The sequence below is a fragment of the Cupriavidus sp. NPDC089707 genome (genome assembly GCF_044748965.1).
Lineage (GTDB): Bacteria > Pseudomonadota > Gammaproteobacteria > Burkholderiales > Burkholderiaceae > Cupriavidus.
The window spans coordinates 113900-226306 of record NZ_JBIVHB010000003.1; the positions used below are offsets into that span (position 1 = coordinate 113900).

Sequence of the window (112407 nt, forward strand, 5' to 3'; positions counted from 1 at the left end):
CGACACGGCCGCGGCGCAAGGTTCCCTGCAAACCCTAGCCTCCCCAGCCGGTGCTGCCCTGACCGGCGTGACGGAAGTCCGCGATGGAGACAAAGTCGAAAGCATGAAGAAGGGTTTTTACACCATCATGGCCGCGCAATTTTTTTCGTCGCTGGCCGACAATGCCTTGCTGATCGCCGCCATCGCCCTTCTCACCGAATTACATTCCCCGCAGTGGATGACCCCGCTGCTCAAGCTGTTCTTCGTTCTCTCCTACGTCATCCTCGCCGCCTTCGTCGGCGCCTTTGCCGACTCGATGCCCAAGGGGCGGGTGATGCTCATCACCAATGCCATCAAGGTGGTCGGCTGCGCGATCATGATGTTCGGCTTCCACCCGCTGCTGGCCTATGGCGTGGTGGGCTTCGGCGCGGCGGCCTATTCGCCGGCCAAGTACGGCATCCTGACCGAACTGCTGCCGCCTGAGAAGCTGGTGCTGGCCAACGGCTGGATCGAGGGGCTGACCGTGGGCTCGATCATCCTGGGCACCGTTGCGGGAGGCGCGCTGATTTCCGTGCACGTGTCGGACATCCTGCTGCGGCTCGACCTGCCCTTTATCGAGACCGGCATCGACACGGCGGCCGAAGCGGCAATGGTCGTGATCATGCTGTTCTACGTGATCGCGTCGCTGTTCAACCTGTTCATTCCCGATACCGGCGCCCGCTATCCGCAGCAGGAAAAGAACCCGATCAAGCTGATCGCCGAGTTCGGCGACTGCTTCCTGGCGCTGTGGCGCGACAAGCTGGGCCAGATCTCCCTGGCGGTGACGACGCTGTTCTGGGGCGTGGGCGCCACGCTGCAGTTCATCGTGCTGAAGTGGGCGGAGAAGTCCCTGGGCCTGAACCTGTCGCAAGGCGCGCTGCTGCAGGCAGTGGTGGCCGTCGGCGTGGCCGTGGGCGCGATCGCCGCCGCCGCGCGCATTCCGCTGCGCAAGTCGCTGACGGTGCTGCCCTTCGGCGTGGCGATGGGCGTGACCGTGATGATCATGGCCTTCTACACCAAGGACGCCATGCCCCAGGTGACGCTGCACATCCTGGGCCTGCACATGCCGCTGTACATGGCCATCGCCTATGTGTTCCTGATGCTGGTGGGCGCGATGTCGGGCTACTTCGTGGTGCCGATGAACGCGCTGCTGCAGCACCGCGGGCACGTGCTGCTGTCGGCGGGCCACTCGATCGCGGTGCAGAACTTCAATGAAAACGTATCGGTGCTGCTGATGCTGTGCCTGTACGCGCTGCTGATCAAGCTGAACGTGCCGATCGGCGTGGTCATCATCGCGCTGGGCCTGCTCATCTGCCTGACCATGATGCTGGTGATCAAGCTGCACAAGTACAACGTGCGCGCCTTCAACTCGCTGGCGATGATCGGCGAGGACAAGCACCACTGACCTCCCCTGGCCGGCGCCCCGTTCAGGGTCCGTCGGCCAGCGCCTGCGCACCCTGCCGCGGCGGCTCCGCCGCCCGCGCCATGGCCCGCGCCTCCCATCCCGGCGGCACCACGAACCCGCGCGAGCATTCGCGCCACCAGCCGTGGCCGGCCGGCTCCAGCTCGCACAGCATCACCGGCGCTTCGCGGCGCCAGCCGTGGTCGTGGCGCGGATCGGCGAAGCGCTGCGCCAGCGTGGCGTACAGTGCATCGACCTCCTCCGTGCCGCTGGCAGGCACCAGCGCCCCCGACAACCATCCCGAACGCGGCAGCCGGCACCAGCGCAAGCCAGGCCGCGCCGCCGCGCGCGCACGCCAGCCGTCCAGCGTCGACCACCAGCCTTGCAGGTGGTCCGGGGCAATGCCCAACCGGTCAAGTCCCGCTGGCACCTGCCCGTCCCGGTAGAACAGCCAGCCGAGCAGGTAAACCTCGCTGCGGTCGACGACATGGCCGAGCAGCGCGCGCGCTTCCGGCGTGCGTCCCAGCGGCAGCTGGCGCCCGACCACATGCCCGAGCTTGTCGCCCAGCCGGTCGACCATGTTCGGCCCGACGAAATCGTGCAGGGTCGGCGCCGCAACGGCGCCGACCATCAGGTAGAACTTGGCGGCCATTTCCCAATGGACCACGTCGCCGGAGGCCTGCTCGCGCCAGACGAAGTCCAGCTCGCCCAGCGTGCGGATGCCATGCGCGCCGGCGCGGCGTACGGGGACATTGGCCGCCAGCAGCGTCAGCCCCTCCATCTGGCGCAGCGCGAAATGCAGCAGCCGTTCCGCATGGCGCCCCAGCCGCAGGCTGCGGCTGGCGGGGTCCTGCGCTTGCTGCGCGGCGGCGGGCGGGCCGGAAGCGGGATCAGAAGGAAAGGCGGCATGGCCGCCGGCCAGCTCGTCGATGGTGGCTGGCAGCGCCGCCGGGTCGGCGGCTTCCAGCCAGTGCTGCCACGCCGCCAGCGTACCGGCAGGCCAGTGCGCCGCAGCGGCGCCCGCTACCGCGGACAGCAGCGGCGGCGACAGCGTGGTCCAGGCCAGGTCGCGCGTGCGCGGCGACAAGGCGCGGCGCCACAGCGGCGGCTCCGGCGGCAGGTTGCCGTCGCCGCCGCGATGCAGCGAGAGGTCAGGCCCCAGCTCCCGCACGATCATGTACCTCACGGGCCAGGCACAGGTCTTCCCATGCGCGCGCCTTGTCGGTCAGCGTGCGCAGCAGGTAGGCCGGGTGGTAGGTCACCACCACGGGAATGCCTTCATAGGTATGCACGGTGCCGCGCAGCTTGCCGATCGGCGTGCTGGTGCGCAGCAGCGACTGCGCGGCGAAGCGGCCCAGCACCACGATCACCCTGGGGCGCACCAGCGCGATCTGGCGGCGCAGGAATGGCTCGCACTGCGCCACCTCGGCCGGCTCGGGATTGCGGTTGCCCGGCGGGCGGCACTTGAGCACGTTGGCGATAAAGACGTTGCGCCCGCGCGCCAGGCCGAGCGAGCCCAGCATGTTGTCGAGCAGCTTGCCGGCCTGGCCGACAAAGGGCTCGCCTTGCAGGTCTTCGTTCTCGCCCGGGGCCTCGCCGACCAGCATCCATTCCGCTTGCCGGTCGCCGACGCCGAAGACAGTATTGGTGCGGGACTGGCACAGTCCGCAAGCGGTGCAGCCGGCCACGGCGGCATCCAGCGCGGGCCATGCCATGCCGGCGATGGCAGCTTCGCGCCCGGCCTGCGCCGAGTCGGGCTCGGGGCCGGCCGGCACCAGCGAGCGCTCGGCTGGTGCACGCGAGACAGGCGCCGCCACAGGGGCGGCAGGCACCACCGGGATGGCCGTTTCGATCGCCGGCGCGGCTTCCACGACAGGCGCAGCAGCCTGCGCGGCCACGGTGACGGGCTCGGCAATGGCCTCAATAGCGGGCGTAATAGGCTCAGTAAGAGGCTCAGTAAGAGGCTCAATAAGAGGCTCGGCAACGGGCTCAGCAACCGCAACGGCTTCGGACACCTTTTCCGCCAGCGGCGCGTCACTGCGTGTCCGCGGCACCCACTCGGCCGTGATGCCCAGTGCTTCGAGGAATCGCGCGCGGCGGCTCATGCGCGGCCCTCCCCGGCTTCCCTGCCCTCGCCGCGTTCCCCGGCCACCTCGTCAAGCCAGTTCCGGCGCAGCACCAGCGCGTCTTCGCGGGTTCGGCCCGCCGCCGGGTAATAGCCCTTGCGGCGGCCGATCTCGGCAAACCCGGCGGCGTGGTACAGCGTGATCGCGCCAGTATTGGACGGGCGCACCTCCAGCAGCATGGTATGGATGCGATGCGCGTGCGCGGTCGCCAGCGCAATCGACAGCATCAGCCGACCCAATCCCTGGCGCTGGCGCAGCGGGTCGACGGTGATATTGAGCAGGTGCATTTCGTCGACCACCGCCATCAGCACCGCATAGGCGACCAGTGTGCCGGCGGGATCGCGCAGCGTCAGGCCGAGATGCCCGGCCTTGACCGAGTTCTCGAAATTGCCGCGCGTCCACGGATGGCTGTAGGCGCGCGCCTCGATACCGGCTACCGCCTCCAGGTCGAGCGCGCTCATCCGGCCCAGCGCAAAGCCCGGGGGTAGCGGCGGCATGGCAGGCACTGCCGGCCATTCGGCACGCTCTTCCAGCGGATAGGCGGCGCTCACGATGCGCTCCCGGCCGTGGCCGCGGCGCGCGCGGCGGCTGCGGCTTCGCGTTCGGCGATGGTTTGCGCCACCTTGTCGCGCAGGTAGATCGGCATGGCGCGGTCGGCATCAATGGCCTCGCCACGCGCCAGCGCGCGCAGTGCGATGGCGACCATCGGCTGCGCATGGGGCATGGCCTCCGGCAGCACGCGTTGCGCGCGCGCCAGGCCGGCGAGGCGTTCGCCGAAGACCGTGGCGGCATTGCCTGCCAGCCAGAATTCGCCGTCGGGCAACCGCACGGTTTCCGGCGCGCCGACCTGCATCGGCGTGCGCTCGGCCCACTCCTGTGCGGCGGCATCCCAGCCGAAGGCGCCGGCATAGGCCTCGTCCATCCGTGCGTCAAGCGCGACCAGCACCGCGGTGTCCGCGGGCAGCGCCGGCTCGGCGGCGCGCACGCGCTCGGCGCAAACCAGCAAGGTATTGACCGGCACCACCGGCAGCCCGGCTCCGAAAGCCAGCCCTTGCGCCACGCCACAGGCGGTACGCAGGCCGGTAAACGAACCGGGACCGGCGCCGAAGGCGATCGCGGCGCAATCGGCCAGTGCGATGCCCGCCTCGGCCAGCAACTCGCCTGCGGCGGGCAGCACGCGTGCGGAGGAGCGTGCACCGGTGTGCTCATGGCGCACCAGGCACTCGATGCCGGCGCCGGCCACGGCACGTCCGACCGCGACCGAACACCACTCCGTAGAAGTTTCAACAGCAAGAATCCAGGACATGGCGCGATTGTAGCCGCTGGCGCCCGGAACCGAGGGCTTCTTCGGTTTTAGACGCGCGGTCTGGCGTACTGGCGCGGCTATCATCGGCTGCACTTTCACACACCCCCACGGAGAAACCCATGAGCGACCTGCAGACACGCTTCGACCAGGCCCAGATCGACGTCAAGCAAATGAGCGAGCGCCCCAGCAACATGACCCTGCTGCGCCTGTACGCACTGTTCAAGCAAGGCAGCGAAGGCGATGCCCACGGCAACAAGCCGGGCATGACCGACTTTGTCGGCCGCTACAAGTTCGAAGCCTGGGAAGCGCTGCGCGGCACCGCGCGCGAGCAGGCGATGGACCAGTACATCGCGCTGGTGGAAGAACTGCGCAGCGGCGCGGCCAGCTAAGCCCCGCCGCCAGCCAAGCCGGCGGCCCTAGCCCGCCGGCACCGGCCTTGGCCGGATACGCCAGGCCGCGAAGATCGCACTGGCGATCACCACCCCGACCGCCAGGAAAGTCTCGTCGAAGGCGCGGATGCGCGCCGCCTGCAGTGCGGCGTCGCCGGCCTGGCCCAGCACCGCGCCGTGCTGAGCCAGGCGCCACTGCAACCCCACCCCGGCCAGGCTCACGCCGATCGCGCCACCCAGCTGCCGGATAAAGTTGATGCAGCTCGATCCCTGCGCGATCAGCGAGAAATCCACGCCCCGCATCGACCCCAGCGTCAGCGACGGCAAAATGCAGCCGAGCCCGATCCGACCCAGCACCGCCAGCGCCACCAGCAGCAGATACGGCGTGGAGCGCGACCCCAGCGCCATCAGCAGGAACGACAGCGCCAGCAGCGCCAGCCCGAACGACACCTGGACATGCGGCGCGATGCGGTGGGTGAAGCGGCCGGCCACGGCAATCGTCAGGGCCAGCATCACACCCGCCGGCAGCAGCACCAGGCCTGCGCGCGAGGGCGTGTATTCCAGCGCCATCTGCATGTAGACCGGCAGCAGGTAGGTCGAGCCGAACAGGCCCGCACCATAGATGAATGCCACCACCGCGCCCGCCGCAAACTGCCGGTAGCTGTACAGCCGCATGTTCATCAGCGGATGGGGCGCGCGCAACTGCCACAGCACGAACGCCGCCAGCATCAGCACGCCGAAGCCGGCCAGGGCCATGCCCGCAGCCACGCTTTCGCGCATCTCGACCACGCCGTTGAGCAGGCTCACGGTAGCCACGCCGGCCAGCACCAGGCCGCGCCAGTCCAGCGGCTCGCGCTCGCCCATCATGATCGAATCCACCGCCATGAAGCGCCGCGCCATGAACGCGCCGAGCAGCGTCAGCGGCACCACCACGAAAAAGATCGAGCGCCAGCCGAACGCCTCGACCAGGAAGCCGCCCAGGCTGGGCCCCAGCGCCGGCGCCAGCACCACGCCGAAGCCGAACATGCTGATGGCCTTGCCCTGCTCGCGCTCCTCGAATACGCGCAGGATCAGGATATTGGGCAGCGGCTGCATGATGCCGGCGGCGGCGCCTTCGGCCACGCGCATGGCGATCATCACGCCGTAGGTCGGCGAGAACCCCCCGAACAGTCCGCCCACGCCCAGCAGCAGCAGCGACCCCAGGAAGGTGCGGCGCAGGCCGTAGCGGTTGAGCAGCCACGGCGTCAGCAGCATCGACAGCGTCATCGCGATCATGAAGCTGGCCGCGACCCATTGCGCGCGCTCCTGCCCCAGCACGAAGTGCCGGCTAAGGTCGGGGATGGCAACGTTGATGATGGTGGACGAGACGATCGACGAGACCGTGCCTAGCATCAGTGTCATCAGCACCAGCCAGCGCAGGCGGTCGCCGTAGCGCTCACGCAGCGCCGCCCGGGTCGGCCCGCCCGGCTGCTTGCCGGACGTCTCCGGCGCGACGGGGCCCTCGCTCACCCCAGCCGCCCGGTGTCGGCGATCTCGCGGATCTTGCGGACGGTGTCGATGTCGGCCTCGTGATAGGCGGACTTGACGATCTCGGCGTAGCGGTCGTCGCCGCTGGCATCGACGGCCGGCATGGTGGTGTCGTAGATGAAGCGCAGCAGCAGCGCGCCCGGGCCGGGGATCTCGATCACCATGGTCAGCGTGCCGCCGGCATGCTCGGCAGTGGCGGCGGTTTCATAGCGCACCTGGCGGCGCGGCTCGAACACGACGCGGTCCTGGATGGACGCTTGCCCGAAATGCAGCACGCGGTCGATCCAGTTGTCACCCCGTGCCACCACTTCGGCGCTGTCCAGACCCAGCACGAACAGTTCGGGCGACTCGGCGCGCAACACCAGGCCTTGCCAAAGCTGGTCAGGTGTCAGCGGATCCAGCTGGGGGTTGCCTGGATCGTTGATTTCCACCAAGTGCTCGAAACGCAACTTCTTTCTCCCTATCTTCAGTAAGTCGATATTATGAAGTCTCCGCGTGTTCGGGAGACGTTTTTGTCTGCGCGGTGCAACATTGCCGAGACAGCCCTTACACCGGATATCGACCGACCATCACGTTGACTGGAGTACCGCGCATGCCTGGCGCGCCACACGCGTATCGGCACGCCACCAGCGGCCGGCTGAAACATCACTCCTGACAGCAGTTGTCAGGAGGGCCGGCGCACAATGCGGCCGCTCTCACACAGAACGCCGCAAGGAGGCTGTCATGGAGTTGCTGATCAATATCGATGTCGACGACCTCGCGCGCGGCATCGCCTTTTACGAGCAAGGCCTGGGGCTGAAACTGCAGCGCCGCCTGTTCGATGGCAGCGTCGCCGAAATGCTGGGCGGCAACACGCCGATTTACCTGCTCGCCAAACCCGCTGGCACCCGTCCTACCAGTCGTTCGGATACCCGGCGCGACTACCGGCGGCACTGGACGCCGGTGCATCTCGATTTTGTCGTGGCCAACCTGGAAGCCGCGATCGAACGGGCGCTGGAAGCGGGCGCCGAGATCGAAGACTGGCCGCAGGATTTCGAATGGGGCAGGCAGGCCACGCTGTCGGATCCGTTTGGGCATGGGCTTTGTTTTGTTGAGTGGAGGGGTGAAGGGTATGCGACGGTAGCGGGCTGAGCGGCCTGCTGCGTTTCGGAAAATTCTCCTGTCCGAGACCGGACCAGGATGTCACATTTCCTGTCGGGCTTCGCCCAGCCCCTGTCCTTGAACCCGGCGACGTTATAACATTGTGCGACTCATCGCCGTGGCGATAGCGACAAGGACAGGCAATGAAAGCGACGATCCGAAAAATGGGCAACTCGCAGGGGATCCTGATCCCCAAGGCAATGCTGGCGCAATTGGGTCTGGAGGGCGAAGTGGAAATGGATATCGTGAACGACGCGCTGGTGATCCGGCGCCCGAAGAATACGCCGCGCGAAGGCTGGGCCGATGCCAGCCGCGCCATTGCCGAAGCCGGCGACGATGTGCTGGTCCTGGGCGATTTTCCCAACGCGGATGACGCGGAGTTGAAATGGTAGTGCGGGGCGAGATCTGGCTCGTCGCACTTGACCCCGCTGCTGGCAGCGAAATCATGAAGACGCGCCCGTGCGTAGTCGTCTCGCCGCCGGAGATGCATGACTACCTCCGGACGGTCACCGTGGCACCCATGACTTCTGGCAGCCGGCCGGCACCCTTCCGTGTCGGCGTGACATTCCAGCGCAGACACGGGTTGATTCTGCTGGACCAGATCCGTGCCGTCGACAAATCCCGACTGCTCAAGCGCGCCGGCGAGTTGAATGAAAACACGCTGAAGGAAACCCTTCGCGTCTTGCGCGAGTGCTTCGCCGACTAAAGAATGAGGCAGCAATTTATGCCATCAATTCAGGTCGACAGGGTGTCATAAGCATATGAAAAAGAAATAGACGCCAGATCTGTTCCTGCTGCGCAGTTTTTACGCAATTGCGTTAATCTGTGGCCTCGCCTGCGCAGGCGATCCCTGCCACGGCCCAACTGTCTCACTCGCCACATAATCAAAAGACCACAGAACTCTATGCGCAGCACCTCCCTTATCAAGCGCCTGGCGGTTGCCGTCTCCGCAATCGGCCTTATCGCCGCCGGCAGCGCCTCGGCCCAGGAACAGACCATCCGCGTCGGCACCGTCAGTGGTCCGGACGCCGAAGTCTGGCAAGTCGTCCAGAAGGTTGCCAAGCGCAACGGCCTGAACGTCAAGGTCGTGGAATTCAACGACTACGTGCAGCCGAACGCCGCGCTGGATGCCGGCGACCTGGATGCCAACAGCTTCCAGCACCAGCCCTACCTGGACAGCCAGGTCAAGCAGCGTGGCTACAAGATGCAGAGCGTCGGCTATACCTATATCTCGCCGCTGGGCATTTACTCGAAGAACCTGAAGTCGCCCAAGGACCTGCCGCAGGGCGCCAAGGTGGCGGTGCCCAACGACCCGTCCAATGAAAACCGCGCGCTGCTGCTGCTGCAGTCGCAGGGCCTGATCAAGCTCAAGGCCGGTGCCGGCACCAATGGCAACAACGCCACGCCGCTGGACGTGGCCGAGAATCCAAGGAAGCTGAAGATCGTGGAACTGGACGCTGCGCAACTGGCGCGCGCGCTGCCCGATGTCGGCGCCGCCGTGATCAACACCAACTACGCCCTGGCCGCCGGCCTGCAGCCGACCAAGGATGCCATCGCACTGGAAGACATCCACAGCCCGTACGCCAACATCATCGTGGTGCGCACGCAGGACAAGGACAAGCCATGGGTCAAGAAGCTGGTCGCTGCGTACCAGTCGGAAGACGTGCGCCAGTTCATGAAGACCCAGTTCAAGGGGGCGATGGTGCCGTCGTTCTGACCGGACGCGCCTGGCCACTGCAAACTCGTGCTTGCAAATTCCGTCGCCTTCGGTAGAATGCGGCGCTCACCTTGCCCAGGTGGCGGAATTGGTAGACGCACTAGGTTCAGGTCCTAGCGGTGGCAACACTGTGGAGGTTCGAGTCCTCTCCTGGGCACCAGCATTCAAAGAAGGCCTGCGCAAGCAGGCCTTCTTCATTTCCGCCCAGGAAGAAAAGCGCTTGAGCGCTTTTCGGGAGGACGAGAAGGGCTGCGCTTGCAAGCGCAGCCGGGGTCGCGCTGGCGTGACCGAGTCCTCCCCTGGGCACCAAGGTTTCAAAGCGAGAATGGTTGTTTGCTCCCCTCTCCCGCTTGCGGGAGAGGGGCCGGGGGAGAGGGCAGGCGCATGCCAAGCACCGTGGCGCATCACTTCGTGGCAACTCCTGCCCTCTCCCCCGCCCCTCTCCCATAAATGGGAGAGGGGAGACAACATTCGCAGCCTTTGACTTTGTCAGCAGCCTAATTTTTGTTTCTCCAAACCGGCCAATCAATCCGCCGGGCAGAACTCTCCCGTCGTTTCATCCAACTGCTGCTTGACCATCGCAAGCAGGGAATGCATGGCATGACAGGATTCGGAGCGCTCGCTTTCAATTTCAAGCAACGAAAGGATCGCGCTCAGCCCGGCGCTGATTCGCTCGAGCGCTTCCACGGCGCCAGGCGGGACGATGTTCAGAACTTCCGCGTTATAGGTGCGCATTTGCATTTTGCTTTTCTCCGACTAGAGACTGCCCACCAGCCTTGGGGTCTGCAATGGAGGTGGCGGGCCTGACAGCGGGGGTGACAACCGGTGAACCGACGCAAAACCGGCCAGCCATGCGGCTGCCCCGCCCGGCCCGCCGTGGATACGGCTTGCTCGCGCGATTGTTGCCAACGTCGGTTGCTTCCTTCGGGTTGTCACGCCCGCTCACCGAACCCCTCGGTGAGGCATCCAGTTTCCCGCCCTGCCGCCAATGCGTACATGAGACGCTTCGCATTCACTGCCCGCGCCCATCGCCTACAGTAAATCCCAAAGGCGCCCTCGCGCCGCCGTCGGGAGAGCTGTCGTGGCCAAACTGCAAAAGCGTCGCCGTTTCCTGGGAGCCGCGCTGAGCGGCCTGCTCGTTCCGGCCCTTCCCGCCTGCGGCGGCGATGACGATCCGGCGCCGCCGCCGGATCCGGTGCCCGAAGCGCAGATCACCGACGCCATCGCCCAGGTCGATACACTGGCCACCAACCTGATGGCAAGCTCGGGCGTGCCCGGCATGGCCATCGCAGTGGTGCGCGGCAATCAAACCGTTTACGCCAGGGGCTTTGGCCGTCGATTGGTGACCGATCCCGCATCGGTCAACGCCGACACCGTGTTCCAGCTGGCCTCGGTGTCAAAGTCCATCGGTGCCACGGTAGTGGCGCGGCAAGTGGGGCGCGGCAGCATCGGCTGGGACACCCCGGTCATCCAGCACCTGCCATGGTTCGCGCTGTCCGATGCGGAAACGACTGAAGCCGTCACCATCGGCGACCTCTATGCGCATCGTTCCGGCCTGCCCGACCACGCCGGCGACCGGCTCGAAGACATGGGCTACGACCGCCGCGAAGTGCTGACGCGCCTGCGCTTCCTGCCGCTGCATCCGCTGCGCGCGGTCTACGAGTACACCAACTTCGGCATGACCGCCGCGGCCGAGGCGGTGGCGAATGCCGCCGGCATCGACTGGGCCACGCTGTCCGAGCAGGCCATCTACCAGCCGCTGGGCATGACCCGCACCAGCTCGCGCTACGCCGACTTTGCCGCGCGCGACAACCGCGCGCTCGGCCACGTCAAGGTCAACGACAGCTGGGTGCAGGGCATGGGCACCATGCCCGATGCGCAATCGCCTGCGGGCGGCGTCAGCGCCTCGGTCAACGACCTGGCGAAATGGCTGATCATGGTGCTGGCCAAGGGCGAGTTCGCCGGCCAGCGCATCGTCGACGCCGCGGCGCTCGCTCCCGCGCTGTCCCAGCAGATGCAGAGCGGCCCGCCCGTCCAGGGCCGCCCCGCCAGTTACTACGGTTACGGCTTCAATGTCGGCACGACCGAGCTGGGGCTGACCAACTACAACCATTCCGGCGGGTTCGCGGTGGGGGCGGCAACCAGCTTTACCGCGGTGCCGTCGCTGAACCTGGCCATTGTCACCCTGACCAACGGCTACCCCATCGGCATCCCCGAAACGCTGAATGCGCAGTTCTTCGACCTGGTCCAGTACGGCGCCTTCCGCCGCGACTGGGGCGCGATCTTTGCCGACGCCTTCGCGCCCTTGCTGCAGCCCGAAGGCAGGCTGGTCGGGCAGTCGCCACCTGCAAGCCCATTGCCCGCGCGAGCGCTGTCCACCTATGCCGGCACCTATCGCAACGACTATTACGGCCCGCTGCTGGTCGCCGAACAGGCCGGCGCGCTGGTGATGACGCTGGGCGCGAAGCCTCTGGTCTTGCCGCTGACGCACTGGGACGGAGATGTCTTTACATTCACGCTCCATAACGAGAACGCCGCCCCCGGCACGATCTCCAGGGCGGCCTTTGCCAGCGACCGCGTATGGCTGGAGTACTACGATCACGAAGGGCTGGGCGTCTTTGTGCGCTGAGTCGGGCTGCGGCGGCAGAGGCAGGGCCATGCCACATTGACACGCATCACCCCCGTGCCGATACTGCAACACGCGCCCCGCACTCGCGTGCCGTGCGCCGCGCTAGCGGCACCGATGCAGCAGCGGCACTGCACACCCCAGGGTGGAACGGTTCGATCCATGACTCAGCCACGGAAGGAATGACCATGATCAGATTCCGCGCAGTCGTACTCAGCGCCACCGTTGCCACGCTCGCCGCCTGCGGCACGCCTGCGCCGACACCCACCGCGGTCACGCAGGCGCCCACGGCCACCACCGCTGCCGCCGCCGGCAAGACTGAAGTCCTGTGGCTGGGCCAGGCAGCGATCCGCATCACCTCGCCCGGCGGCAAGGTCATCGTCATCGACCCGTGGCTGACCACCAACCCGAAGACGCCTGCCGGCTTCAAGCAGTTGTCCTCGCTCGGCAAGGTCGACCTGATCCTGGTGACGCACGCGCATAACGACCACCTCGGCGACGCCCCGGCGCTCGCGCAGCTCAACAACGCGCCGATTTACAACGCAGGCGGCATGGGCTCGGCACTGATCAGCCTCGGCATGGCCCCGGCCGCGCTGGTGCAGCGATTCGGCAAGAGCGGCACCGTGATGCCGTTCGGGCCGACCGGGCCGAAGATCACCGCGGTGCATGCCGAGCACGCATCCGAACTGGTGATGAAGAACCCGACCACCGGCAAGGACGAAACCCACTACGGTGGCGAACCGGTTGGCTACATCATCGAGATGGAGAACGGCTTCCGCGTCTGGCACATGGGCGATACCGGCCTGTTCGGCGACATGCGGCTGATCGGCGACCGCTACCGGCCCGACCTGGTGCTGATCCCGATCGGCGACCACTTCACCATGGGTCCGCAGGACGCGGCGATCGCGGTGCGCGACATGATCCGGCCGCGCTTTGCGATCCCGATCCACTACCAGACTTCACCGCAGCTGCGCGGCACGCCGGAAGAATTCACCGCCGCGCTGGGCGCCGGCGCGGCCACGCGCGTGATCGTGCCACAGCCGGGAGAGAAGGTAGATTTCTGATTCGCCTGACAAGGGGCGATGCCGGGCACACAGCTTCACGCTACGTGCACGGCGGCGCCGCGCGACGCGGCATCGCCCTTGCCCTCACCCTCCCCTTCAATGCGAAGCCGGGGCAAGAACTGCGGATACTCGCGCTGCATGAAGTCGATCAGCCCTTCGCGCACGACACAGCGCAGGTCCCACGCCAGGCCGGATGACGCCGCGGTGCACAGCACGCGCAGCTGCATGGTGCGCTCGGTGGCATCCGTCACCACCAGGTTGAAGAAGCGCCGGTCCCACTCGGGCGCGGCATGGACGATACGCTCCAGCTCTTTGCGCAGCGGTGCCAGCGGCATGCCGTAGTCCACGTGGAAGAACACCGAGCCCAACAGCTCCGCGCTGCTGCGGGTCCAGTTCTGGAACGGCTTCTCGATGAAATACTGCAGCGGAATGATGAGGCGGCGATCATCCCAGATACGCAGCACCACGTAAGTGCCAGTGATCTCCTCCACGCGGCCCCACTCGCCCTCGACGATCAGCACATCGTCCAGCCGGATCGGCTGGGTCAGCGCCAACTGCAAGCCGGCAATCAGGTTGCTGAACACCGGCTTGGCGGCAAAGCCCGCGATCAGGCCGACCACGCCCGCCGAGGCCAGCAGGCTGGCGCCGACCTGCCGCGCACCGGGGAAGGTCATCAGCACCATCGACGCGCCAATCACGATCACCAGCGACATGGCGATGCGCGACAGCACCCGCGTCTGCGTATGGATACGCCGCGCGCCCATGTTGTCCGCCACATCGACCGGGTGACGTTCGAGCACACCCTGCGCAAAACCAGCGATGATGCGCGCCGCCAGCCAGGTCGTGGCGATGATCATCAGCAGACCGTTGAGGTGCCGCACGTTGTCGATCCAGCGCAGGTCGTCCGGCGCCGCTTGCCATACGGTCTGCAACGCCAGCAGCGGCAGCACCGCCTTGGCCGGCGCGCGCGACTTGATCACGATGGCATGCAGCACCGGCGCGGCGCGGGTCATGCGCAACAGCAGCAGGCCGCCAAGGCGATGCGCGGTCAGCGCGACGATGACGGCGACCAGCGCGGCGGTCCATGTGCCGAACCAGGGATGATCGAGGAGGAAGTCAAGATTCATGCGTCGTCCTGTTCATTGCGGGTTGCGCGGCTATGGCACTAACGACACCCGGGCCGCGCAGAAGTTCGCCCCGCGCCACTCCAGCCGGAGCGCGGGAACAGAGATGTTAGAACACGCTTCTTACCTCATCGCCTTCCAGCCACGCATGCGCGAACGGTCGCAGCGGGCGTACGCGGCCTATTCCGCATGCACTTGGTTATCGTCTGCACGCCATTGCCGCCGCTGGCGACGCCAGCGGTTCATTGCAGCGATGCCGAGCCGCCAGAACCGGCGCGGGTGCGCATGCGGGTGCGCATGAGGATCGACCAGCAAGCTCAGCGCACGCGCATAGTCGCGCACCAGCCCCGGCGTCCACGCCATAGTCTTGCCGCGCTTGCGGATCTGCGCGGCGAGCCATAGCTCCGGCATGCACAGCGTCTGCAGCAGCAGCGCCCACGAGTGCCGTTGTCCGCGCCTGCGCATGAGCGCGCCTTCCACGGCGGCTTCGAGCGCACGCGCCACGCTGACGGCGCAGTTCCGATAGGTCAGGTTGTAGGTAGTATCGGCACGCCACGCATGCCAGAAGCGCTGCAGGCGTGCCGCATCGTAGTTGCGCAGGTGCACGCGCACGGTGGAGTCGCCGCGCCGCGACGCCTCGGTCGCGTAATCGGGCTCGAACACGCCCGGCACATCGTTGTCGGTGGTCGCACGCAGCGCCTGCGTGACGCTTTCCGGCGTGCGGCTGAGCGGCGCGGCCGGATCGAAACTGATATAGACACCTTCGGGCGCCTCCAGCGCAGTATGGCCGGTCCAGATGGCACCGTTGGCGTCCACGGCGGCAATATAGCGGTCGAACACCGGCCGGCGCCGAAGCGGCTGCTGCACGGAACCGGATGGCGTCCAGACATGTACCGTCAGCCCCGGGACGCCTTCATCGGGCAGGTGCGCCGCGTGCTCGGCCTGCGCGAACAGCAGCGTCTTGGTGACCGTCTTCGTTGACGCATGCGATACGTCCGTCCAGTGAGAACCACCTTGGCCCGTAGCGTCCCCGCTTTGGCCCCCTCTTTGGTCCTTGCCTTGGTCCCCGCTGCGCCGGCGCGGCCCGTGCATCAGGCTTTCTATCGTGGCGCTCTCCGGCACGCGGATGGCCCGATACGCAAGCATGACCATGCTCCAGCCGCCAAACAACAGCCATAGCGACAGCGCATAAGGCACCGTGCCCTGGTAGTTGGTCGGATACGGCTGGTAGAAGAAGATCGCGATCAGCACCTCCAGCACGCCGGTGCCGACGGCCCAGCGCCAGCGCGGAAAACGCACGACCGACGCCGACACGCATTGCAGCAGTCCGTCGGCCAGGAACAGCGTGCCGAAGATCATCGACAGCCAGAAATGCCCGTGATGGTGCCCCGCCAGCACCAGCGACGCCGCCACCACCAATGCCAGGCCCTTGAACAGCCTCATGGCCCGCAGCCCGCCGGCGCCCACCATGGCGACGACCACCGTGCCCAGCCCGCCCACCAGAAGCAGGCCGGCGAACCATTCCAGCGGGAAGAAATGCGCGCTGTCCAGGCCGTCGATGAACAGCACCACGCCGGCGGCGAGGAAGCCGACGCCGAGCCAGAACATGCCGCGCGCGCGCTGGCGGAGGTAGTCGAACCCCAGCAGGATCAGGACGAGACGGATCATCGTTTCGATGCGAGATCGTGGATCGTTTGGCGGATTCTAGCCACAACAAGCGGCCTGCGCGACTTTATGGCGCGATCGGCACATCGGCGCTCCATGCTGGCGACCCGAAAACCGGGCCTGCGCGGTGGTAAGCTACCAAACCCCACCCCCCGCGCCAATCTGCAGCGTTCCCGCCCCATGCGCCTGCCCAAGGTCTCCGCCATCTCCTTCGATCTCGACGACACCCTGTGGCCGTTCGGCCCCGCCGTGGCCCGCGCCGAGGCGACGCTGCTGGCCTGGCTGCTGCGGCACGCGCCGAAGACGGCCGGGGTGCTGACCTCGCCCGCGGTGCTGCGCGAATTGCGCGCCAGCTATGAAGGCGAGAACCCGCACCTCGCACATGACTACCGCGCGCTGCGTCTCGGCTCGATCCTGCTGGCGCTGGAGATGGCCGGAGAAGATGCCAGCCTGGCCGAAGACGCGTACGACGCGTTCTTTGCCGCGCGGCAGCAGGTCGAGTTCTTCGAGGATGCGCTGCCCGCGCTGGCGTGGCTCAGCGAACGCTTCCCGCTGGTGGCGGTGTCCAACGGCAACGCCGACCTGAAGGTCACCGGCGGCCATCACTTCTTCCGCGCGGCGCTCAGCGCCGCAACGTTCGGCACGGCCAAGCCGGCGGCGGCGATCTTCCACGCGGCCGCCGCGGCAGTCGATACACCGCCGGAACAGATGCTGCATGTCGGCGACGATCCCGACCTCGACGTCGTTGGCGCACTCGGCGCGGGACTGCAGGCCGCATGGCTGGTGCGCCCGGACGGCCCGCACACGGCGCAATGGCAACGCGGCGGCGCGCGCCCTCACCTGATCCTCAGCGACCTGCAATCGCTCTGCCGCGCGCTGGCCGCCTGAGCGCGCCAACAAGACAGCGCCCGTGCCCGAAGGCGATATCGGGCCAACGCATACCTAATATGCGAAAATGTCGTTTCGCGACCAGGGCCGAGATCCCTGCGCTTGCCTCGCCACCGCACATCCAGACGTTCCCCGCCATCCGCTCCGGGCCGTTCCAGTGCCCGACACCGCCGCAATCCGCCAGGTTCACAGGCAGCAAGCCAGGGTCCGCCCCGCAAGATTTCGATCGAGGAGAAACAAGATGTTGAAGGCCCTCTTTGCCGCCCTGCTGGTGGCATGCGGACTGACGAGCGCGCACGCGCAAACCCCGGCCAGCTTTCCGACCAAGCCGATCCGGCTGGTGATCCCGTTCCCGCCCGGCGGCGGTACCGACATCCTGGCCCGCCTGGTGGCAACCCAGGTCGGCCAGGCCACCAAGTGGAATTTCGTGCCGGACAACAAGCCGGGCGCCGGCGGCACGCTGGGCATTGCCGAGGCGGTCCGGGCGGCGCCGACCGGCTACGAGCTGGTCATGGGCCAGAAGGACAACCTGGTGGTCGCGCCGTGGCTGTACAAGTCTGTCAACTATGTGCCGAACCGCGACCTGGTGGCGATCAGCCATGTCGCCTACACCCCGATCGTGATCGTCACGTCGGCCAATTCACGCTTCAAGACGCTGGCCGACGTGGTGACCGCCGCGCGCGGCGCGCCGGGTGCGGTCAAGTATGGCTCGCCCGGCAACGGCACCACCATCCACCTGGCCGCCGAGATCTTCAGCCAAGCCGCGGGAATCAAGCTGCTGCACGTGCCCTACAAGGGCTCCAATGCGGCGATGATGGACGCGCTGGCCGGCAATGTGGACCTGATGGTGGCATCGGTGCCGTCGGCGCTGGCGCAGGTCAAGGCGGGCAAGCTGCGCGCGCTGGCCGTGACCTCGGCCACGCGCAGCACGTCGCTGCCCGATGTGCCCACCGTCGCGGAAAGCGGCTACAAGCAGGTGGACGTCAGCACCTGGTACGGCCTGTTCGCCCCGGCCAAGACGCCCCCGGAGGTGGTCAACCGCATCCATGCCGAAGTGAACAAGGTCCTCGCCACGCCGGCGATGATCCACGCGATCCAGGAGCAAGGCGCGGAAGCCAGGCTGATGACGACCAAGGAGTTCTCCGAGCTGGTGCAGTCGGACTACAAGAAGTGGAAGGACATCGTCGAGCGCTCGGGGGCAAAGCTGGAGTAAGCCCGGCGCGTCGCCACCGGATTCGTTGTCAAGGAATGCCCGCCGTGGATCACGGCGGGCTTTTTCTTGTGAGCCTCGATCTGTGGCGCTCTCCGGTGCTGATCAGGCGCCTCGGGTCGGCCGTGCTGGCCGCTTTCGGGGGAACTGCAGGCGACCGGCGCGGCGGGCTGATGCCTATGGCGTGACGACGACGCTGCGGAATTGCTTGCGGGCGGCCGGCACATCCTTGCACACGCGCTCGCCGTGCCGCACGTCGCCGTCGTCACTGAGGATGCGGACAGCCGTCGTGCCCGGCAGCTCGAACACGGCCTCGGGCTTCATGCCGGCGATGGCGTCCGTACCGAATGCCACGGGCGCCTCCGTGCTGGCGCCAGACCACCGGTACAGCGCAAACGTCCCATCGTCGGCCACCGGCCCGGCGGCGATCACGTATTCCTTGCCCACCCGCTCGATACCACGAATGCCTCGGCCGCCGAGGTCAATCAGGATCGGCGCGCCAAAGCGCGCGGCATTGCCCTGGATCACGGCAGCGGGGTTGTCCAGCGGCACGAGGATCGCCTTGCCGCCGACCAGCGGATTGCGGAACCCGATCAGCAGCCCGCTGTCCGTGGCGGCCAGCCCTTCGATATTGAAGCCGTCACGCTGCTCGGGCGGCAGCTTCGCGGCTGCCTTCAGCCGCAAATCGTCCAGCGCCGGAGTTGCCAGCAGATCTCGCTGCAGCTTTTTGTACGGCTTGCCCACCGGCGATACCGACAGCCGTGCCGGATCGATGTCCACCGCGAAGAATCGATGACGCCTTCCCTTTTCCTTGCCCCCGGATGTCCGCCCATGCGAGGAGACGATGTAGACGCGCTCACCCACCACCGCTGCGGCCTCGAGGTCGGAATCGTCGTCCTCGTCGGTGCCGAGGAAGGCGTGCAGCGGAAAGACCCGAACCGGCCGCGCCTGCCCGGTCTGGTACAGGGTCAGCACGTTGTGCTCGTTGTCCACCACCACGAAGTGATTGGCGCCGAGCGCAAAGCCAGCCGAGGCATCGCACAACCCGGCATGGGTTTCCACGTTCGCCGCCCCGGCGCTCCCCGCGCCCAGTAGCAGGCACAACATCAGACCCGCGATCTTCCGCGCACCACGCATGACGGTTCCTTCTTCGATTGGCTGAATTTTTTGGTCCATCGTGCCGGGCTCCATGAGGTGGGGGAGGCGTCCATCGTCGGCTCCTGTCGGCGATCGCATTGATCCTGCCGGCCCTCACTTTCTTCTTCCTGCCGCACTAGGCCTGCGGCCCCTTCAATGCCCCTTCAATGCCCCTTCAATGCCCCTTCAATGCCCCTTCAGCGTCCCATGCGGCGGTCATAGCTGCGCGACACGCGCTCCAGCAGCCCCGAGTCGCGGGGACTGGGCGCGTTGAATTCCACCCGCACACTGCCGTCGCCCTGCTGGCGCACGCTTGCCATGACGGTGTCGCCGTCCCGGCTGCCGACCAGCATGCCGGTTGAGGGCTCTTGCGTGGTGATCACCAGGCCCTGGTCGCGCATGGCATCGGCAGCCGCGTAGAACGAGCGGTCGAAGCTGGCCGGCGCCCCCGCCGGCGCCGGATAGCCGTAGTAGGTGCAGCCAGGCAGCGCGAGCATGGCGGCGACGCCAATGGCAAGGCTCAGGGCAATTCGTGCGCGCAACATGGTGACACCCTCCTCCAGCAGTTCCGTGAGGAAGCTATCCCATCAACAGCGGCTCGCTTCCTCACGGAACTGCTGGAGGGAGCTGTCCACCACCGTCAGCGCATTGGCCCCCGGGCAGCGAGCCAGGTCCGGCTGGCGGGTCCCCACGGTTGACGCCCACGGCTAGCGCCACGCGCGATGGTTGCGGGCCTGGCCTGTGAGAATACCGTGCTGCTACTTGCCTGATTACGAGCGCAATGATCTTGTGTGAATACGCCCCCGCAGCCGGGTGCCATCGTCAAGCGTATCGGAGCCGCACGGCCTCCGATCTGCCTCATGCTCCGAACTCTAACGTCAGCCTTGGTCGCTGAAGTATTGAATCTTTTTTGACGATGAGATAAGAAAAATCTTTCCCCGGAAGGTCCGGATGAATGAGCATCCTATTGGACTCAGCGTGCGCTATGCTGGACTGGCGCGGAACCGCCAACTGACTGGAGAACGATCATGCGTTATCGCCTGTGCGCCTGTGTGACCGCTACATTGGCGATCCTTGTGCTGGGCGCCTGCGCTGCCCTTCAGCCCCTCCAGACCGCAGAGGGGTTGCTCGGCGGCCCACAGAGTAACGTGCGCGATACGTTCGGAGCGCCCACGGAAACCTACCAGTTTGCTGACGGCACCACTCGGTGGATCTATTCCAAGCAGCCGCTCGGCTTCGAGGTCTACGCGGCAGACTTCGACGTGAACGGCAAGCTGACAAGGTTCCGGCAGATGCTGACCGAGAAAGAGATTTACGAGGCACGCCCCGGGGTCTGGACCAAGAAGGATGTTGCCGAGCGCTTTGGCCATCCGCGTGAGCCCATCGAGTTCTACCCACTCATGAAGCGCGAAGTATGGTCCTACCGGCTTTATACAGGTGCCTACATGCCAGCCCACTTCAACGCCTATTTTGACGAACGCGGCGTGCTCGACCGGACCATGATCATGGTGGATGCGATCGGTGGCGACGCGCGAGACGGCAGCAAGTAGGTCGGCCTCGGGGTGCCCGCGGCGTGAGAAAGAGCGAGGGCGGATCGCCCCTTGCCGCGGGCGATCGCGCGCGCTGCATGCCGCAGCCGCGGCCGGTTTACGCAGCGGCTTGCGGAGCAATGATCTGCTGGCTGATACCGCCATCGACTACGAGGTCGACACCGTTGACATATCTGGCTTCGTCGCTGGCGAGATACAACGCAGCATGCGCGACATCCCAGGCGTCACCCATTGAGCCCGTGGGACACATTGCATCGCGTTGGGCGATCATCTGGCTGACATCGCCATAGAAGCGCGACAGGGGTTCGGTGATCATCGGCGTGTTCATCAGGCCAGGCAGCAGCGAGTTGACGCGGATATTCTTCGGCGCGTATTGCAAGGCCACATAGCGCGTCAGGCCGAGCACCGCCGCCTTGCTGGCGCCGTAGGCGATGTACGGCACGCCGGACCAGCGGATGCCCGCCAGAGAACTGACGTTGACGATGGCGCCGCCGCCTTGCGCTTCCATCAGCGGCAAGACATGCTTGCAGGTGAGGAACATGCTCTTCACGTTGACGTCGAAGATGCGGTCCCAGGCCTCTTCCGACAGCTCGACCGCCCCACCGATCTCGGCGATCCCGACGTTGTTGACCAGCACGTCGATGCGTCCGAATCGTTCCAGGCACGCGCCGACCATCGCCTTGATCTCGTCGCCGCGGGTAACGTCGGCCTGATAGGCCTCGCAGATGCCGCCTTCCTCACGCACGCGCCGGCAAGTTTCCTCCGCCGATGCCAGGTCGCGGTCGACCGCCAGCACGAGCGCGCCCTCGCGCGCGAACAGCATCGCCATGGCCCGCCCGTTGCCCACGCCCGCTCCAACCGAGCCCGCGCCGCAGATCAGCGCCACCTTGCCCTGAAGTCTCTTGCTCATAGTTGTGCTCCTCCTTGTGATGATGTTGGTTGTTCAGTCCCGGCTGAAGATGCCGACATGGCAGGCGGCTTCCTCGTTGCGCCAGATGCCGCCGCCGTTTTCCTGGATCGCGATGCGGGCGCCCTGCACCTGACGGGCACCGCACTCACCGCGCAGTTGCTGCACCAGTTCGAAGATCTGCCCCAGCCCGGTCGCGCCGACCGGGTGGCCTTTCGACTCCAGGCCGCCAGACGGGTTGATCGGGATGCGTCCGCCGATGCTTGTCGCGCCCGACTCCGCCAGCAGCCCGCCCTCGCCCGCATCGCAGAAGCCCAGGTTCTCCGACTGCAGGATCTCGCCCATGCTGGTGGCATCGTGGACTTCGGCCACCTGCATATCGCGCGGACCGAGTCCTGCCTGCTCGTAGGCGTGAAGCGCAGCCAGGCGCGTGGCGTGGTTGCCGAGGTCTTCCCACGCCCGGGCCGTCGCCGAACGCAAGACCGACGCACGCACGCGAATGGCCCGCCGACGGTCGAAGCCATAGCGCGCCAAGGCCGATTCCGTGCACAGGATCGCCGCCGCCGCGCCGTCGGAAATCGGCGAGCACATTGCCTGCGTAAGCGGATAGGCGATCGGCGGCGAGGCCAGCACCTCCTGCACGCTCATCGCCTGGCGGTACTGCGCACGCTCGTTGTGCACCGCGTGCGCATGGTTCTTGGCACTGACGGCGGCCAGTTGCGATTGCGTCAGGCCGTAATGGGCCATGTGGTAGCGGCAGAACGCCGCATAGATGTCCATGAAGCGGCTGTAGGGACGTGTCGACATCGTTCCGGGCGGCGGCGCGATGCCGGCGCCGATCTGCAACAGCGTCTGCGCATTGGCCTCGGGCGTCTCAATGTCCCAGCCGCCCTCGAACAAGGCAAAGGCCTTCGCCTTGTCACGCACGCTGAGCTTCTCGACGCCCACCGCCAGCGCAATATCGGCATCGCCGACCAGCAGATGCCGCAGCGCCAGGTGGAACGCGGTGCTGGCCGTGGCGCACGCGTTCTCGACATTGACAATGGGTGCGCCCTGGATACCCAGCGGCAGCAGCGCGACCTGGCCGGGGACACAAACCTGGCCTTCGAGCGGGCCCTGGCCGACGTTGCCGAAGTACGCCGCCTGGATGTGTCGCCGGTCGCATCCGGCGTCCTTGAGCGCATCTTCGACCGCCCAGGCAGTGAGGCGCTTTACAGTGCCGTCATCGTGGCGGCGAAAGGGCGTCATGCCGACGCCGACTATGTAGACAGGTTTCATGGAATGGAATATCAGGGTCAGATGACGCGTCCGCTGTTGGCCCAGTAGCGGGCGCGCAGTTCTCGCTTGAGTACCTTGCCGACGGTGCTGCGCGGCAACTGGTCGGCAAATTCCACGGACTTCGGTGCCTTGACGCTCCCGAGTTCCTTCTTGACGAGTTCAATCAGCGCCGATTCGGTGACCGTGGCATTCGGGCGCAGCTCGACGACGGCCTTGACGGCTTCGCCCCACTTGTCGTCGGGCACCCCTACGACCGCGCACTCGTTGACGGCGGGGTGGGCCATCAGCACCGCCTCGACTTCCGCGGGATAGACGTTGAAGCCGCCGGTGATGATCATGTCCTTCTTGCGGTCCACGAGATACAGGAAGCCGTCGGCATCGAAGTAGCCGATGTCGCCGGTGCGATGCCAGCCACCCGCACTCGCTTCCGCGCTCGCCTGCGGGTTCTTGTAGTAGCCCTTCATCACGATGTCGCCCTGGGCAACAATCTCACCGCGCTCGCCCGGACGCCGATGCACAGTGCCGTCGTCCGCAGCGATCGCCACGCGAGTGAACGGGTACGGTCGGCCGGCACTGCTCAGCCGCTCGCGCGGCGCGATCTGGCCGTCGACGAAATGCTCCTCAGGCAGCAGCACGCTGATCGAGCCCGGCACCTCCGACTGGCCGTAGCCCTGGTACAGCACGGGGCCGAACACCTCGATTGCCTCGGCAAGCTTGTCCGGCGACATCGGCGCCGCGCCATAGAGCAGGTAGCGCAGTGACGACAGATCAAACTCGCGCACATTGGGCTGGGTCAGCAGCGCGTAGATCGCTGTCGGCGGCAGGAACAGCGCCTCCACCCGGTCGCGCTCGATGGCCCGCAGCAATCGCTGGGGATCCACACCGTCGTGCAGGATCACGCGCGCGCCGCGAGCGATGAACGGCAGCGCAAGCAGCCCCGCGGTGTGCGTGATCGGAGCGGCAGCGAGATAGACCATGCGGTGAGTGATCCGCGCCGCCGACATCTGGCTGGCGCACATCGCTGCCACGTTGCGGTGGCTGAGCATCACCCCTTTCGAGCGCCCGGTGGTGCCGCCGGTGGCGAGGATGACAGCGGTCGCCTCCGGGTCGCATGCCGACCAGAAGAACTCGTCCGATTCGCCGCGCGACCAGTCTGCCAGCGACAGGTCGCCGCCTTGCGCGCCATCATCGAGGCAAATGAAGTGCCGGATGCGTGGGCAACGGCTGCGTATCTGCGGCAGCTGCTCCGACCAGCGCGACTGGTAAAACAGCACGTCGCAGTCCATGTCGTCGAGGAACTCGACGTTCGCGGCCACCGCGTTGCGGACGTTGACTGGCAACCAGGCACCTTCCGCGCGGACGATACCAAGCACCGCGACGAAGGCCAGAGGATCGTTGGCGCTCATCACCGCGCCATGAAAGCCAGGCTCGAGGCCGAGGCGCTGCAGCGCCCGTGCGATGCGCAAAGTCTGGGCTTGCACCTGCGCGTAGGTAAGCGTCGCGCCATCCTCTGCCACGAAGCATGGCGAGTTGCCGTTCTGGAGCGCGCCGCCGTCAAAGAAATCGATCAGGTTCATCGCCCGTACCTCTCAGCGACTTGCGTCGGGGCAGCGAACGCCTCGACTGTCGAAACGACCCGGCGATTCGCGCCGACATCGGCGCGACAGCGTTGCGCAGCGTGGTCGGCGCACACAGACATAGCGGGCCGATGGATGGGGGTGAATGCAAGCGGTCTCATTTTTTGGTACCAATCGTTTATCGATGGTACCAGAATAGAAGCCATTCGGTACCATGTCAATGATTTTGGTACCCCAAGAAGGCATGCGCGATGCGTCAATATCGCTTCGGGAATCGCGCTCTCTTCCGAGTAGGCCAGCTACGGCCAGCCCTACGGATCCTGGCGCGTCCAGCGGTCCATCGCCTCGCTATTGACGCAGGCCGGCAGCGAAGTCTCGGCACCGCGTCACAGCGATATGCAAAAGCATTCTGGCCGCGTACGGTGCGCAGCGCTGCGGAGTTCACGAATTCGCATTGGCGTGACATGGCCCGGCCGGTCCTGGCCGGGCCTGTTGGGTACGGTCACATCTGGAAAGTCGATCCAATCAGACCTGCTGCACCCTTCCGCTCATGCCTTGGAAGATTGGGCGACGACCTGCTCGATTTTCGAAACGAGACCAGGGTTGATGCGCGCCTTCCACTTCTCGTACGGCTGACGGACCAGGGCCTTCCACTCCGCCATTTCGCCCGGCGTGGGCGTGTAGACATCGACGCCATGCTGCTTGAGGGCATCGTCACTGGACGCGCTCTTGCGCACCTGCCGGGTGAGTTCGGCCGCCGCGTCCCTGGCCGCGCCGCGAACGATCTGCTGGTCCGCGAGAGTCCACGACTTGAACACCGGGCTGGCCACGGTGAAGTGAATCAGTTCGTTCATCGCGCTCCAGCGCGTGATGTACTTCTGACCAAGGCTGTAGATCTTGGCCGCCTGGACCTGCTCCATCGTCAGCATCACACCGTCGACCGCGCCGGACGACAACGCAGACTGGGCATCGGCCCACGACATGCTGGTGGGGTTGGCCTTCAGGGCATTCATGATGTCCTGTTGCAGGGGAGACGCCACCACGCGGATTTTCATGCCGGTGATGTCGGCAGGCCTGGCGAGGCGGCGCTTGGCGTTGAGCAGTTGAACATTGCCGTACTCCCCGGAAGCCAGCGGCTCGATGCCCGCGCGACGCATGATGTCGTAGAAGTCCCTGTTCAGGGCGTCAGAGGCAAGCACGGCATCCACCGCCCTGGCGTCGGGCATCAGGTAGGGCAACATGAAGACGGTGAAGTCCTTGACGGTGCCCGACCAGTTCGCGGTCGTGCCTACCAGAACATCGATTGTGCCTTGGCGAAGTGCGACGAGCTCGCGATCCTGCGCGCCCTGAACAAGGCTCGATCCTGGGTATAGCCGGATATTGATGCGACCCGCCGTGCGCTCGCGCACCAGATTGGCAAAGTTCTCCGCTGCCGTGTGCCAGGTGGTGCCCGGGCCAGTGACGAGCGAAAGACGGTACTCGTTCTTGTAGGCAGGCTGCGCACGCAAGATGCCGGGGACGCCGAGACCGGCGATGCAGGCGCTGACGAGGAATTTGCGACGTTGATTCATGGTGGTTGTCTCCTTGTTGAGGCTGGGCCGAGATGTCGATGTGGGTCGGCCGTCGGTCAAAATCCGGTTGCCTTGGGAAGCCACAGCGCGATCCGCGGCTCGATCAGCACTGCGGCAATGGCGAGGGCAAAACTGAGCATGAACCAGCCCACCCAGGGCAGCGTCTTCTCGACGGGCGCCCTGGCCAGGCGGCAGGAAACCAGCAAGGTCGGCGCCAGAGGCGGTGTGAACTGACCCAGCGCCATGACCATGGTCACCAGCACGCCGAACCACACCGGGTCCCACCCGTAGGACTTGATCAAGGGAAGGAGCAGCGGCAGGAACACCATGAACAACGTAACGCCGTCGAGGAATATGCCGAGCAGCTTCAGTACCACCAGCACGACCATGAGCGTGCCGATACTGCCCAGGCCGAGCGTGCGGAACCAGTCGACGATGGGGTCGGCGACTCCGATGGTGCTGATGCAATAGGAGAACACGCCTGCGAAACCGAGGATGATCATGATCACCGCCGAGGTGCGGACACTGTCGACAAAGATGTCGTAGAGGTCCTGCAGGCCGATCGTCTTGTGGACGAAGATGCCGATACACAACACATAGGCTGCGGCCACAGCCGCCGCCTCGGTCGGGGTGAACCAGCCGGCCCGCATGCCACCCAGAATGAGCACCGGTGTGACGAGCCCCCAACTGGCTTCACGAAGGCTCTTCCAGAACGGCGGGCGCGGCAACCCCGCCTCGGCAGCGCCGAAGCGGTGGCGCCGGGACAGCCACCAGGCTGGCGCGATGAGCGCGACCCCTGCCAGCACGCCCGGGATCAGTCCCGCGGCAAACAACTCTGGCAGCGACACACCCGGCACCATGATGCTGTAGACAACGAACGCCAGGGATGGCGGGATGAGAATGTCGGTTGCCGTAGCTGAGCCGATCACGGTGGCCGAGAAGGCGGGCGGATAGCCCGCACGACGCATTGCGTCGATCATCACGCCGCCAATGGCGGCGGCCAGCGCAACGCCGGAACCGGAAATACCGCCTAACAACATCGCCACAAAGATGGCGACGATGGGCAGCGTCCCCGCGCCGCGGCCAAGTATCGCGGCAGCAAAATTGATCATGCGGGTGGCGACCCCGGAGCGGTCGAAAGCCGAGCCGACGAGGACGAACATCGGCAGCGCGAGCAGCGGGTACTTGGCGATGCTGGCGTCAAAGCTCTGCTGCAGCGTGAACAGCCCGAACCACGGCATGTCACCGCCCATGAACATGACCACAGCGGCACCCGTGAGACCCAGGGCCACGCCGATGGGAACGCCAGCCAGCATCAGCACGATGAAGCCGCCGATGAGGAAAGTACCGATCACGATTGCACCTCGCTCGCCGTCGTGGACTGCGGCACCGCCAGATTCGCCTGGCGCCAGCGGCCAGTGATCGCCCGGACCGCCACAAGGAGCGCCAGGATCGGTGTGAAGGCCGTGTACCACCAGCGCGGCACGCCCAGCCCGAAAGTTGTTTCGCCGAACTCGAATTCCGACCAGGCCGCACGCACGAGCAGGATGGCGAGCAGCAGGAAAAGCGTCGCCGCCGCCAGGGCCGACAGCGCGGCCAGCCAACGCCGACGGCAATCGGAACCGCCGGAATAGAAGAACTCGACGCGGATGTGGGCGTCCTGTGCTGCCGCAATCGAGGCGCCGGCCAAAGTCATGACCAGCAGCAGGAAGACCGAGATTTCCTCTGTCCAGGCGAAGGACTGGCTGGTGAAGTACCTGACCAGCACGTTCATGAGTGTAATCACCATCAGCAACGTCATCAGCGCCGCCCCGATGACCTCTTCCAATGGGCGCCCGCGCAAGGCAGATCGCAGGCTGCGGAAAGACCAGGTCGGATTTTTTACTGCGGGTTCGGTATCGGTCATCATGCCTCCATTCGGTACCTGTTATCGTTAATTGGTACCATTGAACCCGGTCGCTGGTATCATGTCAATGGATTTGGTACCGTTGATGACTTGGGGATAACCCCACTGCGGAGGACGACAGGGGCCAGTCTTCGAGGATGCAGGCCTCAATGCCGATCAGGGACATGATGCGTTCGTCACAATGACTTCCTGCTGATACCATCTGACATTTGGTACCTTATGAATATGCCTAGTACCATCCAGGCAACAGGATGACGCGATGAGAACAACGCTGACGAATGACGAGTTTCTGGATGAACTCACCGGCCTGTTTTGCCGGGAAGGGATCAAGAACCTGACGGTGGGCGAGATCGCCGCGCGCCTGCACTGCTCGCGCCGCCGGCTATACGGCATTGCGGAGACGAAGGAAGAAATCTTTTGCGTGGCAGTCGACCACTTCTTCCGTGTTCTGCTTGAGCAAGGGGAGGCGATCATCCGCGAGGAGCCGGACCCGACAGTGGCAATTGCCGCCTACCTCAATGTGGGCATTCGCGCGGGCAGTCACATGTGCGCCCAATTCTTGAAAGACATAGAGGACTCGGAGGCGGCCAGCGCCAGCTTCGACGCCTATCAACAGGCACGTGCCGATGGGCTGACACGACTGATTGACGACGGCGTGCGCAAAGGGGTGTTCGTTCCATGCCACGGCCGCGTGGTTTCCGAACTGTTACTGGGCGCAGCGCTCCGATTGCGTCGGCCAGCATTCCTTGCCCAGGCGAATCTCACGATCGAAGAGGCATTCCGGGAACTCTACCGTGCGGTGCTTGGTGGACTATTGGTCAAGGCGACGGCACCCGGCTCGACCAAACGCGGCGCCCAGGCGGGCCGCGGGACCGCCCGTACAGCGCGGCAAGGCGGCTCGGCAAAGCCTCTGGCCACTGGCGATGACGAACTCCACAAAGTTCTCATGGCCGCATGGAACCGGAGTTAAGCACCATTGGCCTGTTCCCGGAATCGAGTCCGCATCATGGGCGTCGCCGGAGAGCTTTTGCCATGGCTTCGTCTGCAGTGAGCGCGCCGGGGAGCGGCCGGCGACGGCCCTGGTGCGCGACTGGGTGACAACGACGCTCCCGGAGGCGGATCGCCCCTGACTGCGGGCGATCGCGCGCCGCTGTCCATCAGACCACCGGCAGCTTCAGCACCTGCTCCGTGGTCAGCACATCGCCGAAGGTATCTTCGATACTCGCCAGCGCAGCCTGGTGCAGGTCACGATGCCGCACCACGCCGCCGGGCCGGTCCAGGTCGCGCGTCGCGCACGCGTCTTCCGCCACGATCACGCCATAGCCGAGCGGCACCGCATCGCGCGCGGCGCCAGCGACGCAGGCATGCGTCATCAGCCCGGTGATGACCAGCGTCTTGATGCCGGCGGCCTTGAGGCGCTGGTCGAGGTCAGTGGTGGGGAACACGCTCACCGAAGTCTTCTGCACCACCGTGTGGTGGTCCGCCGGGCTCAGGTCCTGATGGAAAGCCGCGCTGGCGCCCTGCTCCGCAAAGACGGGGCTGCCCGCCGGCGCCAGGTGCTGGATGTGGAAGACAGGAATGCCGGCGGCGTCAGCATGCGCCACCAGGCGCCGGGCATTGCCGAGCGCGGCCGCTCCATCCGGAATCGGCAGCTTGCCGTCGAAATACTCGTTCTGAAAATCGATCACCAGCAGCGCCGTGCTGGCGGCTGCGATCGCGGTGGGGGCGCTGGCACCGGCCAGGGTGCGGATCGTCGGGTGTGTCATCGTTGTCCTCGTCGTGATGGAAAGGAGAGCGCGCTTGCCTGGCGGGACAGCCGCCGCGGCCTCATCGCTGCATGAAGTTTCCAACGACCGCCGCCGCCCCGAAAGCGTCCCGATGGACAACATCCGATAGAATCGGGCCAACTTCAGACGCCCCTGCTTGCGAGGAAGCGATGCACACCGTCGCCGTGATTGCCTTTGAAGGCATCAGCCCGTTCCACCTGTCCGTGCCTTGCATCGTGTTCGGCGACGATCTCGCCATGCTGGGCGTGCCGCGCTACCAGTTGCTGATCTGCGGCGAGCAGACCGGCCTGATCCGGACCATGTCGGGCTTCCGCATCGAGGTCGAGCACGACCTTTCCGCACTGGAACAAGCCGATACCGTGATCATGCCGGCCTGGCGCGACCCGGCCGAACGGCCGTCGCCGGCCTTGCTGGCGGCACTGCAGGCCGCCAGCGCGCGCGGCGCGCGCATTGCCGGGCTATGCCTGGGCACCTTTGTGGTCGCCGAGGCCGGACTGCTCGACGGCCGGCCGGCGGCCACCCACTGGGTCTGGGCCGATGACTTCGCCGCGCGCTATCCCAGGGTCCGGCTCGATCGCCGTTCGCTCTATATCGACGATGGCAGCATCCTCACGTCGGCCGGCACCGCCGCCGCGCTGGACTGCTGCCTGCACCTGGTGCGCCGCGACCATGGCGCGGAAGTGGCGAACCGCGTGGCCCGCCGCATGGTGGTGGCGCCGCATCGGCATGGCGGGCAGGCGCAGTACATCGAGCAGCCGCTGCCGCAGACAGCCGGTGCGGACAAGCTGAGCACCACGCTCGACTGGGCCATCGAGCACCTGGAACAGCCGCTGACGCTGGACCTGCTGGCCGCCAAGGCCGGCATGAGCCGGCGCAATTTCACGCGGCGCTTCAAGGCCAAGACCGGCTCCACGGTGACGCAGTGGGTGCTGAACCACCGGCTCACCGCGGCGCAGCGGCTGCTGGAGACCACCAGCAAGAGCGTCGACGTGATTGCCGGCCTGGCCGGGTTCGGCTCGGCGGTTTCGTTGCGCCAGCACTTTGCCCAGACCTTTGCCGTTTCGCCCTCCGCCTACCGCAAGCAGTTCGGCACCACGGCGCCGTCAGGCCGTGCCGCTGCATAAGTCGTCATGAACCGCTTTTTCCGCTTCCGCTTTATGCACTGCTGCATCGGCGCCGTTGCCCTTGCACTCGCCGGCGCCGCCCATGCCGCCACCGATATCGACTGCGACCCGTCAACTGCGCCTGCGGCCCGCGTGCCATCGCAGCGGCTGATCTGCGAGTCGGCGCTGTTTTCGATGGGCTACCAGCGCATCCATGCCGACCAGCAGCGTCAGCTGAAGGCCGGCACGATCACCGAGGCCGAGGTTGCCGCGTTCCGCAGGAAGCGGGATAGCTGCGAGACAGCGGCGTGCCTCGATGCCGTGTTCCGGGAATGGCGGACGTTCGCGGCGCAAGCCGGCGGCAAGCGCTGAATGCGACGACTGGTGCCTGCTCAGAAATTCGTCTCGATCGCCACTTTTGCCCCATCCGGCACGTGGTTCGGAATGACGCGGTGTGCAAGGATCGCGTAGTCCCGGGCAGCCGCCACCGAGGCGGGATTCACCAGCCGCTTCGGGCCTCCCAGCCAGGCAAAATGATCCTTGCCGTCATCACTGCTGAACCAGGCGAAGTCGCCGATGCGGTCCAGGCCGCGTTTCACAAGCTTGAGCAGCGCCAGGGCCTCTTCCGAGACACCCAGGTGCCGTCCCGTGTCATGGATCACCGTGGCCAGGTTGCGGAGCTTGCTGGGCGAGGTGCCGTCACCGTTTGCCTGGTCAGGCACCAGTTCGACAACCAGGATTCCCTTGTGCGCGGTGATGCGTGCTTGATGCATGGCGTCTCCCAACGAATGTGTCCCTGCCGGCCACACGCGCTTGACAAGCAAGTTTGCTGCCAGACGTTGCCGGATGTGCAGCGTACAGGCCTCGCATGACATTTCTAAGCGGGTTGGGTGGCGCAGGAATCGAACAGCGTGGGGGCGCTGATGGTGCGACGGAATGGGTGCGGTGTTGGTACCGCCCCCGCACTTTCAGCAAAGCGTTGGGCTGCAGGCAACTTTGCCTGCAGGGTCGGTAGGAACCGGAATCAGGCGACCTGGTAGCGCCGGATCACCTCAGGATCGGGATCGATACCCAGCCCCGGCCCATCCGGCACCCGGATCATCCCGTCCCGCGGCAGCACCGCATCGCCCGGCTGGCGAGCTCAGCCCTGGTCCCCGCCGCCGACCGGCAAGACCGTACCGGTGATGTAGGATGCCTCGTCCGATGCCAGGAACAGGATCGCATGCACCTGTTCGTCGATCGTGCCGTAGCGGTGCATCAGGCTGCTCTCGCGGGTCTGGTCGACGATGGCCTGGTACCAGCCCGCCTCCTGCTCGCCCTGCGCTTCGGTGTTGCGTGGAATCCTGCGCGGCGGCGCCTCGGTCCCACCGGTGGCGATGGCGTTGACGCGGATGCCTTCGTGCGCGTGTTCGAAGGCAATGCTGGCGGTCAGCGCATTGACGCCGCCCTTGGCCGCCGCATAGGGCACGCGGTGGATGCTGCGCGTGGCGATCGACGACACGTTGACGATCACGCCCTGACGGCGTTCGACCATGCCGGGCAGCACGGCGCGGCAGCACCACAGCGTGGGGAACAGCGAGCGCCGGATTTCGGCCTCGATCTGGTCCTCTTCATAGAACTGGAAGGGCTTGGCCCAGATCGTGCCGCCTACGTTGTTGACGAGGACGTCAACACGGCCGAAGGCGGCTTCGGCGGCCTGCGCCATCTGCGTGGCGCCGGCATAGGTTTCCAGGTCGGCGTGCACGGCAATGGCTTTGCCGCCGGCGCCAACAATCTCGGCGGCGACTTCGTCGACCAGCGTCGAGCGGTCGACCAGCGCCACCGACGCGCCCTCGGCGGCGGCGGCCAGCGCCACGCCACGGCCGATGCCCTGCGCGGCGCCGGTGACGATCACCACCTTGCCGGCGAATCGTGCGGAGCTTCTCATGTTGTCGCTCTCCCTCTTCACGCCGCGTTGCTGGCCGAGAACTTCTCGTAGTAGAAGCCCGCGGGCGTGATGCCGCTCTGCTGCAGCCAGCCGCGCACCGCTTCCACCATCGCCACGGGGCCGCACAGGTAGATATCGACGTCGCCACCATTGAGCCATTCGGGCTCGACGTGCGCGGTGACATAGCCCTTGCGCGCGTGGCCGCTGGCGGGGTCGGCGACGCAGGTGCGGTATTCGAAGCCGGTCACGGCGGCCTGGGCGGCGTCAATGCGAGGCAGGCCCACGAGGTCGATATCGTTCGTGACGCCGTAGACCATGCGCACCGGATGCGCGCAATCGCCGGTGGCCATCACGTCGAGCATCGACAGGAACGGTGCAATGCCGGTACCGCCCGCGAGGAACAGCACCGGACGCGTCACGGGGCGCAGGTAAAAGCTGCCATACGGGCCGGAGAACGCCACGCGCTCGCCCGACTTTGCCTCGCTGGTCAGCCACGTGCTCATCCTTCCGTCCGGCACGTTGCGCACCACAAAACCGGTGCGCGCGCTGCCTGGCGCGGAGCTGAAGGAATACGAGCGCGTCTGGCCGGTGCCCGGGATTTCGACATTGACATACTGCCCCGGCAGGAAGTCCACGCCGGCGGCATCGTCCAGGTCGATGGCGAAGCTGATGGTCGAATCGGACAGCGACTCCAGTTCGGCCAGCGTCCCCTGGTAGGTGGTGACACCGGTCTTGCACGCCGCCGACGACGCCGGCACGCGGATCACGCAGTCCGAACGCGGGCGCGTCTGGCAGGCCAGCACGTATCCCTGCGCCGCTTCCTCGGCGGTCAGCGCATCCTCGATATAGCTCGACTCGGGCAGGTCATAGTTTCCCGACTCGCACAGCCCGCGGCAGGTGCCGCAGGCGCCGTCGCGGCAGTCCAGCGGGATATTGATCTGCTGCCGGTAGGCGGCGTCGGACAGGGTCTCGTTCTCGCCGCAGGTGATAAAGCGCGTGACGCCGTCCTCGAATTGCAGGGCGATGGTGTGTTCCATGGCGCGGTCCTCCAGCCTGGATCAGATGTGATAGATGTCGATGACCTGGTTGATGTAGTCGTTCTTGAGCACGACATACTTGTCCAGGATGCGAGGCTGCTCGCCGGAGAGGTCGAGCCGGTAGCGCGACATGCCGAAGTAGCTGTACGTGGTCTGGTAGCGATGGCTGAGCGTGTGCCAGTTGAAGCGCACGGTGCAGGTGTCGCCGTCCACGTCCAGCAGCTCGACGTTGCTCAGGTTGTGGCTGGTGCGCGTGTCCGGCATGGTGGCGCTGGAGCGCTCGGTCTTGATGCGGAACACGCGGTCCTCCAGCCCCTGGCGGCTCGGGTAATAGATCAGTGAGATCTCGCGCTGCGGGTCGGTGATCAGCTTGCCGTCGTCGTCCCAGCACGGCATCCAGAACTTCACGTCGGGGTGGTAGCACTCGACCCACTCGTCCCACGCTTCGTCGTCGAGCAGGCGCGCCTCGCGGTACAGGAAGGCCTGGATGGCGGCCAGCTCGACCGGCTTGTCGAGGTCGGTGTCGGGCGCGATGTCGGGCGTGATGTCGGCGGTGCTCATGCTGCGCTCCCTTCGGTGCCGCTGGTTCCTGCATTTTTTGCTTCATTCGCGGCTTCGGCAGACTGCCCGGCCATGGCCTTCTTCATGACATCGAGCCAGTAGCGGTGCTGCACCGTGTACAAACCCTCGTCCTCGGTGCGCACGCCGCTCATCAACGGCTTCAGCCCGATCCGTTGCGCGGCTTCGTCCGGGCCGTCGATCCAGTGCTTCGCGCCCCGGCACATGTCGTTCCAGGCAAGCGCCAGGCCGGCGTAGCCCTGCTGGCAGGCGCGGAATTCTTCCAGGTCGTCCGGCGTGGCCATGCCGCTCACGTTGAAGAAGTCCTCGTACTGGCGGATGCGGCGCGCGCGCGCCTCATCGGATTCGCCCTTCGGTGCGATGCAGTAGATCGTGACCTCGGTCTTGTCGACGGCCAGCGGGCGCAGCAGGCGGATCTGCGAGCCGAACTGGTCCATCAGGTAGACGTTGGGGTACAGGCACAGGTTGCGCGAGTTCTGGATCATCCAGTCGGCGGTCTCTTCGCCGCAGCGCCCGGCGAATTCGTCGCGGCGGCTGAAATTGGGACGGTCCTCGGGATTGGCCCACTTCGTCCACAGCAGCATGTGGCCATGCTCGAAGGCGTAGAAGCCGCCGCCCTGCTGCCCCCACTTGCCCGCGTCCATGGCGCGGATCTGGTCGCCCTGCGCGTTCTTCTGCTTGCGGTGGCTGGTTGTCGCGGCGTAGTTCCAGTGCACCGCCGAGACGTGGTAGCCGTCGGCGCCGTTCTCGGCCTGCAGCTTCCAGTTGCCCTCGAAGGTGTAGGTGGAGGAGCCGCGCAGCACCTCCAGCCCGTCGGCGGACTGGTCGACGATCATGTCGATGATGCGCGCCGCCTCGCCCAGGAACGATTGCAGCGGCGGCACGTCGGCGTTCAGGCTGCCGAACAGGAAGCCGCGGTAGTTCTCGAAGCGCGCCACCTTCTTCAGGTCGTGCGAGCCTTCCTTGTTGAAGCAGTCGGGGTAGCCCGCGTTCTCGGGATCCTTCACCTTCAGCAGCTTGCCGCTGTTGTTGAAAGTCCAGCCGTGGAACGGGCAGGTGTAGGTGGCCTTGTTGCCGCGCTTGTGGCGGCACAGCATCGCGCCGCGGTGGCTGCACGCATTGATGAAGGCGTTCAGCTCGCCCTGGCGGTTGCGGGCGATCACCACCGGCTGGCGGCCGATGTGGGTGGTGTAGTAGTCGTTGTTGTTCGGGATCTGGCTTTCATGCGCCAGGTAGATCCAGTTGCCCTCGAAGATATGCTTCATCTCGAGTTCGAACAGGTCTTCGTCGGTAAAGGCCGCGCGATGCAGGCGGTAGTCGCCACTGGCCTTGTCTTCCACCAGGAAGTCGTCGAGCTCGAGGCGCCTGGCGTGAGGCTGCGTGGCATCGGGGCGAACGGGGGCCGTCCCCGCCGGATAGATCGGGATCATGGGAGTTGTCTCCTGCTGGTCTTGTTGCCGGGGCGGCGCGGCGGATTAGCGCTGCCGCCCGGGGCTGGATCTGCCGGCCCGCGAGCGCGGGCGGCCTTGCAGAAACTTCAGGCGGCGGCGCGCAGGCGCTCCACCTCGGCGGGCGGCGCGCCTTCCTTCTCGGGCAGCAGCCGGAAGTCAAAGTCGATCGAGGCGAACGGTTTGTCCACGCCGTGCTTGTCGAGCGCGGCGGCGTCGGTGACGCGGTTCACCGCCGGCACCAGCCCCTCGCGGCTGGCGAAGGCGAAGTCATCCCACAGGTACTCGTCGCCGTCGATGTTGATCTGCGTGGTCAGCTTGCGGTGGTCGTCCGCCGACACGAAGAAGTGGATATGCGCCGGCCGCTGGCCATGGCGTGCCAGCTGGTCCAGCAGGCGCTGGGTCGTGCCTTGCGGCGGGCAGCCGTAGCCGGTCGGCACGTTGCTGCGGAACTGGTAGCGGCCGCTGGCGTCGGTGACGATGGTGCGGCGCAGGTTGAAGTGCGACTGGGTCTTGTCGAAGAACGAGTAGTTGCCCATCAGGTTGGCGTGCCACACCTCGACCTTCGCACCCGGCAGCGGCTTGCCGTCGGCACCGTACACCGTGCCCTGCATGAACAGCACCTCGCCCTTGCCGTCTTCACTGCCGTCGTCGAGGCGGGCAAAGCCGGTGCTTTCCGGCGCGCCGGCCACGTAGAGCGGGCCTTCGATGGTGCGCGGCGTGCCGCCAGCCAGGCCGGCGCGGGCTTCGGCCTCATCGGCGCGGACGTCGAGGAAGCGTTCCAGTCCCAGGCCGGCGGCGAGCAGGCCAAGTTCCTGGCTGGCGCCCGCCTCGGCGAAGTACTCGATGCCCTTCCAGACTTCGCTGGCGCTCAGGTCGAGGTCTTCGATCGCCTTGAACAGGTCCGCGGTCAGGCGGACCACCACTTGCTGCACGCGCGGGTCGGGCGTGCCTTGCGTGCCCGTGGCGACGATAAAGCTGTTGACCAGGGCGTCGATTTCCGAATGAGTCATGAGGGTCTCCATATTTTTGCGTGGTTCCCGGTCGATGCCTTACAGGTATCAAGCTTGTATTCCGGGCACGGATGGAGCATAGTCAACGCCTGTTTTTGCAGTCCAACACTGATTTAGTATCCGCTTGATACCCTGGAGGTATAGTCGTGGAATTGCGGCACCTGCGTTACTTCGTGGCCGTGGCAGAGGAACGCAACTTCACCCGGGCGGCCGAGCGGCTGCATATCGCCCAGCCCCCGCTGTCGCGCCAGATCCAGCAGCTGGAGGATGACCTGGGCGTGCAATTGTTCGAGCGCCACTCGCGCCCGCTCAAGCTGACCGACACCGGGCGCTACTTCTACACCCACGCGCTGCAACTGCTGGCCCAGACCGCAGAGTTGCAGGCGATGACCAAGCGGGTTGGCAAGATCGAGCACAAGATGTCGGTCGGTTTTGTCGGCTCCACGCTGTACGGCATGCTGCCGCGCATCATCCGGCGCTTCCGCCAGATGCATGCCGACCTGGAACTGAGCCTGCACGAGATGTCGACCATGGACCAGATCAAGGCCCTCAAGGAGGGCCGCATCGACGTGGGTTTCGGACGCATCCGGCATGAGGACCCCTCGGTCCGGCGCGTGGTATTGCGCGAGGAGCGCATGATCGTGGCGCTGCCGGTCGGCCACCCGCTGGCGGCGGCCAAACCCCAGCTCGCGCTGCACGACCTGGTGGGAGAGCCGCTCATCATCTTCCCCAAGGCGCCGCGTCCGAGCTTTGCCGACCAGGTGCTGGCCGCCTTCCACGACCGCGCGCTGAAGCCGAGCCGGCTGCACGAGGTGCGCGAGCTGCAGATCGCGCTCGGGCTGGTGGCGATGGGCGAAGGCATCTCGGTGGTGCCCAGCAGCGTCTATGGGCTGAAGCGGGACGACGTGACCTACAAGGAACTGGATGATCCCAAGCTGGTGTCGCCCATCATCATGAGCACCCGAATGATGGACGAGTCGGCCGACCTGCACTCGCTGCGCGACATGATCTACCAGCTCTACGAAGAAGAAGGCATGGCTTACCTGCCCCCGCAGAAGGAATAAGGCGCGGGCTGCAGTTCATACTTCTGAGGTATGAAATCAGACGCCAACGGTCTTGGACAGCGGAAAAATAGCCCTCCATACTCCGATGCAACATCCAACTGCATCAGGAAGGTATGAAAGTGGCGACACAATCCAGCCCCACGGCCATCGAGTCGATCGAGGCCATCCTGGTCGACCTGCCGACCATCCGCCCGCACCAGCTCGCCATGGCGACCATGCAGCGGCAGACCCTCGTGATCGTCCGCCTGCGCTGCGCCGATGGCGTGGAAGGCATCGGCGAGGCCACCACCATCGGCGGCTTGTCCTACGGCGATGAAAGCCCCGAGGGCATCAAGCTGACCCTCGACACTTACCTGGCACCGGCGTTGCTGGGGCAGGACGCCACCAACGTGCATGCCGCCATGGCGCGGCTGAACAAGGTGGCGCGCGGCAACCGCTTCGCCAAGTCGGCGCTGGAGACCGCGCTGCTCGACGCGCAGGGCAAGCGCCTGGGCGTGCCGCTGTCGACGCTGCTGGGCGGCGCCGTGCGCGATACGCTGCCGGTGCTGTGGACGCTGGCCAGCGGCGATACCGCGCGCGACATCGACGAGGCCGAGCGCCTGCTGGCCGAGCGCCGCCACGACACCTTCAAGCTCAAGATCGGCCGGCGCAGCGTGCGCGAGGACGTGGCCCATGTGTCCGCGATCAAGCGCGCGCTGGGAGACCGTGCCCGCGTCACCGTCGACGTCAACCAGGCCTGGAACGAAGCGGATGCCGCCACCGGCATCGCCATGCTCGAAGCCGCCGGCATCGACCTGATCGAGCAGCCCACGCCGCGCGAGCAGCGCACCGCGCTGGCCCGGCTGGCGGCGCGTTTCGTCGTGCCCATCATGGCCGACGAAGCCGTGTGCGGCCCCGAGGACGCGATGGAACTGGCCCGCCTCGGCGCCGCCGACGTGTTCGCGCTGAAGATCGCCAAGTCCGGCGGCATCTTCGGCATGCTGCGCACCGCCGCGGTCGGCGATGCGGCCGGCATCGCGCTGTATGGCGGCACCATGCTGGAAGGCAGCGTCGGCACCATCGCCGCCGCCCACGGCTTCGCCACGCTGCCGCAACTGGCCTGGGGCACCGAGCTGTTCGGCCCGCTGCTGCTCAAGGACGATATCGTGCTGGAGCGGCCGGTGTACCGCGACTTTGCGCTGCACCTGCCGCAAGGGCCCGGGCTGGGGATCGCGCTCGACGAAGACAAGCTGGCGCACTATCGACGCGACAGCGCCTGAATTGTGGTTCATCGCCTGTTTGCTCCCCTCGCCCGCCTGCGGGAGAGGGGCCGGGGGAGAGGGCCCGAGCATCAACGAAGTGCAGCACTTCACTTCGTGGACATCTCTGCCCTCTCCCCAGCCCTCTCCCGCAAGCGGGAGAGGGAGCGCTCCATCACCGTCCCCGCAAATCGGCGACGACCCTGACTGTTCACCATCAGACTAAAACCACTATCGTCGCGACAGCGCCTGAATTGTGGTTCATTGCCTGTTTGCTCCCCTCGCCCGCCTGCGGGAGAGGGGCCGGGGGAGAGGGCTGGAGCATCAACGAAGTGCAGCACTTCACTTCGTGGACATCTCTGCCCTCTCCCCAGCCCTCTCCCGCAAGCGGGAGTGGGAACGCTCCATCACCGTCCCCGCAAATCGGCGACGACCCTGACTATTCACCATCAGACTAAAACGAGGAGAACCCGATGCTGTATCTGGTACGAATGGACGTAAACCTGCCGCACGACATGCCCGCCGCGCAGGCCGAAGACATCAAGGCGCGCGAAAAGGCCTATGCGCAGGACCTGCAGCGCCAGGGCAAATGGCTGCACCTCTACCGCGTGGTCGGCGAGTATGCCAACTACAGCGTGTTCGACGTCGAGTCGAACGAGGCACTGCACAACCTGCTGTCGGCCCTGCCGCTGTTCCCGTACATGAAGATCGCCGTCACGCCGCTGGCGCCGCATCCCTCTTCGATCCGCTGAGCGAGGCCCGCGCCATGAGCATTGCCACCCGTGACGGGCTTCGCCTGCACTACGAACTCCAGGGCCCGGCCGGCGCGCCGGTGCTGGTCATGTCCAACTCGCTCGGCACCAACCTGTCGATGTGGGATCCGCAGATGCCGGCGCTGCTGGAGCGCTTCCGCGTGCTGCGCTACGACACGCGCGGCCATGGCGCCTCTGGCGTGCCGGCCGCGCCGTTCGGCATGGCCGAGCTGGGCGCCGACGTGCTGGCGGTGATGGACCACGCCGGCGTCGGGCGCGCGCACTTCTGCGGCCTGTCGATGGGCGGCATGACCGGCGTCTGGCTGGCGCGTCATCACCCCGGGCGCTTCGGCCGCTTCGTGCTGGCCAATACCGCGGCGCTGATCGGCCCGCCTTCCGGCTGGAACACGCGCATCGAGCGCGTGCAGGCCGAAGGCATGGCAGCCATCGCCGAGGGCGTGCTGGCCCGCTGGTTCACCCCCGCGGCGCTCGCCGGCGATCCGGCACGCCTGGCGCCAGTGCTCTCGATGCTCGCCTCGACCGATGCCGACGGCTATATCGCCAACTGTGCCGCGGTGCGCGATGCCGACCTGCGCGGCCTGCTGGCCGGCATTGACGCGCGCGTGCTGGTGATCGCCGGCGTCCAGGATGCCGCCACCACGCCGGAACAAGGACGCGAGCTGGCCAATGGCATTGCCAACGCCGATTATCTCGCGCTCAATGCGGCGCATCTGTCGAACTGGGAATTGCCGGCGGCGTTTTCTGACGCGGTGATCAACTTCGTTTTACACGCCTGATGTCGGCGCTGCCTGCGCGAAGCCAGGCGGTTCATACCACCATCCCCACCTCCGACGTTGGCCGGCGCTCCAGCAGCGCCGCCAGCTTCCTCAGCGCCAGCGACAGCTGCTCGTGGCTGTCCACGCCGCCCAGCGAGATGCGAATGGCATTGGGCGCATCGGGCCCGTCCCAGAACGCGTCGGAAGGCGTGACCCGCAGGTCTTCCGCCAGCGCGGCCCGGGTCAGCTGCTGCGCCGACCATTGCGCGGGCAAGCGGTGCCATACATGGATGGCGCTGGGCGGCAGTTGCCCGATCCCGCTCAGCCACCGGCTTGCCAGTGCGCACCGCGCCAGCGCTTCGGTGCGGATGCCGTCGAGCAGTTGCCTGGCCGAGCCGTCATGGATCCATTGCGTGGCCAGGGCCGCGGTCATCGGCGCCGCCATCAGCGCGAAGGCGCGCAGCGATGCCAGCAGGTCATTGCCCCCTCTTTCCTCCGGCAGCAGGACATACGCGGTACGCAGGCCCGGACTGAGCGCCTTGGACAGCGTCGCGACGTAGTAGGTGCGCTCGGGCGCAAAGCTGGCGAGCGGAGGCGGCGCTGACGGTGTCAGCAGCCAGTACGGATCGTCCTCCAGCAAGGCGATATCGCATCGATGCGCGGCCCTGGCGATCTCTGCCCGGCGCGAGGCCGGCATGGTGTGCGTGGTCGGATTCTGCGCGGTCGGGTTGAGGTAGGCCAGCGTGGCCCCCTCGGCGCGGGCCGCGGCGAGCGCGTCGGGCAGCATCCCGTCCGCGTCGCACGGTGCGATCACCACGCGCCGGCCCAGTTGCGCCGCGGCGGCGCGGATGCCCGGGTAGGCCAGCGGTTCGGTCGCAATCGCCTCGCCGGGCCGGGTCCGGCTCAGGATCACGGCGGCCAGCGCGGCCTGGGCGCCGGGGCACACCACCAGCCGCGCGGTGTCGACCTGGCCGAAGATCGGCGCCAGCCAGAGCGCCCCGGCCGAACGGTCCGAGGCGCTGCCGCCGCCAAGCTGGTAGGTCATCAGCAGGTGCGGGTCGCTGCGCAGCAGGACCTGGCTCAGGCCGCGCCGCAGCAGGTCCTGGAAATCCACGCCCGCTGGCGGCGGCGGCACGTTCATGCTCATGTCGACCACCCGCGCGAGTTCCGCGCGCGGCGCGGCAATGAAAGTGCCGAGCGCTCCCCGGGCCTCGATCAGCTGGCGCCGCCGGGCCTCGTTATAGGCGCGGGTCACGGTGGTCAGGTCAACGCCAAGGGCCCTGGCAAGCCCGCGCTGCGGCGGCACGCGGTCACCGGCCACGAGGCTGCCATCGCGAATCGCCTCCTCGATGAAATCAACGATCTGCAGGTAGCGCGCACCGCCGCCCGCAGTGATCCGAAGATCCCATTTCTCCAGGATTTCGCTGCCTTGCATGGATTCTTTGCCCAAAATCTTCCTCGATGTATGGGTTTTGTCTTCAGCTAGCATGCCAGACATCACCGGAGGAATCCATACAAACCACGCCCGCGCGAGGCTGACGCAGCCCTTGAATCGGAGTGCGTGACGGATGCTTTCGGTGATCCGTCACCAAGGTATCCGACATGCTAAAAACAACCGCCGGGCCGGCAGACAGCGATCGACAAGGTCCTCAAGTCCCGCGCCAAGCCCCCCGACCAGCCACATTCACCCGCCCCTCCCCAGGCCCGCAGGTCCGCCTGCCGACCTTGCTGCTGGCCGCCTCCCTGAGCGCCCTGCTCAGCGGCTGCAACCTCGAACTGCTCAATCCCAAGGGCAGCATCGGCGAACAGGAAAAATCGCTGATCCTGATTGCGCTGTTCGTCATGCTGATGGTCGTCATCCCGGTGATCTTCCTGACGCTGTGGTTTGCCTGGCGCTACCGCGAAAGCAACACGCGCGCGACCTACGCGCCCAAGTGGTCGCACTCGACCAAGATCGAGATCGTGGTGTGGGGCATTCCGTGCGTGATCGTGGCCTGCCTGGCCGTGCTGATCTGGGACTCGACGCACAAGCTCGACCCCTATCGGCCGCTTGAATCCGAGGTCAAGCCGCTGCAGGTCGACGTCATCGCGCTGAACTGGAAATGGCTGTTCATCTATCCCGAATACGGCGTCGCGTCGGTGAACCAGCTCGCCATTCCGGTCGGCACACCAGTCAACTTCCGGCTGACCGCGGAATCGATGATGAATGCCTTCTTCATTCCGCAGCTTGGCAGCATGGTCTACACCATGGCGGGCATGCAGACCCGCCTGCACCTGATCGCCGACACGCCAGGCGTCTATCTCGGCCAGTCCGCGGCCTACAGCGGCGCGGGCTTCTCGGACATGCATTTCAAGACCCTGGCGACTTCGCGCGAGGACTTTGATGCGTGGATCAGCAAGGCGCGGGCGTCGGCGCAGGCGCTTGGCCCGGACACCTACCGCGCGCTGGAGCAGCCCAGCACCAAGGATCCCGTCACGCACTACGCATCGGTGACGCCGAAGCTGTTCGACCAGGTGGTCGACAAGTACATGCTGGCCAACGGCGCGATCTGCCGCGCGAACACCCCCGAATCTCTGCAGGCCTTCCAACGCGTCCCGTCGGCGCTCCCCGGCCGCCTGGAACAATGACATGCTAGGAAAACTCAACCTCGAGGCGATCCCCTACCACGAGCCGATCATCATGGTGACGCTGGCCGTGGTGCTGGTGCTGGGCGCCGCGCTGCTCGGCGCCATCACCAGATACGGCAAGTGGAAATACCTGTGGACCGAATGGATCTGCTCGGTCGACCACAAGAAGGTCGGCGTGATGTACATCATCCTGGCCCTGGTCATGCTGCTGCGCGGCTTCGCCGACGCGATCCTGATGCGCACGCAGCAGGCCGTCGCCTATGGCGATGCCGCCGGCTACCTGCCGCCGCACCACTATGACCAGATCTTCACCGCCCACGGCGTGATCATGATCTTCTACGTGGCCACGCCGCTGGTGGTGGGCCTGATGAACGTGATCGTGCCGCTGCAGATCGGCGCGCGCGACGTGGCCTTCCCGTTCGTCAACTCGCTGAGCTTCTGGCTGTCGGCCATGGGCGCGGTGCTGGTGATGCTGTCGATGTTCGTCGGCGACTTCGCCGCGACCGGCTGGGTGGCCTACCCGCCGTTGTCGGAGCTGGGCTACAGCCCGACCGTCGGCGTGGACTATTACATCTGGTCATTGCAGATATCCGGGCTCGGCACCACGCTGACAGGCATCAACTTCATCGTCACGATCCTGCGCATGCGCGCACCGGGCCTGACCCTGATGAAGATGCCGGTGTTCACCTGGACCGCGCTGATCACCAACATCCTGATCGTCGCCATCTTCCCGGTGCTGACCGCCACGCTGGCCCTGCTCACCGCCGACCGCTACCTCGGCATGCACTTCTTCACCAACGAGCTGGGCGGCAACGCCATGATGTACGTGAACCTGATCTGGATCTGGGGGCACCCCGAGGTCTATGTGCTGATCCTGCCAGCGTTCGGCGCGTTCTCGGAAATCATCGCCACGTTCTCGCGCAAGCCGCTGTTCGGCTACAAGTCGATGGTCTATGCGACCTCGTCGATCGGCGTGCTGTCGTTCTTCGTCTGGCTGCACCACTTCTTCACCATGGGCTCGGGCGCCAACGTCAACGCCTTCTTCGGCATCATGACGTCGATCATCTCGATCCCCACCGGCGTGAAGCTGTTCAACTGGCTGTTCACCATGTACCGGGGCCGGATCCGCTTCCATACCTCGACCATGTGGACCATCGGCTTCATGGTGACGTTCGCGGTTGGCGGCATGACCGGCGTGCTGCTGGCGGTGCCGGGCGCCGACTTCGTGCTGCACAACAGCCTGTTCCTGGTCGCCCACTTCCATAACGTGATCATCGGCGGCGTGCTGTTCGGCTGCCTGGCGGCGATCAGCTTCTGGTTCCCGAAAGTGTTCGGCTTCAAGCTGAACGAGTTCTGGGGCAAGGTGTCGTTCTGGTGCTGGCTGAGCGGCTTCTTCCTGGCCTTCATGCCGCTCTATGTGCTGGGCTTCAAGGGCATGACCCGCCGGATGAACCACTACGCCAACGTCGACTGGCATCCCTACCTGGTGGTGGCGATGATCGGCGCCTTTGTCATCGGCGCCGGCATCCTGGCCATGATCGTGCAACTGGCCGTCAGCATCCGCGACCGCAAGCAGAACCAGGACCTGACCGGCGACCCGTGGGGCGGCCGCAGCCTGGAATGGTCGACGGCATCGCCGGCACCGTTCTACAACTTCGCCAAGGTGCCGCAGATCACTTCGCTGGAACAGCACTGGGACGACAAGGAAGCCGGTCGCGCATGGCGCGAGCCGGCCCACTACGAGGACATCCACATGCCACGCCCCACCGCGGCCGGCTTCCTCGTGTCCGTGTTCGGGCTGGTGTTCTGCTTCGCGCTGGTCTGGCACATGTGGCTGGTTGCCGTCGCCGGGCTGGTCGGTGCGATCGCGACCTTCGTGCTGCGCAGCTACAACCGCAACGTGGACTACTACGTGCCGGCCGCCGAAGTCGAGCGCATCGAACGCGCCCGTTACGCCCAACTGCAGCAAGCTGCCTGAGCCATGAACCCGACGCTATCCCCTACCCTGCACCACCCGGGCAACGACGCCACACACGCGGCGGCACACGCCGCCGACCACGGCCATCACGATGCCGCCGCCCATACCACGCTGGGCTTCTGGCTCTACCTGATGAGCGACTGCCTGATCTTTGCGGTGCTGTTCGCTACCTTTGGCGTGCTGTCCGACAACACGGCCGGCGGGCCAGGCGGGCGGCAACTGTTCGAGCTGCCGTTCGTGTTCGCCGAAACCATGGTGCTGCTGCTCAGCAGCTACACCTTCGGCCTGGCCATGCTGCGGCAGGACGCGAACGCCGCGCCGCGCATGATCCGCTGGCTGGCGGCCACCTTCGTGCTGGGCGCAGTGTTCGTCGCCATGGAGGTCTACGAGTTCGCGCACCTGCTGCACCAGGGCGCCGGCCCGGGCGTAAGCGCCTACCTGTCCGCCTTCTTCACGCTGGTCGGCACCCACGGCCTGCACGTCACCGCGGGCCTTTGCTGGCTGGCCGTGATGATCCACCAGATCCGGCGTTTCGGCCTCGATGACATCGTGCGCCGCCGGCTGGCGTGCCTGAGCCTGTTCTGGCACTTCCTGGACCTGGTCTGGATCTGCGTCTTTACCTTCGTCTACCTGCGGGAGTTCGCATGAAGCCGTCCCATCTGCATTCCGTTCATCCGGGCGAACACGCCCACGGCAGCGTGCGCAGTTACACCATCGGCCTGCTGCTGTCGGTCGCGCTTACCGTGGCTTCGTTTGCCACGGTGATGACCGGCGCGCTGCAAAGCCAGGCCGCGATCGCGCTGGTCGTGGGCCTCTGCGTCGCGCAGCTGCTGGTGCAGCTGGTGTATTTCCTGCACCTGGGCACCGGTCCCGGCCAGCGCGGCAATACCGCCATCTTCGCCTGTACCGGCTTCCTGATCGTCATCGTCGTCGCCGGCTCGCTGTGGGTGATGCGCAACGCCGACCTCAACATGATGCCGACCGACATGTCCATCGAACGGGCACGGGCAAAAGACTAGCGCCGCGGGCGCGAGGAGACCTTCACCATGTATGTCTATGACGAGATCGACCAGAGGCTGGTCGACGAACGGGTCGTGCAGTTCACCGACCAGACCCGCCGCTTCCTGGACGGCGAACTCGACGAGGAAGAGTTCCGCGTGCTGCGGCTGCAGAATGGCCTGTACATCCAGCGCCATGCCCCCATGTTGCGCGTGGCCATCCCCTACGGCATGCTGGCGTCAAGGCAGCTGCGCAAGCTGGCCGAGATCGCGCGCCGCTGGGACCGTGGCTACGGGCACTTCAGCACGCGGCAGAACCTGCAGTACAACTGGCCGCGCCTGGAAGACGCGCCTGCCATCCTCGCGGAACTCGCGACCGTGCAGATGCACGCCATCCAGACCAGCGGCAACTGCATCCGCAACACTACCACCGACCACTTTGCCGGCATCGCGCCGGACGAACTGGTGAACCCGCTGGTGTGGTGCGAGATCGTTCGCCAATGGTCGATGCTGCACCCCGAGTTCGCCTACCTGCCGCGCAAGTTCAAGATCGCGATCAGTGGCGCCACCACCGACCGGGCGGCGGTCGGCGTCCACGACATCGGGCTGCAGGCGGTTGAGGAAGACGGCCAGGTCGGCTTTCGCGTGTGGGTCGGCGGCGGCATGGGGCGCACGCCCATGGTCGGCAAGCTGATCAACCCCTTCGTGGCCTGGCAGGACCTGCTGACCTACCTGCAGGCCACGCTGCGCGTCTACAACCTGCACGGCAGGCGCGACAACAAGTACAAGGCGCGCATCAAGATCCTGGTGAAGGACCTCACCCCCGAGGTATTCCGCGAACAGGTCGCGGAGCAGTGGCAGCGCATCCGCGGTGGTCCGGATACCGTCACCGAAGACTTTGTCGCGTCAGTGGCGGCGCGCTTCACGGTGCCGCCTTATGACCCCGCCGCGGCGCACGACGCCGATGAGAGCGGCGAACTGGCCCGGACCGACCGCGCGTTCCGGCTCTGGCTGCGCAGCAACGTCCATTCGCACCGCGTTCCGGGCTACGCCGCGGTGACCGCATCGCTCAAGGCAACCGGCCCCGCACCGGGCGACATTACCGCTGACCAGATGGACCTGATGGCCGACCTCGCCGAACGCCACGGCTTTGGCGAGCTGCGTGTCTCGCACGAACAGAACCTGATCCTGGCCGACGTGCGGCGCAGCGGGCTGCCCGCGCTGTGGCGCGCACTGGATGCGGCAGGCCTCGCCACGCCCAACGTCGGCAGGATCACCAACATCATCGCCTGCCCGGGCGGCGACTTCTGCTCGCTCGCCAATGCGGTATCGATTCCGCTGGCGCAGGCGATCCAGGAGCGGTTCGAGGACCTCGACCACGTGCACGACATCGGCGAGCTCGACCTGAACATCTCGGGCTGCATCAATTCCTGCGGCCACCACCATGTCGGCCATATCGGCATCCTCGGCGTCGACAAGGCCGGGGAGGCCTGGTACCAGGTCACCATCGGCGGCCGGCAGAACGGCGCGGACAGCCAGAACGGCCACGCCGGCGGCGGGGCCGCGATCGGCCGCATCATCGGCCCGTCGTTCGCGCAGGAGCAGGTGCCGGACGTGGTTGAGCGATTGATCGGCACCTACCTCGCGCACCGCGACAGCGAAGCCGAGCGCTTCGTCGACGTGGTCGCGCGGATCGGGCTCGAACCGTTCCAGGCGGCTGTGTACCCGGACGGAAACAAGCGCGGCGCGGCGGCCCGCTAGCCATCATGGGTCCACGTTGAGGATGACCGATGTTTGCCCCATTCATGCCATGTACCTGCGCCAGCCCCGACGACCTGTGGTCCGCCATCGCCGGCCTCTCCGCCGCGCAACTGCATACGATCATCGATTGCGCAAGTGCCTCGCCTGAGCCGACAGCCGACCTCGATGCCTTCAGGCGGCGCATCCTCGGCATCTTCGGCAATGTCGCAGGCTTCGCATCGGCACCGCCGCCGGAATCGGTTCTCCGGGAAATGTGGGAAAAATACCGGGCCTGAAGGAATGGTCCATCGCCGAACGGCGGAACGCTCGGGCACGGAGTGCGTCGATGCGCTCGCACACGCTATCGCTGGTGTGCCTGTTGCGCTTATTTCCCTGCCTGTTTGCTCCCGCTCGCGGGAGAGGGAGCGCACAATCAGCACGTTTGTGCCACCGCAGTATCCAAAGCGCAATGCAGCACCGTCCCCGCAAATCGCGAAGACGAAAGAAAACCGCGCGTCACGGCGATGCGCGGACTCCCCGAACTCAGGCAATGCCCTTTGCCCGTGCCCTGGAACGCAGGTCGCTCACCAGCGGCCACACCAGCACGAAAATCGCCAGGCCCATGATCGTGCCGACCAGCCCGTTCGACCAGAACACATCCAGCGCCCCCGACGACACCAGCATGGTCTGCCGGAAGGCATCTTCCGCACGGTCGCCCAGCACCAGCGCCAGCACCATCGGCGCCAGCGGATAGTCCAGCTTCTTCAGCACATAGCCGATCACGCCGAAGATCAGCATCAGCCAGACGTCGAACAGCGCGCCGTTCACCGTGTAGGCGCCGATCGCGCAGATCACGAGAATCAGCGGGGCGATGATCGAGAACGGGATGCGCAGGATCGCGGCAAAAAGCGGCACGGTCGACAGCACCACGATCAGGCCGACGATATTGCCCAGGTACATGCTGGCGATCAGACCCCAGACGAAGGGCCCCTGTTCGGCGAACAGCAGCGGCCCCGGCTGCAGGCCCCAGATCATCAGGCCCCCCAGCAGCACCGCCGCCGTGGCCGAACCCGGGATGCCGAGCGCCAGCATCGGCAGCAGCGCGCTGGTGCCGGCTGCGTGCGCGGCGGTTTCCGGAGCCACCACGCCTTCGACGTTGCCCTTGCCGAACGAGTCCGGGTCCCTGGCCATGCGCTTGGCGACGCCGTAGCCCATGAACGAGGCCGCGGTGGCACCGCCCGGCGTGATGCCGAGCCAGCAGCCGATCACGGATGAACGGATCACGGTCATCCAGTAGCGCGGCAGCTCGGCCCAGGTCTTCAGGACCACCTTCAGGTCGATCCGCGCCTGCTTGCCGCGGAACGCCACGCCCTCCTCCATCGTCATCAGGATCTCGCTGATGCCGAACAGCCCGATCACGGCAACCAGGAAGTCAAAGCCGCGCAGCAGCTCGTGCGAGCCGAAAGTCATGCGCAGCGTGCCCGATACCGTGTCCATGCCGACCGCCGCCAGGATAAAGCCAAGGCACATCGCGATCAGGATCTTCGGCTTGGACTCCTTGCCCATGCCGACGAAACTGCAGAACGTCAGCAAGTACACCGCGAAGAACTCCGGCGGCCCGAAGCGCAGCGCGAACTTCGCCACCATCGGCGCCAGGAAGGTGATCAGCAGCACCCCGGCCAGCGCGCCCAGGCAGGAGCCGGTGAAGGCGGAGGTCAGCGCCTTGCCGGCCTCGCCCCGCTGGGCCATCGGATAGCCGTCGAAGGTCGTCGCCACCGACCAGGCCTCGCCCGGGATATTGAACAGGATCGAGGTGATCGCGCCGCCGAACAAGGCGCCCCAGTAGATGCAGGACAGCATGATGATGGCGGAGACCGGATCCATCGAAAACGTCAGCGGCAGCAGGATCGCCACGCCGTTCGGGCCGCCCAGTCCAGGCAGCACGCCGACCACGATACCGAGCAGGATGCCGGCGAACATCAGGCCGACGTTCTGCCACGACAGGGCGACCGCGAAGCCGCCCATCAATGCGTTCATTTCTTCCATCGCCGCCTCCTCAGTAGCCCAGCGCAGCTTCCAGCGGCCCCTTGGGCAGCGGCACGCGGAACTGGAGCTCGAAGATCCAGAACAGCATCAGGTTGATGCCGACGCCGATCAGCAGCGCCCTGGGCCAGCCCGACTTGCCTACCCACACCATAAAGCCGACGATAAAGATCGTCGACGCCACGTAGATGCCCAGGATGCCGATCAGGCCGACATACACTGTCAGCGGCAGCACGATCACGCTGACCTGCCGCAGTTGCTGCCAGGTCGCGAAGACCGCCTTGCCGTCGCTGCGCAGCGCCTGCATCGCCACCAGCGCGCTGCAGGCCAGCACGATGAAGCCGACGCGCATCGGGAAGTAGCCGGCTTCGGGACCGTCCGGCGCCCAGCCCGCGCCAATACTGTAGTTGCTCCAGATCACGACGAGCGCGCCCGCCAGCAGGCATAGCGCGACCGTCAGCTCCACTGCCTTGACCGAGAGCCCGGCGCCAGCCGGCTCTCCTCCATGATGTGAATCCATCTCTGCCCCTTGATATCCTTCAGCCACCGCTCCGGCGCAGGCGCCGGAGCCTTGCGAATCCAGCGCGTTCTTCAGCGCGCCGCGACGAAACCGGCTTCCTTGATGATGTCGCGGTGCGCGGCCTCGTCCTTCGCCAGGAAGTCAGTGAGCGCCCTGGCGGTCAGGAACTCGTTCTTGAGCGCGTTCTTTTCCAGGTATTCCTTCCACTCCGGCGTGGCCACGATCTTCTGCATCAGGTCGACGTAGTACTTCTGCTGCTCGGGCGTGACGCCGCCGGGCAGCATGAAGACACGCAGCATCTGGTATTGCACGTCGAGGCCCTGCTCCTTGCAGGTCGGCACATCGTTCCAGCTCTGGGCCTGCGTGACCTTGGTCTTGTAGGCCATCCGCTCCGGCGCGAACACGCACAGCGCCTTGTGCTCGCCGGCGCGCCATTGCCCGACCGATTCCGACGGATTGTTGACGTTGGCGTCGATGTGCTGGCCCGACAACTGCGTGGCCGCTTCGCCGCCGCCCTTGTACGGCACGTAGATGAACTTCACGCCCGTCTTCTTCTGGACCAGCGAGGTGATGATCTGGTCTTCGCGCTTGGAGCTGGTGCCGCCGACCTTGACCTTGCCCGCGTTCGCCTTCGCGCCGTCGACAAACTCCGGCACCGACTTGTATGGCCCGGCGGCATTGGTCCACAGCACGAATTCGTCCTGGGCAACCATGGCCACCGGCGTCAGGTCGCGCCAGCTGAACGGCAGGTGGCTGACCATCGGCACGGTATAGAGCGCCGACGACGCGACCAGCAGCTTGTGGGGATTGCCTTGCGATGCCTTGGTATCCATCAGGCCCTCGGCCCCGCTGGCGCCGGCCTTGTTCAGCACGATGACCGGCTGGCTCATCAGCTTGTGCCTGGCGATGATGCCCTGGATGGCGCGCGCCATCTGGTCAGACGCGCCACCCGCGCTGAACGGCACGACGATCTCGACCGGCTTTGCCGGCTCCCAGGCCCATGCGTTGGCGCCGAGGCAGGCGGTGGCGCAGGCCACGGCCGTGAGAGTGCTCCTGACGATCTTGCGTTGCATTGCTTGTCTCCTTGGCTTGGTACTCAGATCCGCTTTGGTTGCGGCTTGATTTCGTTATCCTGGGCCGGCGCCACGCCGTCGATACGCCGTCGATACGCCGCCGATGCTCCGGCCCTCGCCCACGTCATTGGGCAGGCTGTCTCGATTCGCCTCGGCCATCGGGTCCGCCTGCCAGCGCCATCTCCAGCACGCGCGCCACGTGGAGCGCCTGCGCATCGGCGCCGTCCAGGATCTGGTGCCGGCAGCTGGTGCCGTCGGCGACCACAATGGCATCGGCGCTGCGCTTGCGCACCGCGGGCAGCAGCGACAGCTCCGCCATGGCCTTCGATGCCTCGAAGTGCTCGGCCTCGTAGCCGAAGCTGCCGGCCATGCCGCAGCACGACGACTCCACCGGCGCAACCTTCAGCCCGGGGATCCAGGAGAGCACGGTCTGCACCGGCGTGAAGGCATCGAAGGCCTTCTGGTGGCAGTGTCCGTGCACCACCGCTTCCGAGGCCTGCAGGGACTGCAACGGCAATTCCAGCCGGCCCGCGCGCTGCTCGCGCACCAGGAACTCCTCGAGCAGGAATGACAGGCTGGCAAGCTGCCGGGCCTCATCGCCATAGCCGTAGCCGAGGAATTCGTCGCGCAGCGACAGCAGGCAGGACGGCTCCAGCCCCACCACCGGCACGCCACGCGCCACATAGGGACGGAATGCGTCCAGCATGCGCCGGGCCTCTTCCTTCGCCTGGTCGACCAGTCCGGCGGCGAGGAAGGTCCGGCCGCAGCACAGCGGGCGTTCGCCCGCGCGGGTGTTGAAATGCACGGTATAGCCCGCCGCTTCCAGCACCGCGCGCGCGGCGCGGGCGTTCTCGGGCTCCATGTAGTTGCTGAACGTGTCGACGAACAGCAGCACCTCGCGGGTGCCTGCGGACTTGCCAGCGGGCTTGCCAGTTTCCATGCCCGCAGTCAGGAAGGGCTTGCGGAAACGGGGCAGCGACCGTTGCGGGGCAAACCCCAGCGCGCGCTTAATCCAGCCCGAAATCCAGCCCGAGACAACCGGGATGCTGTCCGCCAGTGCCAGCAGGCCCGACACCCGGCTCGCCACCGGCGCATAGCGCGGCATGTACGCCACCATGCGTTCGCGCAGGCTGGTGCCATGCCGCCTGGCCCACGCATGGCGTGCTTCGATCTTCAGCCGGGCCATGTCGACGCCGGTCGGGCAGTCCCGCTTGCAGCCCTTGCACGACACGCACAGGTCCAGTACTTCCTTCACTTCGGGGCTGGCCAGCCCTTCGCTGCCGAACTGGCCGGACACCGCCAGCCGCAGCGTATTGGCGCGGCCGCGCGTGACATGCTGCTCGTCCTTGGTCACGCGATAGCTCGGGCACATGGTGCCGGCGTCGAACTTGCGGCAGTGGCCGTTGTTGTTGCACATCTCCACTGCCGATGCCAGCCCGTGCGTGGCCGTGTCGGCGCCGGTGCCGGGCGCGGTCTCCTCGCCGGTCATCGGGTCGCGGCGCACGTTCCAGGCCGACCAGTCGAGCGCGGGCGTCAGCGGCAGCGCCGCGTAGCCGGGTGCGAAGCGGAAATTCTCGCGCGCATCCATCCTGGGCGGCCGCACGATCTTGTCGGGATTGAAGCGGTTGTCCGGATCGAAGAGCGCCTTGATCTCGCTGAACGCGGCATGGATGCGCGGGCCATACTGCCATGCCACCCATTCGCCCCGGCACAGCCCGTCGCCGTGCTCGCCGGAATAGGCGCCCTTGTACTCGCGCACCAGTTCGGCCGCTTCCTCGGCGATCTCGCGCATGCGCACCGCGCCGTCGCGGCGCATGTCGAGAATCGGGCGCACATGCAGCGTGCCGACACTGGCGTGCGCATACCAGGTGCCCTCGGTCTCGTGCTTGTGGAAGACCTCGGTCAGCCGGCGCGTGTATTCGGCCAGGTGCTCCAGCGGGACGGCGCAGTCCTCGATAAACGACACCGGCTTGCCATCGCCCTTCATGCTCATCATGATGTTGAGCCCGGCCTTGCGCACGTCCCACAGCGCCTTCTGCGCCTTCTCCTCGGGCATCTTCACCACCGAACCCGGCAGTCCCAGGTCGCCCATCAGTTCGGCAAGCTGGTCCAGCTGCGCCAGCAGCGCCTGGCGGTCTTCGCCGGCGAACTCGACCAGCAGGATGGCCTGCGGGTCGCCGGTCAGCGCACGCTCGACAACCGGGCGGAAGGCCGGGTTTTCCATCGACAGGTCGATCATGGTCCGGTCGACCAGTTCCACCGCGACCGGGCGCAGGCTGACGATATGCTGCGTCATGTCCATGGCCTGGTAGAACGTGGGGAAATTCACCACGCCCAGCACCTTGTGCGCCGGCAGCGGCGACAGCTTCAGCGTGACCTGCCTGCTGTAGGCCAGCGTCCCCTCGGACCCCACCAGGATGTGCGCCAGGTTGGCGTGGCCATCGTCGGTATAGGCCATCGGGTTCTGGCAGTCGAACAGGTCGATGTTGTAGCCGGCCACCCGGCGCAGCACCTTCGGCATGCGCTCGGCGATCTCGCCGCGTTCGCGCGTGGCGATGCGCTCCAGCCCGCGCAGGATGCCTTCGGCGCGCCCCGTCGCCACCGGATTGGCCAGCGAGCCGAAATGGCATTCGCTGCCGTCGGCCAACACGGCATCGATGGCCAGCACGTTATGCACCATGTTGCCGTAGGCAATCGAGCGCGACCCGCACGAGTTGTTGCCGGTCATGCCGCCGATGGTGCATTGCGCGCCGGTCGACACGTCCACCGGGAACCAGAGCCCGTGCGGCTTGAGCCAGGCATTGAGATGGTCGAGCACGATGCCGGGCTCCACCGTCACCGTGCCCGCCGCCGCGTCGAACGCCACCACGTTGTTGAGCCACTTGCTGTTGTCGATCACCAGCGCTTCGCCCACGGTCTGCCCGCACTGGCTGGTCCCCGCGCCGCGCGCCAGCACCGGCACCCCCTGGTCACGGGCAATGTCGAGCGCGCGCAGCAGGTCGGCCTGGTCGCGCGGCACGACCACGCCGATCGGCATGATCTGGTAGATCGACGCATCGGTGGCATAGCGCCCGCGCCCGGCGCGGTCGAACAGCACGTCGCCGCGCAGTTCCTTGCGCAGCAGCGCGGACAGCGGCGACACCGCGCGATACTGCGACGGCACCAGGTGGATCGGCTTGACCAGCGTGGAGGAAGTAAAGGTATTCATGGCAATCAGCCGGCGTGGGTTCAGCTGGACGAACATCGGTGGATGCCTGCGGCTATCCGCAGGCAACAGGCGCCCCTGCCGATCACCCGACGTGATGGCATGGGCATGTGATGCTTGGATATGGCTGTCAGGCCGGCGGCAGCGCTCAGGCTGCCGCGTTCAGGCTAGCGACGTTCAGGCAGCCGCCTTCAGCACCGGGGTATCCGCGTGCGAGGCGAGGTACTCCATCGCCGCCGCGACGCCGCTGGCGGCAACGGGGACGCCAGCCAGCTTCAGCCCCATTTCGCAGCCGGCCAGCGTGGCCATCAGCGTGAGGTCGTTGCAGTCGCCCAGATGGCCGATGCGGAACATGCGGCCGCGCATCTTGCCGAGTGCCTGGCCCAGCGACATGTCGAAGCGCTCATAGATAAGCTTGCGCACGGCGTCGGCGTCCACGCCCTCCGGCATCATCACGCCGGTCAGCACGGGGCTGTACACGGCCGGATCGGCGCACTGGATTTCCAGGCCCCATGCGCGCACGGCACGGCGCGTGGCTTCGGCCAGTCGCTGGTGGCGGGCGAAGACGTTGTCCAGCCCTTCGCCCAGGATCATGTCGAGCGCCTCGGACAGGCCGTACAGCAGGTTGGTGTTCGGCGTGTACGGCCAGTAGCCGTTCTTGTTGGCTTCGATGATTTCCGTCCAGTCCCAGAAGGCGCGCGGCAGCCTGGCGCTCTGGCCGGCCGCGATCGCCTTCGGCGAGATCGCATTGAAGCTGATGCCGGGCGGCAGCATCAAACCCTTCTGCGAACCCGACACCGTGACATCGACGCCCCACTCGTCATGCCGGTAGTCGGCCGAGGCCAGGCCCGAGATCGTGTCCACCAGCAGCAAGGCCGGGTGGCCGGCGGCGTCGATGGCCTGGCGCACGGCGGCAATGTTCGAGGTCACGCCCGTCGACGTCTCGTTATGCACCACGCAGACCGCCTTGATCTCGTGCGCGGTGTCCTCACGCAGCCGCGCCTCGATCATGTCGGCCTGCACGCCGCGGCGCCATCCTTCGATGCCGGGCAGGCCCAGGAATTCCGGCTTCAGGCCCAGCGCTTCAGCCATCTTCTTCCACAACGTGGCGAAGTGACCCGTTTCGAACATCAGCACATGGTCACCCGGGCTCAGCGTGTTGGCCAGCGCGGCCTCCCACGCGCCGGTACCCGACGCCGGGTAAATGATCACCGGGTGCTCGGTCTTGAAGATCGTCTTGATATCGGCCAGCACCTTGCGCCCGAGCGCGCCGAACTCGGGGCCGCGGTGGTCGATGGTCGGGTAGCTCATGGCGCGCAGGATGCGATCGGGGACCGGGCTCGGGCCAGGGATCTGCAGGAAGTGGCGGCCAGCCGGGTGGAAATCGAGGTGGATCATGGGATTGTCGTCTCCGGGTTGAATATTGAATTTTGCATTCAATTTACTGTAGCACCGGCATATGGGGTATCTCAAGGCGAATTTTTGCCGCGTAAACCCTAGGCCTGCTGGTCATCCCGGCCATGAGATACAATCGAGGCAACTTTCCACCCATGGAAAAATTGAATGCAAAATCCCCTGAACGACGACGAGAACCGACCCTCCGACCCCCTCCTGCCCAAGGTCGAGCGCAAGCGCCTGCACGACGTCGTGGTCGAGCACCTGCGCCGGTTCATCGTGGAAGGCGTACTGTCGCCGGGAATGAAGCTGAACGAGCGTGAGTTGTGCGAGACACTCGGCATCTCGCGCACGCCGCTGCGCGAGGCGCTCAAGGTGCTGGCCGCGGAAGGCCTGATCGACATCTGGCCGAACCGTGGCGCGAGCGTGTCGCGCATGAGCGAGACCGAAGTGTGGGAAATGTTCGAGCTGCTGAGCGGCCTGGAGGCCTTCGCAGGCGAACTGGCGTGCGAGCGCATGACGCCGGCGGAGTTCGCCGAGATCAAGGCGCTGCACTACTCGATGCTAGCCTGCCGCGTGCAGAAGGACTTGCCGGGGTACTACACCCGCAACCAGGAAATCCACAACCTGATCGTGGCCGCCGCGCGCAACTCGGCGCTGAGCCAGACGTACCTCGCGCTCAACCGGCGCATCCAGGCGCTGCGTTTCCGCTCCAACTACCAGTCGGAAAAGTGGGACCGTGCCGTCGACGAGCACGAGGGCATGATCAGCGCCCTCGAGGCGCGCGATGGCAAGACGCTGGCTGGCATCCTGCGGCACCACTTGCTGGAGAAGCGAGAGGCCGTGATGCAGATTCATGCGGATCCGGTGCAGGACAAGCCTGCGCAGAATGCGTGAGGCCATCGCAGCGAAGTCAGAGTTAGACGTCCACGAACGCCCCCTGCTCTCGCATTTTGACGCCAGCTTTCACGCCGATCGGCTTGCGTGGGATATGGCGCCCTTCGCGCAGTTCTCTCGTGCAAATTCGCTGCAATTGAGATCTGCACGATCTTCACTTGCACCAGGGGGATAGACAGAAAAGCAACAGCCGGCCTCTCGGTCACCGCCCGACGCGCTATAACTAACTGGGGCTCGAACACACGCCCCCGTCCGTCGCGCAAGTGCTATTCGTCCGAACAGGAGCACCGGCATGGCCAAGCAACTCGCTATCCTGATCGATGCCTCGGGCTCGATGTTTCACAGCGCTGGCAACGGCTCATCCAAGGACAAGATCGTCGAAGCCTCGGAATCGGTGCAGTACATCATCGATGAAATCGAGAACAAGACCTCGTCGTCCGGCGAGACCTGGGCGGTTTCGTTCTGGTACTTCGCCACGCAGACCAAGGGACTGATCGGCCAGGGAAATTTTCCGGTGGGAGACACCACGATCTGGAAGAACGTGGTCAGCGCCATCGAAGACCAGCCTTCGGTGCAGGGCGCGGTAGGCAGCATGACGGATATTTTCCATGCGGTGCGGACCGTCGCCGACTTCATGGTCGCCAATCCTCCACCGCTGTTCCCCGCGGTGTACAAGAAGAAGATCGTGCTGTTTACCGACGGCAACCAGACGATCCAGCATGACAGCCGGCTGACCAAGGGCGGCTATGAGTTCGAGCAGGGCATCGACTTTGCCGTGCTGCTGGCAGGCAACGGCATCGCGCTCAATGCGCAGGGAATCGGCTCGGACCTGCTCAACGCGACGCTGACGGACCTGGTCGCTGAAGCGGAGCCCTTCGGCAGCACCGTAAAGACGATCAGCACCACGCCGTCATATGCGGCGGACACCTCGGCAGCGCTGATGACGAACTCGATGAAGGTCGTCAACAACAACGGCATCCTGCCGTTGCGGCCGCTGGCGTGGCCGGCCTCCAGGCTGCTGTGGGAGCAGTTCAGCCTGCCGACCCTGACGGTGGAAGGCAGCGATGAAAGGTCGCGACGCCGCATCAACGAGGCGCAGTTCGAGGTCGATGTCGATGACATCTCGCAGGAACTCCTGCTGGGACTGACATGGCACCATCCCGGCCGCCCATCGATCGAAGCCACCTCGCCGTCAGGCACGTCGTTCCGGAACGGGATCAACGGTGCCTTCGAGATCGGCGTGGGATGGATGACCGCGCTGCACGTCCCGTCGCCCGAAGCCGGTACCTGGCGCGTGCGCGTTGCCGGCGATCCGCAGTTCCGGCCGCTGCGCCTGAACCTGATGGCGCGCTCGGTCAGCCCGGAGTTCGATATCCTGCTGCGCGTCGATCCTTTCCAGCTCAATCCGCAAGACACCAGCGCCGTCACCGCGACCCCGATGTTCCAGGGCAAGCCCGCGGCCGGCAAGTTCGAAGCCGTCCTGAGCGACTTCACCGGCCGCACGTGGCCGATGCATCCGCAGCAGGATGGCACCCTTGTTGCCAAGGCGGATTTCCCGCAGCCTGGCATCGCGCCGCTGCGCGTCGAACTGAAGGGCTTGCTGGAGGGCAAGCACAAGGTTGCGCGCATGGAGTTCACCTCGGTCCAGGTCGGACGCCCGCGCGACCCGCACCTCACGGTCGAGCCCGCCCGCTTCTGGCCGGGCCGCCGCTACAAGGCAGCGGTAGCGATCCACGATGCCGCCTTCACCGCCGCAACCCAGATCGCTTTCGGCGCGGGCATCGAAGTCGTGCGCTTCACGGTGCTGAGCCCGCTCGAGGCCGTCGCGGAAATCGTGGTCGCCGAAAACGCCTTCCCCGGTATGCGCGAGGTGCTGACTTTCCAGCCCGATGCCGAGACCCTCGGCGGCATCGTGGTGGAAAAGCTGCCGGGAAGCGGCCACCGCTTGCTGACAGGCTTCGTCAGGGCGCTGCGCTTCGATGCGCGCGGACGGCTGCTTGCCGCGCTGCTGGAGGAGCAGCGCGAGGTTCCCGTGAAGCGCCACGACGAGCGCCTGCGGCGCCTGCTCGAGAAGGCGCGCGACGACAACCTGCCGGTCTCGATCGCGCTCGACGACCATGGCGGGATCGAACACGTCACGATAGGCGAATGAACATCCTGCTCGATCCGACGCCACCGAATGACGGCGCGGCAGTCCTCGCGCGCTTCGATGCGATCCTTGCCTGGTCGCGCCAGCAAGCAAGCCGGCTCGGCTATTTTGCCGCCCTCTACCGCGGCGTCACGCTGCGCGCCCGCAGTGCCCTCGCGGCCGGGGCCTTCGAGCACCCTCAGGCGGCCGAGCGCCTGGTGGTGCTATTTGCCAGCCGGTACTTCGAAGCGCTGGCGGCACACCTCGGCGCAGCGCCAGTGACCCGTGCGTGGCAGGTTGCCTTCGATGCCGCAGGGCGCTGGCGGCCCACGGTATCGCAGCATCTGCTGCTCGGCATCAATGCGCATATCAACCTGGACCTGGGGATCGCCGCGGCCCGCACGCTGGCCGAGTATCCGCTGCCGCGGGCGGATTTCGACCGCGTGAATGACCTCTTGCTGCTGATGGTCGACGAGGTACAGGACCGGCTTGCCGCCGTCTGGCCGCTGCTGCGGCTGGCAGACAGGGTGGCCGGCCGCCTGGACGAAACGCTGGTCGGCGCGGCGCTTGTGCAGGCGCGGTCCGCGGCATGGGATTTCGGCCAGGCCTTGCGCGCCAGCAGCGGCGCCGAACATGGGCTGATCGAACGGCAGGACCGTCACGTGGCGGCAATGGGACAACACATCGCCGCGCCCGCGCTGCCGCTGGCAGTCGCGCTGGCGGGCGTGCGGATGGGCGAGTTGCGCGGCGTCGCCAGCATCATTGACTTGCTGGACCAGGAGGTAGCCCGTGCCGGCCCTGTGGTGGAAGCCAGGGTCGTGGGCCCGTCGGTTATATAGTGCCGCGCGGCAAGCGCAGTCGAATGCTTGTCATGAGCCCAGGCGCCCCGTTGGCGCAGGCGGCGCCAACGGGGCATGGCGGCCGTCTTCATGGCCACCTAAGGCGGCCAGAGTGACGCCCTTCAGCGTAGGCCTTTTTCAATTGCGCCGGACACCTGCAACACTCGCTCGTCGGCACCGTTCAATCCACAGACGCTGAGCGCGATGCCCGGCACCTCGGCGGCAAGCGGCAGGGATACCGCACAGCCATCGAGAAAATTGATCACGCTGGGATTGCGCAGCACGAGGCCGTTGGTCGAAAAGAAGGCTTCATCGCTGTCGAGCGCGTCGAGCCGCGGCGGCCGGACGGCCACGGTCGGCATCAGCCAGGCGTCGGCATCGCGCAAACGCTCGGCCGCGCTCTGCCGCATGACGTCCCGTTCCTTGAGCAGCGTCAGATAGTCGGCGGCGCTCTGCTGCTGGCCGCGGCGAATCCGTGTCGCCACGCGCGAATCGTAGGCCGCGCCGCGCTCGTCCAGCAGCGCGCGATGCCAGTGCCACGCTTCCGCCGCGGTCAGGCCGCCGCCGGCGTTGATCGCCGGAAGCCGGTGCAGTTCGGGAAAATCGAACGGGATAATGTGCGCACCGAGCCGGGACAGGCTGGCCAGGGCGGCATCGAAGCCACGCGCGACTTCGCTGTCCAGCGCCTCCGTGACGAAATCACGCGTTACGTACAAGCGCAGGCCCGCGAGCGCAGCGGGCCGGCTGTCGAGCGTCTCACCGCTGAGGATCGCATCGACGGCCGCGCAGCAAGCCACGGAACGCGCCAGCGGGCCGGCCGAGTCGAGCGAGGTCGACAAGGGCACTGCGCCCGCCAGCGGCACGCGCCGTGCACTGGGCTTGAAGCCGGTCAGTCCGCAGAATGCGCTCGGAATGCGGATCGAGCCGCCCGTGTCGGTGCCGAGCGCGGCCACGGCCATGCCAAGCGCCACGCTGACGGCGCCGCCCGAGGTCGAGCCGCCGGCGATGCAGGCTTCGTCGAACGGCGTGCGGGGCGTACCGTAGTGCGGATTCAGGCCGAGCCCGGAGAAGGCGAACTCACTCATGTTGGTGCGCCCCATCAGCACCGCCCCCGCCGCGCGCAGGCGCGCCACGGCTGGTGCATCGGCCGCCGCGGCGGCGCCATCCAGCGCCTTTGAGCCGGCGCGCGTCACCTGGCCGCGCACGTCAAACAAGTCCTTGACCGAAACCGGCAGGCCGGCCAGCGGCGACGCCACATGGCCGGCAGCACGCGCCTGGTCCGCCGCCGCGGCCGCCGCCAGGGCGCCCTTGTCATCGACCTCGATGAAAGCCGTGCCGCCCGACGTGCGATGACTGTCGATGCGCTCCAGCGCCTGTTCGGTCAGCGCGACGCTCGTAGTCCGCCCGGCATTCAGGCTGGCGGCCAGTTCGGCGATGGTGGAAAGATCGGCGCGCGTCAAGGGGCCACCTCCAGGCTTGCCACACCGTAGGCATGGCGAATCGAACGCCGCAATACCGGATCGTGCAGTTCGACTTCGAACGCCTCCCCTCCTCCCAGTTCTCCGATCACGGCCTGGGTGCCGCAGAACATCGCGGTACCGGTCGGCAGCGCGCCTTCGCCGTGCAGACGGCGGATCAGGTCTCGCGGATCGAGCAGGCGTGTCACCAGCCCTTCCTGGTAAAGCTCGCGCTGGCCATGCCGGGTGCGCCAGCAGCGCATCTCTAGCCGGTCCCAGTGCGCCGCGACATCGTCAAAGCGCCACACCTCGCTACCGACCGGCTTGGCGCACATCTGTTTGGAGACGGTGACATCGTAGGCCTCGACCTTGCGGTCGGTATGGTCCGAGCCCACGCCGACATAGAGTGCGTCAGGGCCCGCCATCAGCACGAACTCGATCTCACCCGATGAGTCCTCCCGCGGCACTTCCAGCAGTGGCGCGGTGGTCAGCAGCGATGCGGCAAGCGGGTAAAAGCAAGGTACGGTCGAGGGCGGCTTCACGCCGATCGCTTCGAGTTCCCGAATGTGGTGGTTGACGGCATCGGCATCGCGTCCGGTCCAGCCGGCAATGACGAGTCGGTTGATATGCAGCGCCAGCGGTCCTTCGCCGGCGAGCTGGAATTGCAGAGTAGGCATGCGGTACCAGTTGTTGGGATGATCGGGCTGCGAGCGGAATGCAGCCGCGGGGCGCGGCCCGCCGACTATCCGGCGGGCCATGGCCAATCTAGTGTTCGAGCGGCTTGTGCGCCGTCTCACGGGCAACCAGCAGCGCAACCAGCGTCACGCCCATTGCCGCGCAGACGTAGAGCGACACCGCGCCGGTCGTGCCGTAGGCCTTGTACAGGCTGGTGATGATCAGCGGAGCGAAGCCGCCGCCGAGGATACCTGCCAGGGTGTAGGCCAGGGACGAGCCTGCATAGCGCACCCGCGTCGGGAACTGCTCGGTCACGAACGCTGCCTGCGGGCCGTACATGACGGCGTGGATCTGCAGCCCCAGCACCACGGCCACGCAGATCTGCCACGGCTGGCTGCTGTCCATCAGCACGAAGAACACGAACGCCCACACGATTCCCAGCAGCGCCCCGGCGATGTAGACGGGCCGGCGGCCGAGTTTGTCGGACAGCGCACCGAACAGCGGCACGGTCAGTGCATTGCCGGCCGCGCCGAGCATCGTCGCCGTCAATGCCAGCGGACGCGACAGGTGCAGCACGCTGGTGACATAGGTCAGCGTAAACACCACGACCAGGGCATAGAGCACGTCCGAGCCGATCCGCACGCCGCCGGCCACCAGCAGGCGCCGCCAGTGCGAGACAAACACTTCCTTCAACGGCGTCTTGGCCTGCGTATTGTGGGCAGCCATTTCCTTGAACGCCGGCGTCTCGTCCACGCCACGCCGCAGCCACAGGCCGAAGACCACCAGCGCCACGCTCGAGACGAACGGGATGCGCCAGCCCCAGGCCAGGAAGTCCTCCGGGCTCAGGAACAGCGACACCAGGGCAATGAAGCCCGTGCCCAGCAGCGTACCGGCCGACGGACCCACCTGCGTAAAGGACGCGTTGCGCCCGCGCTGGTCCTGCCTGCCGTGCTCCATCGACAGCAGCACCGCGCCGGCCCACTCGCCACCGATGGCGGCGCCCTGCACAAAGCGCAGCGCCACCAGCAGCAGCGGGCTCCAGATGCCCCACGACGCATAGGTCGGCAGCAGGCCCATCACGCCGGTGGCTACGCCCATCAGGATCAGCGTGGCCACCAGGACAAAGCGGCGGCCGAGCTTGTCGCCAAGATGGCCGAACACCATGCCGCCGAGCGGCCGGGACACATAGCCGACGGCATAGGTGGAGAACGCCAGGATCGTGCCTGTGAGCGGATCGAACGACGGAAAGAAGATGACGTTGAAGACCAGCGCTGCCATCAGGTTGTAGACGGTAAAGTCATACCACTCCAGCGTGGTCCCGATCGAGCTGGCCGCAGCCAGACGGCGCATCTTTGCGTTGGCGCTGGCATCGCGCGCGCCGGCTGCAGCACCGACGTCAGCAACCGGAGAGATCATTTCGCTCATGACGTCAGTTCCTTTGCGTAGAGTTTCCACTTGAGGACGTAGCGCGTCGCGCCCGCGGGATCGGCGTGCAGGCCCTGCGCCGCGATGCTCACAGCGAGCTCGCTTGCCTGTTCATCGCTGCTCTCCACGACGAACAAGGGACGCAGCTCGCGGCCTTCCAGGCTCTCGTTGGGCAAAGGTTGACTGAGTTCGTCGTCGGGGACGAGAAGATAGGAGCGGACGAACCCGGCGCGCAGCGAGAGTTCGTCCCCCACCTCGCCGGCCCGATCGATGAGGGACACGACATCGTCGGCACGCGCCAGCGGAACGACCGCGATCCAGCTTCCGCTACCTTGTCCCACCGCGGCATTGACCGCGCACACGCGGCGCATTGGCCTGCGCATGCGCCCCAGGTTGGTGACTGACCATGGGGTCTGGTGCCGAAAGGCCTGCTTGTAGGCGGCCGAGGTGAACGCAGCCAGCGATTCGGTGCGATAGAGGCCAAGGTACTTCGGGCCACCGTGCACTGCCTGGTAACGCGCGGCCGAGAGAAAGCCTGGAACGCGCGCACGCTCCTCTACGTGTTCGCGGTCGTACCAGAGATTGAAATCGGCTTCATCGGCCGCATCCACATCGGACGCGACGAACAACAAGCCATGTGGGGGAATGGCCGCAAGATTACTCATCTGACTCTGTCTCCTCTGATGGGGGGATCGCCGGGTTCGGCGGATGAGTCGATGATCGTTGCAGCAGCGAGTCAGGACAAACGGGAAATTGTTGGTCCTTTCGATCAGTTTTTCTTATGGATGCGGCCGGAAAACCGCACCACGGTGGCGCAATGGCCTCTAGTGTCCTGTTCCGTAGATGGCAAGGAATCTGCGGAACAGGACACTAAGCACCCGAATAGGGTGCAGGCAGCGACTGGACGAACCGATCCGATTCGCGGCAGGCCAGTTCGGCAACGAAGCGGATGGCCTCGGAAACACCATGGTCGTGATAGCTGACCACGACGCGCTGGGGGGGCAGCGGGACATCGCAGGCAAGCAGGCGCAATTCGCCGCGCTCGACCTGCTCGCGCACCGGTGCCAGCGGCATCAGGGCATTGCCGAACCCGCCCCTGACCAGCCTGACAATGGCAGCGATCGAGCTGACGCAATGCACCTTGCCCACGGGCAGTCCGGCCTTGCGATACAGCTCCTTGAGCGCAACGTGGGGCTGCGAGCCCCGGCTCATCGTGATGGTCGGATGCTGGAGCAGCCCGGCCAGCACGCCTTCACCCGGCTGCGGTTCGCCCGGCGGGCCAACCCAGCCCATCGCCATCGGCAGGCAGGGCATGCTGGCAATGCCTTCGCCGACGGCAGTGTCGGTCTGCAGCGCGATATCGATTGCGCCGGCGCGCAAGCTCTTGTGCAGCCCTTCGGTCGTCTCGGAGGTGATCTGCACCTCGATGCCGGGGTAGGTCGAACTCAGGTGGCGCAGGAAGTCGACCAGCCAGGTATGCACCACGGTCTCGATCGCGCCGATGCGCACCAGCCCGAGCAACTGCTGGTCCGAGCGGCCCAGCACCATGATCTCGCGCTGCAGTTCGAGCATCCGCTCACCATAGCTGAGCAGCCGCAGGCCAACCGGCGTCAGTCGCAGATCGCGGGCCTCGCGTTCAAAGACGCGGGCCCCGATCTCCTGCTCGAGCGAGGCGATGCGGTTTGACATGGCTGCCTGCGTGATGTGCAGGTGGTCGGCCGCAGCGCGGAAGCTGCCAAGCCGCGCCACCCACATGAAGGCCTCGATGAAGCGTGTATTCAAGGGCACCTCGGCGCAAGGCGGCCTGAAACCACACCATTCATGGTGTTGTCCCCTCGTATTTGTGTGTCAGTTTGCCGAGGATTGTACCTGCACACCCGTAGTGGACTTGAAGGAACCGCTTTCACAGCGCCTGCATCGTCCACCGCGGCCGGCAAGCATGCGCGCGAGTTCCCCCTATGCGCTGGAGGGCATCCAGCGCATTTTCCTCAAGGCCGCAGCCGCACCGCAAACATCGCCCACAGGCCCAGCGCGCCCAGCAACCATGGCAGCACAATTGCCGCCAGCAGGTAATCGCTGGCGACATGTGGCTGCGGTGTTGCCGCGGCAAAGGCCGGCCTGGCGGCGAAGTCCTCCGCGCCAAGGGCACGCCTGCCGAACAGGTAGGGATAGTGAAACGTTCTGACCGACTGGTGGAACGCGCCGATGCGGTCCTGGAAGGCCAGCTGCGCGTCGAGGTCGGTGTGCGCCAGCCGGTGCAGGAAGGCCTGCGCTGCCACGCCGGGCAGCAACCAGCCGAGCCGGCCCGTCCACTGTTGCCGCGCATCGAGCCCGGCACGGTAAGCCTGCACCTGGCCCGCCACGCTCTCGTCGCCGACCTGGTGCAGCGCGTAGTACCAGGCCCAGTTGAATCCAGTGCGCGGCGGCGCGATACCGGCCCATTGCGGGTGGCTGCGTACGAACTGGCGCATGGTGACTTCGCGCGGCACCTCCCAGCCCGCGTGGACGGCCTGGCGCTGCGCCAGCATCAGGTCGATGCCGTGATTGACGGGGATGGCGCGCGCCAGCCCAATATTGGCGACTACCGGCAGGACTACGGTCAGGCCCACCCAGATGCCCATCAGCACCGTGGCATTGGTGCGCGAGCGCCAGCCGCGCGTGACCACCAGCAGCGCGACGCCGAACCAGAAGACCAGGTAGCTGGCCACCACCGCCACGGCGGCCGCGATCGCGGGCCATGGCATGCCGGCCACGGCCGCGCCCGCCAGCATCGGCAGCGCCAGGCAGGCCAGCACCAGGCCATAGCGCAGCGCCACGCGCCGCAGCCACAGCTGCCGCAGCGATCCCGGCATCGACAATAGCAGCCGCAGCCGCCCGGCCTGGCGCTCGCCCGAGACCAGGTCATGCAGCAAGGCAATCACGAACAGCGGCGCCAGGTAGACCAGCACGAAGGCAAAGTCGAAACGCCCCGGCAGCGCCAGCTCGGGATTGAAATGCTCGCCGTCATAGACCTGCCACTGCAGGCCCAGCATGCGCACGCGCTGGATGAACGGCGCCACGTCGCGCAGGCCCAGCGCCAGGAAAGCCGCGTTCGAAGGGGGATCCGCGGTGAAGTAGAAGCTGTAGTAGGCCACCATGCCGACGTCGCCCGCATGGCGCTCATACACGTCCGCGGCGCGCAGTTCGTGCAGTGCCGCCGCGCGCGCGATGGTGTGCTGCTGCCGCGATACTTCATGCAGCCCCGCCGCCACCGCCAGGCAGGACAGCAGGCACAGCAGCACCAGTGCGGCCACGGTCAGCCGCGCGCGCAGGATCAGGCGCCATTCCTCGCGCATGCCCAGTCTCCATCCGCTCATCGCGTCATCCCCTCCAGCCGGCGCGCGGCCATGCGTGCCAGCCACAGCCACGCCGCCAGCCAGGCGAGCAGCACCAGTGCCGGCGCCAGCGCTCGACGTGCAATGCCGGCATGGGATGGCGGCACGTAGGCAAACGCCGGCAGCGCCTGCCAATGGTGATGGCCGATGCGATTCTCCCTGGCCGGATCGACCGCATCGGCATAGCGGATCTGCTCGGCTTCCAGCCGGTTCAGAAACTGCACCAGGCCATAGCGATAACGCTCGCCCTGCCACAGGAAGTCGCGATAGGCATGCAGGTCGGTGGCGGCAGCCGTCATCGACAGGCGGCGCAGCGCGAAGGCGGGGCTGAGCAAGCCGAGCGCATCGGTGAGCCGGACCTGCCGGAACTGCAGTGCAAAGGCCGCATCGGCGTGCCGGTCGAACAAGGCGCTGGTAAGCCGTTCGCCTTCGGTCTTGAGCAGGCCCTTGTAGTTCACCGGCAGATCCTCGACGCGGCGCACGCCGTACTGTGCCAGGATCTTCTGCCGGAAGCCGTTGTAGTAAGGGTCCTCCGGGTCATGGCTGTCGCCGATCGCCGCGAGTTCGCGCTCTACCGCGATGGTGCTTTCCAGCCGCGTCGGCAGCGCCACCACGGTGTTGACCAGGTCCGGCACCGCGCGCGGCAGCATGATCACCAGCACGGCCCACAGCGCCAGCAGCACCAGCAGCGCATCGCGGCTGCGGCGGCACCAGGCCGAGACCACGGTAACGAGCAGCGACCACAGCAGCAGCCAGCCGGCGTACGCCGCCGCCAGCAGCGCGGCCAGCGGCGCATCGCTTGGCCGGGCCAGCGCGATCCATGCCAACACCGCCGCCGCGGGCAGCAGTACGGCCAGCGCCACGCCCGCAACGGCGAGCACCTTGCCCCGCACCAGCTGGCCACCCCGCACGCCCTGCGCCAGCAACACGCGCAGCACGCCGCTCTCGCGCTCGCGCGCGAGCACGCCGTGGCCGGCAAAGATCAGCAGCAGCGGCGCCAGCACCTGCAGCACGAAGGCCGGCGACAGTTGTCCGAAACGCACCAGGAGCGACGACTGCCGCACCTCGCCGAAGTTGGCGCTGTTCTGCCGGTGCGCCTCCAGGTATAGCGAACGGCCGGTATAGAGATCGATGCCGGGATCGAACACCGCCAGCGGGCTCAGCGGCCGGAACAGGTAGTGCCCGTAGTGCGCCATCCGGTGCGGGTGCCGGTCGGGCTGGCTGGCGAACTCGCGGTCGGCCTGCTGCTGGTAGCGCGCCTGCTGCGCGCTGACATCGCGATGGTGTTCCCATGCGCTCAGGATGGCGGCGATGGTCAGCAACAGCACCAGTGCCAGGCTGGCCACCGCCACCCGGTCGCGCCGCATCAGGCGCCATTCCTCGCGCGCGATCAGCCAGGACGTGCTCATGCCGCGCCTTGCGCGTAGCGCTGGTGCAAGGCGCGCACGTCGAAGCGCTCCGGCCCCTGCGCAACAAACTCGGCGGCAAGGCGGCCGGACTGGATAAAGCCGATGCGATCGGCGATGTCGGCCGCGGACAGCAGGTCGTGGGTCACCATCAGCGTGGCCACGCCCTGGGCGCGCAGCAGCGCCAGCAGGCGGTTGAATTCGGCGGTTGCTTGCGGATCGAGGCCCGACGTGGGTTCGTCAAGCAGCAACGCCGCCACCTTGCGCCGCAGCGCCAGCGCGATCGCCACCTTCTGCCGCATGCCCTTGGAAAAGCCGGCCACGCGCCGCCCGAACGCGGCTGGCTCCAGTCCGGCCGCCTGCAGCGCATCGTCGATCGCGGGCGTGGTTTCCTGCTGCCCTGCCAGGCTCAGCAGGTAGGCCACATTCTCGCGCGCGCTCAGGTGCTCATAAAGCGCGACGTTTTCGGGGATATAGGCGATCTGCCGGCGCGCGCCGGCCGGGTCCTGCGCCGGATCGACCCGGTTGACCCGTACGCGCCCGCAGCCAGGCGTCACAAAGCCCAGGAACAGGCTCAGCGTGGTGGTCTTGCCGGCGCCATTGGCGCCCAGCAGTGCATAGATCTCACCGGGCCAGACGCGCAGCGTCAGCGCCGACAGCACGGGGGCGGCGCCATAGCCGGCCTGGACGCCGTCCGCCTCGAGGATGGGAGCCGGGGGCGGCGAGGGTTCGTTCCGTGGATGCGTGATCGTCATGCCAGGCTGCCCATCGGCAGGCAAAGTGTCGTTGGCGATGCCAGGCGATGCTACGCGAGCTTTAATGATAATTCAATATCATTAGCAAAAATGAACGCACCCGAGCAGTACTTGCCGGCACGGTTGGGAGAGGCGTGCAGGGTTCGATGCAGGGTCCGCTTGTATCGCCTTGGCCACCCCTGGCCGCGCGCAGGTCCGGCATTGCCGCCAACACCGCACACCGCGCGGCGGCGCAAGAAAAAACGAGCAATGCACGGATGAATTCTGGTCGGGCGTGGATTTTGCTGTCCTATATTTCATCCAGATTCTCCTGCTGGTCCGCTTCGTTGCAGCGCGACAGATGTGCGTGGCGGCAGGGAATCCGTCAGCGCTGGAGAGTCAGATGAGCGTTGTGCCCGAGCCAAGGATTGCCGGCACCACTTCGGCCCGCAAGAAACGTCCGGGCGTCCCCACGCGCCATGTGTGGACCCGTTACTGGGCCATTGCCCGACCCTACTGGTTTTCGCGTGAGCGATGGAAGGCGTCCGGCCTGCTGGTCTTGCTGATCCTGCTGCTGCTTGGGCAGACGCAGGCCGAAGTCTGGATCAACGAACAAACCGGCGAATTCACTTCGGCCCTGGCGGCGCAAGATGCCGACCGTTTCTGGGACTCTATCCAGAAGTGCCTCTACATTCTGCTCGGCGCCGTTCCCATCTATTCCTCTTACTACTTCCTGCGCAACAAACTGGGCCTGCTGTGGCGACGATGGCTCACCCGCCATTACCTCGAGGGGTACTTCAAGGACCGGACCTATTACAAGCTCAACGCCAACGCGGCGATCGACAATCCGGACCAGCGCATCGCCGAAGACATCAATACCTTCACCAAGCAATCGCTGTATTTCCTGTCGATCGGCATCGGCGCGCTGCTGCAGCTGATCGCCTTCAGCGCCGTGCTGTGGTCAATTTCCCAGATGCTGGTCTACTTCCTGGTGGTCTACGCCATCGCCGGGAGCTTCGTCTCGATGGTCTTCTTCGGGCGCGTGCTGATCGGGTTGAACTTCTTCCAGCTCAAGCGCGAGGCGGACTTCCGCTTCAGCCTGATCCGGGTGCGCGAGAACGCCGAATCGATCGCCTTCTACCGCGGCGAGGCGCTGGAATCGTCGCATGTCAGGGGCCGCTTCGAGCAAGCCTTCCGCAACTTCGACAAGCTCATCAAGTGGCAGTTGAGCCTGAACACGTTCCAGTACGGCTACGGCTTCCTTACCATCCTGCTCCCGAGCGCCATCGTCGCCTCGCATGTGCTGTCCGGGGAAATGGAGGTCGGGCGCGCCATCCAGGCCGCGGGGGCGTTCGCCGCGGTGCTGAATGCGCTGACGGTAATCGTCGACAACTTCGAAGAGCTGGCCCGCTTCGTCGCCGGGCTGGACCGGCTGGATACTTTCGCCAGCACACTGGCCAACGAGCCGGCCAGGCCGGCCAGCCCGGACAAACCAGCCGAGCCGGTGCCGACGATCGAATCGGTGCAGGACTCGCGCCTGTCACTGCTGCACGTGACGCTGCGCACGCCCAACCTCGAACGCACGCTGGTGCGCGACCTGACAGTGTCGGCGGATCCCGGCCAAGGGCTGCTGATCGTCGGCGCCAGCGGCGGTGGCAAGAGTTCGCTGATGCGCGCCATCGCCGGCTTGTGGACCAGCGGCAGCGGCTGCATCATGCGCCCCAGGCCGCAGGACATGCTGTTCCTGCCGCAGCACCCGTACATGGTCGTCGGCAGCCTGCGTGGCCAGCTGCTCTACCCCAATCACATCGGGCAGCACATCGCGGACGACGAACTGATCCGGCTGCTCGAGCTGGTGAACCTTGGCGGCATCGTCGACCGCTTCGGCGGCCTCGATACCGAAGTGGACTGGGGCAAGGTGCTGTCGCTGGGCGAGCAGCAGCGGCTGACGATCGGGCGCGTGCTGCTGTCGCGGCCGCGCTATGTGATGCTCGACGAGGCCACCAGCGCGCTCGATATCGCCAACGAAGACGGCATGTACCGGTTGCTGGCCGGCATGGAGGCGACGCTGGTCAGCGTCAGCCACCGTCCCTCGCTGCTCAAGTACCACCACCAGGTGCTGGAACTCGATGGCGCCGGCGGCTGGACGGTGAATCCGAGCCAGGGCTACCGCTTATGACGGCCCGGCGCGGGCGTGTTCACATTGCCACAACCGCCGGCTCGCGAATCGGCCTGCCCTGCGGCCCAAAGGAATCCTGACTGGCGGATTGCGCCAGCTCAGCGGTAGACCAGCACCGGGATCGTGCAGTGGGTCAGCACCTTCTGCGTTTCGCTGCCGACCAGCAGCCCCTCGAGCCCGCGCCGTCCGTGCGACGCCATGAAGATCACATCGCAGCCGTGCTTGGCGGCGGCATCGATGATGCCCTTGTACGGCACCGATGTGCTCATGTCGGTCTGGCAGGTCACGCCGGCCTCGGTGGCCGCCGCGACAACCGCGGCCAGCACCGCGTTGGCGCGCTCGGCCTCATGTTCCTCATATGCCTTTCGCCGCGGATGGCCGGCATCCCCCGAGGACAGGTACGGATATTCCTCCATGCACGTATACGCCGTCAGCTTCGCATCGCCCGCCTTGACGAAATTGATCGCCGCCGCCATGGCGACCTTGGAAAGCTCCGAGCCATCGGTGGCCAGCAAGATGTGCTTGAACACGATTCCCTCCATAGGCTGCTGATTCTTGGTTGCCGCGGCACGGCGCCGCGGCAAGGTTCAGTATGGACAAGAATTTGCCTCGTGGCGGCGCCGGACGGTCGCCTCCCGTGCCCCTGGCTGGCCCCGGACCGGCTTGGGCGGGCTCAATTCTCGATCTTGAAGCCAATGTCCTTGATGAACTGGCCCCAGCGCGCATGGTCGGTCCGGATCTGCGCGGCAAACGCTTCCGGCGTGACCGCCTGCGCGGGCAGCACGCCAACGCCGGCCAGCCGCTTCTGGTAAGCCGGATCGGCCAGCACCTTGCGCACGGCCTCCGAGACGGCATCGACCGTGGCCTTGGGCATGCCCTTTGGCCCGAACAGGGCGAAATAGCCGCTAAGTTGCTCCATCTCCTGGAAACCCAGCTCGCGGAACGTCGGCGCGCCGGGCGCCAGATCCGAGCGTTCCGGCATGGTGGTCGCCAGCACCTTGGTCTTGCCCACCTGATAAAGCGGCACGCCGGTGGTCAGGCCATCGATCATCAGCGGCACCACGCCGCCTACCAGATCCTGCGTGGCAGGCGCCGAGCCCTTGTACAGCACCGGCTCCAGGTTGGTGCCTGCCAGCCGGTTGAACAGCAGCGGGCCAAAGTGCGACGACGTGCCCGGTCCGTACGAGGCGGAATGGATCGGCTTGCCCGGATTGGCCTTGGAATAGGCAATCAGTTCCTTCAGCGTGGAATATGGGGCGTCCTTGTTGGCGGCAAGCAGCACTGGGGCGCGGCCGAGTTCGGCAAGCGCGGTGAGGTCGGTCAGCGGATCATAGGGCACGCGGTTGATATGCGCGCCCGAGGTGGCGGACGAACCCAGCGTCACCAGCAGCGTCTGGCCGTCGTTCCGTGCGCGGATCACGTCCTGCGTGGCGGGAATGGTGGCGCCGCCCGGCTTGTTCTCCACCACCACCGACTGGCCTGTCACGCGGCCAAGATAGTCGGCAAACAGCCGCGCCACCACGTCCGTACCGCCGCCGGGCGGATACGCCACCACCAGCCGGATCGGCCGCGCCGGCCACTGCTGCGCCATGGCGTACGGCGCTACGCCGGCGGCTGCGGCAAGGGCTGCGGTGCCCAGGAACTGTCGACGGTCCATATCTGAAGTCTCCGCTTTGATGTTGTAGGCCGCGCTGGCGGCGGATACTTCATATTAGAGAGTGTTGCGGCAGGCGACATGCGGGGTTTTCCAGCATGCCGCGGACCCGGATTGCGTTCGGCGCCTGGGCTGTTCCTGCGACTTCTTGCTACGCTGCTGGTGTAAGCCGCCGTCGTCCCTGCACGCATGCGCTGGTATGAACATTGCCCACCACCGGCTCGGCACGGCCAAAGGAGTGATCATGCAAGAGCTGGCCTTCCGCACGCTGCTGTACCGCTATTTTTTCTTCAACTGGCTGTTCCGCGACGCCAGTCGGGGAAGCCGCGCCGAGCGGGCCCACGCCTGGCATTTCAACAAGACACGTGCGCACTGGCTGCCGACTTATATGCGGCGCTGGCTGTGGTGCGGCGTCTTCTTCTATGTCGCGGGCAGCGTGGTGGAAGGCGTGCTGTGCGCGCCGGTGCTGTCGGCGCTGTTCTACGTACCGGGCGCGCTCAGCGTGCCGGTCAATGTGATCATCATGGTGCTCTGGATCGGGCTGAAGACGCTGCCCGGGCCGCTGTGAGCGACGGAAAGGAATCAAAAAACCGCAGCCATCAGGCTGCGGTTTTAGGTCATGCCGGAGCGATGCGGGCCGCTCAGACTTCTTCGTACAGCGGCAGCGTCAGGAACTCGGCGAAGTCCTCCGACGTCGACATCTGCTCGAAGATCTCGGCAGCGCGGTCATAGGTCTTGGTGTCGCCACCGACCAGTTCCTTCACCTTGGCCAGTTCTTCCGGGATCAGCTTGCGCACCAGCTCGGCCGTGACCTTGGTGCCGTCTTCCAGCTTGCCCTTCGGCGAACGGATCCATTGCCACACCTGCGAGCGCGAGATCTCGGCGGTCGCGGCATCTTCCATCAGGTTGTGGATCGGCACGCAACCGTTGCCATCCAGCCAGGCGCCCAGGTAGTGGATGCCGACGTTGATGTTCATGCGCAGGCCGTGCTCGGTGATCGGCGTTTCCGGCTTGAAGTCGAGCAGGTCGGCGCCCTTCACTTGCACGTCCGGACGTTGCTTCTCGAACTGGTTCGGCTTGTCGCCCAGCACTGCCACGAATTCCTTCATGGCCGGCTCGACCAGGCCCGGGTGGGCCACCCAGCCGCCGTCATAGCCGTCGGTGGCATCGCGGCGCTTGTCGCTGATGATGCCTTCCATGGCGATGGCGTTCTTCTCCGGATCGTTCTTGATCGGGATCAGGGCGCTCATGCCGCCCATGGCGGGGGCGCCGCGATGGTGGCAGGTCTTGAGCAGCAGCAGCGCGTAGGCGCGCATGAACGGCGCGGTCATGGTGACCTTGGCGCGGTCGGCCAGGCAGAAGTCCTTGTCGTTCTTGAACTTCTTGATGCACGAGAAGATGTAGTCCCAGCGGCCAGCGTTCAGGCCAGCGCTGTGCTCGCGCAGTTCGTACAGGATTTCATCCATTTCGAACGCGGCGAGGATGGTCTCGATCAGCACGGTGGCCTTGATGGTGCCTTGCGGCAGGCCGATTTCCTGCTGTGCCATCACGAAGATGTCGTTCCACAGGCGCGCTTCAAGATGGCTTTCCATCTTGGGCAGATAGAAGAACGGGCCGGCGCCGCGGGCGATCTGCTCGCGGGCGTTGTGGAACAGGAACAGCGCGAAGTCGAAGATGCCGCCCGAGATGCGCTTGCCGTCGATGGTGACGTGCTTCTCATCCAGGTGCCAGCCGCGCGGACGCACTTGCAGCGTGGCGATCTTGTCGTTCAGCTTGTATTGCTTGCCCTTCGATTCCAGGGTCAGCGTGCGGCGCACGGCGGCCTTCAGGTTGACCTGGCCCTGCAGCTGGTTGTGCCAGTTGGGGGTGTTGGAATCCTCGAAGTCGGTCATGTAGCTGTCAGCGCCCGAGTTGAAGGCGTTGATCACCATCTTGGCTTCGACCGGACCGGTGATTTCCACGCGGCGGCATTCCAGCGCCTTGGGGATCGGGGCAACTTTCCAGTCGCCTTCGCGGATGCTCTTGGTTTCCGGCAGGAAATCGGGGACTTCGCCTGCGTCCAGGCGTTTGGCGCGCTCGACGCGCGCGGCCAGCAGTTCCTGACGGCGCGGCTCGAAGGCGCGGTGCAGCTTGTCTACCAGGGCCAGGGCTTCCGGCGTGAGGATATCTTCGTAGGCCGGCAGGATTTCGCCGGTAATCTTCATGCCCGCGGGCAGCGTGATAGCCATCAGTGTTCTCCTGTTAAACGATAGCGATAGCTTGGTGATTGGGGCGCCCTGCTATGCCGCCACGCCATGGGCGCGGACGAATTCAAGCAGGTCGTTCATGTCGTGCCCGGTGCCGGAGGGGGCTACGTCGAGCCGCTCCGCCGGATGGCCGGCACGGTTGATCCAGAAGGTGGTGTAGCCATACCAGGTAGCGCCGCAGGCGTCCCAGCCGTTGGACGAGACGAACAGCATCTCCTGCGCCTCCAGGCCGAAGGCCAGCGGCCCAAGCGCATAGGCGGCCGGCGCGGTCTTGTACTGGCGCACCGCATCGACCGACAGCACATGGTCGAACAGGCCATGCATGCCGGCGCTCTTGACCGAGATGTCGAGCATCTCGGCGTTGCCGTTGGACAGGATGCCCAGCGGCAGCCCCGCCTTGCGCAGGCGCTTGAGCGCGCCCAGGTTTTCCGGGAAGGCCGACAGGCAGGCGTATTCCTTGAGCAGCTGGGCTTCGGTGGCCTCGTCCAGCGGCAGGCCCAGGCGTTCGGCGGCGTAGCGCAGCGCGTCCACGGTGATGGCCCAGAACGGCTTGTAATGCGCGCCGTCGTGCGCAGCCATGGTGCGGATGCGCGTGTAGTCGATCTGGCGGTCGCGCCAGAGCAGCGCCAGCGCCTCGCCGCGGCCCGGGAACAGCTGTTCCGCGCGCGCGGTGACGGAATACACGTCGAACAGCGTGCCGTAGGCATCGAAGACGACTGCGCGGATCTTGTTCATGGGGGGCGCTGGCAACCTGACTCTGCAAAGTGTGTCGGTGCCGGACCACAACTGCGTGGCCGTGTACACCAGTGAATGCATCGCATTGTAGGGAGACGCTGCACTGCGGCAAAGGTGCCCCGGGTCACTTGATCTTTTACTTTTCGACCACTAATCTTGGCTGACTAAAACGATACTACGCACTAAATCCTTGCGCATTGGCCGCTGGCAGCACGCCGCAATGCATCGGGCGTGACCGGGCCGGCACAAAGTGCGCGGGCTGGGCACTACTCGGCAAACATTTGTGGACCATTTCAAACAGCTGGAGACTTTTGTATCCGTCGCGTCGCGCGGCAGCCTGTCGGCGGCGGCAGCGGCGGAAGGCGTGGCGCCGGCCATCATCGGGCGCCGCATCGATGCGCTGGAAGAGCGGCTGGGCGTGAAGTTACTGGTACGTACCACGCGCAAGATCAGCCTGACCTTCGAAGGCTCGGCCTTCCTGGAGGACTGCCAGCGCATCCTGAACGACCTGCACAATGCCGAGGCCAGCGTCTCGGCCGGCGGCGTCAAGGCCAGCGGCCACCTGCGCGTGACCGCGCCGGCCGGCTATGGCCGCAAGCATGTGGCACCGCTGGTGCCGCTGTTCATTGAATCGCACCCGGACGTATCGATCACCCTGGACTTGTCCGACCGCGTGGTCGACCTGGTCAACGAGGGCTTCGACTGCGCGATCCGGCTGGGCGACCTGCCCGACTCCAGCCTGGTGTCGATCCGGCTGGCCGAGACCCGGCGCGTGGTGGTGGCCTCGCCCGACTACCTGGCCCGCGCTGGCCGTCCCAACACGCCGGACGACCTGCAGCGGCACAACTGCCTGGCCTTCGGCGCCAGCGCCAACGTGCAGCGCGGCTGGGTGTTCGCGGAAGACGGGCGCTCGGTGACTGTCAAGGTCGGCGGCACCATGGAATGCACCGACGGCGCGGTGCTGCACGAGTGGTGCCTGCAGGGCAACGGCCTGGCGTGGCGGTCGTGGTGGGAAGTTGGCAACGAAATCGCCAGTGGCCGGTTGGTCACGGTGCTGGACGAATTCCAGGCGCCGCCGATCGGCATCCATGCCGTATTCCCGCAACGCAAGCACCTGCCGCTGCGGGTACGGCTGTTTATCGACCACCTGAAGAACACTTACGGTAACCCGGCCTACTGGCGCCGGGCGGAGCAGGCGGCATCCGTGCCGGCGGCAGCGGCGCTGGCAGGCTGACGGCCAGCGCAAGGGCTCCGGCTGGAACGCTTTTGTGCAATTGATTTTGCACAATGCCGTACTCGGCACACTGACTACAATGGTTGCAGACAGGCGCTTTCCACCGCCCGGCATCGCCCCACCGGCGCCGGGCGGCCGCCCTGCCCCCTTCCCTGGTCAGAAAAGGAGCCCCGCATGTTCCAACACATCCTGCTACCCACCGACGGCTCGGAACTCTCCAAGAAAGCCATCAACGGCGGGCTGGAACTCGCCAAGGCCATCGGCGCGCGCGTCACGGCCTATGTCTGCCTGGAGGAGTATCCCTATACCCCGTTCAGCGAAATCGTGGTCGAGGCGCCGCAGGCCTTCAAGGACCGCATCGAGAACCAGGCCAAGCTCTACCTGAAGGAAATCGAGAACCTCGCAACCGCGGCCGGCGTCACCTTCGACGCCGACATGTCGACCTTCGCCGTGCCCTACCTCGGCATCATCGATGCGGCCGAGCGCCATAGCTGCGACGTGATCTTCATGGCGTCGCATGGCCGGCGCGGGCTGTCCGGCCTGCTGCTCGGCAGCGAAACACAGAAGGTGCTGACGCATACCGATATCCCGGTGATCGTGTATCGCTGACCCGGCCTGCTCTGGCAGAAAGTACAACGCCCGCACCGGGCTATCCGGTGCGGGCGTTGCCGTTGATGCGCCCAGTGGTTTACGAAGCCTTGCGAATCCGCTCCTCCATATGCCTGGCGCGGTCATCCGAGCCCGGGTGCGACGAGAACATGCTCGACTTGCCGCCATCGAGCTTGGCCAGCTTCTGGAATGCCGTCACCAGGCCACGCGTGTTGGCCTTGTTTTTGGTCAGCAGGTCGAATGAGTAGTCATCGGCCGCGCTTTCCTGCGACTGCGAGAACTGCGCGTTGATCAGCTTCTCGCCCAACTCACCCAACTGCGACGAGGACAGCGCGGCCACCGCGCTGTTGCCTGCCGCCGCGGCCGCGCCACGCGCGGCCGTGGCCGTGTAGGCGACCTGCATGGCCTTCCTGGTGTGGCCCAGCGCGACATGGCCCAGTTCGTGGCCGAGCACGCCACGTACTTCATCGTCGGTCATCATGTCCATCAGGCCGCTGTAGACGCGCACGCAGCCATTGGCCATGGCCCAGGCGTTGACGTCCTTGGTCAGGTACACCTTGGCATTGACGTTGGGCACGTTGCTGCCATTCAGGCCGCTCATGATCTTGGCCAGGCGCTTGCCGTAGGTGGTATTGGCGCCGGCGATCTTGTTGGTCCTGTCCGATTCGGCGCAGGCCTGGTCGGACAGGCTCTTGACGTCCGCGTCGCTCAGCGTCGCGGCCTTGGCCAGCGACGAGCCGGCGGACACCATGCCGTCGATGTTGGTGGGCATGCCGCCGGAACAGCCGGCCAGCAGTGCCGCCGCGACGGCGCAGGTAGCGAGTGAGAATGATGCTTTCATGATGTTGTTCTTGGTGGTGGCTCGGAAAGTGCCGACAAAGGCCGGGGCACTTTATGGCATCCACTTACTGCCGGCATCATCCAAATGCAACAAGTCGTCAGATGTGACAATTTATTGCATTTCGCACTGACTGTTTGCCCGGACGCTCTGCGATGCATCCGCTGACTTCGCATGGAATCTTCGCCAATGTCGCCTAATCTTGTGGCAAGGCGATCAGCGAGTGGAAAACTCGCAATAAAGTCGCAACGCGTACATTTTCGGTCCGGGGCTGACGGAAGGTGTCATCATCATGCGACTCTCACTGATAGCCTGCGGAAGCATCCTGGCGCTTTCGGCATGTGCATTACCTCCGGCCGGGACAGGCGCCTTTACGGTCATGACGCCGGCCAGCTTCGACCGCACCTTCACCGCAGCAGCAGGGGCCATGCACGACCAGGGACTGGCGATCAGCATCGAGGATCCGGTCAGCGGCATCGTGGTGGGCAGTCTGGAAAGCAGCGCGGTGATGGCCGGTGTAGATCAGTTGGCAGACGGCCACGTCCGGGTGACATTCGACAGCATGGGTGAAAACGATCCGGCGCTGATGGCCCGCATTTCGCGCAGCTACAACCGCCGCATGGGGCGCTAAACCGCGTCTGTGCAAGCGTTAAGAAAAAAAAGCGCGCCGTCCCTGAGAGAGAACGGCGCGTCGCCTAAATTGGAGGGCATGATGGTCGCACGCCCCCCTGATCCGCCGGACCCACTAGCCGGCGGGGGTGACCAGGAGAGTCAGGCCACTTTCTTGTCTTCGAAGAACTGCTCGTCTTCGGTCGAACCCTTCAGGGCGGTCGTCGACGACTGGCCGCCTTCGATGGTCTGGGTCACGGCGTCGAAGTAGCCGGTGCCGACTTCGCGCTGGTGCTTGACCGCGGTGAAGCCCTTCTCGGCCGCCTTGAACTCGGCTTCCTGCAGTTCCACGAACGCGCTCATCTGGTTGCGGGCGTAGCCGTAGGCCAGGTTGAACATCGAGTAGTTCAGCGAGTGGAAGCCAGCCAGCGTGATGAACTGGAACTTGTAGCCCATGGCGCCCAGTTCCCTCTGGAACTTGGCGATGGTGGCGTCGTCCAGGTTCTTCTTCCAGTTGAACGACGGCGAGCAGTTGTAGGCCAGCATCTTGCCCGGGAACTTGGCGTGCACGGCTTCGGCAAACTTCTTGGCGAACTCGAGGTCCGGCTTGCCGGTTTCGCACCACACCAGGTCAGCCACTTCAGCGTATGCCAGGGCGCGCGAGATCGATTGCTGCAGGCCGTTGCGGACGCGGTAGAAGCCTTCCACGGTGCGCTCGCCGGTGCAGAACGGCTTGTCGTTGTCGTCCACGTCCGAGGTCAGCAGGTCGGCGGCCTCGGCGTCGGTACGAGCGATCACCAGGGTCGGTACGCCCGAGACGTCGGCGGCCAGGCGGGCGGCGGTCAGCTTGGCGACGGCTTCGCGGGTCGGCACCAGCACCTTGCCGCCCATGTGGCCGCACTTCTTGACGGAGGCCAGCTGGTCTTCGAAGTGAACGCCGGCGGCGCCCGCTTCGATCATGGACTTCATCAGTTCGAACGCGTTCAGCACGCCGCCGAAGCCAGCTTCAGCGTCAGCCACGATCGGGGCGAAGAAGTCGGTATCGCCCTTGCCTTCGCTCCACTGGATCTGGTCGGCGCGCTGGAAGGTGTTGTTGATGCGCTTGACGACTTGCGGCACCGAGTTGGCCGGGTACAGCGACTGGTCGGGGTACATTTCACCGGCCAGGTTGGCGTCGCCGGCGACTTGCCAGCCCGACAGGTAGATGGCCTTCAGGCCGGCCTTCACTTGCTGCATCGCCTGGTTGCCGGTCAGCGCGCCCAGCGAGTTGACGAACGGCTCGGTGTGCAGCAGGTTCCACAGCTTTTCGGCGCCGCGGCGTGCCAGGGTGTGCTCAACCTGGACCGAACCACGCAGGCGCACGACGTCTTCGGCGGTGAAGTTGCGCTGGATACCCTTCCAGCGGGGGTTGGTATCCCAGTCCTTTTGCAGGGCCTCGATCTGTTCCTGGCGGTTCATAGTCACTCTCCTGAAGGTGTTTGGGATGGCCGAGAATCTCTTGATCACCTGTCTTGGGGCGCCGCCTGTGGGGGCTTTTTTTACGTCTCAGGTCATGTGTCTTATATAAGAGTGTAGAGAAAGCTCCCGCGTCGCAACAACCCTGAACCGACATTGCCGCTGACTTTTTTTCTTCAATAAATTCAAAGCATTACAAACTTTATTTCACGATACGGGACATGATATTCCATCATGAGAAATGGCGTTGTGCTCCGCAAACCATCTATTCTTGCAGACCGCAACACCTTTCCACATCGTGAAAAATCAGCTTTGAAGTCATGCGCGTGATGGGGGTGCCAGGCGCGAGCCAAAGAAAACGGCGCCACAAGGACGCCGCTGATTGGATAGCTTTGCTGGGACTGCTTTCAAGCGCTGGCCGAATCGCGCGCGCGGCGATAGGCCACCCAGTCACCGCTGCCAATGTGCGGCAACGTGGCCACGGCGGCTTCCGCCACCGGATAGAGCAGGCAGGCAACAGGCTTGCCATCCTGCTGGACCGCGCATTCCTCGCGCACGAAAAGCGTTGCCTGCCCCGGATAAACCTCTTCAATCTCGTCGAGCACCGGCAGCAGCGCGTCGGCAATGTCATAGATGTCCCCGACAACCGGCCCGGCCGCCGCATCCAGCACCAGCCCGGGATAGGTCCCAAAGTCATAGAGCCGCCCCGCCACCGTGGCCATGCCCAGCAGCGTCGGCGCGGCAATGCCGTGCCGGTGCGCAGCCGCGTTCAGGTCGTTGACCTCGCCGGCGCGTAGCGTGCCGTAGACGAAGACGCGAGGCATGCTCAGCCCTCCAGCTTGTCGTCCGAGACCAGCACGCCGTCGGCGTCGACGTAAATCCAGTTGCCCGGACGCACGAGCGCGCCGGGCATCTGCACCGTGACTTCGCTTTCGCCGACGTTGCGCTTCTGGCTTTTCTGCGGGTGCGCGGCAAGCGCGCGGATGCCGATATCGCACACATCCAGCTCGGCGCTGTCGCGCACGCAGCCGTTGACGATAATGCCGGCCCAGCCGTTCTTCTCGGCCAGCAGGCCGAGATTGCCGCCGACCAGCGCGCGGCGCAGCGAGCCGCCACCGTCGATCACCAATACCCGGCCCTGGCCCGGCGCTTCCAGCACGGTGCGCACCAGCGCATTGTCTTCAAACACCCTCAGCGTCGCGGCCGGGCCGGCAAAGGCGCCCTGCTTGCCCCAGGCGCGGAACACCGGCGCCATCACGCGCAGGGTGCCGGCGGCGAGGCGGTCTTCATGGGCGTCGCACAGGTCGGTGGTGACAGGCTTCATCAATGGTCTCCTGATGGATGGTAAGAATCCGTTGCGGCGCGCCGCGTTCAGTGCTGCCGGCCGGCGAGTGCGTGCGCGCGGATCGCGCTGAGCGTGGTGCGTGGCGTGATCACGTCCGGGTCGACGCGGATCTCGATCAGTGTCGACACCGGCGCCTCCAGCGCGGCGCGCAGCGCCGGGGCGAAGGCCTCGGTCGTGGTCACGATCTCGCCGCGCGCACCATAGGCGCGCGCCAGCGCGGCGAAGTCTGGGTTGTGCAGCTCGGTGCCCGATACATGGGTCGGGTATTCGCGCTCCTGATGCATCCGGATAGTGCCGTACATGCCGTTATTGACGACGATGAACACCACCGGCGCCTGGTACTGCATTGCCGTAGCAAGTTCCTGGCCATTCATCAGGAAGCAGCCGTCGCCGGCCAGCGCCACCACGGTGCGCTGCGGGAAGGCGATCTTGGCGCCGACCGCGGCCGGCACGCCATAGCCCATCGCGCCGCTGGTCGGCGCCAGTTGGCCGCGGCCGCCATTGCGGAACGGGCGATAGTGGAAATAACGATGCAGCCAACTGGCATAGTTGCCGGCACCGTTGGTGACCACTGCGTCGTCCGGCAGCATCTGGTCGAGCGTGCGGATGACCTCTGCCATGTCGACGCCCTGCCCTGTAAATGCCGGGGGCTGCAGGTAGCGCGCGTAGTCAGCCTGGGCCGCCCCGGTCCAGGCCAGCCAACGCGGGGCTGCGGCGGGCTCCAACGCGGCAAGGCGCGCGGCGATGGCCGGCATCGAGGCGTGGATCATCAGGTCAGCCTGATAGACGCTGCCCAGTTCCTCGGCACCGGCGTGCACGTGCACGAGCGTTTGCGCGGGCCGCGGCGCGGCGATCAGTGCATAGCCGCCGGTGGTCATCTCGCCCAGGCGCGGGCCGATGGCCAGCACCAGGTCGGATTGGCGGATGCGCTCGGCCAGCGCCGGGTTGATGCCGATGCCGACATCGCCGGCATAGTTGGGATGGCGGTTGTCGAACAGGTCTTGTCCGCGGAAGGCGCAGCCTACCGGCAGCGCAAAGCGTTCGGCGAAGGCCTGCAGGTCGGCGCAGGCCTGCGGCGTCCAGCCGCTGCCGCCAGTCAGCACGAAGGGCCGCTCGGCGGCTTCCAGCATTTGCTGAAGGCGCGCCATCTCGGAGTCGCCCGGCCAGCTCAGCACGCGCTCGTAGCCACGCAGCTGCGGCACTACGGCCGTCTGCGTCAGCATGTCCTCCGGCAGCGCCAGCACCACCGGGCCGGGCCGGCCCGAGGTCGCGGTCTGGTAGGCGCGCGCGATGTATTCCGGGATGCGCTCGACGCGGTCGATCTGCGCCACCCACTTCGCCATCTGGCCGAACATGCGGCGGTAATCGATTTCCTGGAAGGCCTCGCGGTCCATGAAATCGGTGCCGACCTGCCCGATGAACAGGATCATCGGCGTCGAGTCCTGGAACGCCGTATGCACGCCGATGCTGGCATTGGTGGCGCCGGGGCCGCGCGTGCAGAAGGCCAGCCCGGGGCGGCCGGTCAGCTTGCCGTAGGCTTCGGCCATGACCGCGGCGCCGCCTTCCTGGCGGCAGACGATGAAGCGCAACTGGTCGCGGCGGCGATGGAAACCGTCGAGCACCGCCAGGTAGCTTTCACCCGGCACGCCGAAGGCGAGTTCGGCGCCGTGGGCCAATAACGCATCAACCAGGATATGTCCACCCAACAGCGGGCCGCCCAACAGCGGCGCATCGCTCGCTTCGTGCGAATCGGGAGTGTCAGGGTTCGGATGGCCCGGCGTGGCAGTCATGAAAACCTCCTCGAGGCAGGCGGAACAAGGCAGGATGCGCAGAAGGCAGGCAATGGTGGCCGGCGGTGCCGGCCGGGCTCAGGCTGCCGGCGCCGCGGCACCGCGGCGCAAGCGGTTGCCGTTGCCCACCGTCACCGCGGTAAAGATCGAGATCAGCTGGAAGCCGCCGATCATGAAGAACACCCAGGCCGGCAGCCGCGCGTCCATCAACGCCCCGAAGAACAGCGGGCCGCAGGCCAGCCCGATATCGAGGCCGGAATAGACCACGCCATAGACGCGCCCAGTGGCGCCGGCGGGCGCGGCGGCGCGCACCAGCAGGTCGCGCGACGGCCCGGCGGTGCCGGCGCCAAACCCGATCACGCCCATCAGCACCGGCACCAGCAAGGCGGGAAACAGGTTCAGCCCGACCAGGATAGCGATCAGGCCGGAAACGGTAAAGCTGGTGGCGATAAGCCGGTCATGGTTGCTGGTGCGACTGGCCGCAAAGCCGCCGACGACCATGCCGCCGGCGCTGCACAGCATGTAAATGGTGTACGAAGCCGTGGCCAGCGTGTACGGCATGCCGTACAGGTAAGTCAGCGCAGTCGGGGCAAAGCTCTGGATGCCCGCGGCGGAGAACGTGGTCAGCAGGAAGAACGCCCAGCACACCCACACCTGCGGCAGGCGCAGGAAGCCCAGCAGGCTGCCGCCGGCGGCCTTGGCGGGCCGGCCCACGGCGCCACGCACCTCGCGCGGGTCCAGCACATGGCGCAGCACCACCAGCACGGCCAACACCACGAAGGCCACCACCGAGGCCGCCGCCAGCGCCGTGCGCCAGCTGGCCAGGTTGGCGATGGTGACCAGGAACAGCGGCGCCGCGGCCCAGCCCAGGTTGCCGGAAATGCCGTGCACCGAGAAGGCATGGCCCAGCCGCGGCTGCGACACATGCTTGTTCAGCAGCGTGAAGTCGGCCGGGTGGAACACGCCATTGCCCAGCCCCGCCACCGCCGCGCCGGCCAGCAGCGCGGCATAGCCGTTGCTGGCCGACAGCAGCAGCGCCGCGCTGCCCAGGAAGGCCAGCCCGGCAAACAGCACCGGCCGCGCACCGAAGCGGTCCACCACGAAGCCCGAGGCAGTCTGCACCACCGCCGACACGGCGAAGAACACCGTCATCAGCAGCCCCAGCTCCGCATAGCTCAGCCCGAACTCGGTCTTGATCCACGGGAACAGCGGTGCCAGCAGCAGATGATAGAAATGCGAGACCCCATGCGCCAGCCCGACCAGCCCGATCACCTGGGCGTCATGGCGAAGCGGATTGCGGGCGGGATCGATGGCGGCGGTGGACATGGCGCGGGTGGAAGGTGCGGGTGGAAGGTCCGGTAGCGGGCTGCGGCGGGAGTGATGCGGCCAGCCAACAAAAAATGCGGGCCGAAGCCCGCATCATAGAGGAAAACCGCGCCATGCTGCAGCCGGGTGGCGGCTGCGCCGCTTGCCGCGATCCCTACATCTGCTTGAACAGGTGCGCGTACTGGCGCGCCACCGGCAGCAGCTCGGGCCGGTCGCGCAGCCGCAGCGACAGCCGTCCCAGCGACTGGTTGACCGCACTGGCCACGCAGTCGATGTTGACCACCGTGCCACGGTGGACCTGCCAGAAACGCTCCGGATCCAGTTGCTGAGTCAGTTCGCGCAGGCTGGTGCGGATCAGCGCCTCACCGGCGCTGGAGACCACGTTGACGTACTTGTCGGTGGCTTCCAGGTAGATCACCTCGTCGACCGGGATGATGCGGACCTCCTGCCCGACCAATGCCTTGATAAAGCGCAGGTACTGGCGCTGCGCCGCGCCGCCGGGCGTGGCGTGCTCGAGAGACTCCAGCCGTGCCAGCAGTTGGCCCAGGCGGTCGGTGTCGAGCATGGCGGCATCCGCCTCGGCGCTGTCATCCGCCTCGTCGTCCTGATCGTCCGACGGATCGGACATTGCCTGCAGGCGCTCCTTGAGGCGGCACACGGTCGCTTCCAGCCGCTCGCGCTGCACTGGCTTGAGCACATAGTCGACCGCGGCGCGCTCGAAGGCTTCCAGCGCAAACTGGTCGTAGGCAGTGACAAAGACCACCAGCGGCGGGATATCAAACTCGATCAGCTCGCGCGCCACGTCCATGCCGCTCATGCCCGGCATGCGGATATCCAGGAACGCCACGCGCGGCTGGTGCTCGCGCGCGGCGGCCAGCGCGGCCATGCCGTCGTGCACGACCGAAACGATACGGGCCTCGGGCCACAGCGACTTCAGTTCGGATTCCAGCACGCGCGCGAGCAGCGCTTCGTCGTCGGCGATCAGAAGGGTCGGGGTCATGGGGGCGATGGTTGGGGGCAGTGAGGAATCCGGGGCGACGCTGACGGCGCCGCCCTACGCCGCGCCTTTGGTTGTCGCAGCACCTTTGGTTATCGAATTCAAATTGCAGGCGGTCGCTACAGGCGCGCTCAGGTTCGCTGGATAGCCGGCGAAGTCACCGGCATGCTCTCCGGCACGGTGACCGTCTGCGTCAGCGTCGGCGCCTCGACCGGGCGCACTAGCGGCAGCGTCAGCCGAACCACCACACCGCGCGGCGTGTTTTCTTCCATCTGCATGCTGGCGGCGGCCCCGAAGATCCGTGCCAGCCGCTCGCGCACATGGGTGATGCCCAGCCCCGAGCCCTTGCCGGACGCCTGGCCGAAGCCCACGCCGGTATCGGCGATGATCACCTGCACCGCATCGTCGCCGGCGGCGCGCGCCGACAGGCGGATATGGCCGCCGATCATGCAAGGCTCGATACCGTGCGTGACCGCATTCTCCACCAGCGGCTGGATCAGCATGGGCGGGATCTCGACCTTGGCCAGCTCGCGCGGCAGGTCGATGTCATACGACAGACGCTGGCCGAAGCGCATGCCCTGGATGTCCAGGTAGCTGCGCAGCAGCTCGAACTCCTGACGCAGCGTGCATTGCTCGGCCCGGGTGTGGGCCAGCGACATGCGCAGAAAGCCGATCAGGCGCTGCAGCAGCTGGCGCGCGGCGGGCGGGTCGGTAGCGATCAGGCCGTCGAGGTTGGCGAGCGAGTTGAACAGGAAGTGCGGCTCGATCTGCGCCTGCAGCGCCATCAGCTGCGCGCGCACCAGTTGCTTTTCCGCTTCCTCGCGCTGCAGCGCGTCAAGCGCGGCCTGGCGCTCCAGGTAGGCAAGCTTCTCGCGCGACCAGTAGAAGTAGATCATCGACGCCGATGCCAGCATGCCCACCACCAGGCACATGCGCAGCATGTCGCCGGTTTCGGCCACTGACTTGGGCGGCAGGTCCAGCGCCACGCGCGTGGCCCAGCCGCCGATCACCACGCCGGTGGGTACCGCGGCGGCTGCCAGCAGCAGGAAGGGCCAGCGGCGCGGCCGATCGTTCCACCAGATGCCGACGCGGGGGATATCGATCAGCAGCCAGATCGACAAGCCGATCAGCTGGCTATAGACAAAATTGTGCCAGAGCGTGCCGCCAGTCTGGAAACCATAGTTGAGGCTGACGGCAATCACCGTGTTCATGCACAGCACGAACAGCAGGTCGCGGCCGAGGATGGTGAGCCGCGACGGTGGCGCGGTGGCGACGGAGGAAAAGCAGCGGTTCATGGCGGTATGTTAGCGTTGACTGGTCTCGGCGCAATCGGCGCAATCCCCCGACGTGACGCGCGTGCCACACTCACCGGTCAGCGCACGCCACCACTGCCCTGACAGCACATAGCGCGGGAAGGTGATCCATTGCTCGGCGAAGATACGTCCGACGATGTCCGCCGGACCGGCAAACGGCTCCGGCGCGTTGGCCTCCAACCGGTGCCCGCGCCCCTGCAGCGCCAGCGACATACCCATGCATACCAGCCCCAGCGCCACCGCCGGCAGGCTAAGCCGCAAAATGCCGTAGAGGCCCAGCACCGTGCCCGCCATGAACATCGGCACGGCCACGATATGCAGCAGCAGGTTGCGGGGATGCTGGTGGTTGCGGCCATAGCCGCGCCACTGCCAGCGCAGCAGCGGTTCTTCACGCATGATCGTCTCTCTCCCTTGCCCCTCTTTCCTTGCCAACGTTCCTTGCCTGCTTTCCTTGCCCACATACAGGCGGACGGGCAGCCGCGCGCAATATCTGTTGCGCTGCGGAAATTGCGCAGCGCAAGCCTGACTGGCAATGCGCGGCACGTGCAAGGACTTTACCCTTCACCCGGGCGCGAAGAAAGCCTGTTGCGACGAACGGTGGACACGGGGCGCGAACGGCACCGTGCAGGGGCAGATGGCGCGCGCGGAAGGCGGCGAGGTGCCGCTGGCGCCATCCGGCGCCGCGCCAGGCCCGGCGCAAGGCGGGTGCAGGTGCCGCTCAGGCCGCCAGCGCCTGCCGGTCCTGCTCCGACAGCGCGCTGCTGACGGTATCGCGCGACAGGTGCGGCGCGAACATATTGATGAAGGCGTGCGCATAGCCGCGCAGGTAGGCGCCGCGGCGCACGGCTACGCTGGTGGTGTTGGACGCGAACAGGTGGTCGGCATTGATGCGCACCAGGCCGGAATCCTTGCGCTCGTCGTACGCCATCGAGGCGATGATGCCCACACCCAGCTCCAGCTCGGCGTAGGTCTTGATCACGTCTGCATCCAGCGCGGTCAGCACAATCTCCGGCTGCAGCCCGGCCTCGGCGAAAGCGCTGTCGATCTTGCGGCGGCCGGTGAAGCCGGCGTCGTAGGTAATGAGCTGGAAGCCCGCCACGTCCTCGAGCGTGGGCTCGGGCAGGCGCGTGAGCGGATGGTCGGGCGAGACCACCAGCACGTGCTGCCAGCTGTAGGCCTCGAACGAGGTCAGGCCGGCTTCGGTCGCCAGCGCTTCGGTGGCGATGCCGATATCGGCCTGCCCCGTCAGCAGCAGCTCGACGATATGCGTCGGCGACGCTTCCTGCAGCGCCAGCGTCACGTGCGGGTATTCGCGGCGGAAGGCCTGCACCACGCGCGGCAGCGCGTAGCGCGCCTGCGTGTGCGTGGTGGCAACGGTCAGGCGCCCGGTATGGCGGCCGGCGAACTCGTCGCCGGCCTGGCGCAGGTTCTCGGCTTCAAGCAGCAGGCGCTCGACGATGCGCACGATCTCGCGGCCGGGCTCGGTCAGCCCGGTCAGGCGCTTGCCGTAGCGCTCGAAAATCTCCACGCCCAGCTCTTCTTCCAGCTCGCGGATCTGGCGCGACACGCCGGGCTGCGAGGTATAGAGCGCGTTGGCGACCTCGGTCAGGTTGAACTGGCGGCGCACCGCCTCGCGGATCGATCGGAGTTGCTGGAAGTTCATCGTGCGGCCTCTTGTTTTTGGTTGGAGGCAGTGCCGTTGGCTTGCGTAAAGACGCGCAATTGGCGCGGCCGCACGGCGAGCAGTTCGCCCTCGCGGAAGCCCGCGTGGCGGAAGCGCTCGAGGGGCAGCGCCACTTCGATCACGTCCTGGTTGTCTTCACGCTCGAGTTCGAGCTGGGCCACCGGGCCCAGCGTCAGCGCGCGGCGCAGCGTCACGGCAATGCCGTCGGCGCCGGGCGAATAGCGCTCCAGGTCCAGGTCGTGCGGACGGACATACGCGACCGCATCGCCGGCAGTCTCGTGGCCGCTGCCGACCACCGGCAGCACCGCTTCGCCGGTATGCAGCAGGCCGCCGGTCTCGCCCACTTCCAGGCGGCCGTGGAAGAGGTTCACATTGCCGAGAAAGCCGAACACGAACGGCGTGGCCGGATGGTTGTAGACCGCCTCGGGCGAGCCGTACTGCTCAACGTGGCCGCGGTTCATCAGCACCACCTGGTCGGCCACTTCCAGCGCCTCTTCCTGGTCGTGCGTGACGAACACGCTGGTCACGTGCAGTTCATCGTGCAGGCGGCGCAGCCAGCGCCGCAGTTCCTTGCGCACCTTGGCGTCAAGCGCGCCGAAGGGCTCGTCGAGCAGCAGCACGCGCGGCTCCACCGCCAGCGCGCGCGCCAGGGCGATACGCTGGCGCTGGCCGCCCGACAACTGCGACGGGTAGCGGTCGGCCAGCCAGTCGAGCTGGACCAGGTCCAGCAGCGAATGCACCTTCTCGCGGATCTGCGCTTCGCTGGGGCGTTCGGCGCGCGGCTTCACGCGCAGGCCGAAGGCCACGTTCTCGAACACGCTCATATGCTTGAACAGCGCATAGTGCTGGAACACGAAGCCCACCTGGCGCTGGCGCACATGCTGGTCCGAGGCATCGCGCCCGGCCAGCACGATCTGGCCCGCGTCGGCGCGCTCCAGGCCGGCGATGATGCGCAGCAGCGTAGTCTTGCCGCAACCGGACGGCCCCAGCAGCGCAGTCAGCTCGCCTTCGTCGAAATCGAGCGAGACATTGTCCAGCGCGACGAAATCGCCAAAGCGCTTCTCTACGTTCTTGACCTGGATGCTCATGATGCCGTTCCTTACACGGATGCTTGCAGGGAGGTTCCCGCGGTTGCCGTTGTTGCCGTTGTTGCCGTTGTTGCCGTTGTTGCCGTTGTTGCCGTTGTTGCCGTTGCTCCGATTGGCCGCTCGATCACGGCCTCTTCCGTCTCTTTGCGCGCGCGCCATTCCACCAGCGTCTTGATGCCGAGGGTGACCAGCGCCAGCAGCGTCAGCAGCGAGGCCACCGCGAAGGCCGCCCCAAAGTTGTACTCGTTGTAGAGGATCTCTACATGCAGCGGCATGGTGTTGGTCAGCCCGCGGATATGGCCCGATACCACCGACACCGCGCCGAACTCGCCCATCGCCCGCGCATTGCACAGGATCACGCCGTACAGCAGGCCCCAGCGGATATTGGGCAGCGTGATATGGCGGAAGGTCTGCCAGCCCGAGGCGCCCAGCACGATCGCGGCCTCTTCCTCTTCGCTGCCCTGCGCCTGCATCAGCGGGATCAGCTCACGCGCCACGAAGGGGAAGGTCACGAAGATCGTCGCCAGCACGATGCCGGGCACCGCGAACATGATCTTGATGTCATGCGCTTCCAGCCACGGGCCGAACCAGCCCTGCGCGCCGAACAGCAGCACGTAAACCAGGCCCGAGATCACCGGCGACACCGAGAACGGCAGGTCGATCAGCGTGATCAGCAGGTTCTTGCCGCGGAATTCGAACTTGGCGATGGCCCACGCCGCTGCCACGCCGAACACCACGTTCAGCGGCACCGCGATCGCCGCCACCGTCAGCGTGAGCTGGATCGCGGCCACGGCATCGGGTTCGATCAGCGCTTCAAAGTAGGTCTGCACGCCCTTGCGCAGCGCTTCGTAGAAGACCGAAGCCAGCGGCACGAACAGGAACAGCGTGAGGAACAGCACCGCCAGCGTGATCAGCGTGTAGCGCACCCATGGCGCCTCGCCGGTGGCGTCGAACTTGTGATGCGCCCGTTCCTGGCGCTGCGCGCCCAGGCGTCCCGAGACTGCGCCCGCCATGTCAGAACTCCTTGCCCGTCGCGGGCGCTTCCGGTGCCAGCGCGGCGCGCGCGCCTGACTGGTGGCGGCGCGTCCAGGCCTGCAGCAGGTTGATCAACAGCAGCAGCCCGAACGAGATCACCAGCATCACCACCGCCACGGCGGTGGCGCCGGCATAGTCGTATTGCTCCAGCTTGGAATAAATCATCAGCGGCGCGATCTCCGACACCATCGGCATATTGCCGGAGATAAAGACCACCGAGCCGTACTCACCGGTGGCGCGCGCGAAAGACAGCGCGAAACCCGTCAGCAGTGCTGGCAGGATCGCCGGCAGGATCACGCGCCGGAAGGTCTGCAGCCGGTTGGCGCCCAGGCTGGCGGCGGCCTCTTCCAGTTCCTGCTCCACGTCTTCGAGCACCGGCTGCACCGTGCGCACCACGAACGGCAGGCCGATAAAGGTCAGCGCCACTACCACGCCCAGCGGCGTGAACGCGACCTTGATGCCGAGCGGCTCAAGGTAACGGCCAATCCAGCCGTTGCCGGCGAACAGCGCGGTCAGCGCGATGCCGGCCACTGCGGTGGGCAGCGCGAACGGCAGGTCGACCAGCGCATCGATCAGGCGCTTGCCCGGAAAGCGGTAGCGCACCAGCACCCAGGCGACGATCAGTCCGAACACGGAATTGACGATGGCGGCGATCAGCGACGCGCCGAAGCTCAGTTGCAGCGATGCCACCACGCGCGGCGACGAGATCGCGCTCCAGAACGCGTCCCACGTCATCGTGAACGTCTTCAGGAACGTCGCCGACAGCGGAATCAGGACGATCAGCGTCAGGTAGAACAGCGTGAAGCCCAGCGACAGGCCAAAGCCGGGAAGCACCGTGAAGCGCTGCTTGGCGGGGCTACGTGGCGCACGCGAGGCCGGCGCATCGGGGGCGCCCGGCGTGGGGGCATCCGCCAGGGAGAGGGATGGTGGCATGTCGTCTCGTCTGTGGTCGGCCCGGCTTCGGGCGCCGGATCCTTATGACGCCGGCGCATATTGCGCCGGCTTACGAGACAGATTCTGCAGATCCGCCTTTATAAACAGAACGAATCTTTCTGAATTTTCTTAGACGGTTTAGATATATGGAGCGCCCGGCACCACTTCCAGGCCGGCTTCCCATGGCGTGGAAGACACTTCCGTGGCGCCGGCATCACCCGCGGCGGCGATGCGCTGCACCAGCGTGTCCAGCAGCGCCAGGCCCTCGGCCCAGTCGCCCAGGCCGGAATCGGCGTTGATATGCCCCAGGTGGCCGGCATCGATCAGTTCGCTGCCCCACAGCGTGCCCCAGCTGAAAGCGGTGCGCTGGGGCATCCACGGATCGTTGCGGCTGGCCACCAGGATGGTCGGGAATGGCAGGCGGTAGGTCGGCAGCAGGCTGGCGACGCCGAACTTGTCGGGGTCGGCCGGCGCCACCAGCAGTGCGCCGGAGATGCCCGCCGGGTCCAGCGACGCCTGCCGCAGCGTCGCCAGGCAGCCAAAGCTGTGCGCCACCAGCACCGCGCCGCGCGAGGCCACGCGCTGCGCCCGCATCACGCCTTCGGAGACGCGCTCGGCCCACAGCGGCAAACTGGGGCGCGACCAGTCATGCTGCTCGACACGCTGCCAGTCCGGAAAGCGCTGCTCCCAGCGGCTCTGCCAGTGCCCCGGGCCGCTGCCATGCAGGCCCGGCACGGTCAGCACCTGCAGGTGCCGCGGAATTTCCAGGCGCGTAGCGTGCGCCGCCGATGATGGCCCTGCCAATGGTCCGATCGCTTGCGTCATACCGGCTCCTTGCTGAGTTCGTGTGCCGCTGGCACGCCCGCGGCCGCTGTAGCCACTGTGGCCGCCCCCTGCGCCCGCAGCCCGGCCGTGCCGACCAGCGCGCCGGTGAAAGCGCCCTGCCCCAGGTCGATGCCCGCGGCCTGCAGCCGCTCCACGCTTTCGGCGTTCTGCAGCCGCCGGCCGATCAGCGTGACGCCGGCATTGGCGGCGCTGGCGCGCAGGCCCGCCAGCTGGCGGTCAGTCCAGGTGCGGCGCATGTCGAGCTTGAGCCAGTCCGGCAACGCATGCGCCATCAGCGCGCCCGCCTCGGCCGGGTCCGACGCCTGCAGGCTGACCGCGAAGCCGTTGCGGCGATAGTTGCCGACCACATGCAGCAGCAGCGGCAGGTCGTCGTTGGCGCTGGCCGGCACCTGGATCACGAAGCGCTCCAGCGGCAACCCCAGCGACTGCAGTGCGCGCCGGAACGCGGCGCCATGGTCGTCGGCGACCGCCGCGAGCAGCCGGTTGTGCACGTTCAGCACCAGCTTGTGCGCGCCGTCGGCGGCAAAGTAGTTGATCGCGTGCAGCAGCCGCGACAGGCGGTCCAGCGACACCAGCGTGGTGTCGTCGGCCGCCATGGCGAACAGCTTCCACGCCTCCAGGCCCACGCCATCGTCGGCATAGGTATGGATCGAGCCTTCGTGCGCCACGACCTGGCGGTCGGCCAGCGTCACCAGCGGTTCGAAGGCACTGGTGAGCGAGCAATTGAAGAACTGTCCCTGCACCTGCCCGCGCGCGTCGCGCCACAGTTGCCGGTCGGCCAGCGGCTGGCGCGGCAGCGATTCCAGATAGCGTTGCAGCGGATTGGCTGCGCTCGCGGGTTCATGCACGCCTGGCATGGCGATTTCCTTCGGTTGACCGGACCGCGTCGGGTCCCATGTCGGATGGGTGATGGCAGCGGCGCGCTGTCGCAGCGCGCGCCTGCCTGCTCATGATAGGAGTTCAGCGGGCGCCGGCGAATGAAGACTCCGTCATGTCGATGTGCGCGCCGTCGTCGATGCGCTGCGCACGGCGCTCCGTGCCCGCATCGAGGGGCGAAGGCACCGCCGGCGCTTGCCGCATCACGCGCTGCAGTACCGCTGCTTCGAGCTGCGCGAAGCCAGCGGCGCCGCGCTGGCGCGGCCGCGCCAGCGCCACACGCTCGTCCATGGCGATGTGGCCATCCTCGATGAGCACGATGCGGTCCGCCAGTGCCACGGCCTCGGAGACGTCATGCGTCACCAGCAGCGCCGTGAAGCCAAGCCGCCGCCACAGGCCTTCGATCAGCCCCTGCATTTCGATGCGCGTGAGCGCGTCGAGCGCGCCCAGCGGCTCGTCCAGCAGCAACAGCTGCGGGAGATGCACCAGCGCGCGCGCCAGCGCCACGCGCTGCCGCTGCCCGCCGGACAGCCGTGCGGGCCACGCCTGCGCGCGGTCGGCCAGGCCCACCTGCGCCAGCACCTCGGCCGCTTCGCCGCGCCGCGCGCGCGGCAGGCCCAGCGCCACGTTATCCAGCACGCGCTTCCACGGCAGCAGCCGCGCATCCTGGAACATCACGCGCACATCGGCGCCGCGCTTGCGGCTGCCTTTGCCCTGCTCCTGTGCGTCGCCGTCGATCGCGATGCTGCCGCCGTCGGCACCCTCCAGCCCGGCCACCAGCCGCAGCAGCGTGCTTTTGCCGCAGCCGCTGCGACCGACGATGGCGACGAACTCTCCCGGCGCCACGTCGAGCGCCACATCGTGCAGCACCTCGCGGCCGTCATAACGCTTGACCACCTGGCGCAAGCGCAGCGCAACGCCACCGTGGCGGCGCGGTGCCGCTGCCTCGTGCCTGACTGCCTCGCGGCGCGCGAGGCCCGCCTCCAGTTCGGCCAGCGCGGCCTGTTCCACCGGATACATCTGCATGTCGATCTCCTTGCCGAACGTGCGGCGTTGCGTGGTTCAGGCGGCCGCGTAGCCCGGGTGCCAGCGCAGCCAGTAGCGCTCCAGACCGCGCGACAGCAGGTCGGCCAGCTTGCCCAGCAGCGCGTAGAGCAGGATGCCCACCAGCACCACGTCGGTTTGCAGGAACTCGCGCGCGTTCATGGTCATGTAGCCGATGCCGGATTGCGCGGAGATGGTCTCCGCGACGATCAGGATCACCCACATCAGCCCGAGCGAAAAACGCACGCCCACCAGGATCCCGGGCAACGCGCCGGGCAGGATCACTTCACGGTACAACTGCCAGCCAGACAGCCCGTAGCTGCGCGCCATTTCCACCAGCCCGGTGTCGACCGAGCGGATGCCATGGTAGGTGTTCAGGTACACCGGGAAGAACACCCCCAGCGCCACCAGGAACAGCTTGGCGGATTCGTCGATGCCGAACCACAGGATCACCAGCGGGATCAGCGCCAGCGGCGGGATGTTGCGCACCATCTGCAGCGTGCTGTCGAGCAGCGTGGCCGCGCTGCGGAAGGTGCCGGTCAGCAGCCCCAGCAGCAGGCCCAGCCCGCCACCGATGGCAAACCCGGCCAGCGCGCGCCAGGTGCTGACGCCCACGTGTTTCCACAACTCGCCCGAACGGGCCAGGCCCCAGGCGGCCTGCAACACGGCCAACGGGGCCGGTAGCACGCGGTTCGACAGCCAGCCGTTCTGTGAGGCAGCCTGCCACGCCACGATCAGCAGCACCGGCACGATCCACGGTGCCACGGCGCGCGCCAGCGCGGCGGAATGCCGGCGCGGCGGCGGAAGATGCGGAGCGCTCATGCCGCCCTCCTTCAGCTCTGCGCGGCGCGCGGCACGATGCCGGTCGCCATGACTTCGCCGAACGGGCCCGACAGTACCTTGCCCGGCAGCCTTTCGCACACCGCGCGCACCGAGCGCGGCAGCAGCGGGAACACCAGTTCGGCAAAGCGGTAGGCCTCTTCCAGGTGCGGGTAGCCGGACAGCACGAAAGTGTCGATGCCGAGTTCGGCGTACTCGCGCATGCGCTCGGCAACGGTGTGCGGATCGCCCACCAGCGCGGTGCCCGCGCCGCCGCGCACCAGGCCGACGCCAGCCCACAGGTTGGGGCTGATTTCCAGCGCAGCGCGCGTGCGACGCGCACCGCCAGCATGCAGCGCGGCCATCCGGCGCTGGCCTTCCGAATCCATCTTGGCAAACACCGACTGCGCGCGTGCCACGGTCTCGTCGTCGAGACGGCTGATCAGGTCTTCGGCGGCGGCCCACGCGGCGGCATCGGTCTCGCGCACGATCACGTGCAGGCGAATGCCGAATTTGACGGTGCGGCCGTGCTTCGCCGCGTGCCGGCGAACATCTTCCAGCTTCCGCGCCACGTCGGCCGGCGGTTCGCCCCAGGTCAGGTAGGTATCGACCTGCTCGCCCGCCAGCGCATGCGCCGGCGCCGACGAGCCGCCGAAGTACACTGGCGGGTGCGGCTGCTGCAGCGGCGGATAGAGGACGCGCGCGCCCTTCACGCTCAGGTGCTTGCCCTGGTAGTCGATCTGGCCGCTGTCATGGCTGGCCGCCAGTACGTCGCGCCAGATGCGCAGGAATTCGGCCGAGGCCTCGTAGCGAGCGGTATGGTCGAGGAACAGGCCATCGCCCTCCAGCTCGGCGGTGTCGCCGCCGGTGACGAGGTTGATCAGCAGCCGGCCATTGGAGAGACGGTCGAAGGTCGCCGCCATGCGCGCGGCCAGCGTCGGCGCCATCAGGCCCGGCCGCACCGCGACCAGGAATTTCAGGCGCTGCGTCACGGCCGACAGGGCCGACGCCGTCACCCACGGGTCTTCGCAAGAGCGGCCGGTGGGGATCAGCACCCCCTCATAGCCGAGCGTGTCGGCCGCTACGGCGACTTGCGTCATGTAGTCGAAATTGACTTCGCGCGCGCCTTCGGAAGTGCCGAGGTAGCGGCTGTCGCCGTGGGTGGGGATAAACCAGAATACGTGCATGTCGTGCTCCTTGTTATTGTGCGATGCCCTTGCGATGCATCAGCGCTGCGCCTGCTGTTGCGGCCTCGGTTGCGGTACGTCCCAGCGCGCGTCAGCCACCTTGACCGGCCTGGGGATCAGCTTGAGCGCGTGGAAGGTATCGGCGATGCGCTGCTGTTCGGCCAGCACGTCGGCACTGACCGGGCGGGCACCGTAGGAAAAGCGTGCGACCGCCAGTTCCAACACATCGGCGGGCAGGCCGGTTTCGACGGTCAGCACGGCGGTCGCGTCTTTGGGGTTCTTTTCCGCCCACGTGCCCAGCGTTGCCAGTTCATCGAGGATCAGGTGCACGATCTCGGGCCTGGCCTGTGCGTAAGGGCGCGACGCCAGGTAGAACTGATGGTTGCTGACCACGTTCTTGCCATCGGCGCCACGACCGTCAGCCAGCACGCGCGCGCCCAGCTGCTTCTCGGCGGCGGCGAGGAACGGGTCCCAGATCACCCAGGCATCGACCGAGCCGCGCTCGAAGGCGGCGCGCGCATCGGCGGGCGGCAGATAGACCGGCTGGATATCGCTGTACTGCAGCCCGGCCTTCTCCAGCTGGCGCACCAGCAGGTAATGCACGTTCGAGCCCCTGTTGAGGGCCACGCGCTTGCCGCGGAGCTCGGCCACCGAGCGCAGCGCCGAGCTTTTGGACACGACAATGGCCTCGGCGGTCGGCGCCGGCGGCTCGTTGCCGACATAAACCAGCTGCGCGCCGGCGGCCTGCGCAAAGATCGGCGGGGCCTCGCCCACGGTGCCGAAGTCGACGGCGCCGACATTGAGGCCTTCCAGCAGCTGCGGGCCGGCCGGGAATTCAGTCCACTTGACGGTGATGCCTTGCGTCGCCAGCCGCTTTTCCAGCGTGCCGCGCGCCTTCAGCAGCGTCAGCGTGCCGTACTTCTGGTAGCCGATGCGCAGCACCTTGGCGTCGATGTTCTTCGATTGCGCTTCGGCGCGGCCGGGCAGCAGGCCGTAGGCCAGGCCGGTGGCGGCAACCAGCGCGGCGATAAACAGGCGGCGGCGCAGCGATCCGGCCGGCTTGATGGTGGTGGTCATGCGATTTCCTCCGGGGCCGGTCAAGGAGCCGGCGCATGTTCTGAAGTCGGACTGTGTGGAACCGCGGGCAACATCCCGCCCTGCCTGCCGGGGTTGCCGGTGGCATGGCTGGCGGCATGGATGGCGGAGTGGGTGCCGCTGGCGCCGGCTTGGCCGGCGCCAATGCATCAGGAATTCAGATCAGGCGGTACATCGCTCCGCCACCACGGCGGCAGCGGCGGCGCGTTGCACGAAAGCGCCGGGCACAACGTCGAGTGCGTCGAGCGGGACCTCGATGCGCGCATGGGCCAGTGCGTCGCGCACGCGCAGCAGGCCTTCGTCGAGGCGGGCGGACAGCGCGGCGTCAAAGCGCGCCTGGCGCACGCCGCCGGAATCAGAGGAGGCGGAGGTTTCGATCTGCTGGTCCACGGCAAAGATGCCGGGCAGGATCTGGCGCGAACCCAGCGCGGACAGGACCGGGCGCAGCGCGTAGTCGATCGCCAGCGCATGGGCGAGGCTGCCGCCGGTGGCGATCGGCAGCACGATCTTGTCGCGCAGGCCGGCTTGCGGCAGCAGGTCCAGGAATGCCTTGAGCAGGCCGCTGTAGGCGGCCTTGTAGACCGGCGTGGCCAGCACCACCACCTGGGCCTCGGCCACCGCGCGGGTGGCGGCGGCAATGGCGTCGTCGTCCACGCGCGCCGCCAGCAGCGGGCCCGCCGGCAGGTCGCGCAGGTCCAGGTGGCGGGTGCGTTCGCCAGCAGCCTCCAGCGCGGTGCGCAGGTGCGCCAGCACAAGGCCGGAGCGGGACTGGACCGACGGGCTGCCGGAGAGCGTCAGGATGGACATCGGGGCTTCCTTCTTCTGGTGGGCCGGCTAGGAGCCGGGCCGCCCCACGCGGCCCGGCCCGCCGGCCTCATGACTTATTTCTTGCCGGGCTGGTAGACCTGGTCGAACGAGCCGCCATCGGCGAAGTGGGTCTTCTGGGCCTTCTGCCAGCCGCCGAACACTTCATCGATGGTGAACAGCTTGACCTTGGGGAAGTTGGCCGCGTACTTGGCCGCCACCTTCTGCGAGATCGGGCGGTAGTAGTTCTTCGCGGCGATCTCCTGGCCTTCGTCGGTGTACAGGAACTGCAGGTAGGCCTCGGCGGCCTTGCGCGTGCCCTTCTTGTCGACCACCTTGTCGACCACGGCCACCGGCGGCTCAGCCAGGATCGAGATCGACGGCGCGACAATCTCGAACTTGTCCGGCCCCAGTTCCTTGATGGCCAGGATGGCTTCGTTTTCCCAGGCCAGCAGCACGTCGCCCAGGCCGCGCTCGACGAACGTGGTGGTGGCCCCGCGCGCGCCGGAATCCAGCACCGGCACGTGCTTGAGCAGTGCGCCGACAAACTCGCGCGCCTTGGTTTCATTGCCGCCCGGCTGGCGCAGCGCATAGCCCCACGCAGCCAGGTAGTTCCAGCGCGCGCCGCCCGAGGTCTTCGGATTCGGCGTGATCACCTGCACGCCGGGCCTGACCAGGTCGTTCCAGTCCTTGATGCCTTTGGGGTTGCCCTTGCGCACCAGGAACACGATGGTCGAGGTGTAGGGCGAAGCGTTGTGCGGCAGGCGCTTTTGCCAGTCCGCCTTGATCAGGCCCTTCTCGGCGATGGCGTCGACGTCGTAGCCCAGCGCCAGCGTCACCACGTCGGCATCCAGGCCGTCAATCACCGAACGGGCCTGCTTGCCGGATCCGCCATGCGACTGGCGCACGGTCACGGCGTCGCCGCCCTGGGCCTTCCAGGCCTTGGCAAAGGCGGCGTTGACGTCGACGTACAGTTCACGCGTCGGGTCATAGGAAACGTTGAGCAGGTTGGTCGCCGAAGCGGTCTGCGCCGCGCCCAGAGCGCCCAGAACTGCCAGGCCAATGGCCAGTTTGCGAATCATTTGTGTTGCTCCCGTCTGTCGTGAATGGGCGCCAGGCGCCTCTGGTTGCTTTGCCCGCCGTCTGGGGCGGGCTTGTGTCAGGAGCAAGACTACCGACGGGGCTATCTGAACGGAACGAATGGTTTCGCCGATCCTTTACTGTTTTTTGCATAAGATCGGACGGAAATATCGGCATGCCGTCATAGGGGGAAGGCGGCGGCGCCAGGGGGTGCGGTGTGCCGCTACCGGCACGCACAAAAGAAAACGCCCGCACCGGCAAACCGGTGCGGGCGAAGTTTCCATTCCGGAAACGGGTAGACAAGTCATGAAGAGCGCCCCCGCATCTCCATGACAAGACAAATGGTATCGGGTCGCCGCCGCCCCCGGTTTGATCGAAGTCAAGTCCGGGCCAACCCGCAGCGGGCCTTAGCCGACCATCCGCCCGAACGTGAACTCGCCATCCACATAGTCCACCGGCACCACGTCCTTCGCCGTGAACTTGCCTTCCAGGATGGCGCGCGCCACCGGGTTCTCGATTTGCTGCTGGATCGCCCGCTTGAGCGGACGCGCCCCGAACACCGGGTCGTAACCCGCACTGGCGATCTTCTCCAGCGCATGGTCGCTGACCTCCAGCGTCATATCCATGCGGGCCAGGCGGGCCTGCAGGCGTTGCAGCTGGATGCGCGTGATCGACTCGATATTCTTCTGGTCGAGCGCGTGGAACACCACGACTTCATCGATCCGGTTCAGGAACTCCGGCCGGAAATGCGTGCGCACTTCCTGCCAGACCGCGCCCTTGATCGCTTCCTGCGGCTCGCCGCTCATCGCCTGGATGATCTGCGAACCCAGGTTGGACGTCATCACGATCACCGTGTTCTTGAAGTCCACCGTGCGGCCCTGGCCATCGGTCAGGCGGCCATCGTCCAGCACCTGCAGCAGCACGTTGAAGACGTCCGGGTGGGCCTTCTCGACTTCATCGAGCAGCACCACGCTGTACGGCTTGCGGCGCACGGCCTCGGTCAGGTAGCCGCCTTCCTCGTAGCCCACGTATCCCGGCGGCGCGCCGATCAGGCGGCTGACGCTGTGCTTCTCCATGAATTCGCTCATGTCGATGCGGACCAGGTGCTCTTCGGAATCGAACATGAACTCGGCCAGCGCCTTGCACAGCTCAGTCTTGCCGACGCCGGTCGGGCCCAGGAACAGGAACGAGCCATAGGGCTTGTTCTCGTCCGCCAGGCCGGCACGCGAACGGCGGATAGCATCGGACACCAGCCGCACGGCCTCGTCCTGCCCCACCACGCGCGCATGCAGGCGGTCTTCCATCTTCAGCAGCTTCTCGCGCTCGCCCTGCATCATCTTCGACACCGGGATGCCGGTCGCGCGGCTCACCACTTCGGCGATTTCCTCGGCGCCCACCTGCGTGCGCAGCAGCTTGTTGGGCTGCTTCTGCTCGCTCGCTTCGGCGTCGGTCGCGGCCTTGAGCTTGCCTTCCAGGCCTGGCAGCTTGCCGTACTGCAGCTCGGCCACCTTGTCGAGCTTGCCTTCGCGCTGCAGCTTGGCAATCTCGAGCTTGACCTTCTCGATCTCTTCCTTGAGCGCGGCCGTGCCCTGCGCGGCGCCCTTCTCGGCCTTCCAGATCTCGTCGAGGTCGGCGTACTCCTTCTCCAGGCGCGTGATCTCCTGCTCGATCAGGTCCAGGCGCTTGAGCGAGGCTTCGTCGGTCTCTTTCTTGACCGCTTCGCGCTCGATCTTGAGCTGGATGGTGCGGCGCTCGAGCTTGTCCATCGACTCCGGCTTGGAGTCGATTTCCATCTTGATGCGCGCACCCGCCTCGTCGATCAAATCGATCGCCTTGTCGGGCAGGAAACGGTCGGTGATATAGCGATGCGACAGCTCCGCCGCTGCGACGATCGCCGGGTCGGTGATCTCGACGCCGTGGTGCAGCTCATACTTCTCCTGCAACCCGCGCAGGATGGCGATGGTCGCTTCCACCGTGGGCTCGTCGACCAGCACCTTCTGGAAGCGGCGCTCCAGCGCGGCATCCTTCTCGATGTACTTGCGGTATTCGTCCAGCGTGGTCGCGCCGATGCAGTGCAGCTCGCCGCGCGCCAGCGCCGGCTTGAGCATATTGCCCGCGTCGATCGCGCCCTCGGCCTTGCCCGCGCCGACCATGGTGTGGATTTCATCGATGAAGACGATGGTCTGGCCCTCATCCTTGGCGACGTCGTTCAGCACGGCCTTCAGGCGTTCCTCGAACTCGCCGCGGTACTTGGCGCCGGCCAGCAGGCCAGCCATGTCCAGCACCAGCACGCGCTTGTTCTTCAGGCTTTCCGGCACCTCGCCGTTGACGATGCGCTGCGCCAGCCCTTCCACGATCGCGGTCTTGCCCACGCCAGGTTCGCCAATCAGCACCGGGTTGTTCTTGGTGCGGCGCTGCAGGATCTGGATTGCGCGGCGGATCTCGTCGTCGCGGCCGATCACGGGATCGAGCTTGCCGATGCGCGCGCGCTCGGTCAGGTCGATGGTGTACTTCTTCAGCGCCTCGCGCTGGCCCTCGGCCTCGGCGCTGTTGACGGATTCTCCGCCGCGCACGGCCTGGATGGCCGATTCCAGCGACTTGCGGTTCAGGCCATGCTCGCGCGCGATGCGGCCGGCGTCACCCTTGTCGTCGGACACGGCAAGCAGGAACAGCTCGCTGGCGATGAACTGGTCGCCGCGCTTGAGCGCCTCTTTCTCGGTGGCGTTGAGCAGGTTCACCAAGTCGCGTCCGATCTGGACCTCGTTGGTGCCCTGCACCTGCGGCAGGCGCTTGATGGCGGCGTCCAGCGCCGTCTGCAGGCCCTGCACGTTGACGCCGGCGCGTGCGAGCAGCGCGCGGGCGGCGCCGTCGTCCTGCGACAGCAGCGCGCGCAGCACGTGCTGCGGGTCGATATATTGGTTGTCGTTGGCCAGGGCCAGGCTTTGCGCTTCAGCCAGCGCTTCCTGGAACCGGGTGGTCAGCTTGTCAAGACGCATAGGAATCCCTCTCTCGGATAGGTCGTGTCCTGATGCGGGGGGCGCTGCCTCCGGGCTTCACCGCCGGGTTGCCTGGATGCCCTGCCGGACACTGGATATCCGAAAGATAAGGCTTTGTCGCGACATTTCAAGGACCGCGGCCGCACGTTATTGAGTGAAGCAAACGATACGCGGCGGTCCTTGTGACGCACCTTGCTATGCCGCCCGGCTCTCGCTGCCCTTGTCCGCCAGGTTGCGCACCAGCACCAGCGACTCGCCCTGCACGACCACGCGGCCATCCTCGCCGGTGACCACGCTCGCCAGGTTGACCAGGTCCTTGCCGGCGCGCAGCCGCACGATGCGCACCTGCGCCGTCAGCGGCTCATCCAGCCGCGCTGCCGAGGCCAGGCGCAGCGATTGCTTCATCCAGCCGGTGCCGCGCCCCGGCAAGCGCGTGCCGAGCAGGTCCGAGAACATGCCGGCCAGCAGCGGCAGCGGCACCGCCGCCTCGCCGAACCCGCGCGCGCGGGCAAAGGCGGCGTCGGCGTGATACGGGTTGGCATCGCCCGTCAAGGCGACGTACTCGCCGATATCGGCTGCTGTGAAGGCGCGCGTGGCGCTGGCCGACTGCCCGGGGCGCAGGCCGTACAGCGCCGGATCGCCCTCGGCCTCCGGCTGCGCGCCCCGCCATGATGGCAGCCGGCCCGGCGCTACCTCGGCCAGCCACGACGATTCGCCCGCGGCCGCGACGCGCGGCGCCGCGCCGGGGATCCCCGCGCTGACCGTGGTGCCGAAACCAGCCAGCCCTGCCTGCGGCTGCGGCTGCGGGACCAGCGCAAACGCCACCACGTCGCCGGCAAAGGCCGGTGTCGGGAACATCAGCGTCTGCGCCACCGGCAGCGCGGGCGCGGCAAGCTCCCGCCAGGTATGGCCGCACAGCAGCGAGAACAGGAACATGCCGTGCGCCACCGTGGCACCGAAATGCGTGCCGCGGGCAAAGGCCGGATCGCAGTGGATCGGATTGTCGTCGCGCGACAGCGCGGCGAAGCGGTCGAAGTCGCGTTGCGTCAGCACGCGCGGCATGGCGTCGCTCATCAGTTGGGCACCTCTACGGTCGAAGCATTGACGGTGATCGCATTGCCTGGCGCGGGTGTGGCGGCGATCGGCGGGACATTGGACGGCAGCAGCGTCGGCGCGGTGGTGGTGTTGGTAATGCCGCCGCGCGGCGTGGTGCGCACCACCTGCGATGGCGGCAGCGCCTTGCCCGTGGTCAGGTTGTCGTAGACGGCATCGAGCGCGCGGTTCAGGTAGACATGGAGCGGCACATAGCGGTTGCTGTAGCCCGGCACCAGCCCGATAAAGGCATCGAAATGCTGGGCGTTCTCCACCTCGATGTACGACAGCTTGCTGGTCACGCCCTCCTTCTGCCGGTTCAGCCCCAGGTACGGGCGCGAGGTATGGTTCACTGGCAGCAGTCCATCGCTGCGGCCATGCACGATCACCGCCGGCTTGCCGCGCAGATTGCCGTTGCGCAGCGTCAGCGCCTGGCCCGCCTGCAAGGCGCGCGCCGCGGCGTCGGTGCCGGCCAGCAGCTTGCGCAGGCAATCGGCGCCATCGTAGTTGAGATCGGTGCGGCCGTTCGATGCCGACACGGAAAACAGGTTCAGGTACGGGCCGTGCGTCGGGTCGAGGTCGTTGATCAGCTGCACCGAGGGCGGCTGCGGCGGGATGCCGTTGCCGGTGGCGAACATCGACGCCAGCGCAGCGGGGGCGATCGCCGCGGGCTTCAGGTCGGTCAGCGTGTTGGCGAAGCTGTAGCCGCACAGCTTGTCGGTCACGCTCGCCTGCGCGTAGGCGTTGGCGTAGGTCACGGTGATCGCGGCAGCGGTGTCGAAGGCTGCCAGCGACGGGTGCAGATCATCGGATTCGGACTCCCAGCCCGCTTCATGCAGGGCCTGCAGGGCGCTGGCGCTCTGCTCGCTGGTATTGGTGCCGGTGACCAGGCCCCTTTCCGCCAGCGTGGTGCAGCGGGCAGCGAAGAATGGCGCCATGGTCGGGTTGTCGTAGAAGGGGGACTGCGTCAGCGCGGTGGTGCGCGCGGCGCAGTGCTGCAGCAGGTTGGCCGTGCTGGTGTAGTCATACAGCGTGCGGCCCGAGGACGACACCTGCACGCCGCCGCGCCGCACCACCACGCCAGCATCTGGCGGCATGTTGAGGTTCGGTTCGCCCACGGCCACGCCATCGATCAGGCCGTCGGCATCCTGCTCGGCCGCCGCCACCGCGGCGCCACCACCGTTGGAGACGCTGGAGGCAATCACCAGGATCTTGCTCTTGTCCATGCTGCGCTGGCGCGTGCCGTTGGCCGACACTGCGCCGAAGCGGTCGTTGATCGCCCAGATCGCGAACTCCACCGCCTGCAGCGTGAACTTGCCCCAGTCCTTCTCCGGATTGCGCTGCGAATGCGCGTGCTTGAACGCGAGCCGGTGCGGGCTGGCGGCGGTGAAGTCGGCCAGCGACGTGGCACCGGCGGGGGCGGAGAACTGCGCATTCTTGCCGGCGGCTGCGCGCGTAGTGCGCGTGCCGTCGATCAGCGGCACGGTATCGGTATCCAGGTCGTGCGGCGCGGCACCGGTGCCCTTGTCGGTGTAAGCCACCGCGCAGCCGCGCTTCAGTCCCCATTCGCCGGTGGCAATGGCGCCATAGACACCGCGCGAACCCGACGACGTGGCGGTAATCACGCACGGCCTGGTGGTATCGAAGCCAGCGGGGATCTGCACCAGCATGGTCACGTTCTGCTGGCCCGTGCCGTCGTCCGAATACGCCAGGTATTCCACGCCGGCGATCTTGCCTTCCGCGCCGGTGACATTGCCCTGCGCGTCCACGTTGGGGCCGTACAGCGAGCCATAACCGCCAGCCGCGGTGGTATCGACGATGGCGCGGTAGTTGGCGTAGATCGCATAGCGCCGCAACTCCGCCGCGGTGGGCGCTGTGGCATTGGCGGGCACCGGCGCCGTCGCGCTGGCGAGCCCGTCCTTGCCGAGCCCCGCGGTCAGCAGGTCGTCGCTGCTGCCGTTGTAGCTGTTGATGGTGACCGTGCCGATGTAGGCAGGCTTGGTGTTGGGGTTGTTTCCGTTGCCATTGTTGTCATCGCCTGAGCCGCAGGCACTGGCCAGCATCGCGGCTGCGATGGCGAAAACCGTGCGCCGCAGGCGGCTTTCTTGCAGCGGCGGAAACTGCTTGGAATGCATGTCACCCTCCTTCTGTCGCCCGTGTCGGGCGGTAGAAACAAGCATCGATGGAGAACAGCGGAGACTGCGGACAGCAGAACTGCGGGAAATACAGGAGATGCGGGAGATACGTATGGCGGGCGTGGCGCGTCAGCCGGCAAACCTGACGCGCAGCTTGTGCTTCTCTACCTTGCCCGACGGCGTGCGCGGCAAGGCATCGACAAAGCGCACGTGGCGCGGCACCTTGTAGCCGGCGAGCTGCGCCTTGCAATGGGCGATAACCTGCTCCGCATCGAGCGTGGCGCCAGCGCGCAACACTACCAGCGCCATGCCGGTCTCGCCCCAGCGTGCGTCCGGCGTGCCGATCACGGCGGCCTCGGCCACGCCCTGCAGCTGGAACAGCACGTTCTCGACTTCGGCGGGATAGACGTTCTCTCCACCGGAGATGTACATGTCCTTGGCACGGTCGACGATGTAGTAGTCGCCGTCTTCGTCGCGCCAGGCGATGTCGCCGGAATGCAGCCAGCCGTCGCGGATCGCATTGGCAGTCGCTTCCGGCAGGTTCCAGTAGCCGGGCGTGACGCCTGGCCCCTTGATCAGCAGTTCGCCGCGCTCGCCGGGCGCGACCTCGCTGCCCAGCGGGTCGACGATGCGCGTCAGCATCGACCCCACCGGCTTGCCGATGGTGCCAATCTTGCGGCGCGCGGTGTCTTCATCGCAGACAAAGACCGTGGGGCCGGTTTCCGTCATGCCGAAGCCGAAGCAGATGGTCACGCTCTTCACCAGATAGGCTTCCAGCAGCGGCCGCGGCACCGGCGAGCCACCCGCGGACATGTTGCGCACGCCGGAGAAGTCCGCTTGCGCGAAGCCTGCGTGCTGGCTCAGGAACAGGTAGACCGCGGGCACGGCGAAGAACATGGTGATGCCCTCACCCGAGTTGCGGTCAAGCCGGTCCAGCACGACCTGCGGCTCGAACTGCCGCATGATGTGCACCGTGCCGCCGGCATGCAGCACCGGATTGGCATACAGGTTCAGGCCGCCGGTATGGAAGAACGGCAGCACGTTCAGGAATACGTCGTCGCGCGTGATCTTGTTGGCCAGCATGGCGTTGACGGCGTTGAAGAAGACCATGCCATAGGTCTGGATCACGCCCTTGGGCTTGCCGGTGGTGCCGGAGGTGTACAACAGGTGCCAGACCTCGGATTCGTCGCGGCAAGGCATCTCGACGATGCGGCCCGAAGCGGCGTCGAGCACGGCTTCGTATTCGGTCCAGCCACCGGGTACATCGGCCGCCTCGTCGTCGGCAAGATGCAGTACCGCGCGCAGCGGCACGGTGCTCGCCAGCTCGGCGGCAACGGCCAGGAAGCCGTCGCCAGCCACCAGCACCTCGGGCGTGCAGTCCTGCAGGATCGGCAGCAACTCCGCCGCGGGCAAACGCCAGTTCAGGCACACCATCACCATGCCGGCCTTGGCGCAGCCGTACAGCATCTCGAAATAGTCGGAACTGTTGTGCGCGAGCACGGCGATGCGCGTGCCCGCGGCCAGCTGCAGGCCTTCGGCCAGGTATTCGGCGAAGCGGCTGGCGCGCTCGTCGAACTGGCGATAGGTCACCCGGCGGCCGCTTTCCACGTCCACCAGCGCGACCTTGTCGGGAGTGTGCTGCGCGTTCTTGTGCAGCCAGTCGATCACGTACATTGCGCGGGCCTCCGCTCAGGTTGCCACGTCCTGCACGGCCCGATTGCCGCGCAGCCGCCCTACCACGCCCTGTGGGAAATAATAGACGCTCAGGATAAACAGCAGCCCCAGCCACAGCAGCCAGCGGTCCGGATGCAGCAGCGACGACAGCAGCGGCAGCGCCGTGGTGGCGTCGCTGGCCAGCTTCATCACGTCCTGCAGATAGGTCTGCGCCACCAGGAACAGCACCGTGCCGATCACCGCGCCGTAGATGGTGCCCATGCCGCCGATCACCACGATCAGCAAGATGTCCACCATGATCTCGAACGACAGCGAGGTGTCAGGTCCGTTATAGCGCAACCACACCGCCATCAACACCCCGGCCAGCGTGGCAAACATCGCAGACAATACCGTCGACACCGTGCGGTAGACCACGGTGCGGTAGCCAATGGCCTCGGCGCGAAAGTCGTTCTCTCGGATCGCCTGCAGCACGCGGCCGAACGGGGAATTGACGACGCGCAACAGCGCCAGGAACAGCACCAGCGCGCCGGCGAACACCAGGTAGTAGCTCAGCAGCTTGCCGGTCAGCGGCACGCCCAGCAGTTCCGCGTCGCCGATCGAGAAACCCGGGCGCAGCACCTCGGGCACCTTGAAGGTCAGCCCGTCCTCGCCGCCGGTCCATTCCGACAACTGCGAAACCAGCGTGGCGAACGCCGTCGCGACCGCCAGCGTGATCATCGCGAAGAAGATCGCGCGCACGCGCAGCGAGAACAGCCCGATCAGGAAGGCCAGCAGCGCCGAGACCGCCAGCGCGCCCACGGCGCCCACGGCGAGGGCGCCCCAGCCCGGCTCCATGCGCGACATCGCGATGGCCACGCCATACCCGCCGATGCCGAAGAACATGGTATGCGCGAACGAGACGATGCCGGTGTAGCCCAGCAGCAGGTCATAGCTGGCCACCAGCACCACGAAGATGCAGATCTTGGCCGCCATGTTCAGCGCCCGCGCGCCCGGAAAGGCGAACGGCGCGCAGGCCAGCGCCAGCAGGATCAGCACGAGAATCACCGTCAGCACGCGGCTGCGCGGCAGGTCGCCGGAGAGAAGTCGGATCATGGTCGTGTCCTTCCGTTCAGCGCCGCGCCACCGGGAACAGCCCTTGCGGGCGCCACAGCAGGATCAGCATCATCAGCAGGATGTTGGAGAACAGCGCCACCTTCGGGAACAGGAAGCCGGTGTAGTTCGCCATCAGGCCGACCAGCAAAGCGCCGACAAAGCAGCCCGTGGTCGAGCCCAGCCCGCCGATGATGATGACGATAAAGATCAGCACGTTCACCTGCGCGCCGATCGCCGCGGTGATGTTCTGCTGGTACAGCCCCCACAGCACGCCGCCCAGCCCGGCCAGGCCGGCGCCGACGACGAACACGCCGATGAACAGCCGGCGGATGCGGTAGCCGAGCGCCTCGACCATCTCGCGGTTTTCCACGCCGGCGCGGATCAGCAGCCCGATGCGGGTGCGGTTGAGCAGCAGCAGCATCGCGACAAAGATCACCAGCCCGAGCGCCATCGCGATCAGCCGGTATTTTTCGATCGCCGCATCGCCCAGCAGCACCGCGCCGCGGAAGGTGGTAGGCACCTGCAGCGAGATGGTTTCCGGGCCCCAGATCGCCTTGATCAGCTGCTCGGCCACGATCATGCCGCCCATGGTGATCAGGATCTGCTTCAGGTGCTGGCCGTAGACCGGGCGCACCACCACGCGCTCGAAAAACAGGCCGACCGCGCCGGCGGCGACCATCGCCGCGGCGATCGCCAGCGCGAAGACCGCCAGGTTCTGCACGAGGCTGTCCGCCTCCACCCAGCCTGCCATCGGCAGCAGCACCGATGCCGCCACGTAGGCGCCCAGCGCGATGAACGCGCCGTGGCCGAAGTTGAGGACGTCCATCAGGCCGAAGACCAGCGTCAGGCCGGAGGACACCACGAAGATGATCATTCCCATCGCCAGCCCGGCAATGGTCAGCGTGAGCCAGGTCGAAGGACTGCCGACCAGCGGGAAGGCCAGCAGCATCAGCAGCGGCGCCAGGGCCAGCGGGGTCCAGTCGAGCCGGACCTTGGGCAAGACTGCCGGCGGTGCGGTGGGTAAGGTCGTTGAAGTTGTCATGGGTCTCCGTCCTGCCGCGGCGCATCGCCCGCGTATTGTGTGCTCCCCTCTCCCGCTTGCGGGAGAGGGGTTGGGGGAGAGGGCCGGCGTGCGCAGTACTGACGCGGCGACAAACTGCTAACAGCATGACGCCGGCCAAGCGCCATTTGCCGCACGTCGTCCTGTCATGCTCCGGCCCTCTCCCCCGCCCCTCTCCCGCTTGCGGGAGAGGGGAGAAAACCATTAGCCCCGCACGGCGTTACTGGTGCGCCGCCAGCGACAGCCCCAGCAATTGCTGCTGCAGCCCCTCATCGCCCGCCAGCGCCGCCATCGTCCCCGCATGCACGGTGCGTCCGTCATCCATCACCGCCACCGTATCCCCCACCGACTTCGCCATGTTGAAGTTCTGCTCCACCAGCAGGATCGACACTTCGGTCTGCTTCAGCTCGCGGAAGACGTGGATCATGTTCTGGATGATCGCGGGCGCCAGCCCCTTGGTGGGCTCGTCGACGATCAGCAGCTTGCGCGGCTCGATGATCGCGCGCGCCACCGACAGCATCTGTTTCTGCCCGCCCGACAGCACGCCCGCACGCTGGTGCCAGAAGGTCTTCAGTGCCGGGAACATGCGAAAGACCCAGTCCAGCCGCCGTTCGTCGATGGCCCCGCTGCGCGCGGCCAGGCGCATGTTCTCGGCCACCGTGAGGTCGGAGAACACGCTCATGTTCTCCGGCACGTAGGCAATGCCCGCCTGCGCGATCGACGGCGTGCTGTGGCGCGTGATGTCCGTGCCGTCGAAGGTCACCGAGCCCGCGCTCGCCTGCCACAAGCCCATGATGGTGCGCAGCGTGGTGGTCTTGCCGGCGCCGTTGCGTCCCAGCAGCATGGTCACGCCGCCACGTGGCACGTCGAAGCTGACGCCGTGCAGGATGTGGTACGGCCCGATATGGGTCTGCACGCCCTGCAGCCGCAGGATCGGCGTCGCGTGTTGCGCGTCAGCCATGGTTGCCCCCCTCCTCCTTCTCCTGCTCCGCCATGCCCAGGTATGCCTGTTGCACCACCGGCGACGCGATCACCTCGGCCGGATCGCCGTCGGCCACGAGCGTGCCGTTGTGCAGCACGATGATGCGGTCGGCCAGCGAGCGCACCACGTCCATCTTGTGCTCGACCAGCAGCACGGTCTTGCTGCGGTCCTGCCGGATCTCGCGGATCAGGTCCAGGATCACCGGCACCTCGTCCACGCTCATGCCCGCAGTAGGTTCGTCGAACATGAACACGCGCGGCTGCAACGCCAGCAGGATGCCGACCTCCAGCTTGCGCTGGTCGCCATGCGGCAGCGATGCCACGGTCAGATGCTGCTTGCCCGCCAACGCCACGCGCTCCAGGATCGCCAGAGCCTGCGCGCGCAAGTCGCGATGGCTGGTCCACATCGAGACCAGGTCGATGCCGCGTTGCTGCCGCGCCTGCACTGCCAGCCGCACGTTCTCCAGCACGGACAGCTGCGGGAACAGGCTGGTCAGCTGGAAGGCCCGGCCAATGCCGCGCCGGGTCCTCTGCGACACGGGCAGACGCGTCACGTCCTCGCCGTCGAGCAGGATCTGCCCGGCAGTGGACGGCAACTGTCCAGAGACCAGGTTGAAGTACGTGGTCTTGCCGGCGCCGTTCGGGCCGACGATGCAGGTCAGCTCGCCTGGCCGGAACGCGCACGACACCGCATTGACCGCGACATGGCCACCGAAGCGGATGGTCAGGCCGCGCGTCTCGAGCAGCGGCCGGGCGCCGGCCGCCGCTGCCGTGCCGCGCTGCGCAGCGGGCGACTGGGACGCCGGCAGGCCGGCAGAGCGGGCGGAGGGGGCGGAAGAGGCTGGCGCGGTCATCAGCGTTGGTTGCGCACGGGCACGTTCATTTCTTCGGGCTTGATCTCGCGCACGAGCTCAGGCACGCCCCAGGCAAAGGCCGGGTCCACCTTGATCTTGAAGTGGTACATCGACTGCATCGCCTGGTGGTCTTCCTTGCGGAAGGTCATCTTGCCCTTGGGCGTCTCGAACGACATGCCTTCCATCGCCATGATCAGCTTGTCGGTCTTGGTGTCGCCATTGGTCTTCTTCAACGCCTCGACCAGCGCGATGCCCGCGGTCATGCCGCCGGCAGTAAAGAAATCGGGCGGCGCCTTGAACTTGCTGTAGTGGTTCGACACCAGCCATTCGTTGGC

104 protein-coding genes and 1 tRNA gene (1 of these 105 running past the window's edge) are annotated in these 112407 nt (G+C 66.5%); 33 read left to right on the forward strand and 72 right to left on the reverse strand.

Annotation, left to right across the window (positions count from 1 at the left end; all coding sequences use genetic code 11):
* Positions 1 to 103 precede the first annotated feature (103 nt).
* Entirely contained in the window at positions 104 to 1423 is a 1320-nt protein-coding gene (gene lplT / locus ACIP1U_RS06825; RefSeq protein WP_400313069.1) for a lysophospholipid transporter LplT, read from the forward strand.
* 22 nt (positions 1424 to 1445) lie between these two features.
* On the opposite strand, the gene ACIP1U_RS06830 is transcribed toward lplT, so the two are convergent.
* The 4 genes from ACIP1U_RS06830 to tsaB are packed head-to-tail and all read right to left on the reverse strand — an operon-like array spanning position 1446 to position 4852.
* Positions 1446 to 2597 (reverse strand): DUF1853 family protein, encoded by a 1152-nt coding sequence (locus tag ACIP1U_RS06830; protein ID WP_400313072.1) that lies wholly within the window; start codon positions 2595 to 2597, stop codon positions 1446 to 1448.
* A complete protein-coding gene (locus ACIP1U_RS06835; RefSeq protein WP_400313074.1) occupies positions 2572 to 3525 on the reverse strand; it encodes a uracil-DNA glycosylase family protein in 954 nt (317 codons plus the stop codon). The genes ACIP1U_RS06830 and ACIP1U_RS06835 overlap by 26 nt, the downstream gene beginning before the upstream one ends.
* Positions 3522 to 4097 (reverse strand): ribosomal protein S18-alanine N-acetyltransferase, encoded by a 576-nt coding sequence (gene rimI / locus ACIP1U_RS06840; protein ID WP_400313077.1) that lies wholly within the window; start codon positions 4095 to 4097, stop codon positions 3522 to 3524. Before rimI ends, ACIP1U_RS06835 begins: the two co-directional genes overlap by 4 nt.
* Positions 4094 to 4852: a tRNA (adenosine(37)-N6)-threonylcarbamoyltransferase complex dimerization subunit type 1 TsaB gene (tsaB, locus tag ACIP1U_RS06845; protein ID WP_400313080.1), complete on the reverse strand. Its 759-nt coding sequence runs from the start codon at positions 4850 to 4852 to the stop codon at positions 4094 to 4096. The genes rimI and tsaB overlap by 4 nt, the downstream gene beginning before the upstream one ends.
* Before the next feature lie 119 nt (positions 4853 to 4971).
* Here tsaB and ACIP1U_RS06850 point away from each other — a divergent pair, with 119 nt between their 5' ends.
* Positions 4972 to 5241: an acyl-CoA-binding protein gene (locus ACIP1U_RS06850; RefSeq protein WP_400313082.1), complete on the forward strand. Its 270-nt coding sequence runs from the start codon at positions 4972 to 4974 to the stop codon at positions 5239 to 5241.
* Positions 5242 to 5268: 27 nt separating this feature from the next.
* Here the strand turns inward: ACIP1U_RS06850 and ACIP1U_RS06855 are convergent, their stop codons facing one another.
* A complete protein-coding gene (locus ACIP1U_RS06855) occupies positions 5269 to 6750 on the reverse strand; it encodes a DHA2 family efflux MFS transporter permease subunit (RefSeq protein ID WP_400313085.1) in 1482 nt (493 codons plus the stop codon).
* Positions 6747 to 7217 carry an SRPBCC family protein gene (locus ACIP1U_RS06860; RefSeq protein WP_400313088.1) on the reverse strand — a complete coding sequence of 157 codons (471 nt, stop codon included), beginning with the start codon at positions 7215 to 7217 and terminating at the stop codon, positions 6747 to 6749. Before ACIP1U_RS06860 ends, ACIP1U_RS06855 begins: the two co-directional genes overlap by 4 nt.
* A 274-nt stretch (positions 7218 to 7491) precedes the next feature.
* Here ACIP1U_RS06860 and ACIP1U_RS06865 point away from each other — a divergent pair, with 274 nt between their 5' ends.
* The 5 genes from ACIP1U_RS06865 (at position 7492) to ACIP1U_RS06885 (ending at position 9785) form a co-directional block, all read left to right on the forward strand.
* Positions 7492 to 7899, forward strand: coding sequence for a VOC family protein (locus ACIP1U_RS06865; RefSeq protein WP_400313091.1), 408 nt, complete (start codon positions 7492 to 7494; stop codon positions 7897 to 7899).
* Between the two features lie 152 nt (positions 7900 to 8051).
* Positions 8052 to 8300, forward strand: coding sequence for an AbrB/MazE/SpoVT family DNA-binding domain-containing protein (locus ACIP1U_RS06870; RefSeq protein WP_400313093.1), 249 nt, complete (start codon positions 8052 to 8054; stop codon positions 8298 to 8300).
* Positions 8294 to 8614, forward strand: a complete 321-nt coding sequence (locus ACIP1U_RS06875) for a type II toxin-antitoxin system PemK/MazF family toxin (RefSeq protein WP_400313096.1) — start codon at positions 8294 to 8296, stop codon at positions 8612 to 8614. The genes ACIP1U_RS06870 and ACIP1U_RS06875 overlap by 7 nt, the downstream gene beginning before the upstream one ends.
* Before the next feature lie 198 nt (positions 8615 to 8812).
* Positions 8813 to 9625: a MetQ/NlpA family ABC transporter substrate-binding protein gene (locus ACIP1U_RS06880; RefSeq protein WP_400313099.1), complete on the forward strand. Its 813-nt coding sequence runs from the start codon at positions 8813 to 8815 to the stop codon at positions 9623 to 9625.
* Between the two features lie 73 nt (positions 9626 to 9698).
* Positions 9699 to 9785, forward strand: a tRNA-Leu gene (locus ACIP1U_RS06885).
* A gap of 365 nt (positions 9786 to 10150) precedes the next feature.
* Here ACIP1U_RS06885 and ACIP1U_RS06890 read toward each other — a convergent pair.
* Positions 10151 to 10366, reverse strand: coding sequence for a hypothetical protein (locus tag ACIP1U_RS06890; protein ID WP_400313102.1), 216 nt, complete (start codon positions 10364 to 10366; stop codon positions 10151 to 10153).
* Positions 10367 to 10706: 340 nt separating this feature from the next.
* On the opposite strand from ACIP1U_RS06890, the gene ACIP1U_RS06895 reads away from it, so the two are divergent.
* Together ACIP1U_RS06895 and ACIP1U_RS06900 are read left to right on the forward strand one after the other, a co-directional pair.
* Positions 10707 to 12254, forward strand: coding sequence for a serine hydrolase (locus ACIP1U_RS06895; RefSeq protein ID WP_400313103.1), 1548 nt, complete (start codon positions 10707 to 10709; stop codon positions 12252 to 12254).
* A gap of 185 nt (positions 12255 to 12439) precedes the next feature.
* Complete coding sequence (locus tag ACIP1U_RS06900) at positions 12440 to 13315, forward strand: metal-dependent hydrolase (RefSeq protein ID WP_400313106.1); 876 nt, start codon at positions 12440 to 12442, stop codon at positions 13313 to 13315.
* A gap of 35 nt (positions 13316 to 13350) precedes the next feature.
* Here the strand turns inward: ACIP1U_RS06900 and ACIP1U_RS06905 are convergent, their stop codons facing one another.
* Together ACIP1U_RS06905 and ACIP1U_RS06910 are read right to left on the reverse strand one after the other, a co-directional pair.
* A complete protein-coding gene (locus tag ACIP1U_RS06905; protein WP_400313109.1) occupies positions 13351 to 14442 on the reverse strand; it encodes a mechanosensitive ion channel family protein in 1092 nt (363 codons plus the stop codon).
* Positions 14443 to 14619: 177 nt separating this feature from the next.
* A complete protein-coding gene (locus ACIP1U_RS06910; protein ID WP_400313112.1) occupies positions 14620 to 16107 on the reverse strand; it encodes an HdeD family acid-resistance protein in 1488 nt (495 codons plus the stop codon).
* A 177-nt stretch (positions 16108 to 16284) separates the two neighbouring features.
* On the opposite strand from ACIP1U_RS06910, the gene ACIP1U_RS06915 reads away from it, so the two are divergent.
* Together ACIP1U_RS06915 and ACIP1U_RS06920 are read left to right on the forward strand one after the other, a co-directional pair.
* Complete coding sequence (locus ACIP1U_RS06915; protein WP_400313115.1) at positions 16285 to 16992, forward strand: HAD-IA family hydrolase; 708 nt, start codon at positions 16285 to 16287, stop codon at positions 16990 to 16992.
* Positions 16993 to 17233: 241 nt separating this feature from the next.
* A complete protein-coding gene (locus ACIP1U_RS06920) occupies positions 17234 to 18205 on the forward strand; it encodes a Bug family tripartite tricarboxylate transporter substrate binding protein (protein WP_400313117.1) in 972 nt (323 codons plus the stop codon).
* 174 nt (positions 18206 to 18379) lie between these two features.
* Here ACIP1U_RS06920 and ACIP1U_RS06925 read toward each other — a convergent pair whose 3' ends face one another.
* Both ACIP1U_RS06925 and ACIP1U_RS06930 read right to left on the reverse strand, forming a co-directional pair.
* Positions 18380 to 19393: a DUF3616 domain-containing protein gene (locus ACIP1U_RS06925; RefSeq protein ID WP_400313120.1), complete on the reverse strand. Its 1014-nt coding sequence runs from the start codon at positions 19391 to 19393 to the stop codon at positions 18380 to 18382.
* 143 nt (positions 19394 to 19536) lie between these two features.
* Complete coding sequence (locus ACIP1U_RS06930; protein WP_400313123.1) at positions 19537 to 19884, reverse strand: hypothetical protein; 348 nt, start codon at positions 19882 to 19884, stop codon at positions 19537 to 19539.
* 483 nt (positions 19885 to 20367) lie between these two features.
* On the opposite strand from ACIP1U_RS06930, the gene ACIP1U_RS06935 reads away from it, so the two are divergent.
* The gene (locus ACIP1U_RS06935) at positions 20368 to 20889 is read left to right on the forward strand and encodes a hypothetical protein (protein WP_400313124.1); all 522 of its coding nucleotides are present in this window, start codon (positions 20368 to 20370) and stop codon (positions 20887 to 20889) included.
* Positions 20890 to 20986: 97 nt separating this feature from the next.
* Here ACIP1U_RS06935 and ACIP1U_RS06940 read toward each other — a convergent pair whose 3' ends face one another.
* The 6 genes from ACIP1U_RS06940 to ACIP1U_RS06965 all read right to left on the reverse strand — a co-directional run bounded on the left by ACIP1U_RS06940 (position 20987) and on the right by ACIP1U_RS06965 (position 28131).
* Entirely contained in the window at positions 20987 to 21799 is an 813-nt protein-coding gene (locus tag ACIP1U_RS06940; RefSeq protein WP_400313126.1) for an SDR family NAD(P)-dependent oxidoreductase, read from the reverse strand.
* A 33-nt stretch (positions 21800 to 21832) separates the two neighbouring features.
* Entirely contained in the window at positions 21833 to 23074 is a 1242-nt protein-coding gene (locus ACIP1U_RS06945; RefSeq protein WP_400313129.1) for a thiolase family protein, read from the reverse strand.
* A 17-nt stretch (positions 23075 to 23091) separates the two neighbouring features.
* Positions 23092 to 24651, reverse strand: a complete 1560-nt coding sequence (locus tag ACIP1U_RS06950) for an AMP-binding protein (protein ID WP_400313132.1) — start codon at positions 24649 to 24651, stop codon at positions 23092 to 23094.
* Positions 24652 to 25199: 548 nt separating this feature from the next.
* A complete protein-coding gene (dctP, locus tag ACIP1U_RS06955; RefSeq protein WP_400313135.1) occupies positions 25200 to 26222 on the reverse strand; it encodes a TRAP transporter substrate-binding protein DctP in 1023 nt (340 codons plus the stop codon).
* Positions 26223 to 26278: 56 nt separating this feature from the next.
* A complete protein-coding gene (locus tag ACIP1U_RS06960) occupies positions 26279 to 27577 on the reverse strand; it encodes a TRAP transporter large permease (RefSeq protein ID WP_400313137.1) in 1299 nt (432 codons plus the stop codon).
* Positions 27574 to 28131: a TRAP transporter small permease gene (locus ACIP1U_RS06965; RefSeq protein ID WP_400313139.1), complete on the reverse strand. Its 558-nt coding sequence runs from the start codon at positions 28129 to 28131 to the stop codon at positions 27574 to 27576. The genes ACIP1U_RS06960 and ACIP1U_RS06965 overlap by 4 nt, the downstream gene beginning before the upstream one ends.
* Before the next feature lie 256 nt (positions 28132 to 28387).
* Here ACIP1U_RS06965 and ACIP1U_RS06970 point away from each other — a divergent pair, with 256 nt between their 5' ends.
* Positions 28388 to 29098 (forward strand): TetR/AcrR family transcriptional regulator, encoded by a 711-nt coding sequence (locus tag ACIP1U_RS06970; protein ID WP_400313141.1) that lies wholly within the window; start codon positions 28388 to 28390, stop codon positions 29096 to 29098.
* A 187-nt stretch (positions 29099 to 29285) separates the two neighbouring features.
* Here the strand turns inward: ACIP1U_RS06970 and ACIP1U_RS06975 are convergent, their stop codons facing one another.
* Positions 29286 to 29894, reverse strand: a complete 609-nt coding sequence (locus tag ACIP1U_RS06975) for a cysteine hydrolase family protein (RefSeq protein ID WP_400313144.1) — start codon at positions 29892 to 29894, stop codon at positions 29286 to 29288.
* 170 nt (positions 29895 to 30064) lie between these two features.
* On the opposite strand from ACIP1U_RS06975, the gene ACIP1U_RS06980 reads away from it, so the two are divergent.
* Together ACIP1U_RS06980 and ACIP1U_RS06985 are read left to right on the forward strand one after the other, a co-directional pair.
* Complete coding sequence (locus ACIP1U_RS06980) at positions 30065 to 31039, forward strand: GlxA family transcriptional regulator (RefSeq protein ID WP_400313147.1); 975 nt, start codon at positions 30065 to 30067, stop codon at positions 31037 to 31039.
* Between the two features lie 6 nt (positions 31040 to 31045).
* The gene (locus ACIP1U_RS06985) at positions 31046 to 31390 is read left to right on the forward strand and encodes a hypothetical protein (protein WP_400313151.1); all 345 of its coding nucleotides are present in this window, start codon (positions 31046 to 31048) and stop codon (positions 31388 to 31390) included.
* 20 nt (positions 31391 to 31410) lie between these two features.
* Here the strand turns inward: ACIP1U_RS06985 and ACIP1U_RS06990 are convergent, their stop codons facing one another.
* The 6 genes from ACIP1U_RS06990 to catA form a co-directional block, all read right to left on the reverse strand.
* Positions 31411 to 31791, reverse strand: a complete 381-nt coding sequence (locus ACIP1U_RS06990) for a hypothetical protein (RefSeq protein WP_400313154.1) — start codon at positions 31789 to 31791, stop codon at positions 31411 to 31413.
* A gap of 368 nt (positions 31792 to 32159) precedes the next feature.
* Entirely contained in the window at positions 32160 to 32945 is a 786-nt protein-coding gene (locus tag ACIP1U_RS06995; RefSeq protein WP_400313155.1) for a 1,6-dihydroxycyclohexa-2,4-diene-1-carboxylate dehydrogenase, read from the reverse strand.
* A gap of 17 nt (positions 32946 to 32962) precedes the next feature.
* Positions 32963 to 33982, reverse strand: coding sequence for a benzoate 1,2-dioxygenase electron transfer component BenC (gene benC / locus ACIP1U_RS07000; RefSeq protein ID WP_400313157.1), 1020 nt, complete (start codon positions 33980 to 33982; stop codon positions 32963 to 32965).
* Between the two features lie 21 nt (positions 33983 to 34003).
* Positions 34004 to 34543 carry a benzoate 1,2-dioxygenase small subunit gene (benB, locus tag ACIP1U_RS07005; RefSeq protein ID WP_400313161.1) on the reverse strand — a complete coding sequence of 180 codons (540 nt, stop codon included), beginning with the start codon at positions 34541 to 34543 and terminating at the stop codon, positions 34004 to 34006.
* Complete coding sequence (gene benA, locus ACIP1U_RS07010; protein WP_400313164.1) at positions 34540 to 35991, reverse strand: benzoate 1,2-dioxygenase large subunit; 1452 nt, start codon at positions 35989 to 35991, stop codon at positions 34540 to 34542. Before benA ends, benB begins: the two co-directional genes overlap by 4 nt.
* Before the next feature lie 107 nt (positions 35992 to 36098).
* Positions 36099 to 37022 carry a catechol 1,2-dioxygenase gene (gene catA / locus ACIP1U_RS07015; protein ID WP_400313166.1) on the reverse strand — a complete coding sequence of 308 codons (924 nt, stop codon included), beginning with the start codon at positions 37020 to 37022 and terminating at the stop codon, positions 36099 to 36101.
* Positions 37023 to 37168: 146 nt separating this feature from the next.
* Between catA and ACIP1U_RS07020 the strand changes: the two genes are divergently transcribed.
* From ACIP1U_RS07020 to pcaD, 4 genes are all read left to right on the forward strand, one after another.
* A complete protein-coding gene (locus ACIP1U_RS07020) occupies positions 37169 to 38086 on the forward strand; it encodes a LysR family transcriptional regulator (protein ID WP_400313168.1) in 918 nt (305 codons plus the stop codon).
* A gap of 113 nt (positions 38087 to 38199) precedes the next feature.
* A complete protein-coding gene (locus ACIP1U_RS07025; protein ID WP_400313170.1) occupies positions 38200 to 39345 on the forward strand; it encodes a muconate/chloromuconate family cycloisomerase in 1146 nt (381 codons plus the stop codon).
* Between the two features lie 452 nt (positions 39346 to 39797).
* Positions 39798 to 40076, forward strand: a complete 279-nt coding sequence (gene catC, locus ACIP1U_RS07030) for a muconolactone Delta-isomerase (RefSeq protein WP_400313172.1) — start codon at positions 39798 to 39800, stop codon at positions 40074 to 40076.
* A 14-nt stretch (positions 40077 to 40090) separates the two neighbouring features.
* Positions 40091 to 40873 carry a 3-oxoadipate enol-lactonase gene (gene pcaD / locus ACIP1U_RS07035; RefSeq protein WP_400313175.1) on the forward strand — a complete coding sequence of 261 codons (783 nt, stop codon included), beginning with the start codon at positions 40091 to 40093 and terminating at the stop codon, positions 40871 to 40873.
* A gap of 31 nt (positions 40874 to 40904) precedes the next feature.
* Here pcaD and ACIP1U_RS07040 read toward each other — a convergent pair whose 3' ends face one another.
* Complete coding sequence (locus ACIP1U_RS07040; RefSeq protein WP_400313177.1) at positions 40905 to 42287, reverse strand: PLP-dependent aminotransferase family protein; 1383 nt, start codon at positions 42285 to 42287, stop codon at positions 40905 to 40907.
* 167 nt (positions 42288 to 42454) lie between these two features.
* Here ACIP1U_RS07040 and cyoA point away from each other — a divergent pair, with 167 nt between their 5' ends.
* The 6 genes from cyoA to ACIP1U_RS07070 are packed head-to-tail and all read left to right on the forward strand — an operon-like array spanning position 42455 to position 48492.
* Positions 42455 to 43480 (forward strand): ubiquinol oxidase subunit II, encoded by a 1026-nt coding sequence (gene cyoA, locus ACIP1U_RS07045; protein ID WP_400313180.1) that lies wholly within the window; start codon positions 42455 to 42457, stop codon positions 43478 to 43480.
* A 1-nt stretch (position 43481) separates the two neighbouring features.
* On the forward strand, positions 43482 to 45458 hold the full coding sequence (gene cyoB, locus ACIP1U_RS07050) for a cytochrome o ubiquinol oxidase subunit I (RefSeq protein ID WP_400313183.1): 1977 nt from the start codon (positions 43482 to 43484) through the stop codon (positions 45456 to 45458).
* A 3-nt stretch (positions 45459 to 45461) separates the two neighbouring features.
* Positions 45462 to 46106, forward strand: a complete 645-nt coding sequence (cyoC, locus tag ACIP1U_RS07055) for a cytochrome o ubiquinol oxidase subunit III (RefSeq protein ID WP_400313185.1) — start codon at positions 45462 to 45464, stop codon at positions 46104 to 46106.
* Entirely contained in the window at positions 46103 to 46477 is a 375-nt protein-coding gene (cyoD, locus tag ACIP1U_RS07060; protein ID WP_400313187.1) for a cytochrome o ubiquinol oxidase subunit IV, read from the forward strand. The genes cyoC and cyoD overlap by 4 nt, the downstream gene beginning before the upstream one ends.
* Positions 46478 to 46504: 27 nt before the next feature.
* Positions 46505 to 48217, forward strand: a complete 1713-nt coding sequence (locus ACIP1U_RS07065) for a nitrite/sulfite reductase (protein WP_400313190.1) — start codon at positions 46505 to 46507, stop codon at positions 48215 to 48217.
* A gap of 29 nt (positions 48218 to 48246) precedes the next feature.
* Positions 48247 to 48492 carry a hypothetical protein gene (locus ACIP1U_RS07070; protein WP_400313191.1) on the forward strand — a complete coding sequence of 82 codons (246 nt, stop codon included), beginning with the start codon at positions 48247 to 48249 and terminating at the stop codon, positions 48490 to 48492.
* Between the two features lie 247 nt (positions 48493 to 48739).
* Here ACIP1U_RS07070 and ACIP1U_RS07075 read toward each other — a convergent pair whose 3' ends face one another.
* From ACIP1U_RS07075 to ACIP1U_RS07095, 5 genes are all read right to left on the reverse strand, one after another.
* On the reverse strand, positions 48740 to 50242 hold the full coding sequence (locus tag ACIP1U_RS07075; RefSeq protein ID WP_400313193.1) for a tripartite tricarboxylate transporter permease: 1503 nt from the start codon (positions 50240 to 50242) through the stop codon (positions 48740 to 48742).
* Between the two features lie 10 nt (positions 50243 to 50252).
* Positions 50253 to 50759 (reverse strand): tripartite tricarboxylate transporter TctB family protein, encoded by a 507-nt coding sequence (locus tag ACIP1U_RS07080; protein WP_400313196.1) that lies wholly within the window; start codon positions 50757 to 50759, stop codon positions 50253 to 50255.
* 71 nt (positions 50760 to 50830) lie between these two features.
* Positions 50831 to 51832 (reverse strand): Bug family tripartite tricarboxylate transporter substrate binding protein, encoded by a 1002-nt coding sequence (locus ACIP1U_RS07085; protein ID WP_400313199.1) that lies wholly within the window; start codon positions 51830 to 51832, stop codon positions 50831 to 50833.
* A 124-nt stretch (positions 51833 to 51956) separates the two neighbouring features.
* Positions 51957 to 55040, reverse strand: coding sequence for an FAD-binding and (Fe-S)-binding domain-containing protein (locus ACIP1U_RS07090; protein WP_400313820.1), 3084 nt, complete (start codon positions 55038 to 55040; stop codon positions 51957 to 51959).
* Positions 55041 to 55214: 174 nt separating this feature from the next.
* Positions 55215 to 56435 carry a pyridoxal-phosphate-dependent aminotransferase family protein gene (locus ACIP1U_RS07095; protein WP_400313201.1) on the reverse strand — a complete coding sequence of 407 codons (1221 nt, stop codon included), beginning with the start codon at positions 56433 to 56435 and terminating at the stop codon, positions 55215 to 55217.
* Between the two features lie 165 nt (positions 56436 to 56600).
* Here ACIP1U_RS07095 and ACIP1U_RS07100 point away from each other — a divergent pair, with 165 nt between their 5' ends.
* The 3 genes from ACIP1U_RS07100 (at position 56601) to ACIP1U_RS07110 (ending at position 60296) form a co-directional block, all read left to right on the forward strand.
* Positions 56601 to 57329: a GntR family transcriptional regulator gene (locus ACIP1U_RS07100; protein WP_400313204.1), complete on the forward strand. Its 729-nt coding sequence runs from the start codon at positions 56601 to 56603 to the stop codon at positions 57327 to 57329.
* Positions 57330 to 57621: 292 nt separating this feature from the next.
* Entirely contained in the window at positions 57622 to 59481 is a 1860-nt protein-coding gene (locus ACIP1U_RS07105; RefSeq protein WP_400313207.1) for a vWA domain-containing protein, read from the forward strand.
* Positions 59478 to 60296, forward strand: coding sequence for a DUF5995 family protein (locus ACIP1U_RS07110; protein WP_400313210.1), 819 nt, complete (start codon positions 59478 to 59480; stop codon positions 60294 to 60296). Before ACIP1U_RS07105 ends, ACIP1U_RS07110 begins: the two co-directional genes overlap by 4 nt.
* Positions 60297 to 60418: 122 nt before the next feature.
* Here ACIP1U_RS07110 and ACIP1U_RS07115 read toward each other — a convergent pair whose 3' ends face one another.
* The 8 genes from ACIP1U_RS07115 to ACIP1U_RS07150 form a co-directional block, all read right to left on the reverse strand.
* A complete protein-coding gene (locus ACIP1U_RS07115) occupies positions 60419 to 61756 on the reverse strand; it encodes an amidase (protein WP_400313212.1) in 1338 nt (445 codons plus the stop codon).
* Positions 61753 to 62430: a DUF2848 domain-containing protein gene (locus ACIP1U_RS07120; protein WP_400313213.1), complete on the reverse strand. Its 678-nt coding sequence runs from the start codon at positions 62428 to 62430 to the stop codon at positions 61753 to 61755. The genes ACIP1U_RS07115 and ACIP1U_RS07120 overlap by 4 nt, the downstream gene beginning before the upstream one ends.
* A gap of 88 nt (positions 62431 to 62518) precedes the next feature.
* A complete protein-coding gene (locus tag ACIP1U_RS07125) occupies positions 62519 to 63844 on the reverse strand; it encodes an MFS transporter (RefSeq protein ID WP_400313823.1) in 1326 nt (441 codons plus the stop codon).
* Positions 63845 to 63849: 5 nt separating this feature from the next.
* Complete coding sequence (locus ACIP1U_RS07130; RefSeq protein ID WP_400313216.1) at positions 63850 to 64518, reverse strand: hypothetical protein; 669 nt, start codon at positions 64516 to 64518, stop codon at positions 63850 to 63852.
* Between the two features lie 205 nt (positions 64519 to 64723).
* The gene (locus tag ACIP1U_RS07135) at positions 64724 to 65635 is read right to left on the reverse strand and encodes a LysR family transcriptional regulator (RefSeq protein WP_400313219.1); all 912 of its coding nucleotides are present in this window, start codon (positions 65633 to 65635) and stop codon (positions 64724 to 64726) included.
* 206 nt (positions 65636 to 65841) lie between these two features.
* Positions 65842 to 67209: an ABC transporter permease gene (locus ACIP1U_RS07140; RefSeq protein ID WP_400313222.1), complete on the reverse strand. Its 1368-nt coding sequence runs from the start codon at positions 67207 to 67209 to the stop codon at positions 65842 to 65844.
* The gene (locus ACIP1U_RS07145; RefSeq protein ID WP_400313225.1) at positions 67206 to 68636 is read right to left on the reverse strand and encodes a DUF3526 domain-containing protein; all 1431 of its coding nucleotides are present in this window, start codon (positions 68634 to 68636) and stop codon (positions 67206 to 67208) included. Before ACIP1U_RS07145 ends, ACIP1U_RS07140 begins: the two co-directional genes overlap by 4 nt.
* On the reverse strand, positions 68633 to 69388 hold the full coding sequence (locus ACIP1U_RS07150) for an ABC transporter ATP-binding protein (RefSeq protein WP_400313228.1): 756 nt from the start codon (positions 69386 to 69388) through the stop codon (positions 68633 to 68635). The genes ACIP1U_RS07145 and ACIP1U_RS07150 overlap by 4 nt, the downstream gene beginning before the upstream one ends.
* 382 nt (positions 69389 to 69770) lie before the next feature.
* On the opposite strand from ACIP1U_RS07150, the gene ACIP1U_RS07155 reads away from it, so the two are divergent.
* Positions 69771 to 71546, forward strand: coding sequence for an ABC transporter ATP-binding protein/permease (locus tag ACIP1U_RS07155; protein WP_400313231.1), 1776 nt, complete (start codon positions 69771 to 69773; stop codon positions 71544 to 71546).
* Between the two features lie 98 nt (positions 71547 to 71644).
* On the opposite strand, the gene ACIP1U_RS07160 is transcribed toward ACIP1U_RS07155, so the two are convergent.
* Together ACIP1U_RS07160 and ACIP1U_RS07165 are read right to left on the reverse strand one after the other, a co-directional pair.
* Positions 71645 to 72076: a universal stress protein gene (locus ACIP1U_RS07160; protein WP_400313234.1), complete on the reverse strand. Its 432-nt coding sequence runs from the start codon at positions 72074 to 72076 to the stop codon at positions 71645 to 71647.
* A gap of 143 nt (positions 72077 to 72219) precedes the next feature.
* Positions 72220 to 73203 carry a Bug family tripartite tricarboxylate transporter substrate binding protein gene (locus ACIP1U_RS07165; RefSeq protein WP_400313236.1) on the reverse strand — a complete coding sequence of 328 codons (984 nt, stop codon included), beginning with the start codon at positions 73201 to 73203 and terminating at the stop codon, positions 72220 to 72222.
* Between the two features lie 241 nt (positions 73204 to 73444).
* On the opposite strand from ACIP1U_RS07165, the gene ACIP1U_RS07170 reads away from it, so the two are divergent.
* Positions 73445 to 73768 (forward strand): hypothetical protein, encoded by a 324-nt coding sequence (locus ACIP1U_RS07170; protein WP_400313237.1) that lies wholly within the window; start codon positions 73445 to 73447, stop codon positions 73766 to 73768.
* A 73-nt stretch (positions 73769 to 73841) separates the two neighbouring features.
* Here ACIP1U_RS07170 and aceB read toward each other — a convergent pair whose 3' ends face one another.
* Positions 73842 to 75428, reverse strand: a complete 1587-nt coding sequence (aceB, locus tag ACIP1U_RS07175) for a malate synthase A (protein ID WP_400313240.1) — start codon at positions 75426 to 75428, stop codon at positions 73842 to 73844.
* Positions 75429 to 75479: 51 nt separating this feature from the next.
* On the reverse strand, positions 75480 to 76181 hold the full coding sequence (locus ACIP1U_RS07180; RefSeq protein ID WP_342913647.1) for a haloacid dehalogenase type II: 702 nt from the start codon (positions 76179 to 76181) through the stop codon (positions 75480 to 75482).
* 283 nt (positions 76182 to 76464) lie between these two features.
* Here ACIP1U_RS07180 and ACIP1U_RS07185 point away from each other — a divergent pair, with 283 nt between their 5' ends.
* The gene (locus tag ACIP1U_RS07185) at positions 76465 to 77415 is read left to right on the forward strand and encodes a LysR family transcriptional regulator (protein ID WP_400313243.1); all 951 of its coding nucleotides are present in this window, start codon (positions 76465 to 76467) and stop codon (positions 77413 to 77415) included.
* 174 nt (positions 77416 to 77589) lie between these two features.
* A complete protein-coding gene (locus ACIP1U_RS07190; protein ID WP_400313246.1) occupies positions 77590 to 78024 on the forward strand; it encodes a universal stress protein in 435 nt (144 codons plus the stop codon).
* A gap of 79 nt (positions 78025 to 78103) precedes the next feature.
* Here ACIP1U_RS07190 and ACIP1U_RS07195 read toward each other — a convergent pair whose 3' ends face one another.
* Positions 78104 to 78865 (reverse strand): M48 family metalloprotease, encoded by a 762-nt coding sequence (locus ACIP1U_RS07195; protein WP_400313248.1) that lies wholly within the window; start codon positions 78863 to 78865, stop codon positions 78104 to 78106.
* Positions 78866 to 79154: 289 nt separating this feature from the next.
* Here ACIP1U_RS07195 and ACIP1U_RS07200 point away from each other — a divergent pair, with 289 nt between their 5' ends.
* Positions 79155 to 79493: a penicillin-binding protein gene (locus tag ACIP1U_RS07200; RefSeq protein ID WP_400313249.1), complete on the forward strand. Its 339-nt coding sequence runs from the start codon at positions 79155 to 79157 to the stop codon at positions 79491 to 79493.
* A gap of 140 nt (positions 79494 to 79633) precedes the next feature.
* Here the strand turns inward: ACIP1U_RS07200 and aceA are convergent, their stop codons facing one another.
* The 29 genes from aceA to ACIP1U_RS07345 all read right to left on the reverse strand — a co-directional run.
* Entirely contained in the window at positions 79634 to 80929 is a 1296-nt protein-coding gene (gene aceA, locus ACIP1U_RS07205; RefSeq protein ID WP_400313252.1) for an isocitrate lyase, read from the reverse strand.
* Positions 80930 to 81333: 404 nt separating this feature from the next.
* Positions 81334 to 81750 (reverse strand): gamma-glutamylcyclotransferase, encoded by a 417-nt coding sequence (locus ACIP1U_RS07210; protein WP_400313254.1) that lies wholly within the window; start codon positions 81748 to 81750, stop codon positions 81334 to 81336.
* 2 nt (positions 81751 to 81752) lie between these two features.
* Positions 81753 to 82250 carry a ribonuclease E activity regulator RraA gene (gene rraA, locus ACIP1U_RS07215; protein ID WP_400313257.1) on the reverse strand — a complete coding sequence of 166 codons (498 nt, stop codon included), beginning with the start codon at positions 82248 to 82250 and terminating at the stop codon, positions 81753 to 81755.
* 47 nt (positions 82251 to 82297) lie between these two features.
* Entirely contained in the window at positions 82298 to 84061 is a 1764-nt protein-coding gene (locus ACIP1U_RS07220) for a thiamine pyrophosphate-binding protein (RefSeq protein ID WP_400313259.1), read from the reverse strand.
* 78 nt (positions 84062 to 84139) lie between these two features.
* Positions 84140 to 85387, reverse strand: a complete 1248-nt coding sequence (locus tag ACIP1U_RS07225; RefSeq protein WP_400313262.1) for an MFS transporter — start codon at positions 85385 to 85387, stop codon at positions 84140 to 84142.
* 154 nt (positions 85388 to 85541) lie between these two features.
* Entirely contained in the window at positions 85542 to 86387 is an 846-nt protein-coding gene (locus tag ACIP1U_RS07230; protein ID WP_400313266.1) for a LytR/AlgR family response regulator transcription factor, read from the reverse strand.
* Between the two features lie 128 nt (positions 86388 to 86515).
* Positions 86516 to 87679: a sensor histidine kinase gene (locus ACIP1U_RS07235; RefSeq protein WP_400313269.1), complete on the reverse strand. Its 1164-nt coding sequence runs from the start codon at positions 87677 to 87679 to the stop codon at positions 86516 to 86518.
* 9 nt (positions 87680 to 87688) lie between these two features.
* Positions 87689 to 88093 carry a terminase gene (locus ACIP1U_RS07240; RefSeq protein ID WP_400313272.1) on the reverse strand — a complete coding sequence of 135 codons (405 nt, stop codon included), beginning with the start codon at positions 88091 to 88093 and terminating at the stop codon, positions 87689 to 87691.
* A 322-nt stretch (positions 88094 to 88415) separates the two neighbouring features.
* On the reverse strand, positions 88416 to 89360 hold the full coding sequence (locus ACIP1U_RS07245; RefSeq protein ID WP_400313275.1) for a CysB family HTH-type transcriptional regulator: 945 nt from the start codon (positions 89358 to 89360) through the stop codon (positions 88416 to 88418).
* Positions 89357 to 90469: a sulfate/molybdate ABC transporter ATP-binding protein gene (locus ACIP1U_RS07250; RefSeq protein WP_400313278.1), complete on the reverse strand. Its 1113-nt coding sequence runs from the start codon at positions 90467 to 90469 to the stop codon at positions 89357 to 89359. The genes ACIP1U_RS07245 and ACIP1U_RS07250 overlap by 4 nt, the downstream gene beginning before the upstream one ends.
* An 11-nt stretch (positions 90470 to 90480) precedes the next feature.
* On the reverse strand, positions 90481 to 91482 hold the full coding sequence (cysW, locus tag ACIP1U_RS07255) for a sulfate ABC transporter permease subunit CysW (protein ID WP_400313279.1): 1002 nt from the start codon (positions 91480 to 91482) through the stop codon (positions 90481 to 90483).
* Position 91483: 1 nt separating this feature from the next.
* The gene (gene cysT, locus ACIP1U_RS07260; protein WP_400313282.1) at positions 91484 to 92437 is read right to left on the reverse strand and encodes a sulfate ABC transporter permease subunit CysT; all 954 of its coding nucleotides are present in this window, start codon (positions 92435 to 92437) and stop codon (positions 91484 to 91486) included.
* A gap of 138 nt (positions 92438 to 92575) precedes the next feature.
* Positions 92576 to 93262, reverse strand: coding sequence for an RBBP9/YdeN family alpha/beta hydrolase (locus ACIP1U_RS07265; RefSeq protein ID WP_400313284.1), 687 nt, complete (start codon positions 93260 to 93262; stop codon positions 92576 to 92578).
* A complete protein-coding gene (locus ACIP1U_RS07270) occupies positions 93259 to 94140 on the reverse strand; it encodes an EAL domain-containing protein (protein WP_400313285.1) in 882 nt (293 codons plus the stop codon). The genes ACIP1U_RS07265 and ACIP1U_RS07270 overlap by 4 nt, the downstream gene beginning before the upstream one ends.
* Positions 94141 to 94243: 103 nt before the next feature.
* A complete protein-coding gene (locus tag ACIP1U_RS07275; protein WP_400313287.1) occupies positions 94244 to 95185 on the reverse strand; it encodes an ATP-binding cassette domain-containing protein in 942 nt (313 codons plus the stop codon).
* Between the two features lie 36 nt (positions 95186 to 95221).
* Entirely contained in the window at positions 95222 to 96025 is an 804-nt protein-coding gene (gene ssuC / locus ACIP1U_RS07280; RefSeq protein WP_400313289.1) for an aliphatic sulfonate ABC transporter permease SsuC, read from the reverse strand.
* Positions 96026 to 96036: 11 nt separating this feature from the next.
* The gene (ssuD, locus tag ACIP1U_RS07285) at positions 96037 to 97209 is read right to left on the reverse strand and encodes an FMNH2-dependent alkanesulfonate monooxygenase (protein WP_400313292.1); all 1173 of its coding nucleotides are present in this window, start codon (positions 97207 to 97209) and stop codon (positions 96037 to 96039) included.
* Positions 97210 to 97248: 39 nt separating this feature from the next.
* Positions 97249 to 98286, reverse strand: a complete 1038-nt coding sequence (locus ACIP1U_RS07290; RefSeq protein ID WP_400313294.1) for a sulfonate ABC transporter substrate-binding protein — start codon at positions 98284 to 98286, stop codon at positions 97249 to 97251.
* A gap of 180 nt (positions 98287 to 98466) precedes the next feature.
* A complete protein-coding gene (gene ssuE, locus ACIP1U_RS07295; protein ID WP_400313296.1) occupies positions 98467 to 99111 on the reverse strand; it encodes an NADPH-dependent FMN reductase in 645 nt (214 codons plus the stop codon).
* A 74-nt stretch (positions 99112 to 99185) separates the two neighbouring features.
* The gene (locus tag ACIP1U_RS07300; RefSeq protein ID WP_400313298.1) at positions 99186 to 100190 is read right to left on the reverse strand and encodes a sulfate ABC transporter substrate-binding protein; all 1005 of its coding nucleotides are present in this window, start codon (positions 100188 to 100190) and stop codon (positions 99186 to 99188) included.
* Positions 100191 to 100595: 405 nt separating this feature from the next.
* On the reverse strand, positions 100596 to 103184 hold the full coding sequence (gene clpB, locus ACIP1U_RS07305) for an ATP-dependent chaperone ClpB (protein WP_400313301.1): 2589 nt from the start codon (positions 103182 to 103184) through the stop codon (positions 100596 to 100598).
* A 195-nt stretch (positions 103185 to 103379) separates the two neighbouring features.
* A complete protein-coding gene (locus ACIP1U_RS07310; RefSeq protein ID WP_400313304.1) occupies positions 103380 to 104258 on the reverse strand; it encodes a MaoC/PaaZ C-terminal domain-containing protein in 879 nt (292 codons plus the stop codon).
* Complete coding sequence (locus ACIP1U_RS07315; RefSeq protein ID WP_400313306.1) at positions 104258 to 106411, reverse strand: D-(-)-3-hydroxybutyrate oligomer hydrolase; 2154 nt, start codon at positions 106409 to 106411, stop codon at positions 104258 to 104260. The genes ACIP1U_RS07310 and ACIP1U_RS07315 overlap by 1 nt, the downstream gene beginning before the upstream one ends.
* Positions 106412 to 106540: 129 nt before the next feature.
* On the reverse strand, positions 106541 to 108085 hold the full coding sequence (locus ACIP1U_RS07320; protein ID WP_400313309.1) for a long-chain fatty acid--CoA ligase: 1545 nt from the start codon (positions 108083 to 108085) through the stop codon (positions 106541 to 106543).
* Between the two features lie 15 nt (positions 108086 to 108100).
* Positions 108101 to 109177, reverse strand: coding sequence for a branched-chain amino acid ABC transporter permease (locus ACIP1U_RS07325; protein ID WP_400313311.1), 1077 nt, complete (start codon positions 109175 to 109177; stop codon positions 108101 to 108103).
* 16 nt (positions 109178 to 109193) lie between these two features.
* On the reverse strand, positions 109194 to 110219 hold the full coding sequence (locus ACIP1U_RS07330) for a branched-chain amino acid ABC transporter permease (RefSeq protein ID WP_400313313.1): 1026 nt from the start codon (positions 110217 to 110219) through the stop codon (positions 109194 to 109196).
* A 238-nt stretch (positions 110220 to 110457) separates the two neighbouring features.
* The gene (locus ACIP1U_RS07335; protein ID WP_400313317.1) at positions 110458 to 111198 is read right to left on the reverse strand and encodes an ABC transporter ATP-binding protein; all 741 of its coding nucleotides are present in this window, start codon (positions 111196 to 111198) and stop codon (positions 110458 to 110460) included.
* Positions 111191 to 111964 (reverse strand): ABC transporter ATP-binding protein, encoded by a 774-nt coding sequence (locus ACIP1U_RS07340; RefSeq protein ID WP_400313826.1) that lies wholly within the window; start codon positions 111962 to 111964, stop codon positions 111191 to 111193. Before ACIP1U_RS07340 ends, ACIP1U_RS07335 begins: the two co-directional genes overlap by 8 nt.
* Before the next feature lie 107 nt (positions 111965 to 112071).
* Positions 112072 to 112407 carry the end of a substrate-binding domain-containing protein gene (locus tag ACIP1U_RS07345; RefSeq protein ID WP_400313320.1) on the reverse strand. Its footprint extends 852 nt past the window's final position, so 336 of the gene's 1188 nt are visible here — the last part of the coding sequence; the start codon falls outside the window, past its right edge; its stop codon occupies positions 112072 to 112074.

Excerpts from the sequence above, each read along its gene's own strand:
- ACIP1U_RS07320 (WP_400313309.1), bottom strand. The coding sequence starts at position 108,085 with ATGTACGTGATCGACTGGCTGCACAAGAACGCGCAGCACACTCCCGAC.
- ACIP1U_RS07070 (WP_400313191.1), top strand. The coding sequence starts at position 48,247 with ATGTTTGCCCCATTCATGCCATGTACCTGCGCCAGCCCCGACGACCTG.
- ACIP1U_RS07235 (WP_400313269.1), bottom strand. The coding sequence starts at position 87,679 with ATGAACCGCTGCTTTTCCTCCGTCGCCACCGCGCCACCGTCGCGGCTC.
- ACIP1U_RS07190 (WP_400313246.1), top strand. The coding sequence starts at position 77,590 with ATGTTCCAACACATCCTGCTACCCACCGACGGCTCGGAACTCTCCAAG.
- ACIP1U_RS07150 (WP_400313228.1), bottom strand. The coding sequence starts at position 69,388 with ATGACGATCACGCATCCACGGAACGAACCCTCGCCGCCCCCGGCTCCC.
- ACIP1U_RS07330 (WP_400313313.1), bottom strand. The coding sequence starts at position 110,219 with ATGACAACTTCAACGACCTTACCCACCGCACCGCCGGCAGTCTTGCCC.
- ACIP1U_RS07300 (WP_400313298.1), bottom strand. The coding sequence starts at position 100,190 with ATGATTCGCAAACTGGCCATTGGCCTGGCAGTTCTGGGCGCTCTGGGC.
- ACIP1U_RS07155 (WP_400313231.1), top strand. The coding sequence starts at position 69,771 with ATGAGCGTTGTGCCCGAGCCAAGGATTGCCGGCACCACTTCGGCCCGC.
- dctP (WP_400313135.1), bottom strand. The coding sequence starts at position 26,222 with ATGAATCAACGTCGCAAATTCCTCGTCAGCGCCTGCATCGCCGGTCTC.
- ACIP1U_RS07130 (WP_400313216.1), bottom strand. The coding sequence starts at position 64,518 with ATGAGTAATCTTGCGGCCATTCCCCCACATGGCTTGTTGTTCGTCGCG.
- ACIP1U_RS06975 (WP_400313144.1), bottom strand. The coding sequence starts at position 29,894 with ATGACACACCCGACGATCCGCACCCTGGCCGGTGCCAGCGCCCCCACC.
- cysW (WP_400313279.1), bottom strand. The coding sequence starts at position 91,482 with ATGGCGGGCGCAGTCTCGGGACGCCTGGGCGCGCAGCGCCAGGAACGG.
- ssuE (WP_400313296.1), bottom strand. The coding sequence starts at position 99,111 with ATGTCCATCCTGACGCTCTCCGGCAGCCCGTCGGTCCAGTCCCGCTCC.
- benC (WP_400313157.1), bottom strand. The coding sequence starts at position 33,982 with ATGGAACACACCATCGCCCTGCAATTCGAGGACGGCGTCACGCGCTTT.
- ACIP1U_RS06950 (WP_400313132.1), bottom strand. The coding sequence starts at position 24,651 with ATGAACCTGATCGATTTCTTTGACGGCGGCGCGCTCCAGAACGGCAAC.
- ACIP1U_RS07195 (WP_400313248.1), bottom strand. The coding sequence starts at position 78,865 with ATGAAAGCATCATTCTCACTCGCTACCTGCGCCGTCGCGGCGGCACTG.
- benB (WP_400313161.1), bottom strand. The coding sequence starts at position 34,543 with ATGAGCACCGCCGACATCACGCCCGACATCGCGCCCGACACCGACCTC.
- ACIP1U_RS07025 (WP_400313170.1), top strand. The coding sequence starts at position 38,200 with ATGAAAGTGGCGACACAATCCAGCCCCACGGCCATCGAGTCGATCGAG.
- ACIP1U_RS07180 (WP_342913647.1), bottom strand. The coding sequence starts at position 76,181 with ATGAACAAGATCCGCGCAGTCGTCTTCGATGCCTACGGCACGCTGTTC.
- ACIP1U_RS06890 (WP_400313102.1), bottom strand. The coding sequence starts at position 10,366 with ATGCAAATGCGCACCTATAACGCGGAAGTTCTGAACATCGTCCCGCCT.
- cyoA (WP_400313180.1), top strand. The coding sequence starts at position 42,455 with ATGCTAAAAACAACCGCCGGGCCGGCAGACAGCGATCGACAAGGTCCT.
- ACIP1U_RS07105 (WP_400313207.1), top strand. The coding sequence starts at position 57,622 with ATGGCCAAGCAACTCGCTATCCTGATCGATGCCTCGGGCTCGATGTTT.
- ACIP1U_RS06875 (WP_400313096.1), top strand. The coding sequence starts at position 8,294 with ATGGTAGTGCGGGGCGAGATCTGGCTCGTCGCACTTGACCCCGCTGCT.
- ACIP1U_RS07125 (WP_400313823.1), bottom strand. The coding sequence starts at position 63,844 with ATGATCTCTCCGGTTGCTGACGTCGGTGCTGCAGCCGGCGCGCGCGAT.
- ACIP1U_RS06910 (WP_400313112.1), bottom strand. The coding sequence starts at position 16,107 with ATGATCCGTCTCGTCCTGATCCTGCTGGGGTTCGACTACCTCCGCCAG.
- ACIP1U_RS07140 (WP_400313222.1), bottom strand. The coding sequence starts at position 67,209 with ATGAGCGGATGGAGACTGGGCATGCGCGAGGAATGGCGCCTGATCCTG.
- cysT (WP_400313282.1), bottom strand. The coding sequence starts at position 92,437 with ATGCCACCATCCCTCTCCCTGGCGGATGCCCCCACGCCGGGCGCCCCC.
- ACIP1U_RS06935 (WP_400313124.1), top strand. The coding sequence starts at position 20,368 with ATGCGTTATCGCCTGTGCGCCTGTGTGACCGCTACATTGGCGATCCTT.
- cyoD (WP_400313187.1), top strand. The coding sequence starts at position 46,103 with ATGAAGCCGTCCCATCTGCATTCCGTTCATCCGGGCGAACACGCCCAC.
- ACIP1U_RS07240 (WP_400313272.1), bottom strand. The coding sequence starts at position 88,093 with ATGCGTGAAGAACCGCTGCTGCGCTGGCAGTGGCGCGGCTATGGCCGC.
- ACIP1U_RS07210 (WP_400313254.1), bottom strand. The coding sequence starts at position 81,750 with ATGCCTCGCGTCTTCGTCTACGGCACGCTACGCGCCGGCGAGGTCAAC.
- ACIP1U_RS07145 (WP_400313225.1), bottom strand. The coding sequence starts at position 68,636 with ATGAGCACGTCCTGGCTGATCGCGCGCGAGGAATGGCGCCTGATGCGG.
- ACIP1U_RS07245 (WP_400313275.1), bottom strand. The coding sequence starts at position 89,360 with ATGAACTTCCAGCAACTCCGATCGATCCGCGAGGCGGTGCGCCGCCAG.
- ACIP1U_RS06945 (WP_400313129.1), bottom strand. The coding sequence starts at position 23,074 with ATGAAACCTGTCTACATAGTCGGCGTCGGCATGACGCCCTTTCGCCGC.
- ACIP1U_RS07120 (WP_400313213.1), bottom strand. The coding sequence starts at position 62,430 with ATGCCTACTCTGCAATTCCAGCTCGCCGGCGAAGGACCGCTGGCGCTG.
- ACIP1U_RS07220 (WP_400313259.1), bottom strand. The coding sequence starts at position 84,061 with ATGACTGCCACGCCGGGCCATCCGAACCCTGACACTCCCGATTCGCAC.
- ACIP1U_RS06850 (WP_400313082.1), top strand. The coding sequence starts at position 4,972 with ATGAGCGACCTGCAGACACGCTTCGACCAGGCCCAGATCGACGTCAAG.
- ACIP1U_RS07065 (WP_400313190.1), top strand. The coding sequence starts at position 46,505 with ATGTATGTCTATGACGAGATCGACCAGAGGCTGGTCGACGAACGGGTC.
- ACIP1U_RS06920 (WP_400313117.1), top strand. The coding sequence starts at position 17,234 with ATGTTGAAGGCCCTCTTTGCCGCCCTGCTGGTGGCATGCGGACTGACG.
- ACIP1U_RS07275 (WP_400313287.1), bottom strand. The coding sequence starts at position 95,185 with ATGCAGATGTATCCGGTGGAACAGGCCGCGCTGGCCGAACTGGAGGCG.
- ACIP1U_RS07230 (WP_400313266.1), bottom strand. The coding sequence starts at position 86,387 with ATGACCCCGACCCTTCTGATCGCCGACGACGAAGCGCTGCTCGCGCGC.
- ACIP1U_RS06970 (WP_400313141.1), top strand. The coding sequence starts at position 28,388 with ATGAGAACAACGCTGACGAATGACGAGTTTCTGGATGAACTCACCGGC.
- ACIP1U_RS07095 (WP_400313201.1), bottom strand. The coding sequence starts at position 56,435 with ATGATCCACCTCGATTTCCACCCGGCTGGCCGCCACTTCCTGCAGATC.
- ACIP1U_RS07225 (WP_400313262.1), bottom strand. The coding sequence starts at position 85,387 with ATGTCCACCGCCGCCATCGATCCCGCCCGCAATCCGCTTCGCCATGAC.
- ACIP1U_RS06900 (WP_400313106.1), top strand. The coding sequence starts at position 12,440 with ATGATCAGATTCCGCGCAGTCGTACTCAGCGCCACCGTTGCCACGCTC.
- ACIP1U_RS07265 (WP_400313284.1), bottom strand. The coding sequence starts at position 93,262 with ATGACGCAAGCGATCGGACCATTGGCAGGGCCATCATCGGCGGCGCAC.
- clpB (WP_400313301.1), bottom strand. The coding sequence starts at position 103,184 with ATGCGTCTTGACAAGCTGACCACCCGGTTCCAGGAAGCGCTGGCTGAA.
- aceB (WP_400313240.1), bottom strand. The coding sequence starts at position 75,428 with ATGGCTATCACGCTGCCCGCGGGCATGAAGATTACCGGCGAAATCCTG.
- ACIP1U_RS06990 (WP_400313154.1), bottom strand. The coding sequence starts at position 31,791 with ATGCATCAAGCACGCATCACCGCGCACAAGGGAATCCTGGTTGTCGAA.
- ACIP1U_RS06995 (WP_400313155.1), bottom strand. The coding sequence starts at position 32,945 with ATGAGAAGCTCCGCACGATTCGCCGGCAAGGTGGTGATCGTCACCGGC.
- tsaB (WP_400313080.1), bottom strand. The coding sequence starts at position 4,852 with ATGTCCTGGATTCTTGCTGTTGAAACTTCTACGGAGTGGTGTTCGGTC.
- ACIP1U_RS07310 (WP_400313304.1), bottom strand. The coding sequence starts at position 104,258 with ATGAGCGACGCCATGCCGCGCGTGCTGACGCAACGCGACTTCGACCGC.
- ACIP1U_RS07270 (WP_400313285.1), bottom strand. The coding sequence starts at position 94,140 with ATGCCAGGCGTGCATGAACCCGCGAGCGCAGCCAATCCGCTGCAACGC.
- ACIP1U_RS06985 (WP_400313151.1), top strand. The coding sequence starts at position 31,046 with ATGAACCGCTTTTTCCGCTTCCGCTTTATGCACTGCTGCATCGGCGCC.
- ACIP1U_RS07335 (WP_400313317.1), bottom strand. The coding sequence starts at position 111,198 with ATGGCTGACGCGCAACACGCGACGCCGATCCTGCGGCTGCAGGGCGTG.
- ACIP1U_RS06965 (WP_400313139.1), bottom strand. The coding sequence starts at position 28,131 with ATGATGACCGATACCGAACCCGCAGTAAAAAATCCGACCTGGTCTTTC.
- ACIP1U_RS07090 (WP_400313820.1), bottom strand. The coding sequence starts at position 55,040 with ATGAATACCTTTACTTCCTCCACGCTGGTCAAGCCGATCCACCTGGTG.
- ACIP1U_RS07080 (WP_400313196.1), bottom strand. The coding sequence starts at position 50,759 with ATGGATTCACATCATGGAGGAGAGCCGGCTGGCGCCGGGCTCTCGGTC.
- ACIP1U_RS07200 (WP_400313249.1), top strand. The coding sequence starts at position 79,155 with ATGCGACTCTCACTGATAGCCTGCGGAAGCATCCTGGCGCTTTCGGCA.
- ACIP1U_RS07165 (WP_400313236.1), bottom strand. The coding sequence starts at position 73,203 with ATGGACCGTCGACAGTTCCTGGGCACCGCAGCCCTTGCCGCAGCCGCC.
- ACIP1U_RS06905 (WP_400313109.1), bottom strand. The coding sequence starts at position 14,442 with ATGAATCTTGACTTCCTCCTCGATCATCCCTGGTTCGGCACATGGACC.
- ACIP1U_RS06930 (WP_400313123.1), bottom strand. The coding sequence starts at position 19,884 with ATGTTGCGCGCACGAATTGCCCTGAGCCTTGCCATTGGCGTCGCCGCC.
- ACIP1U_RS06835 (WP_400313074.1), bottom strand. The coding sequence starts at position 3,525 with ATGAGCCGCCGCGCGCGATTCCTCGAAGCACTGGGCATCACGGCCGAG.
- aceA (WP_400313252.1), bottom strand. The coding sequence starts at position 80,929 with ATGAACCGCCAGGAACAGATCGAGGCCCTGCAAAAGGACTGGGATACC.
- ACIP1U_RS06940 (WP_400313126.1), bottom strand. The coding sequence starts at position 21,799 with ATGAGCAAGAGACTTCAGGGCAAGGTGGCGCTGATCTGCGGCGCGGGC.
- ACIP1U_RS06870 (WP_400313093.1), top strand. The coding sequence starts at position 8,052 with ATGAAAGCGACGATCCGAAAAATGGGCAACTCGCAGGGGATCCTGATC.
- ACIP1U_RS06915 (WP_400313115.1), top strand. The coding sequence starts at position 16,285 with ATGCGCCTGCCCAAGGTCTCCGCCATCTCCTTCGATCTCGACGACACC.
- ACIP1U_RS07040 (WP_400313177.1), bottom strand. The coding sequence starts at position 42,287 with ATGCAAGGCAGCGAAATCCTGGAGAAATGGGATCTTCGGATCACTGCG.
- ACIP1U_RS06830 (WP_400313072.1), bottom strand. The coding sequence starts at position 2,597 with ATGATCGTGCGGGAGCTGGGGCCTGACCTCTCGCTGCATCGCGGCGGC.
- cyoB (WP_400313183.1), top strand. The coding sequence starts at position 43,482 with ATGCTAGGAAAACTCAACCTCGAGGCGATCCCCTACCACGAGCCGATC.
- ssuC (WP_400313289.1), bottom strand. The coding sequence starts at position 96,025 with ATGAGCGCTCCGCATCTTCCGCCGCCGCGCCGGCATTCCGCCGCGCTG.
- ACIP1U_RS07110 (WP_400313210.1), top strand. The coding sequence starts at position 59,478 with ATGAACATCCTGCTCGATCCGACGCCACCGAATGACGGCGCGGCAGTC.
- ssuD (WP_400313292.1), bottom strand. The coding sequence starts at position 97,209 with ATGCACGTATTCTGGTTTATCCCCACCCACGGCGACAGCCGCTACCTC.
- ACIP1U_RS07250 (WP_400313278.1), bottom strand. The coding sequence starts at position 90,469 with ATGAGCATCCAGGTCAAGAACGTAGAGAAGCGCTTTGGCGATTTCGTC.
- ACIP1U_RS07075 (WP_400313193.1), bottom strand. The coding sequence starts at position 50,242 with ATGGAAGAAATGAACGCATTGATGGGCGGCTTCGCGGTCGCCCTGTCG.
- ACIP1U_RS07085 (WP_400313199.1), bottom strand. The coding sequence starts at position 51,832 with ATGCAACGCAAGATCGTCAGGAGCACTCTCACGGCCGTGGCCTGCGCC.
- ACIP1U_RS06980 (WP_400313147.1), top strand. The coding sequence starts at position 30,065 with ATGCACACCGTCGCCGTGATTGCCTTTGAAGGCATCAGCCCGTTCCAC.
- rraA (WP_400313257.1), bottom strand. The coding sequence starts at position 82,250 with ATGAAGCCTGTCACCACCGACCTGTGCGACGCCCATGAAGACCGCCTC.
- ACIP1U_RS06865 (WP_400313091.1), top strand. The coding sequence starts at position 7,492 with ATGGAGTTGCTGATCAATATCGATGTCGACGACCTCGCGCGCGGCATC.
- ACIP1U_RS07315 (WP_400313306.1), bottom strand. The coding sequence starts at position 106,411 with ATGCATTCCAAGCAGTTTCCGCCGCTGCAAGAAAGCCGCCTGCGGCGC.
- catC (WP_400313172.1), top strand. The coding sequence starts at position 39,798 with ATGCTGTATCTGGTACGAATGGACGTAAACCTGCCGCACGACATGCCC.
- benA (WP_400313164.1), bottom strand. The coding sequence starts at position 35,991 with ATGATCCCGATCTATCCGGCGGGGACGGCCCCCGTTCGCCCCGATGCC.
- pcaD (WP_400313175.1), top strand. The coding sequence starts at position 40,091 with ATGAGCATTGCCACCCGTGACGGGCTTCGCCTGCACTACGAACTCCAG.
- ACIP1U_RS07170 (WP_400313237.1), top strand. The coding sequence starts at position 73,445 with ATGCAAGAGCTGGCCTTCCGCACGCTGCTGTACCGCTATTTTTTCTTC.
- ACIP1U_RS07100 (WP_400313204.1), top strand. The coding sequence starts at position 56,601 with ATGCAAAATCCCCTGAACGACGACGAGAACCGACCCTCCGACCCCCTC.
- catA (WP_400313166.1), bottom strand. The coding sequence starts at position 37,022 with ATGACTCATTCGGAAATCGACGCCCTGGTCAACAGCTTTATCGTCGCC.
- ACIP1U_RS06925 (WP_400313120.1), bottom strand. The coding sequence starts at position 19,393 with ATGGAGCCCGGCACGATGGACCAAAAAATTCAGCCAATCGAAGAAGGA.
- ACIP1U_RS07290 (WP_400313294.1), bottom strand. The coding sequence starts at position 98,286 with ATGACCACCACCATCAAGCCGGCCGGATCGCTGCGCCGCCGCCTGTTT.
- ACIP1U_RS06880 (WP_400313099.1), top strand. The coding sequence starts at position 8,813 with ATGCGCAGCACCTCCCTTATCAAGCGCCTGGCGGTTGCCGTCTCCGCA.
- cyoC (WP_400313185.1), top strand. The coding sequence starts at position 45,462 with ATGAACCCGACGCTATCCCCTACCCTGCACCACCCGGGCAACGACGCC.
- lplT (WP_400313069.1), top strand. The coding sequence starts at position 104 with ATGAAGAAGGGTTTTTACACCATCATGGCCGCGCAATTTTTTTCGTCG.
- ACIP1U_RS07325 (WP_400313311.1), bottom strand. The coding sequence starts at position 109,177 with ATGATCCGACTTCTCTCCGGCGACCTGCCGCGCAGCCGCGTGCTGACG.